Origin of the sequence: Paenibacillus sp. NPDC056579, assembly GCF_042793215.1 — a bacterium.
In the GTDB taxonomy this organism is placed as follows: domain Bacteria; phylum Bacillota; class Bacilli; order Paenibacillales; family NBRC-103111; genus Paenibacillus_S.
Genome location: NZ_JBHTVD010000001.1, coordinates 1497917 through 1613259, shown reverse-complemented (window position 1 = coordinate 1613259; position 115343 = coordinate 1497917). Strand labels below are relative to the sequence as shown.

89 protein-coding genes and 2 pseudogenes (1 of these 91 cut by a window edge) are annotated in these 115343 nt (G+C 47.5%); 79 read left to right on the top strand and 12 right to left on the bottom strand.

What is annotated here, in order from left to right; translation table 11 throughout:
• Both ACFQ88_RS07225 and ACFQ88_RS07220 read left to right on the top strand, forming a co-directional pair.
• On the top strand, nt 1–780 hold the end of the coding sequence (locus tag ACFQ88_RS07225) for a family 78 glycoside hydrolase catalytic domain (protein WP_379453352.1). 1404 nt of this gene lie to the left of the window's left edge; only the last 780 of its 2184 coding nucleotides appear in the window; its start codon lies beyond the left edge, outside the window; the stop codon is at nt 778–780.
• A 57-nt stretch (nt 781–837) separates the two neighbouring features.
• On the top strand, nt 838–1728 hold the full coding sequence (locus tag ACFQ88_RS07220) for an AraC family transcriptional regulator (protein WP_379453350.1): 891 nt from the start codon (nt 838–840) through the stop codon (nt 1726–1728).
• 31 nt (nt 1729–1759) lie between these two features.
• On the opposite strand, the gene ACFQ88_RS07215 is transcribed toward ACFQ88_RS07220, so the two are convergent.
• The gene (locus ACFQ88_RS07215) at nt 1760–2644 is read right to left on the bottom strand and encodes an AraC family transcriptional regulator (RefSeq protein ID WP_239625025.1); all 885 of its coding nucleotides are present in this window, start codon (nt 2642–2644) and stop codon (nt 1760–1762) included.
• Nucleotides 2645–2840: 196 nt separating this feature from the next.
• Here ACFQ88_RS07215 and ACFQ88_RS07210 point away from each other — a divergent pair, with 196 nt between their 5' ends.
• The 5 genes from ACFQ88_RS07210 (at nt 2841) to ACFQ88_RS07190 (ending at nt 6382) form a co-directional block, all read left to right on the top strand.
• On the top strand, nt 2841–3179 hold the full coding sequence (locus ACFQ88_RS07210) for a hypothetical protein (RefSeq protein ID WP_379453347.1): 339 nt from the start codon (nt 2841–2843) through the stop codon (nt 3177–3179).
• 39 nt (nt 3180–3218) lie between these two features.
• Complete coding sequence (locus ACFQ88_RS07205) at nt 3219–4391, top strand: MFS transporter (protein WP_239625021.1); 1173 nt, start codon at nt 3219–3221, stop codon at nt 4389–4391.
• Between the two features lie 115 nt (nt 4392–4506).
• Nucleotides 4507–4839: a winged helix-turn-helix transcriptional regulator gene (locus tag ACFQ88_RS07200; RefSeq protein ID WP_239625019.1), complete on the top strand. Its 333-nt coding sequence runs from the start codon at nt 4507–4509 to the stop codon at nt 4837–4839.
• Between the two features lie 341 nt (nt 4840–5180).
• Nucleotides 5181–5909, top strand: coding sequence for an NAD(P)-dependent oxidoreductase (locus tag ACFQ88_RS07195; protein WP_379453295.1), 729 nt, complete (start codon nt 5181–5183; stop codon nt 5907–5909).
• Nucleotides 5910–5923: 14 nt separating this feature from the next.
• Entirely contained in the window at nt 5924–6382 is a 459-nt protein-coding gene (locus ACFQ88_RS07190) for a DUF2269 family protein (RefSeq protein WP_379453293.1), read from the top strand.
• A gap of 162 nt (nt 6383–6544) precedes the next feature.
• Here ACFQ88_RS07190 and ACFQ88_RS07185 read toward each other — a convergent pair whose 3' ends face one another.
• On the bottom strand, nt 6545–7429 hold the full coding sequence (locus ACFQ88_RS07185; protein WP_379453291.1) for an AraC family transcriptional regulator: 885 nt from the start codon (nt 7427–7429) through the stop codon (nt 6545–6547).
• Nucleotides 7430–7545: 116 nt separating this feature from the next.
• On the opposite strand from ACFQ88_RS07185, the gene ACFQ88_RS07180 reads away from it, so the two are divergent.
• The 5 genes from ACFQ88_RS07180 to ACFQ88_RS07160 all read left to right on the top strand — a co-directional run bounded on the left by ACFQ88_RS07180 (nt 7546) and on the right by ACFQ88_RS07160 (nt 29393).
• The gene (locus ACFQ88_RS07180; RefSeq protein ID WP_379453289.1) at nt 7546–8496 is read left to right on the top strand and encodes a DUF1861 family protein; all 951 of its coding nucleotides are present in this window, start codon (nt 7546–7548) and stop codon (nt 8494–8496) included.
• Between the two features lie 190 nt (nt 8497–8686).
• Nucleotides 8687–9982: an ABC transporter substrate-binding protein gene (locus ACFQ88_RS07175; RefSeq protein WP_379453287.1), complete on the top strand. Its 1296-nt coding sequence runs from the start codon at nt 8687–8689 to the stop codon at nt 9980–9982.
• Nucleotides 9983–10291: 309 nt separating this feature from the next.
• Nucleotides 10292–18226, top strand: a complete 7935-nt coding sequence (locus tag ACFQ88_RS07170; protein WP_379453283.1) for a SpvB/TcaC N-terminal domain-containing protein — start codon at nt 10292–10294, stop codon at nt 18224–18226.
• A gap of 80 nt (nt 18227–18306) precedes the next feature.
• On the top strand, nt 18307–25629 hold the full coding sequence (locus ACFQ88_RS07165; protein WP_379453278.1) for a neuraminidase-like domain-containing protein: 7323 nt from the start codon (nt 18307–18309) through the stop codon (nt 25627–25629).
• Nucleotides 25629–29393 (top strand): Tc toxin subunit A-related protein, encoded by a 3765-nt coding sequence (locus ACFQ88_RS07160; RefSeq protein WP_379453276.1) that lies wholly within the window; start codon nt 25629–25631, stop codon nt 29391–29393. Before ACFQ88_RS07165 ends, ACFQ88_RS07160 begins: the two co-directional genes overlap by 1 nt.
• Before the next feature lie 238 nt (nt 29394–29631).
• Here the strand turns inward: ACFQ88_RS07160 and ACFQ88_RS07155 are convergent, their stop codons facing one another.
• On the bottom strand, nt 29632–29739 hold the full coding sequence (locus ACFQ88_RS07155; protein WP_239624978.1) for a dihydroorotate dehydrogenase: 108 nt from the start codon (nt 29737–29739) through the stop codon (nt 29632–29634).
• A gap of 407 nt (nt 29740–30146) precedes the next feature.
• Between ACFQ88_RS07155 and ACFQ88_RS07150 the strand changes: the two genes are divergently transcribed.
• The 9 genes from ACFQ88_RS07150 (at nt 30147) to ACFQ88_RS07110 (ending at nt 43993) form a co-directional block, all read left to right on the top strand.
• Nucleotides 30147–31685, top strand: coding sequence for a hypothetical protein (locus ACFQ88_RS07150; protein WP_379453273.1), 1539 nt, complete (start codon nt 30147–30149; stop codon nt 31683–31685).
• Nucleotides 31682–33613, top strand: a complete 1932-nt coding sequence (locus tag ACFQ88_RS07145) for a TOMM precursor leader peptide-binding protein (RefSeq protein ID WP_379453271.1) — start codon at nt 31682–31684, stop codon at nt 33611–33613. Before ACFQ88_RS07150 ends, ACFQ88_RS07145 begins: the two co-directional genes overlap by 4 nt.
• 904 nt (nt 33614–34517) lie before the next feature.
• Entirely contained in the window at nt 34518–35594 is a 1077-nt protein-coding gene (locus ACFQ88_RS07140; RefSeq protein ID WP_379453269.1) for a Gfo/Idh/MocA family protein, read from the top strand.
• 33 nt (nt 35595–35627) lie between these two features.
• On the top strand, nt 35628–38765 hold the full coding sequence (locus tag ACFQ88_RS07135) for a chondroitinase family polysaccharide lyase (RefSeq protein ID WP_379453267.1): 3138 nt from the start codon (nt 35628–35630) through the stop codon (nt 38763–38765).
• An 82-nt stretch (nt 38766–38847) separates the two neighbouring features.
• Nucleotides 38848–40155, top strand: coding sequence for an ABC transporter substrate-binding protein (locus ACFQ88_RS07130; protein WP_379453265.1), 1308 nt, complete (start codon nt 38848–38850; stop codon nt 40153–40155).
• A gap of 21 nt (nt 40156–40176) precedes the next feature.
• The gene (locus tag ACFQ88_RS07125) at nt 40177–40788 is read left to right on the top strand and encodes a 3-keto-disaccharide hydrolase (protein WP_379453263.1); all 612 of its coding nucleotides are present in this window, start codon (nt 40177–40179) and stop codon (nt 40786–40788) included.
• Between the two features lie 92 nt (nt 40789–40880).
• On the top strand, nt 40881–41960 hold the full coding sequence (locus ACFQ88_RS07120) for a Gfo/Idh/MocA family protein (RefSeq protein WP_379453261.1): 1080 nt from the start codon (nt 40881–40883) through the stop codon (nt 41958–41960).
• Nucleotides 41961–42015: 55 nt separating this feature from the next.
• Entirely contained in the window at nt 42016–43017 is a 1002-nt protein-coding gene (locus tag ACFQ88_RS07115; protein ID WP_379453259.1) for a Gfo/Idh/MocA family protein, read from the top strand.
• On the top strand, nt 43010–43993 hold the full coding sequence (locus ACFQ88_RS07110; RefSeq protein ID WP_379453257.1) for a Gfo/Idh/MocA family protein: 984 nt from the start codon (nt 43010–43012) through the stop codon (nt 43991–43993). Before ACFQ88_RS07115 ends, ACFQ88_RS07110 begins: the two co-directional genes overlap by 8 nt.
• 137 nt (nt 43994–44130) lie before the next feature.
• Here the strand turns inward: ACFQ88_RS07110 and ACFQ88_RS07105 are convergent, their stop codons facing one another.
• On the bottom strand, nt 44131–44871 hold the full coding sequence (locus ACFQ88_RS07105; protein WP_239624958.1) for a helix-turn-helix transcriptional regulator: 741 nt from the start codon (nt 44869–44871) through the stop codon (nt 44131–44133).
• A gap of 284 nt (nt 44872–45155) precedes the next feature.
• Between ACFQ88_RS07105 and ACFQ88_RS07100 the strand changes: the two genes are divergently transcribed.
• The 12 genes from ACFQ88_RS07100 to ACFQ88_RS07045 all read left to right on the top strand — a co-directional run bounded on the left by ACFQ88_RS07100 (nt 45156) and on the right by ACFQ88_RS07045 (nt 60880).
• On the top strand, nt 45156–45419 hold the full coding sequence (locus ACFQ88_RS07100; RefSeq protein ID WP_379453254.1) for a hypothetical protein: 264 nt from the start codon (nt 45156–45158) through the stop codon (nt 45417–45419).
• On the top strand, nt 45416–46873 hold the full coding sequence (locus ACFQ88_RS07095) for a sulfatase family protein (RefSeq protein WP_379453252.1): 1458 nt from the start codon (nt 45416–45418) through the stop codon (nt 46871–46873). The genes ACFQ88_RS07100 and ACFQ88_RS07095 overlap by 4 nt, the downstream gene beginning before the upstream one ends.
• 32 nt (nt 46874–46905) lie before the next feature.
• Nucleotides 46906–48042, top strand: coding sequence for a glycoside hydrolase family 88 protein (locus tag ACFQ88_RS07090; RefSeq protein WP_379453250.1), 1137 nt, complete (start codon nt 46906–46908; stop codon nt 48040–48042).
• Between the two features lie 113 nt (nt 48043–48155).
• Entirely contained in the window at nt 48156–49472 is a 1317-nt protein-coding gene (locus ACFQ88_RS07085; protein ID WP_379453248.1) for an ABC transporter substrate-binding protein, read from the top strand.
• A 199-nt stretch (nt 49473–49671) separates the two neighbouring features.
• On the top strand, nt 49672–52329 hold the full coding sequence (locus ACFQ88_RS07080) for a sensor histidine kinase (protein WP_379453246.1): 2658 nt from the start codon (nt 49672–49674) through the stop codon (nt 52327–52329).
• A complete protein-coding gene (locus tag ACFQ88_RS07075; protein ID WP_379453236.1) occupies nt 52326–53828 on the top strand; it encodes a response regulator transcription factor in 1503 nt (500 codons plus the stop codon). The genes ACFQ88_RS07080 and ACFQ88_RS07075 overlap by 4 nt, the downstream gene beginning before the upstream one ends.
• Before the next feature lie 128 nt (nt 53829–53956).
• The gene (locus tag ACFQ88_RS07070; protein ID WP_379453234.1) at nt 53957–54874 is read left to right on the top strand and encodes an ABC transporter permease; all 918 of its coding nucleotides are present in this window, start codon (nt 53957–53959) and stop codon (nt 54872–54874) included.
• The gene (locus ACFQ88_RS07065; RefSeq protein WP_379453697.1) at nt 54874–55758 is read left to right on the top strand and encodes a carbohydrate ABC transporter permease; all 885 of its coding nucleotides are present in this window, start codon (nt 54874–54876) and stop codon (nt 55756–55758) included. Before ACFQ88_RS07070 ends, ACFQ88_RS07065 begins: the two co-directional genes overlap by 1 nt.
• Before the next feature lie 39 nt (nt 55759–55797).
• Complete coding sequence (locus ACFQ88_RS07060; protein WP_379453232.1) at nt 55798–57324, top strand: extracellular solute-binding protein; 1527 nt, start codon at nt 55798–55800, stop codon at nt 57322–57324.
• Between the two features lie 322 nt (nt 57325–57646).
• Nucleotides 57647–58612: a zinc-dependent alcohol dehydrogenase gene (locus tag ACFQ88_RS07055; RefSeq protein ID WP_379453230.1), complete on the top strand. Its 966-nt coding sequence runs from the start codon at nt 57647–57649 to the stop codon at nt 58610–58612.
• Nucleotides 58613–58664: 52 nt separating this feature from the next.
• Nucleotides 58665–59654 carry a hydroxyacid dehydrogenase gene (locus ACFQ88_RS07050; protein ID WP_379453228.1) on the top strand — a complete coding sequence of 330 codons (990 nt, stop codon included), beginning with the start codon at nt 58665–58667 and terminating at the stop codon, nt 59652–59654.
• A 71-nt stretch (nt 59655–59725) separates the two neighbouring features.
• Complete coding sequence (locus tag ACFQ88_RS07045; protein WP_379453226.1) at nt 59726–60880, top strand: GNAT family N-acetyltransferase; 1155 nt, start codon at nt 59726–59728, stop codon at nt 60878–60880.
• 243 nt (nt 60881–61123) lie between these two features.
• On the opposite strand, the gene ACFQ88_RS07040 is transcribed toward ACFQ88_RS07045, so the two are convergent.
• Together ACFQ88_RS07040 and ACFQ88_RS07035 are read right to left on the bottom strand one after the other, a co-directional pair.
• Entirely contained in the window at nt 61124–61549 is a 426-nt protein-coding gene (locus ACFQ88_RS07040) for an exosporium protein C (RefSeq protein ID WP_239624931.1), read from the bottom strand.
• 270 nt (nt 61550–61819) lie between these two features.
• Nucleotides 61820–63187, bottom strand: a complete 1368-nt coding sequence (locus ACFQ88_RS07035; protein ID WP_379453224.1) for an MATE family efflux transporter — start codon at nt 63185–63187, stop codon at nt 61820–61822.
• A gap of 318 nt (nt 63188–63505) precedes the next feature.
• Between ACFQ88_RS07035 and ACFQ88_RS07030 the strand changes: the two genes are divergently transcribed.
• From ACFQ88_RS07030 to larA, 19 genes are all read left to right on the top strand, one after another.
• On the top strand, nt 63506–63859 hold the full coding sequence (locus ACFQ88_RS07030; protein ID WP_239624927.1) for a metal-sensing transcriptional repressor: 354 nt from the start codon (nt 63506–63508) through the stop codon (nt 63857–63859).
• 60 nt (nt 63860–63919) lie between these two features.
• Complete coding sequence (locus tag ACFQ88_RS07025) at nt 63920–65686, top strand: ABC transporter ATP-binding protein (RefSeq protein WP_379453221.1); 1767 nt, start codon at nt 63920–63922, stop codon at nt 65684–65686.
• Nucleotides 65687–65931: 245 nt separating this feature from the next.
• Nucleotides 65932–66948: an aldo/keto reductase gene (locus tag ACFQ88_RS07020; protein WP_379453219.1), complete on the top strand. Its 1017-nt coding sequence runs from the start codon at nt 65932–65934 to the stop codon at nt 66946–66948.
• A gap of 86 nt (nt 66949–67034) precedes the next feature.
• Nucleotides 67035–67499 carry a thioredoxin-dependent thiol peroxidase gene (bcp, locus tag ACFQ88_RS07015; RefSeq protein WP_379453217.1) on the top strand — a complete coding sequence of 155 codons (465 nt, stop codon included), beginning with the start codon at nt 67035–67037 and terminating at the stop codon, nt 67497–67499.
• 85 nt (nt 67500–67584) lie between these two features.
• The gene (locus tag ACFQ88_RS07010; RefSeq protein WP_239624918.1) at nt 67585–67905 is read left to right on the top strand and encodes an NIPSNAP family protein; all 321 of its coding nucleotides are present in this window, start codon (nt 67585–67587) and stop codon (nt 67903–67905) included.
• Nucleotides 67906–67974: 69 nt separating this feature from the next.
• Entirely contained in the window at nt 67975–68928 is a 954-nt protein-coding gene (locus tag ACFQ88_RS07005) for an aldo/keto reductase (protein ID WP_239624916.1), read from the top strand.
• A 211-nt stretch (nt 68929–69139) separates the two neighbouring features.
• Nucleotides 69140–69916, top strand: a complete 777-nt coding sequence (locus ACFQ88_RS07000) for a response regulator transcription factor (RefSeq protein WP_239624914.1) — start codon at nt 69140–69142, stop codon at nt 69914–69916.
• 11 nt (nt 69917–69927) lie between these two features.
• Nucleotides 69928–71706: a sensor histidine kinase gene (locus ACFQ88_RS06995; protein ID WP_379453214.1), complete on the top strand. Its 1779-nt coding sequence runs from the start codon at nt 69928–69930 to the stop codon at nt 71704–71706.
• Nucleotides 71707–71829: 123 nt separating this feature from the next.
• Nucleotides 71830–72666, top strand: coding sequence for a phytanoyl-CoA dioxygenase family protein (locus ACFQ88_RS06990; protein WP_239624909.1), 837 nt, complete (start codon nt 71830–71832; stop codon nt 72664–72666).
• Between the two features lie 14 nt (nt 72667–72680).
• Nucleotides 72681–73784 (top strand): amidohydrolase family protein, encoded by a 1104-nt coding sequence (locus ACFQ88_RS06985; protein ID WP_239624907.1) that lies wholly within the window; start codon nt 72681–72683, stop codon nt 73782–73784.
• A 14-nt stretch (nt 73785–73798) separates the two neighbouring features.
• On the top strand, nt 73799–74206 hold the full coding sequence (locus tag ACFQ88_RS06980) for a Rieske (2Fe-2S) protein (RefSeq protein WP_239624905.1): 408 nt from the start codon (nt 73799–73801) through the stop codon (nt 74204–74206).
• Nucleotides 74207–74232: 26 nt separating this feature from the next.
• On the top strand, nt 74233–75315 hold the full coding sequence (locus ACFQ88_RS06975) for an amidohydrolase family protein (RefSeq protein ID WP_239624903.1): 1083 nt from the start codon (nt 74233–74235) through the stop codon (nt 75313–75315).
• 32 nt (nt 75316–75347) lie between these two features.
• Nucleotides 75348–76379 (top strand): Ldh family oxidoreductase, encoded by a 1032-nt coding sequence (locus ACFQ88_RS06970; protein ID WP_239624900.1) that lies wholly within the window; start codon nt 75348–75350, stop codon nt 76377–76379.
• A gap of 20 nt (nt 76380–76399) precedes the next feature.
• Complete coding sequence (locus tag ACFQ88_RS06965) at nt 76400–77695, top strand: hypothetical protein (RefSeq protein WP_379453210.1); 1296 nt, start codon at nt 76400–76402, stop codon at nt 77693–77695.
• Nucleotides 77696–77710: 15 nt separating this feature from the next.
• Nucleotides 77711–79216, top strand: a complete 1506-nt coding sequence (locus tag ACFQ88_RS06960; protein ID WP_379453208.1) for an extracellular solute-binding protein — start codon at nt 77711–77713, stop codon at nt 79214–79216.
• A 73-nt stretch (nt 79217–79289) separates the two neighbouring features.
• Nucleotides 79290–80249 (top strand): ABC transporter permease, encoded by a 960-nt coding sequence (locus ACFQ88_RS06955; protein ID WP_379453206.1) that lies wholly within the window; start codon nt 79290–79292, stop codon nt 80247–80249.
• A gap of 19 nt (nt 80250–80268) precedes the next feature.
• On the top strand, nt 80269–81147 hold the full coding sequence (locus ACFQ88_RS06950) for a carbohydrate ABC transporter permease (protein ID WP_379453204.1): 879 nt from the start codon (nt 80269–80271) through the stop codon (nt 81145–81147).
• Nucleotides 81148–81256: 109 nt separating this feature from the next.
• Nucleotides 81257–82135 (top strand): NAD(P)-dependent oxidoreductase, encoded by an 879-nt coding sequence (locus tag ACFQ88_RS06945; RefSeq protein ID WP_379453202.1) that lies wholly within the window; start codon nt 81257–81259, stop codon nt 82133–82135.
• Between the two features lie 13 nt (nt 82136–82148).
• Nucleotides 82149–83414, top strand: a complete 1266-nt coding sequence (larA, locus tag ACFQ88_RS06940; RefSeq protein WP_239624886.1) for a nickel-dependent lactate racemase — start codon at nt 82149–82151, stop codon at nt 83412–83414.
• Nucleotides 83415–83464: 50 nt separating this feature from the next.
• On the opposite strand, the gene ACFQ88_RS06935 is transcribed toward larA, so the two are convergent.
• Together ACFQ88_RS06935 and ACFQ88_RS06930 are read right to left on the bottom strand one after the other, a co-directional pair.
• Complete coding sequence (locus tag ACFQ88_RS06935) at nt 83465–84103, bottom strand: cysteine hydrolase family protein (RefSeq protein ID WP_379453200.1); 639 nt, start codon at nt 84101–84103, stop codon at nt 83465–83467.
• A 375-nt stretch (nt 84104–84478) separates the two neighbouring features.
• A complete protein-coding gene (locus ACFQ88_RS06930; protein WP_239635446.1) occupies nt 84479–85336 on the bottom strand; it encodes an SDR family NAD(P)-dependent oxidoreductase in 858 nt (285 codons plus the stop codon).
• A gap of 174 nt (nt 85337–85510) precedes the next feature.
• Here ACFQ88_RS06930 and ACFQ88_RS06925 point away from each other — a divergent pair, with 174 nt between their 5' ends.
• Nucleotides 85511–86017: a MerR family transcriptional regulator gene (locus ACFQ88_RS06925; protein WP_379453197.1), complete on the top strand. Its 507-nt coding sequence runs from the start codon at nt 85511–85513 to the stop codon at nt 86015–86017.
• A 117-nt stretch (nt 86018–86134) separates the two neighbouring features.
• Here the strand turns inward: ACFQ88_RS06925 and ACFQ88_RS06920 are convergent, their stop codons facing one another.
• Nucleotides 86135–86539, bottom strand: a complete 405-nt coding sequence (locus ACFQ88_RS06920; protein ID WP_239624879.1) for a CBS domain-containing protein — start codon at nt 86537–86539, stop codon at nt 86135–86137.
• Between the two features lie 230 nt (nt 86540–86769).
• On the opposite strand from ACFQ88_RS06920, the gene ACFQ88_RS06915 reads away from it, so the two are divergent.
• From ACFQ88_RS06915 to ACFQ88_RS06900, 4 genes are all read left to right on the top strand, one after another.
• Nucleotides 86770–87183 carry a nuclear transport factor 2 family protein gene (locus ACFQ88_RS06915; RefSeq protein ID WP_379453195.1) on the top strand — a complete coding sequence of 138 codons (414 nt, stop codon included), beginning with the start codon at nt 86770–86772 and terminating at the stop codon, nt 87181–87183.
• Nucleotides 87184–87626: 443 nt separating this feature from the next.
• Nucleotides 87627–88238 (top strand): oxalate:formate antiporter, encoded by a 612-nt coding sequence (locus tag ACFQ88_RS06910; protein ID WP_379453193.1) that lies wholly within the window; start codon nt 87627–87629, stop codon nt 88236–88238.
• A 114-nt stretch (nt 88239–88352) separates the two neighbouring features.
• Complete coding sequence (locus ACFQ88_RS06905) at nt 88353–90887, top strand: right-handed parallel beta-helix repeat-containing protein (protein ID WP_379453191.1); 2535 nt, start codon at nt 88353–88355, stop codon at nt 90885–90887.
• A gap of 384 nt (nt 90888–91271) precedes the next feature.
• Complete coding sequence (locus ACFQ88_RS06900; protein WP_239624870.1) at nt 91272–91664, top strand: YmaF family protein; 393 nt, start codon at nt 91272–91274, stop codon at nt 91662–91664.
• Between the two features lie 299 nt (nt 91665–91963).
• Here ACFQ88_RS06900 and ACFQ88_RS06895 read toward each other — a convergent pair whose 3' ends face one another.
• Entirely contained in the window at nt 91964–92584 is a 621-nt protein-coding gene (locus ACFQ88_RS06895; protein WP_379453188.1) for a cysteine hydrolase family protein, read from the bottom strand.
• Nucleotides 92585–92891: 307 nt separating this feature from the next.
• Here ACFQ88_RS06895 and ACFQ88_RS06890 point away from each other — a divergent pair, with 307 nt between their 5' ends.
• The 5 genes from ACFQ88_RS06890 (at nt 92892) to ACFQ88_RS06870 (ending at nt 96756) form a co-directional block, all read left to right on the top strand.
• Nucleotides 92892–93830, top strand: coding sequence for a helix-turn-helix transcriptional regulator (locus ACFQ88_RS06890; RefSeq protein WP_379453186.1), 939 nt, complete (start codon nt 92892–92894; stop codon nt 93828–93830).
• Nucleotides 93831–93940: 110 nt separating this feature from the next.
• Entirely contained in the window at nt 93941–94444 is a 504-nt protein-coding gene (locus tag ACFQ88_RS06885; protein WP_239624863.1) for a DinB family protein, read from the top strand.
• A gap of 346 nt (nt 94445–94790) precedes the next feature.
• Nucleotides 94791–95603 carry a DUF5683 domain-containing protein gene (locus ACFQ88_RS06880; protein ID WP_379453695.1) on the top strand — a complete coding sequence of 271 codons (813 nt, stop codon included), beginning with the start codon at nt 94791–94793 and terminating at the stop codon, nt 95601–95603.
• Complete coding sequence (locus ACFQ88_RS06875; protein ID WP_379453184.1) at nt 95542–96012, top strand: hypothetical protein; 471 nt, start codon at nt 95542–95544, stop codon at nt 96010–96012. Before ACFQ88_RS06880 ends, ACFQ88_RS06875 begins: the two co-directional genes overlap by 62 nt.
• 174 nt (nt 96013–96186) lie before the next feature.
• A complete protein-coding gene (locus tag ACFQ88_RS06870) occupies nt 96187–96756 on the top strand; it encodes a YdeI/OmpD-associated family protein (RefSeq protein WP_379453182.1) in 570 nt (189 codons plus the stop codon).
• A gap of 318 nt (nt 96757–97074) precedes the next feature.
• Here the strand turns inward: ACFQ88_RS06870 and ACFQ88_RS06865 are convergent, their stop codons facing one another.
• Nucleotides 97075–97569, bottom strand: coding sequence for a MarR family winged helix-turn-helix transcriptional regulator (locus ACFQ88_RS06865; protein WP_379453180.1), 495 nt, complete (start codon nt 97567–97569; stop codon nt 97075–97077).
• A 227-nt stretch (nt 97570–97796) separates the two neighbouring features.
• On the opposite strand from ACFQ88_RS06865, the gene ACFQ88_RS06860 reads away from it, so the two are divergent.
• The 6 genes and pseudogenes from ACFQ88_RS06860 to ACFQ88_RS06835 all read left to right on the top strand — a co-directional run bounded on the left by ACFQ88_RS06860 (nt 97797) and on the right by ACFQ88_RS06835 (nt 104155).
• Nucleotides 97797–99002, top strand: a complete 1206-nt coding sequence (locus ACFQ88_RS06860; protein ID WP_379453178.1) for an FAD-dependent oxidoreductase — start codon at nt 97797–97799, stop codon at nt 99000–99002.
• A 33-nt stretch (nt 99003–99035) separates the two neighbouring features.
• Nucleotides 99036–99119, top strand: a pseudogene (locus ACFQ88_RS06855) (multicopper oxidase domain-containing protein); the annotation flags it as partial.
• 238 nt (nt 99120–99357) lie between these two features.
• Nucleotides 99358–99807, top strand: coding sequence for a pentapeptide repeat-containing protein (locus ACFQ88_RS06850; protein WP_379453176.1), 450 nt, complete (start codon nt 99358–99360; stop codon nt 99805–99807).
• A gap of 731 nt (nt 99808–100538) precedes the next feature.
• The gene (locus tag ACFQ88_RS06845) at nt 100539–101030 is read left to right on the top strand and encodes a DinB family protein (protein WP_379453174.1); all 492 of its coding nucleotides are present in this window, start codon (nt 100539–100541) and stop codon (nt 101028–101030) included.
• Between the two features lie 927 nt (nt 101031–101957).
• The gene (locus ACFQ88_RS06840) at nt 101958–103592 is read left to right on the top strand and encodes a P-loop domain-containing protein (RefSeq protein ID WP_379453172.1); all 1635 of its coding nucleotides are present in this window, start codon (nt 101958–101960) and stop codon (nt 103590–103592) included.
• 122 nt (nt 103593–103714) lie between these two features.
• Nucleotides 103715–104155, top strand: coding sequence for a GyrI-like domain-containing protein (locus tag ACFQ88_RS06835; RefSeq protein ID WP_379453170.1), 441 nt, complete (start codon nt 103715–103717; stop codon nt 104153–104155).
• A 26-nt stretch (nt 104156–104181) separates the two neighbouring features.
• On the opposite strand, the gene ACFQ88_RS06830 is transcribed toward ACFQ88_RS06835, so the two are convergent.
• Nucleotides 104182–104976, bottom strand: coding sequence for a lipase family protein (locus ACFQ88_RS06830; RefSeq protein ID WP_379453168.1), 795 nt, complete (start codon nt 104974–104976; stop codon nt 104182–104184).
• A 120-nt stretch (nt 104977–105096) separates the two neighbouring features.
• Here ACFQ88_RS06830 and ACFQ88_RS06825 point away from each other — a divergent pair, with 120 nt between their 5' ends.
• The 11 genes and pseudogenes from ACFQ88_RS06825 to ACFQ88_RS06775 all read left to right on the top strand — a co-directional run bounded on the left by ACFQ88_RS06825 (nt 105097) and on the right by ACFQ88_RS06775 (nt 115240).
• Complete coding sequence (locus ACFQ88_RS06825) at nt 105097–105606, top strand: AAA family ATPase (protein ID WP_379453166.1); 510 nt, start codon at nt 105097–105099, stop codon at nt 105604–105606.
• A gap of 366 nt (nt 105607–105972) precedes the next feature.
• On the top strand, nt 105973–106455 hold the full coding sequence (locus tag ACFQ88_RS06820) for a DUF2975 domain-containing protein (protein WP_379453164.1): 483 nt from the start codon (nt 105973–105975) through the stop codon (nt 106453–106455).
• A pseudogene (locus tag ACFQ88_RS06815) lies at nt 106452–106562 on the top strand (helix-turn-helix domain-containing protein); the annotation flags it as partial. The gene ACFQ88_RS06820 and the pseudogene ACFQ88_RS06815, both read left to right, overlap by 4 nt.
• A 61-nt stretch (nt 106563–106623) precedes the next feature.
• The gene (locus ACFQ88_RS06810; protein ID WP_379453670.1) at nt 106624–106899 is read left to right on the top strand and encodes a HupE/UreJ family protein; all 276 of its coding nucleotides are present in this window, start codon (nt 106624–106626) and stop codon (nt 106897–106899) included.
• A gap of 148 nt (nt 106900–107047) precedes the next feature.
• Nucleotides 107048–107491 carry a cell wall hydrolase gene (locus ACFQ88_RS06805; protein WP_239624832.1) on the top strand — a complete coding sequence of 148 codons (444 nt, stop codon included), beginning with the start codon at nt 107048–107050 and terminating at the stop codon, nt 107489–107491.
• A gap of 758 nt (nt 107492–108249) precedes the next feature.
• The gene (locus tag ACFQ88_RS06800; RefSeq protein WP_379453162.1) at nt 108250–109518 is read left to right on the top strand and encodes an FAD-dependent oxidoreductase; all 1269 of its coding nucleotides are present in this window, start codon (nt 108250–108252) and stop codon (nt 109516–109518) included.
• Nucleotides 109519–109564: 46 nt separating this feature from the next.
• Nucleotides 109565–110866: an ABC transporter substrate-binding protein gene (locus tag ACFQ88_RS06795; protein ID WP_379453668.1), complete on the top strand. Its 1302-nt coding sequence runs from the start codon at nt 109565–109567 to the stop codon at nt 110864–110866.
• Nucleotides 110867–110926: 60 nt separating this feature from the next.
• Nucleotides 110927–113449, top strand: coding sequence for a hypothetical protein (locus tag ACFQ88_RS06790; RefSeq protein WP_379453160.1), 2523 nt, complete (start codon nt 110927–110929; stop codon nt 113447–113449).
• A gap of 41 nt (nt 113450–113490) precedes the next feature.
• Complete coding sequence (locus ACFQ88_RS06785) at nt 113491–114339, top strand: AraC family transcriptional regulator (RefSeq protein ID WP_239624825.1); 849 nt, start codon at nt 113491–113493, stop codon at nt 114337–114339.
• Nucleotides 114340–114370: 31 nt separating this feature from the next.
• Nucleotides 114371–114556, top strand: a complete 186-nt coding sequence (locus tag ACFQ88_RS06780; RefSeq protein WP_379453157.1) for a hypothetical protein — start codon at nt 114371–114373, stop codon at nt 114554–114556.
• Between the two features lie 477 nt (nt 114557–115033).
• The gene (locus tag ACFQ88_RS06775; protein WP_379453154.1) at nt 115034–115240 is read left to right on the top strand and encodes a hypothetical protein; all 207 of its coding nucleotides are present in this window, start codon (nt 115034–115036) and stop codon (nt 115238–115240) included.
• Nucleotides 115241–115343: the final 103 nt, after the last annotated feature.

Below are 115343 nucleotides of genomic sequence, written 5' to 3'. Positions count from 1 at the left end.
GAGGACGGTCTGCTGGATTCGGTCAACGACAAATGGAACCTCGTGGACTGGCCGGAGAACCTGCGGGACGGGTATGATTTTCCTCTCAAAAAGGGCAGCATAGTTGGCTGCCATAATGTCATCAACGCCTACTATTACGGCGCGATGCAGGCTATGAAGGACATCCGGGAGGCGCTGCAGCTGCCCGCTGAGGACGATTCGGCATCATTTCGCGAGGCGTTCCTGCGCGTATTCCATGATCCGGAGAAGAGGCTGTTCGTCGACGCAGAAGGATCTGCACACACCTCGCTGCATGCGAATGTACTGCCGCTGCTGTTCGGTCTCGCGCCGGAGCAGTCGAAGGAGCCGATCGTGCGGCTTGTTGCCGAGAAGCGGTTAAGCTGCGGCGTCTATATGGCTTACTTTGTTCTGGAAGCCTTGGCAGCCGCCCGCGCTTATGAGCTGTTGTATGAGCTGATCGTCTCCGAGGATCTGCATTCGTGGGGCAATATGGTCAAAGAGGGCGCTACAACCTGCTTTGAAGCCTGGTCGAAGGAGCTGAAGTGGAACACGAGCTTATGCCATCCATGGGCGAGCGCGCCGATTCCTCTGTTGATCGAGGAAATCATCGGTCTGAAGCCGGCCGAGCCGGGCTGGACAAAGATTAGCTTTACTCCGCATTTGCCCGGCTCCCTAACGCAAATCAATCTCAGCTTTAGAATTCCTGCAGGAGAAATCCACTTTGAGTATGACAATGGAAATACTCGTCTAGTCGTTCCGGACGGGGTGACCGTAGTCTAAGGACAATGGCAAGTCGGCAGTATCGCCAAAGCTAATAAGCTGGAGGGGGATCGGACGATGGAGGATCTTGGACGCAGCCGCAATGATGATACATCAGCGATCCGCTTGGTAGTATCGCCAAGCGCCAGAGCCAAGACGATGTTCTATTATATGCATGAAATCGGAAGCTTTCACCAAAGACCCGATCCCTCGCTTAACCAATGCCCTATACCTTCATTTATGATTCTATACACCTACTCGGGTCATGGTGCGGTGACTTACCGTGGGATCGAATACACGCTTCTGCCGGGGCACGTATTGTTCATTGACTGCACGAGCACACTCTTCAGCTTCTCGAACCGGTACGAGCATTGGCATGCGATCTGGTTCCGCTTTAACGGCTGCTCCAGCTCAAGCTACTTCGATCACATCACGAAAGGCGAGGGACCGGTGCATCGCATTGAGAACCGTTCTCCGATACCGCTTATTATGGAACAGCTGCTGGAGCAGCAAAGGCAAGAAGACAGCAGGACAGAGGCGGTCAGCTCTCACCTGATTACACATATATTGACGGAGCTCCTGCTCCTAAGCGGTGAGCTGGAAGAAGCCACAGCCCCCGGGATGATGCCTATGTATATCCGTCGTGCGGTTGATTATATCGACACCCATTATACAGAGGGGATTACGCTCACCCAATTGTCCAAACTTTTCGCTGTCAGCAAATATCACCTCGCTCATGAATTCAAGAAATACACCGGGTTTGCGCCTAACAAGTATGTCATTCATGTACGGATCAGAGAAACAAAGCGAATGCTGAAGGACACGGATCTGTCCATTACGGAGATATCTGAACGGGCTGGCATTGAAAGCGTCACGCATTTCATAAGTCAGTTCAAACGTGAGGTGGGGTGGACGCCGCTTGCCTATCGCAAGAAATACCGTCAATCATCTCCACCATTCCTTGAATGAATGGGGCCAACTTCCCGTGTGAAGAATCTGATTAATTTAACTGGCTTTTACGATATTGAATGGGAGTAAAGCCTGTTATCTTTTTAAAAATCCTACAAAAGTAAGGGAAATTAGGTATTCCAACCAAAGAACCGATCTGTTCTATAGATTTTGATTCTGTTTTTAACAACCAGCAAGCTTGTCTTATTCTTCGAGCGATCACATATTCGGTGATGCTTCCCCCTGTTTCGGCCCGAAATAACCGAGAGACATGATTCTTGGAAAGATGGAGTTCCTTTGCTAATTCAATCAAGTCAAAAGGTTCCGAATAATGCTCTTCCACCCAATTCATTATTTTTTCAGCATGGCTATCCGGACGTGCGACTCCTCCAAATCCCCCAATATGTAGTGAGATTAGATAGTCTAGAATGTTGAGAATCAACATGGACGCAGTCTCGTGGTCTTCATCCTTTTCGTTCCACCCCGAAACCAATTCATTAAATCGTTCAAGAACGCCTAACATATAAGTTGAGTCGCGCTCATCACGGAACACCTGATTGGACATTTGCTCCTTCCATACCTGCTCAAAAAAACGAGAAAGCACAGAAAAGTTTTTGAGATGAGGTGCAACGATAGAGGGCTCAAAGGTTAAAACCGTTCGTACATATGGATTTTGAGGATTGGCATCAAATTGAATACGGTGAAGCTGGAAGGGTTGTAAAATCACTACGCATCCAGCCTCTAATTTATAAATCTTGCGGTTGAGGGTCAGGGTTCCTTTTCCTTGATGGACAAATAAGACCTCAATCCCTTTATGATAATGGTAAGTAATAGGGGGACACTCTGAGGACACCGCCCTATATTTAAGTCGTATCCCTCGGTTATTTAGAACATGAAATACTTGTGCACGTTCATCCATTTGATTTGTGTGTTTCAACGATGATCACCATCCAGCCATCTTTTCTAAATTATCATTTGAGTGATATTTTGTGACTGAAGAATATAACTTTTTTGACCAAAAAATAAGCTATGATAATAATGTCGATACCCTCTAATTATACGATGTAGTAATTATTGGTGACAATGTTGCTTGCAAAGAATAAGGATCACATACCTTTGGAGGTGGGCATAGAATGACTTTCGTTTTAGCGACTCTAAAAGAGGACGAATACACCGAGTTATTGGATGGAATCAAAGATATTCTGAAAGAATGCTATCAGATAACAGAAGACGAGGCGATGGTAGTTATTCATGAAGGTAATGAAAAAGCGCAAGAATTGTTAATTGATTATTTCCCCTATATAGACTCCATCCATGAAATTATTAGCGGAATTAGGGACACCCTGGACAATCATATGAATCTAGTGTTTCAGGAAGAGGAAACACCAAATAAAATGATTTATGAAGCAGCTGCGTGGTACGCGTTTGAATATGTAAGATGCTACTATAAAAGCACGGTAAATTTCGTGTAATGGCATTACCGACTAAATCAGGGGAAGGCGAAAAATCCGATGGCCGGAAAATCAACGTACGTGTACATGTCCGTGTATTATTCGCTGGTATTTATGGCGCTAGGCGCCTTCAGTAACTATATACCGATCTATTACAACGACATCCGGCTCGACCATTTCCAGATTGGTCTGCTCTCGACCGCAGGAGCGATTACCGCGATGATCGCTCAGCCACGCTGGGGATTGGCCGCCGACAGAGCGGCATCGAAAAACCATCTGCTTCTTGTGGCCCTGCTGCTGACCTCTGTCCTCGTCTGGACGCTGCCTGCGGCAGGCAATCAATTTTGGTTACTATTCGCGTGCACAATTGTGTTCGGCGCCGTCCAATGCGTAATCAACCCGCTCGGCGACACGATTACGCTGGAGATTTCCCGCAAGTCAGGATTTAACTTTTCACGCATCCGCACAGCAGGATCCATAGGTTATGCTTTGATGGCGGTTATTGCCGGCTGGCTGCTGGACCGTAACCTGCATTATATGTTCCCGTTGTTCTCTGGGCTCGTGTTCGTCGCCTTCTTGCTGGCTTGGGGCATCCCTAAGGTGGAAGGCCATCAGCACAAGGCGAAGGTGGAACTGAAACAGCTGTTTACCAGCAGAAAGCTGGTTCTGATCTACTTGTACACGCTGGTGGTAAACTGTACACTGGGCTTTTTTACGACGTTTCAAGCCGTCTACAGTAAGGAGCAGGGGCTGAGCACGGCGCTGATCGGCCTTGGGGTCAGTATAGGTTCGGTCAGCCAGTTTCCGTTCATGCTGTTTTTTCAACCCCTTTACCGAAGGTTCGGGATCTTTAAGATTTTGCTCTGCTCCGGGATTATCCTTGCCGTACGGTGGATGCTGTTCAGCGTCTCCCTAAGCCCGGCCGTCTATTTGGCAACGTGGGTATTGCACGGCGGGACGTTCATGCTGTTTTACTTATGTCTCGCCGAGTACGTGAGCACCCATGTGCCAAAAGAGTTGAAAGCAAGCGGCCAAATGATGAATTCTTTGACGATGAACGCCATCAGCCGCACAGTGGGTTCGCTGTTAGGCGGACTGTACGCCGGCTGGTTCGGCATCCGTTCAGGGTTTATGGTCAGCTCCTTCATCTGCATTGCTTCAGTAGCGTTGTTTTGGTATTATTATAAGCCAAACGATGAGGAACAAATGGAAATTGAAGGGTCCGCCCATTAGGTGCGGTTTATCCTTTTTAGTTTCAATGATTGACTTGATTGTAGCGCTATCGTAAAATTTTGTTATGTTAATTTTAGGTAATGCACTTGCTTAAAAGTAAGGGGATGATCTATCAATGATTCATCAGCTTGAATGTCCAATTGAGACACTCATTCATGTTTTAGGCGGCAAATGGAAGCCGATGATTTTATGGCATTTGATTGAATCCAAAAAGAGATTCAACGATTTGGAAAAGCTTATACCTGATGTTTCACAAAAAATGCTTTCACAACATCTCCGAGACTTGGAACGAGAAGGCATAGTCGATAGAACGGTTTACCCTGCTATCCCTCCCAAAGTAGAATATTCTCTTAGTGAATATGGCAGAACATTGATTCCTGTAGCAGAAGTCATGTGTGCTTGGGGAGAAAATCATAACAAGCGGAAACATGAAGAGTCAGCGTCATAAAGCTGGTTCAATGAACTAATACACTAATTCAATCAACTCAAAGCAAAAGCTGCCACGGGATTCCGGGCAGCTTTTGTTTATCCACAGTCCCTCTCCTGATAAGAACTCATTATCGGGGTTGAGATAGTAACACTCCTTATCATGTAGAAATGTCCCCAAATCTATCTTTAGAATTTTCCTCCTGTCCTCCCGACCTCCACAAATAATTATGGTATCCCTTTCTGTCATGCTTACTTTTAAGTAAGTACCCTACTTTAAAGTGGGTTCTTAACATAATTTTGAAGCGATGCTAAGCTTGAGTTAACCAAATATTAGGGTCTAATTAAGAGGAGGAAAGAACAATGAAAATTATTGTTTTTGGAGCTACGGGGAATACAGGGAAAAGAGTGTTGGTACAAGGGATAAAAATGGGACATGAAATGACCGCATTTGTGCGAAATTCTGAGAAGCTTTATGATCAATTAGGTGAGCATTCCGCAAAGCATGTGAAGGTGATCGTGGACGATATTATGGACCCGGTTAGCGTCGGTGAGGCGCTCGCGCATCAAGATGCCGCTATTATTGCAGCCGGCCATGCGGGCCAAGGAGAAGAGTTTGTACGTCTCGTCGATAACATTGTAAGCCAATGTGAACTTCAGCCTAGTTTCTCTGGGCGGGTATGGATAATGGGAGGAGCCGGCCTGCTGGACATTCCATATACGGATCTTATCGGCAACAATTTACCCGGTTTCCCGCCGGAGTATAGAAATCACAACCGGAATTTCGAAAGGCTACAACAGACTCAACTCGATTGGTCCATTATGTGTCCGGGAACAATGATCGATTCGAGAGAGCATCCAGATCCGGTTCATCTACATGTAACAACGGAAACCTTGCCCATTCCGGTTCCGGAGACGATCAAGGAATACTCCGAGGCAGATATAGCCGGTCACTTGTTCAGCCGATTTCAAGAGCTGAATGTTACTTATGACGATGTCGCAATATGTATGTTGGACCATCTTGAGTTCGGAGGAGCGTTTAAAAGAAAAAGGGTCGGTCTAGCTTATCAAAGCAATATTACGGTGCGCTGAGGAGAAGGGGGAGAATGGGTTTGTTTGGATTACTGCTCGTTTTGCATATATTGGCTTCGATCTCCATAATTGGCCCCGCTTTCGTGTTGCCCATCATTCGAAGATCCGCTAGATCCGTCGGTCAGCTGCACTTTGCATTTGGTATAACGACCAAGCTTGCCATAATGCCTAAGATTGGCGGAGCCGTACTTGTTTTAACCGGGGTTTGGCTTATGATCATAACCAAGATGGGTTTATCCCAAATGTGGCTGAATATATCCATCCTTTTATCGCTGCTCATGGTCGTCATGATCGACGGATGGATCGAACCGCGTATGAAAAAGATCATAAAGATCATATCTGAAAGTCAAGACCAGAGTAATGAAATACCCGCCGAGTTCGGACTGTTGATCAAAAAAATCGTACCAATCGAGACGGCAGCACAGCTGCTGATGATTGCCATATTGGTGCTTATGGTCGTTAAGCCATTTTGAAAAAGCCGATGGGAACACTTTGAAAATGTAGTTGACCAAATGTGGGCGAAGCCGATCCCTGAGGAAGCTTACAAGGAAGTCAAGTGAAACAACAGAGCTGCCGGACGCCCCTTATATTGGGGCGTCCTCTACATAAGACGGATCGCGAGCATACGAGGTGATTTAAGGTGCCGTTTCTGACTTTAGCGTCTTCATTTTACGATATTCAGACGGTGATATCCCCTTGATGTCCCGGAAAATCCGTGAGAACGTATTATACGATCCGTAGCCGACTTCCAGTGCGATTTCGGATACGCTCATCTCGGTTGAAACTAGAAGACTGCACGCATGTCGGATGCGAAGATCTTGAAGGAAATGAACGTACGATTGGCCTGTAGCTTGTTTAATTATTTCACTGACCCGTGAGATGCTCAATGAGAACTGCTTGGCAATTCCTCCTAGCGTCAATCCCTCCTGATAGTTGCTGTTTATATAGTGGATGATCGGCCAGACGGCTCCTGCTGATTTGACCGAGGCAGGCTCCCCGTTCGGTATTATTCCATTCTTCCTCCGATAGCGGTCGAAACGAATGAGAAGCTCCTTCAGCTTAACCTGCAAATAGCTGTTCCGCCATAGGTCGCTGCCGGAGTATTCCTCCATCATCTCCTCAAGCAGGTTGTCCGTCCGCGTTTTCTCTTTCCCCTCGAACTGAACGAAAGAAGGCATCCCTTCGGTACCATTGACCATGCCGTTCATTAACTCTTCTTGATTCGATTCCATGAGCAATTCCATACTGAATCGACAATTGTACAGAATTAGCTCCGATCCCTGATCGGTGAACAATTCATGAATTTGATACGGCAGCAAAAAAGAAAACGTCCCCGCTTCCATCCGATGCTTGACCCCATTGATCGTTTCCCAGCCGGTCCCGCTCTTGACGTAAGAAAATTCCAGGTAATCCTGCCGGTGGGAAGGGTAGCCTTTCTTCAGCCTATTAATTAGGAGCTCGAACTGGAACGGGCTGTCCTTAGTGGAATAGTCTTTTAAATATCTTGGGAATTGTGACATCATAGCAGTCCCCTCAGAAAAAATGGGATAATTATCGAAAAACGCGTTAGGCTTTTATTCTTCATTTATTTTACCATAAATTAAGAAAGTGAGTGCTTATATCAGGAGGTAAAACGTTGAACCGGAAGATGCAAAGAATTGAATTTGAACAGACAAAAAAAATTTATGAGAGTGTGACATTGGTGTTTCATGGTGTGGACGGTTTTGATGTCTACAATGTTTCGATCCCGTTCATACGGGATGGGAAGCGGTATTTGTTCGGGCGGATAGAGCGTCGAGAGGAATGGGCCCGCTCTTGGGTCAGACTGTTCGAGGAGACGGGACAGGATGAATGGACCGTGGTAAAGGATAGCATGATTTATACGCTGGAAGACCCTTACATCACGGAGATCGGTGATGAGCTTGTCATGGGCGGGACCCATGTACAATATCAGTCCGGAAAATACAGCACGTTTTTCGGTTATTTCTATCGGGGGACCGATCTCCACAATTTATACTACTTCACTACCGGACCTAACAAAATGAAGGATATTCGCCTTGTTCCGTTGTCGGACGGCACGATTGGCGTCTTCTCTCGTCCGCGCAGTGCAGGGATGAGAGGCAAATACGGGAGTGAGTCCATGATTGGCTTCACGGTCGTTGACAGACTGGAAGAGCTGACTAAGGACGTCATCGAGAACGCACCTTACATCTACGGCATCTTCGGGGAAGGAGAATGGGGAGGTGTTAATCAGGCTTATCTGCTCGACAACGGCAAAATTGGCGTCATCGGCCACATCTGCTACAAGGATGAGGATGAGAACGGCGGGGAAGTGAAGGTGTACCTGAACATGGCCTTCGTCTTCGATCCAACCACCCGTGAGTCTTCAGACCTTCATTTGATCGGAAGTCGTACCTGCTATCCGCCGGGACCTGCCAAGGCTCCACAATTGGTCGACTGCGTCTTTACTTCGGGAATTGTGATGCGTTCGGACGGCAAGGCCGATCTTTACAGCGGCATTGGCGATTGCCAGACGGGACGTATTACGATCGACTATCCGTTCGAGGGACATGGGCACATTGTCTAGTGGAGGAAGTAAGGGGGACTGCGTATCCCACATCGTCACAGTCTACTGTGGCGGTGATTCCGGGATGCTTCCGAACTAATTTCCCCATCATACGGACTGGATTTGTGGCTAAATGGACCGATAAATGTAAGCGCTATTATTTCTATTGCGAGTAACTTTGCCTCAACAATAATGAATGGGGGAAACCGATATGAAAATGAATCGAATGGCCGCACTTTCACTATTATTGTTTGCAACCGCTTGCAGCAGCGGAAATAACGTTAAACCGGCCGGTGAGACTGACGCTCCGCCTCAAGTTTCGACCGAGCCCGTTACGATTAAATTCGCGCTGAGTATGGGATGGCTTGGACCTGGAGAGTTCCAGAAGTATGTCGAGGAGCCGGTGAAAAAGCGCTACCCGCACATTACGATCGAGCCCATCGATTTGTCCAAGCCGGAGAACGGTTTTGATAAGCTGATGGCCGCCGGCAACATACCGGATTTAGTGATGACGGCCTCACCTCTCATTTACCGGTTTGTAGGAACCGGGATGGAAGATAATATTGAACCGCTGATCAAAAAATTCAATTTCGACCTCTCCAGGTTGAACCCGGTCGCAGTAGAATCAGTGAAGTCGGCAAGCCGGCAAAATAACTTAATCGGTCTTCCATGGACAATGCATTTCAGTGGTCTCTATTATAATAAAGATATTTTCGACAAATTCGGCGTTCCGTACCCGAAGGACGGCATGACGTGGGAGGATGCCCGAGAGCTGGCCAAGCAAGTGACACGCATGGAGGGCGGTGTGCAGTATCGGGGCTTGGAGCCGGATAAAACGACCCGAGTGGCTTCCGTGCTGTCATACGGCTTTATCGATCCTGTAGCGGAGAAGCCGACCGTGAACAATGATAATTGGAAAAAAATATTCGAGTTGCTCAAAAGCATCTACGACATTCCCGGAAACAATTCACCCCGTTTGGCTGGCGGAGGTACGGATCAGTTTATGAAAGAACGGACTCTCGCTATGCTGGCTTCCAATAACAACCTGCCGATCTTGAAGGATGCCCAGGATTTGAACTGGGATTTGGTCCAGTACCCGTCATTCAAAGAACGCCCTAACACCGGCATGCAGGTCGATGAGTGGATTCTTCACGTCACTGCGCAGAGCAAATACAAAGATCAAGCGTTTCAAGTCATCTCCACAATTCTATCCGACGAGGTTCAAACGGAAATAGCACGTAACGCGCGGCTGCCGGTATTGAAATCAAGTAACATTGAGCAAGAGTTCGGCAAAAACTTGCCTTACTTGCAAGGGAAAAATGTGAAAGCTGCCTTTAAAGCGACCCCTGCAATAGCGCTTCCAGTCAGCAGATACGATTCGTTCGCGGAAGGTTATATGTCCAATGCCATCATTCCTGTCGCCAAAGGAGAGAAAGATATTAACTCAGCACTGAGAGAAGCGGAAGAACAAATATCGAAAAACATTGAAACGAACCGGCAAAAATAACTCAGCAGTAAAATGGATAAAGGTATATTCAATATAAATAAGTTATAGAACACCTCCCTTGGGAGGTGCTTTTTTATGTCAGAGGGCCTTCTCAACAAGCTACATCCTTGCGCTAACGGGTACGACAACATAATAAACAACCAAGACGTCGATACTAGCATTGATCATCTGTCGTACCTTATGGAATCATTAAATATATCAAATATAAATAATTTATTAGGATCAACGTATCGACATTCTTCGCAGCGAACGGGGCTTATACTAGAAATTGAATTGAGATATTGTTCCATGTCGAAAGGGTGACGGCTATTGGCATCAGACATGAAAGAAGGACAACCTCCAAGCGAGCATCTGTTGAAGAGCCCTGCAATATCGCTGCCTAAGGGAGGAGGAGCCATCCGAGGAATAGGCGAGAAGTTCGCGGCTAATCCGGTGACGGGCACCGGCTCTATGAGCGTGCCGATTGCTGTCAGTCCCGGCCGGTCCGGCTTCGGTCCGCAGCTGGCGCTCTCCTATGACTCAGGCGCCGGCAACGGACCTTTTGGTCTTGGCTGGAGTCTCTCTATGCCATCAATCGCTAGGACGACGGATAAAGGTCTGCCGCGTTATGTTGATGCGCAAGAATCAGACGTGTTTATCCTGTCAGGCGCCGAAGAACTCGTTCCCTTGTTAAGCCCCAATCAGGCTAATGAGTGGGTGCCAGACCATTCGGAGCCTCGCACGATTGGCGGTACTGCCTATCATATTCAGCTGTACCGCCCGCGGGTGGAAGGACTGTTCGCACGCATCGAACGATGGACGAATGCCGGGAAGCCCGGCGATATTTTTTGGCGCACGATCACGAAAGACAATATCACCTCCTGGTACGGCAGAGACAACCATTCACGTATTTATGATCCCGAGAGTATAGACCCCGAAAGCTCTGACCCCCACAATCCGACACGAATATTCAGTTGGCTGATCTGCATGAGCTATGATGGCAAAGGGAATGTCATGACCTATCAGTATAAACAAGAAGACGGCAAGAACGTCGATTTGCAGCAAGCTCATGAGTGCAATCGCGGTAATGGCGGGGACTCCCGGCGGACCGCGAATCGATATATCAAGCGAATCCGTTACGGAAATCATGTGCCGTGGATTCCTAAGCTTGTGGAGGATCAACCTTGGCCGGAGCAGCCCGCCGATGATCAATGGTATTTTGAAGTCGTCTTCGACTATGGCGAGCACGACCAAGACAATCCGGCGCCTGAAGAATCCAAGCATTGGGTGCCTCGGCCAGACCCTTTCTCGACGTATCGGCCGGCATTCGAAGTGCGGACTTACCGCCTCTGTCAGCGTGTGCTTATGTTTCATCACTTTCCGGACGATCAGCATGCTCCTGCCGATACGAAGGGATACGACGGACTGGTCCGTTCGACCGAATTGACATATGAATACGAGAAGGATGCTTCCAGCAGACGCGCACCGGTTTATACGAAGCTTGCCGAAGTGGCGCAGCGTGTCTATGAGCGCAGACAGAATGGAGATTATCGCTCCCGCCAATTTCCTCCGCTCCAGTTCACCTACAGTGATGCCGTTATTCAGACAGAAGTACGGGAGCTGGACGACGAGAGCTTGGAAAACTTGCCGACCGGTATCGATGGCGCCCTCTATCAATGGATTGATCTTGACGGCGAAGGATTGCCTGGCGTCTTGACCGAACAGGCCGATGCCTGGTTCTACAAACGCAATCTCAGCCCGATTCATAGCGATGGCATATTGGAAGATACGCATGTAGCGGCGAAGCTGGCGCCATTGGAGCTTGTATGGTCGAAGCCTGCGGCATCGTTGGCGGGCCGTGCTCAATTCCTCGATCTGGCTGGCGACGGCCGTCCCGATCTGGTGCAGTGGGCAAGCGAGACGCTGGGATTTTATGAACGGACAACGGATGGACAATGGACTTCTTTTACCCCGATTGCCGCTTTGCCACATGTCGACTGGAGCGACCCTAACCTCAAATTCATTGACGTTACCGGCGACGGACATGCCGACATTCTGATCAGCGAGCATGGCGCATTCGTGTGGTATCCGTCTTTGGGAGAGGAGGGCTTTGGCTCGGCGCGGCGCGTGAGCAAGCACTGGGACGAAGAGAAGGGGCCGCATATGGTATTCGCCGATTGCGACGAGTTCATTTATTTGGCCGATATGTCAGGCGACGGACTGAGCGATATTGTACGGATTACGAAGTGCGGCACCGTCAGCTATTGGCCTAACCTTGGCTATGGCCGGTTTGGCTCGAAGGTTACGATGGATCATGCCCTTCAGTTGGATTCTTTCGACCAGCTCGATCCGAAGCGAATCCGGCTGGCTGATATCGACGGATCGGGCACGACGGATATTTTGTATTTGTCGCATGATGGGGTACATGTGTATTTTAACCATTCCGGCAACAGCTGGAGCGACGCGACGATCATCTCCGCCTTCCCTAAGCTCGATCATCTTGCCGACGTACAAGCCCTCGATCTGCTCGGAAATGGCACCGCATGTCTGGTCTGGTCATCACGGCTTCCAGGCGATGCGCGGAGTTCGCTGCGGTATATGGACTTGATGGGCGGACAAAAGCCTCATCTGCTGATCAAAACGGTGAATCATCTAGGTTTAGAGACGTCCGTGACGTATGCGCCATCGACGAAGTTTTACTTGCAGGACAAGATGGAAGGCAAGCCCTGGATCACAAAGCTTCCGTTCCCGGTGCACTGCGTAGAGAAGGTGACGGTGCGTGATCAATGGCGCAACACCGCTTTCTCATCGACGTATCGTTATCATCACGGATACTATGACGGACATGACCGTGAATTTCGCGGATTCGGCCGGGTCGACCAGATCGATACGGAGGAGTTCGGTACGTTCGCGGCGGGCAACATAGACAGTCCGTACATTACGGATGATCAAACGCTTTATCAGCCGCCAGTCCAGACCGTCACTTGGTTTCATACTGGCGTGTATCTAGACCAGCGAGATGTGTTAGGCCACTACAAAGACGAATATTTTCCAACATGGTTAGAGAAAGAACGGCAGGGGAAGCGAGTGCTAGGCACTTTCCGGGAAAATGAACTGCCGGAGCCCGATCTCGATGCTGCTGATCTTACGGCAGACGAGTGGCGCGAAGCGTTCCGCTCTTGTAAGGGCATGATGCTGCGACAAGAAATCTATGAGCTTGACGTTGACAGCTGGGCGGATCATATTCATAAGCCGGTTAAATTGTTTACAGCCGCTAATCACAATTGCCATATTCATCGTGTTCAGCCAAAAGCGGCCAATCCGCACGCCGTGTTCCATGTTACGGAAAGCGAAGCGGTAACCTATCACTACGAGCTTGATCTGCAGCCGGATGAGCTGACTCCCGATCCTCGCGTCGTACACACGCTTAACTTAAGCACCGATCAATATGGCAACATCCAGCAAGCCATTACCGTCGTGTATCCCCGTCACGGCAAGTTTACCGATGAAGATCATCTTTTGCGGGACGATGCGACGGACCTGATTCGCAGAGTACAGTTAGAAATGCATATGTCTTATAACGAAACTTATTACACCAATGATATTCCCCTAATACATCCGGCTCGCCCCGATAAGGATAACTATCGGTTACGGCTGCCATACGAGGCGATGACATATGAGCTGACCAGCGCAGACTTCCAAGCTGGCGTCGGTTCATCCTTCCGCTACTTAACATTGAAGGAACTGCGCGACTACATGCTGAGCGAGAACTATCAGGAAAGCGGTACGGCCGTTACGGCAATTCCCTATCATCAAATGCCAGACGGTATTGCCCTTCAAAAACGGCTTGTGGAGCATACGCGCACGTTGTACTTCGACACGACCTTGGACAAGCCTCTACCGCTAGGACAGATGAATGAATTGGCATTGCCTTATGAGAATTACAAACTTGCGCTTACCGATGCCCTATTGGAATTGGTGCACGCTGACCGCTTCAAACCGAACGTTCAAGAGGCGTTGGCGGACATGAGCATTAGCGGATATTTGAGCGGAGATAAGCTCCATGAGCGGTTCGGCATACAAGCCAGCGGACAGTATTGGATGTGCTCTGGCATTGCGGGATTTCACGATGATGCATCTGCGCACTTTTATTTGCCGGAGCGCTACATCGATCCTTTTGGCTATACGACCAATCTATCCTATGACAATCGAGATTTGTACATTCAAGCCAGTACCGATGTTATGGGCAACCGTACCGAAGTAACGAAATTCGATTATCGTCTGTTGACCCCACGGCAGATGAAAGATCCGAACGGCAATATGTCGGAAGTGATCTATGACATACTGGGAATGCCGGCTGCGATGGCCGTCATGGGCAAAGGAGCTGAAGCGGATCACTTGAGCGGCTTTGAAGAGGACGATAACTTAATCGATCCGGATTTGGAAAGCATGCAGCAATGGTTCGTTCAGGATGACTATGACGATGCCGCTGCAAGGCAATGGCTAAGCAGTGCTAGCGCTAGACATCTGTATTATTTCGGAGAGGCCGTGGACGAAAACGGACAATTGTTGTGGGGGCAGCATCCTCCATGCGCCTGCGGCATTGTGCGGGAGAGGCACTATGCTGATGACCCGGACAGCCCGGTGCAATGTGTATGGGAGTATTCGGATGGCGCAGGCAGCGTGATCGTGAAGAAAGTGCAAGCGGAGCCGGAAGATCCAGGCGGACCACTGCGGTGGGTCGCTAGCGGCAAGACGATTCTGAACAACAAAGGCAAGCCGGTGAAGCAGTATGAGCCGTATTTTTGCCAGGCGGCGACGGGACACCGATTCGAAGAACCGGCGGAAATCGGCGTAACTCCCGTCATGTACTACGATGCGCTCGGAAGACTCATTCGTACCGAGTCGCCGGACGGTGCTAACAGCCGTGCTGAATTTACGCCGTGGTATCAGAAGCAATTCGATGCGAACGATACCGTGCTAGAAACTGGCAATGTGTGGTACAAACGCAAGAGCGCATTGACCGCATCCGTCGAGGAGCGGCGCGCGGCCCGAATGGCAACCGATCATGCGAATACGCCTTCGGTCATTGTGCTCGATAGCCTCGGGCGGGAGGTCGTCTCGATCGTTCACAACCGTGTCGGTCCTTCGGATGCGCTTGTTGACGAGAAATATGTCACGTTTACAAGACTCGATGCCGAGGGCAAGCCGTTGTGGATACAAGATTCACGCGGCAATCGGGTGATGCAGTACGTCACACCGGCTCAGCCGGAAGGCTCTTATTTGTTCCATGACGAACGTAACTTCATACTGCAAGGCTTCGTGCCGAGTTACGACATCACAGGCAATACCCTCTATCAGCACAGCATGGACGCGGGTGACCGATGGATGTTGAATGATGCGGCAGGCAAGCCGATGTTCGCTTGGAATAGCAGAGGGTTTATCACCCGATTCCAGTATGACAAGCTGCATCGGCCGATTTGTTCCTTTGTCACCGGTGCGGATCCGGTCGATCCATTGCGGGAGATTCAATTCGAGAAATGGATTTATGGCGAACAGTGGCCCGATGCTGACGAGCGCAGGCAGCGCAATCTGTGCGGCATGCTGATGGAGCATTACGATACCGCTGGAGCTGTCATGACCGATGCCTATGACTTTAAAGGCAACCCGCTTCATACGCTGCAGAAGCTGACGGCCGATTACAAAGCCGTACCGGATTGGGCGCACGATCCGCCGCTGGAAGCGGAGCACTTCGTTGCCCGAACACGGTATGACGCGCTTAATCGGCCTTCACAATGGATCGTTCCGTACAGTACGGCGAATCCGCAGCGGATTCATACTATACAGCCCCTATTCAATGAAGCCGGTCTTCTAGACCGGGTGGATGTGTGGCTTAACCAAACTGCCGAGCCAACGGCGCTGCTGGATCCGGATATGGCAGATCAGCATGTAGTGACCAATCTGGAATACAACGCTAAGGGACAGCGACTTCGTATTCAATACGGCAACGGAACAGATACGATCTATGAGTATGAAGAGAGCACGTTCCGTGTGCGGCGGTTGAGGACGACTCGCGCGACTCGCGCGAGTGGCGGCGAAGTGGTGCAGGACTTGCGGTATACGTACGATCCGGTTGGCAACATCATGCAAATTCGCGATGAAGCGAACGACCGAGTATTTCACAGCAACCAATGTGTACGGTCGGGTTCGGAATACCGCTATGACGCGCTGTACCGGCTGATTGCGGCCACCGGCCGCGAGCATCGAGGCAATGGCGGGCAATACGATTGGGATGACGGCTCCCGCCGAGGATCGGCGATTCTAAATGACTGTACCGATTTGCAGAACTATGTAGAAACGTATCTGTACGACGAGGTCGGCAATATCATGCAGATGCTGCATCATAGCGGGCGTAATCTGGAACAGCCCGGCCAAGTGTTATGGAACCGGCGTTATCAATACGCGGCGGACAGCAACCGCTTGCTGGCGACCCGTTTGCCCGGCGATCCTGCTGACCTTCCCAAGTATCTAGCTGCCGATGCTGACGAGGCTGACTATTACAGCGCCAAATATGGATATGATCTGCACGGCAGCATGGCGTCGATGCCACATTTGCCGCAGATGAATTGGGACTTCAAGGACCAACTAAGCTCAACAACCGGTACGGTCATGAACGGCGATTCGCCTTCCGAACGAGTGCCTTCGACTACGTATTATGTGTATGACTCCGCGGGAACGCGGGTACGGAAGGTAACGGAAATGCAGACCGGTGCTCTTCATAAGCAGCGTATCTATCTAGGCGGGTTCGAGCTGTATCGCGAATATGGAGGCGATGGGGCTGTAGTGCTGGAGCGGGAATCACTACATGTGATGGACGATAAGCAGCGGGTCGCATTGATCGAAACCCAGACGATCGACGATGGGTCAGCCGTCGCCGCCCTCAAGCCGCTTGTCCGCTATCAGCTCGGGAACCATCTCGGTTCGGCCTGCTTGGAATTGGATCAAAATGCGGCAGTCATCACCTACGAAGAGTACACCCCTTATGGGAGCACCGCTTATTGCGCAGGGCGAAGTGCTGTGGAGGTGAATTTGAAGCGCTACGGCTTTACAGGCAAAGAGCGGGACGATGAGACGGGGTTTAATTACCACGGGGCCAGATATTATGCGTCTTGGCTGGGGCGGTGGGAGAGTTGCGATCCGATAGGAATCGGGGATGGTAGTAATATTTATAGGTACGGAAGGAATAATCCAGTTGCATTCATAGACCCCTCCGGCAGTAACTCCGTGCTTAACTTATTAATGGAAGATGAGAGAGAACGAGTGGAGAAGGAACGGATAGAACAAGCGAATGATCCTTACAATACGGCTGGTGTAACTATTGATGAGGTCAAAGATGCAATGTCTTTAAAAAATGGCGATATGATCGCCAAATATGGTTGGAATAGACGTTTACAAATTTTCGATGCCATGGAGAGAATGTCACCCAAAGATCTTGCAAAAGCATTGCCTCCTCAGGATCATACGGTGTACTTACAACCTAGCGGTCGTCAAGCAACGGATGCGCAAGAACGGGCGACGGTAGTTGCAGAAAAACTTGAAAATTTCAACCCCGGTACTCCAATTGGCGGTGTAGCCAGAACGGTAGCATATGCAGCAGGAGCTTCGCCAGAAACAGTCGATCATGTTGGTGCAATCGCTGATCAAGCGGAAAGTCTTCTTCCTGTAGTCAGTGCGGGCGTAGCCAACGCCAAAAGAGCAAAACCACAGGGCGGAACGCCAAAGCCTGCATCTAAGCCGACAACACAGCGAGTAGCTGCCCCACCCGAGAACGGAAGGGGCGTATGGGAACTCGGAAGTATCGCTAGAGGTAGGGTTATTGAATCGGAACTTGAGTTGCCCGGCAAAAAAATAAATGGATCCTTCGATGATTTTGATAGAGCCGTTTATGGTCCTGAGGGACCGGATGCACCAGTAGTAGAGGTAGGACAAACGAAGTCATTAGACTTTACGACCAAAGGCTATACTAAAAATCCAAGAAGAATATATACCACTTTAATGAAACGTATTGGAGAGGTTGCGGCAATTGGGGAAGGCGTATGGGAAAAAGGAGACAATAAAGTGGTTGTCGGTACGGAGACCAAAAGAGTTTTTGATGTGGTTGTTCCACCTGAAGCGATGACCAATGAACAGGCGGAGCAATTTGAACTGCTGACTAAAGATGCGAACGAATTAGGCGTTGAGATCCGAATGCATCAGTTTCGGTGAAGCATTTATTCCAACAATAAACCAAAGCTATCATTCTGGCTCTTTATGAGAGCTTCCTTTTCAAGGATAGGAGGAAAACCATGAACCTGATCGTCCCCGTTGAACCGGGAAAGCAAGGGCCTGAAGTGGCCGATTTACAGGACGCGCTGCTGCTTTTCTTTGAAAGGCGTATTATCTTTGGCGAAACTGAGGAGGAGCAGCGCGCGGTAATAGAAGTATTGCAGCGTGAGCGCAAAGAGCAAACATTCGAGAGTATGACTAAATATGGGGTCACTTTATTTCAGAAAAAGCGAGACCTGAATGTTCAGTCGATAGGCACCGTTGACGAAGTCACTTCCAACGATATGAATTCAGTCTTGCGTCAGCTTGGGATGCTGGGGGAGGAGGGCTGGACGAGGGTCGTTGAAGCTCTTAATGAACAAGGGCAGATGCTTAAAGCTATTAACATCGGCACGGACCATCTGGCTAGCATTGAAGAAAAGCTTCGGAAATCGCCGCTTCTCTCCTTCAATATGCGAGGAGAGACGGTGAAGGCTCTCCATGTCCAGTTGGCGCAAGCCGGTGTTGAATTGCCTTCCAATGAGACCGAAAGCGGCCTGTTCGGAGTCGGCACGCGCGATGCCATAACCCAGCTGCAGGCCAAATATAACCTTGTCCGCACCGGTATATACGACGATGCGACACGCAACGCGCTTGCCATCGCGGTCAGCAGCTCGGCGAATCCAAGGAGGGTCGAAGGCCGCATCCTGCTGGAGAACGGATTGCCTGCCGCGAAGATCAAGCTGCGCATCGTGAATAAGGGGTTCGGCGATCATGAGGACGTATTGGGAGAAATCGAGACGGACGATCGGGGATTTTATGCCCTGCCCTATGAAATTGAAGAAGGAGCGGCCAATCTAGAAATTCGATCGCTCGATGAACAGAACCGTGAAGTCCGGCTTTCCAATCCGAAGATGAATGCGGAGCGCGGCGAGGTGATCAACCTGGTCGCTCCGTCAACCATCAAGTCGCAAGCGAACGAATTCGCACTGCTTACGGCTGACCTGTCGAAAGTGAAAGGCGTCAACATAGCCACTCTTGCAGCTGCACAGGAGAATGAGGATCAACAAGATATTGGTATGCTGCATCAAAGCACGGAATGGGATGCACGCCTTATCGTGTCGGCTGCCATAACAGCACAATTGCACAATGTGACCGGCATTGGGCACGATGCCTTATACGGAGCGGTACGTGCGGGGCTGCCGCATGACCCCGAAGCGCTGTCGCTAGTTCCTCCCGAGGCGTTTGCACTGGCACTGCGAAGCGCTAATGAAGGCGGGATCATATCGCTTACCGACGGGCAAACAACCGAGGCGATCAGCGCATTCGAATCGTTCGCACTAGATAAGCGGCGTACGGCGGTCGTTCCTGGGACCTTGTCGAATGTGAATGAGATGCTGGATAAAGTACAAATCGATCCGGGGCATAAAGACGAATTTATGAAGCTGCTCTGGAAGCATGAAGGCGACGATCTGACCTTATGGACGGAAGCAGGGAAGAAGGGCATACCCGTTGCGGATCTGAAGCTGCAAGGCAAGCTCGCCTACCTGACATTGAACAATGCGCCGCTAACGGAGGCTTTGCAGCGGGAGTTTGATTCCATCGATAAGCTGCCGCGGATGGTCGAGCAAGATCTGTATACGGCGCAAGGGTGGATTGCACGGCTCGAAGGGATGTCGCTGAATGAAGAACAGCATGTCGATTCGGCCAAGTTGGCAAGTCTCATCCCTTCGGCTTTCAAGCAGGACAATGTAAACGATCGCGCTTCCGCCTATGCCGACAATATGGCTTCCAAAGTGCGTGAATCGTTCCCGATTCACGTCATCTGCCGCATGCTGGAGAAAGAAGAGCTGTTGCTTGGCCAGAAGCATACGGAAGTGAAAGAGCCGGTTCTTATCCTGTTAAAAAATGCTGCTAACATGGGGTTCCGTCTCGGAAGTACGCCAGTCGTTCAATTCCTGAAGAAGAATCGCAATACGGTATACGAAGGCCTCGAAGAAGACAAGCAGCATATTGCCGAGCTAGGGTTAAAACTGCTGGCGCGCGTGTACCAGATGTCACCGAACGACGAGGCGATGGTAATTTTATTCAAGCTCAACTTTACATCCGCACGGCAGGTCGCTTCCATCCCGAGGGCTCAATTCATAGAGAAATATTCGCCTTCTTTCGGTTCGCGCATCGCAACGGAAACAATATGGGATAAAAGCGCACAAATTACCTCGACGACCTTCAACTTCTATTCCATGGGCAAAATGATCGACAGCATCGCCCCGATGCCAGCGATCTCCGGTACGCTTGCGCAGCATGAGGAAGCAAAAAATAGAGTGAAATCGCTGCTCAAGGACTATCCGACGATGGAATCGCTCTTCGACTCTCTCGATTATTGCGAGTGTGATCATTGCCGTTCCGTCCTCAGCCCTGCTGCATATGTGGTAGACTTGTTCCGCTTCATAGACCCTCCCGAAGAAGAATGGAACCATACGCTGAATACATGGAAGGACAATCATAACGGCCAATCCTATACCAACGATTACGGCTACCTGAAGCCGTACGATGCCCTGACGCTGCGGCGTCCCGATTTGCCTCACCTGAAACTGACATGCGAGAACACGAATACGGCTTTGCCTTACATCGACCTCGTGAACGAGATTCTGGAGTATTATGTTGCCTATGGCAGGCTGGATGAGAATGCAATGCGCGATACCGGCGACGCTGAATCGTCCGATCTGCTGGCTGAGCCGAACAACATGAATACGGCGGCGTACCGAGCAGCCTATAATACGTTACGAACCGTGCAGTATCCGCTAACGATGCCGTTCGATTTGTGGCTTGAAACCGTAAGGAAATTTAGCGATTATTTCAAAACCCCGTTCTGGGAAATGCTAGATACTTTTCGTCCGAGTGATCAATTGTTCGATCCGACAGTCGATTCTCATCCTTATGGCCGAGCGGCTGTTCTGATGGAATATTTGAAACTTACGTCCGCAGAGGTTGATCTATACACCAAACCTGATACAGACGCCTGGCCAGCCATGTACGGTTACGATGAGCCGACGGATACCGAAGACGCCGTGCTCGCAGAGCTGAGATCGGCCAAAACGGCAGCCTGCCGATTGGGCCTCACGTACAAAGAACTCACCGAGCTTATGATGACAGCTTTCAACAATCCTCATCTGAATCGTTTAGCGAAGCTGCGTGCGTTGGATATCGAGCTTTCCCACATCTATAGCTACATGAAGCATCCCGACTACCCGCCTCTAGCTGCAGAAGAAGTCAGCGAATTGGAGAAGCGGCTTACGCAATTTCATTCGAATTTCGAAGCGAAGCAGTGGCTGATCGAGGCATGGAATCGGCACGAGTTCGACCACATACTCATATTGAATGATTCGAAAACAGGAGGGAGCTTCGACCAGACGACGATTGGTTATGCCGGCCGGCCGACGGAAGAGGTGAGCGCCATGGACTATATCAAGATGAATCTGTTCGTTCGCCTATGGAAGAAGCTGGGCTGGACGATGGAGGAAACCGATCTTGCCCTATGCGCATTCTGTCAATGGCCGGAAGATGGAATAATTGATGACCAAATTTTAGGCAGCGTCATGAAGACCGCACTGGTTTACATCGCACATCTTCAACAGCTTGCGGAATTGCTCCGCGTAGGGAAGAATGGACGCGCCAAACTGCTGACCTTGTGGAGCGCCATGCCAACGAATGGAACACGATCGCTCTATTCGCAATTATTCCTTACTCGCACGGTATTAAAGGAAGATGCCGTCTATGACGATCCGCTCGGCAACTATCTTAGCAGCAACGATGTGTTGATAGCCAATCACTTGCCGACACTGCTCTCCGCCTTGAATTTGACGACGGACGAAGTTGCGCTTATCCTGCAAGACGGCGGCAAGGAGGAGGAGCGTGACTTACAGCAAGCGAAGCTTACGCTGACGAATATTTCTCTGCTTTACCGGTATGGGCTGTTGGCCCAATCGCTGGGTATCTCCATTGCGGAGTTGATCGCGTTGAAAGCGATGAGCGGTTTGAATCCATTCGAGTTATTGAAGCCGGTGCTTCTGGGCGACAGCGACAATGAATATCCGCTTGCTCTTACCCTTGAGTTTGTGAAAGGCGTACAACAGCTGCAAAGCAGCCAGCTGACGATTGCGGATGCCGACTATTTAATCCGCCATCATTATGATCCGCTAGGCCCTTATAAGGAGAACGGCAGTGAGGACTTGAATTGGATTCGCTCCTTGGCATCCGAGCTGCGTACGATTGCCTTTCAGTTTGCGGTTCCTGATCAAGCGGGCAGTGTGAACGACAACGATCTAAGACAGAAGCTGGCGCTTGTCTTCGTTCCGGATGCGGTCGAGAAATTTATGGCATTTTGGCAGGAGCAGCCTGGTTTTGAGCTTACGGGAGCTGCGTTTGAATCGTTTTTTAGAACCAATTTTGACGTGCTGTTCACGTTTGAAGATTATTTCGGTGAAGGTGTAGAGGCGTCCCGGGACGAGAAAAGAATGAAGCTGCTCCAGCGAATCATGCCATTCATGCAGGCAAAGCTGGTGCGCCAAGCTGTTCTGAGGGCGATGACCGCGCAGTCAGGCGGCGATCCACAGCTCGTTGAAGAGCTGCTAACGAATAGCGGTTTTCTGGCTCTGCCGGATTCGACTACGGAGCCGCTGCTAGCGGCGTTCGAGCGATTGGCGGTTCCGGGCATGTCGGTCGAGTTCTCCCCCCCTTCGGCTTTGCCACTCGTAACCCGAACGGTGGAAGTCACGGAATCGGATAGGCTTCAGCATGGGAAGTGGACGGGTTTATTGGAGGTACCTCTTAATGGCATGTACCGCTTTTATGCAGTGTTAGGGAAGCAGGGCGCAGAGGCCGTCCTTCGGTTTCATCATCTGTCAGATCCTATACTGAAATTTACAGCAGCGGCCAACGGCGACGTCCAGTACGCGGATATTGAATTGAAGGCGGGAAATTCGTATGCATTCACTTGCGATGCAAGCCTGCAAAAAGGCGCTTTCCAATTGCTCGTCAAAGGCGAGACGACGGCCAAAGATGCCATCAGCCAATATATCGTCATTCCGCAGTCAGCGGCAGAAGCAGCTCAGCAGGCATGCACGATGCTTAGAAAAGGGCTCCAATTGGCGCAAGGAATAGGGTTAAGCGCACGAGAGATCCGCTATATTGCCGCGAATCGAGAAGGCTTCGGCGGGGCGGATTGGCGCAAGCTGCCTGCTAGAGAATCGAACGATTCAGAATTAGCGGCATCGCTGTACAGAGGAATCAACCGGTTGATGGACTATGCACGGCTCAAGCGCGAAATGTCGGGCGGAAGTGATGATTTGATCGCCTTATTCGAGCACGTAAAGAATGAGCAAATACCGGCGCTGATGGAACGAATCGCAGCCATGACGCGGAGAAAGAAGGAAACGGTCGAAAGCGTGTCGGCAGAACTGAATATGAGCGAGAGTGCGCATTTCGCCGATGTGGAGCGGGTAGGACGTCTGTGGAAAGCACTGCAGCTTGTGGAGAAGTTCGGTGTGCCGCTTCATACGATGAAGAAATGGCTCACTCCGAAACCGGATTATGAGGCCGCTATCCATGTACGCAGCGTAATCAAGTCGCGCTTCTCTCCGGAAGTATGGCAGCAAGTTGCCAAACCAATTTTCGATCCGTTGCGGCAGCGGCAGCGTGATGCACTTGTTGCCCATACGATGCATCTGTTGAAGTTGGACAGCACCGAGAAGCTGTTCGAATATTTTCTGATCGATCCCGGCACTGAACCGGTCGTACAGACGTCGCGGCTGCGGCTTGCGATCTCGTCGCTCCAGACGTTCATTCAGCGCTGCTTTTTGAATCTTGAACCATGGGTGCATCCTATCGTGCTGAACAAGGAGCATTGGTCGTGGACGAAAAGCTATCGGGTGTGGGAGGCGAACCGTAAAATTTTCTTGTTCCCGGAAAATTGGCTTGAACCGGAGTGGCGCGACGACAAAACGTATTTGTATAAGGAGCTAGAGAGCAGTCTGCTGCAGGGCGATGTGACGAATCAGCTGGCAGAAGATGCATTGTATACGTACTTGGACAAGCTGGGCAAATTGGCGCGGCTTGAGATTGTGACGATGTACGCGCAGGAGAGAGCGGGGGGAACGCCGGTCATGCATGTCATCGGCCGCACCTATTCAAGTCCGCATGAATATTTCTACCGACAGTATTCGAATCAAATGTGGACGCCGTGGGAGCCCGTCAATGCCGATATCGACAGCAGCTGTGAGCATTTTGCGGTGGTGATGTGGCGGGGGCGGCTGCATTTGTTCTGGATCAAAATAACGGTAAGCGCTGAAGAGAAAGAGCAAGCGGTCGACGCTGCCAAAAAAGATATATCGCTTGCCGATGCAAAATTAGCGGAATTAGACGGAATGTCGCCTAAGTCATCGACGAGAGTTCTGAACCTTGAATTAAGCTGGTCAGAATATTTTCAAGGCACATGGTCAGCACGTCAATCCAGCGGATTTATTAAGGATATGGAGAACCTGAAGCTAACCTCGAGGTTCGATCCAAGCGCCGTATTTACGACAATAACGAAAGAACCAAGTCCAGATCCGGAGGCAGATGGCAATATCGTGATTAGACTGCACAACCTCATGCCAGCCAAGACCTTTGCCTTCCGTGTCGTGAGCAAAAACAGCATTCCGCAGTTCGGACCGTATGCAGCGGATAGTCCTGCCGTTCCCTATGCCACAGGGGGCACCTCGTACAACCGGTTCAAAGGCTCTGGCGCATTGACCGTCACTTTCATCCAACAGGTTGAGACGATAGATGGCAAGAATCAATCTTCACGCGCGACGCAAACGATTTTATCCAATGGCGGCAGCAGCTTCACGTTGTTGCCCACGAGTAATGCGATGAAACATCCGAATGAAGAATTCGCTCCGCTTATTAGCCCATTCGTATTCGCCGATGACTTGTATACGTTTTTCGTGGAACCGACGCTTACCGAGACGACCATCGATAAGTGGGAAGGATACACGATTCCCAGGTCAACACAGAAACCGAAGTGGGACGATATGCTGCTGCATCTTCCGAGAGCGGTTAGTCCGGTTATTCCGCCTAAATTATACAACCATGAAGTATTCCGGCTCAAAGACAGCTCGATTCGAATCGATCCGGTTGATCAATCAGCCCGCTATGCTGTCATGCCTAACACCGACGTACTTACCCAATCCGGTACTGCCGTTCAGTATGGAGGCAACCTGATTGGCGCGGCAGGCCGTATCCGTGACGTTCGAGAAGTGACCCATGTTATCACCCAAATCGGCGGAATAAACCTGAACTTCAGCAGAGGAGGCGGCGTGTAATGAAGTATGGCAATTGGGCATTAAGTGCATTTCACGGTTCGGTTCAATATCTCGATTTCGTACGTTTGGATGCGCAGAGGAATGGAGCCGAGGAAACAGGCGAGCGCCATATCGTTACCAGGACGCGGTCGCTTCGTTACCGGTTCTACCCGCACTTCCACAGCTATATTGAAGAATTGAAAACGCGGCTGATCGAGAAATCGGTCCACGGTCTGCAAGCGGCTGATACCGATTATAAATTAAGTGCGAATAACGATGGCACCTACGAAACGCTGCCGAACAGCTTTCAAGCGATGCTGCCGGCCGGACTTGTCCTGCAGCTTCCTTTACCGGGTCAAGATGATGAGGAAATTACGCTTCCATTCAACATAACGGTCGCTTTGCCGGATGGCGTTAAGATCGATCTTGACGGCGGCCAAGCTGCTATTCTGCCTGGCAGCGTTATCGCTCGCGATGACCACCGCGGCACGCGTGTAAGAGTCGAAGGCGGCACACTATTCCGTGACCTGGATAACGGAACAGAAACCACGTTAGCTTCGGCAGCTATCGTAACTTTACCCGCTGCGGCCATCATCCTAGGCGAGGATGGGATCATGCGCAAGCTTGCAGCGCCCCAAGCCGTTACGGTGCCAATTGGGACGAGCGTTAAACTGCTAGGCGGCAAACCGAAACCGACTTTATTCCGCGAGCTATTCACGGCGGCGCAATATTCGCCGGCGAATCTAGTTGAGCAGCCCTATCCCGTACGCGATCTCGATTTCTCTTCCAGCGGCGCCTACTCGGTATACAACTGGGAATTGTTCTATCATATTCCGCTTGCGATAGCGATTCATCTGAGCAAAAACCAGCGGTTCGAAGAAGCCCAGAGGTGGTTCCATTATATATTCGACCCTACGGACGATAGCGACGGCACGACGCCGGAACGATTCTGGAAAGTAAAGCCGTTCCAAAGCACGGAAGTGAAACAGATCGAAGACATCTTGGTCAACCTGTCGTCGGGAGCCGATTATACGCTGCAGCAGGACACGATCAATAACATCAACGCGTGGAAGGATGCCCCATTCCGGCCTCATCTCGTCGCGCGTTACCGTAATACGGCGTACATGTACAAGGCGGTGATGGCGTATCTGGATAATCTGATCGACTGGGGCGACTATTTGTTCGGGGGTGCTGATTCTGCCGAAGCAGTGACAGAAGCGCTTCAGCCTTATGTACTGGCGTCTCTCATCTTAGGGGTACGGCCTCAAGCCGTTCCTCGCAAAGGATCGCTTAAGCCGCTCACCTATGCCGACAGGCGCGGGAAGTGGGACGAGTTCGACAATACGCTGGTACAGATGGAGAGCGAGCTTCCGTTCGATTTGGCACCGTTCCCAATGACGGGCGGGGCTGGCGATTCATATGCCTCGTTGCAAAGTATTGGGACGTCCCTTTATTTCTGCGTTCCGCGCAATGACAAGCTGATGGGGTACTGGGATACGGTAGCCGATCGTCTGTTCAAGATTCGCAATAGCTTGAACTTGCAAGGCGTCTTCCGCCAGCTGCCGCTGTTCGATCCGCCGATCGACCCTGCGCTGCTGGCGCGGGCGGCGGCTTCCGGACTGGATGTCGGTTCGGTTATCGCAGGAATCAATCAGCCGCTGCCGTTGGTATGCTTTCGCATCAACTATCAGATAGCCTTAGATATATGTCAGATCGTTATATCTCTTGGCAACAACCTGCTCGCGGCGATTGAGAAGGAAGATAATGAGAAGCTGGCGCTGCTGCGGGCCCAGCATGAGTCCGGCATTCTAGGCTTGGCCGAAAAAGTGAAGTTTAATCAATGGCGAGAGGCAGCTAAGAACCGCGAAAGTCTGGAAGTATCGCTTAAGAACGTGAAAGAACGATACATTTATTTGGAGCTCTTGCTGGGTAACAAGAGAGAGGATATTGAGAAGAAGCTTCCGCAATTGGTGCCGATCGAGGCAACCCAAGAAGGGTATATCCGTAATGAACAGGATCCTGAATATGGGCGGCGCGATGTACGGATTGATAATGCGGAGGACTTGAGTGAATCGGGCGGGACGATTGTCAGCCGGCGCGAGATGGAAGAGTTGGAGAAATTAAGTACTGCCAGAATGCTGTATGAGTTCTCCAAACTCGCATTAACTGCAGCACCTGCAGCTTCCAATATTCCTGACTTTAATTTCGACTTTCACTTCTGGGGAATTGGCGGGCACGCCACGATCGGAGGTACAGCTCTTGCCAGAAACCTTCAGTTCGCTGCCGAATTAGCCCAATCGATGTCGGATCGCCTTAATTATGAAGCGGGGATGGCTGCCAAGATTGCGGTCTATGACCGGAGGCAGCAAGAATGGGAGAACCAGAGCAATATTGCCGTCGGGGAAATGAATCAAATCGTCAGCCAGATCCGCGCAGCGGAAATCCGCGAGTATATAGCCAAGCAAGAGTATAACCATCATATGGAACAAATGAACAATGCTGCCGCCATCGAGAATTTCCTGAAAAACGAAAAAAACGAAGAGGAGTTAAAAAAGACCACCGTGTCGTTCTACACGTGGATGAAACGGGAGATTCGCGGTTTGTATTCGCAAGCCTACAAATTCGCATACGATGCAGCCAAGAAAGCCGAACGCGCCCTGCAGCATGAGCTGGGCAAACCGGAGCTAACGTTCCTGCAGTACGGATACATGTCAGGCAAGGAAGGGCTGCTCGCAGGAGAGAAGCTGCAGCTTGATTTGAAACGGATGGAAGCGGCATATCATGAGATGAATCAGCGGGAGTATGAATTGACGAAGCATGTCAGCTTACTGATGGTCAACCCGATGGCATTAGTGCAGCTGCGGACGACCGGACAGTGTACCGTGAAGCTGCCCGAATCGTTATTCGACATGGACGGTCCCGGCCACTACTTCAGACGGATCAAGAGCGTGGCACTGAGCATCCCTTGCGTGACCGGCCCCTATTCGAGCGTGAATTGTACGTTGACGCTTCAGAAGAGCACCATCCGCAAATCCTCGAGCTTGCGGGACAATCAATATGTCCGTGATCAGGCTGCCGATGACGACCGGTTCAGCGATTATTTTGGCAGCACACAGTCTATCGTGACGAGCTCCGCACAGAATGACAGCGGGATGTTCGAGGTGAATTTGCGGGACGACCGTTATTTGCCGTTCGAGAAAGCCGGCGTCATAAGCGAATGGCAGCTGCAACTGCCGGCCGACCCTAGCAAGGATGAATTGTGCCAGTTCGATTACAGCACCATCAGCGATGTCATTATGCATATCCGGTACACAGCACGCGAGGGAGGCGAACCGCTGCGCGTTGCTGCTAAGGAGGCCATCAATGAGGAGATCAAAACGAATGCGGCGGCAGGCTGCGTTCGTCTGTTCTCGATCAGACATGAGTTCCCTACGGAATGGGCGAAGTTTCAAAATCAAAAACCGGTAGAAAACAAGAGATATGAGCTGGCCATTCCATTCCGCAAGGAGCATTATCCTTATTGGTGCCAAAATCGGCTGGATAAGGTGGCGAAGGTTGAACTATTGGCAGGCGGGGCGGCGGACGCATTCGATATTTTCAGAAGCGCCGATAAGACTGTGGAAGATCAATTAGGGAAATTGGAAGTGCATCAAGGAAAGTTGTTGAAAGGGGCGTTGCTAGAGGAAGCTCTGCCGCAATCGCCTGTCGATGCGCTGAAGCTTTATCTCGACTCCACGGAAATTACGGACCTGTTGATTGCCGTCACTTGGCACAGCCATGAGTAAAAATTGACGTCATCCATCGAATGGCAGCGATCGCTTTATGACGTACAGGCACGGATAGGCCACAGCCCACATACACTATTGAACAGTCGAAGATGGCAGTGCAGGACATCTCTGCATTCTTCGTGCGATACAGCATGGAGGTGGCCTATTCAATGCCAGGACTATTCGCTGGAATCGTATACTTGTCAGTTTAAAAAACGCCCAGACTATTTAATAGCCGGGCGTTAGTGTGTGCCAATTAGTAAAGAAATCCACGAGTAATAATTACAAGCAGAATGAAAAGCACTAGAATAATAGCCGCAGAAGTAAACAAACCTCCACAACTACCTGCTACTCCTAATCCCATTGTGATTTCCTCCCTCCCGAGTTGTAAGGTATTGTATGTGTTTGTGCCGATCATGGATTGGGCTAAGTCGAAAATTGTTCGAAATTAGGGACCGTCCGTCGTTCCAACGCTTCCGTTCATATACTAATTTTGCAGAAATTTCCCCATCTCCATATACTCCAGATCATTCCGTTATCTAAACAGTAACCAGTTGCGTCTAGCTCTTATTCCCAGTATATAATCTTTGCCTATAGCTTCTTTTAAATTCACGCTTTTTACAGACTTGCTGCTTAAGCATATAAAGTAGTTTTGCTTTGTTACGTAATAAAACAAAGGGTGTAGACATATTTTTATGTAGATTTAGGGTTTGTGGATATCATCATGAGCGAGTTCTCAAACCGTGTTATGTCATAGATGGAGGTAGACAAATGTCTTCTCAAGATGCAGGGGTACTGGCCGTCGGTTCCGGAACTATCTTGGTCGAGCTGGTTAATGCATGGTATGAATCAGGTTTATCGAAACTTTCCATATTGGCAATCAACACATCTCTTGCAGATGCGGAGCAGCTTAAGGCGGCCTGGGAACAGGCGCTCCCGAGCAATCCGGAAACATCTCTGGATATTATCCTTGCCGAAGCGGAGGGCGTCGAAGTGAATTGGAACACTGTGATCAGGCCGTTCTCATTTATTTTGTATGCTGCGCAGCATGGTGATCTGGAGGAGCTTGAAAAGCTTCAGAGCACCTGCATAGCCGAAAAGAAACCGCTGCTTCCTGCGATGGATCTACGAGGAATAGGCATGGTTGGGCCACTGCTTCAGCCGGACGGAAATGGAAGCGGGGAGTGTGCATGGCGGCGCGTTCACGCGTCTATATTCCCACCTGAGTGGGAATCGTACCCATTCTATAGGACAACTGCAACCCTCTTATCCAATCTTATCGTCTATGAGTGCCATAAGTGGTTTATTGGAGAGAGCGAGCCGAAAAGCAACAATCATTGCTATATATTGAATCCGCTCACTCTGGAGGGAAGTTGGTATTCGGTTCTTCCGCATCCTTTCTTATCGGGGCACGAAGCGGCCCGTATGGCGACAGACCTGGAGCTAAACCTCGGATCTGACCAGGAGCCTGATGCTGAACAATGGTTTTCGTGGTTCAATGGGCTGACCTCCAAGGTGTCGGGCATTTTCCATGTTTGGGAGGAAGGAGCATTGGAGCAGCTCCCGCTTGCACAATGTCTCGTGCAGCCTGTAGACCCGTTATCGGAAGGCTTTGCGCGGCTTCTTCCAGCCATTGTCAGCAGCGCACTGACGCATGTAGAGGCCCGGCGGGAGTCCGCGCTTGCAGGAATGGAATCCTATACCGCTCGCATGACCCCGCTATGGATACCTGGGCTCTCCTCTAGGCAGCAGGAGGACATCAGCATCGGAGCCGGATTCACGTTCGCCGAAGCGGCGGGGCGAGGACTGATCGCTTGTTTGACCAAAGAGCTGGAAAGACGGACCCTCTATCAAGAAAGGGTTCTCTCCCGCATGGAAATTGTCCAAATCGAAGATGTCCACTGCCGGTACTATTTGCAAGCTCTGAATATAAAGGAAGGAGAGACTTTCATCGCATTCGGAGAACCGCTGTATGGATTTCCGGTCATATGGGTCCTCTCGGATCATTCCTGGTATGGCTGCGTAGGCCTTGATAAGACCTTAGCGCTTCGCCAAGCACTGCAAAATGCTTTGATGAAAACGAAAATCGTTCCGGATAGTGCTATGATTTGGAGCGACGATAAGCCGCAACGCATCACCATTACTTCTGCAGCTTCTATAAGTCACGCATCTAGAATGCTCTCAGCGGTAAATACCTTAAGGCAGCACCATAAACAGCTGGAGGTCTTCGACATGCGGTGCGAGCCCGTTCTGAAAGAAGGGCCGCTTGAAGTCGTTGCTGTATTGCTCGGTGAGGAGGTAGCCCTATGAATACCGTCATTATTATCGGTGAGGGGCTGTTGGCAGATACGGTGAGCAAGTATTTGTTAGGATTCCCGATAGTACGCAGATCCGCTTTCGGTGAGGCTTTACCGCCCGCGGGACTGGTATTGGTGCTAGGAGGGGACTCCTCAACTCATCTCCAAGCTGAAGAGATCCTGCGGCCGCTTAGGATTCCATGGCTGGGCTGCTATGTGTCCGATGGAGAAGGAGTGATTGGGCCGCTAGTCCTTCCCGGGACAGCCGGATGCTCCCAGTGTGCGGAAAATAGGCTCTCCATGTCGATGGAAACCAGTGAAAATATGGATGATCAGATCATGAGACTCATCTCCCTCGATCCTCTCCCAGCACAGGCTCCCGAGGTACATCCATTGGCATTGCGGCATATTGCATATATAGTCTCAGCAGAAGCAGCTAAGGTGCTCCAAGGAGATAAACCGTATTCCGAGAGCCACATCTATTTAGTTAACCTGATAAATCTAAATACCACAATTCACTACATCCTTCCTGACCAATCTTGTCCGGTTTGCGGTCAATGGCCGGAGGATTCGAAGGAAGCGGCCCATATAACACTTGGATCTTGCAAGAAACACAAGAGGGACATTTATCGCAGCCGCTCGATGAGTGATTTACAGAAGGTTCTGATTAAGGATTATTGGGACAGCCGGACTGGGCTCTTCAACGGCAGAGAGCTGAGCTTCCTGTCCACTTTTGCATGTGCGGTTGTGAATCTTCCTTTGCCTATGTGGAATGAAGTGACAGGAGGTCATTCGCATTCATTTGCAGACAGCGAGCTGGCTGCCATCCTCGAAGGATTGGAGAGATTTTGCGGGATTGCACTCCGAGGAAAACGAACGGTTGTGCATGACAGCTTCGTTAACTTGAAGGATGATGCCATGGATCCGTCGAAGGTAGGGCTCCACGCGCAGGAGCACATGGATCAGCCGGATTTTCCCTTTCTGCCGTTTGATCCTAATGCCGAAATTCCTTGGGTGTGGGGATACTCACTGCTGCAGGAACGTCCGATTCTGGTTCCCGAGTTGCTGGCTTATTACAGCCTGGGCTATGGAGGAGGCTTTGTATATGAGACTTCTAATGGCTGCGCGTTAGGCGGGAGTCGGGAAGAAGCTATCTTGCACGGCATTTTGGAGATCGTAGAGCGTGATTCATTCTTGTTGACCTGGTACGCCAAGCTGCCCGTTCCACGGCTTGATTACCGTTCGTCGGGTGACAAGGAACTGCTGACGATGATCGAACGTTTAAAAGCTGTAACAGGTTATGAGGTGCTGCTATACAATACGACGATGGAAAACGGCATTCCAAGCATATGGGCTATAGCAAAGGGGGGAGCAAATCAGACATTGAACCTTGTGTGCGCCGCGGGAGCCCATCTGGATCCTATCCTTGCAGCCAAGAGCGCCGTGTATGAGCTGGCCGGGACGATAACAAGGGTTGAGGAACTTTGGGAAGAACGTCGAGATGATGCTGAAGCTATGTTTCATGATTCTTTCTTGATGCAATTTATGGAGGATCATTCCTTGTTGTATAGTTTGCCACAAGCGGAGGAACGACTAGGATTCTTGTTAGACGAACAGCGTCCTCTGCGGACTTTTGCTGAAGAATTCGGGCCTGTAGTGAGTAATGACGATTTAACGGATGATCTGAAGCAAGTTCTTGCAGTGTTTAGCAGCTTGGAGCTGGATGTTATTGTAGTCAACCAGTCTACGAGCGAGACGCTTCGTAATGAGCTATACTGCTTCAAAGTGTTGATACCGGGAATGCTGCCAATGACGTTCGGACATACGCTTACCCGCTTGGCGGGTCTGAATAGAGTGTTGGAAGTACCGATGCGGCTGGGTTATGCCGATCACAAGCTATCGTTGGAGGAGTTGAACCCCTATCCGCATCCGTTTCCATAGGAATGTATAAACAGTTTAGAGAATTTATATAAAAAAGAGGTAAAATGAGAGGACTGACCCCAATCTGTGAGAAAGGGATCAAAACTAATAGGCAGCCAGTCGTCGGAATCAACCGGCGACTGGCTGCTTATTAGTTTCGTTTGCATGTAAATTCAATTATTTGTAATTACTAATAAGCAAAATGGAGCCATGCATTCTAAGTGTCTGCAGGATAGCGGTCTTGCTGCCTTTTGATCTCCTATTTTTCGAACATTATGCATAGGATCCCCTTTAGTTAGTTTATATTTAGTTGTAATAACAATATGATCTCAGATAATCATTGGTATTAGCAAAAGGCAAATATCATTTACAAACGCTTGATATATCTGTTTTTTTGCATTTAATAATCTTATTTATGAATAGTTAAATAATTTAGATAGTTTAAATCTTGACTAAACATAAGGGCGGCATTATAGTTGGATACATAGGATAAGTGATTTCAACACGTGCGACTTGCGAAACGCAGGTATAACTAACAAATCCGGCAGGTTGTCCTCGCTGCGCAAAGACAAAGACGCCAAAGCGATCAACGTAGTGGACAACAGAAAAAAGTAACCGCATACATGGAATTCAGCTTTAGCATTGGATTGCGTTCAGGGAATGAATTCAGTCATGAACATTATTTATTGGGGGGGATATACCATCATTGCGGGATCGGCTACGGGCTTGAAAGCCTTATCAACGTACAGAGGGGTTGCTCGATTTCTGCGACATAATAGGTCATGCGACTTGGGCTCTGCAGACACCATCAAAGTGAATTATTTTGGGGTCTGAAGCAGGGGATGATTTGATTCGTAGTAAAGCGGATTCGGAGAATTGACTAAGTGAGGTCGATGACCGCGAGAAGAAGAGAGGATGAAGGTCAATGTCTACAACGTTAAAGGTCGGTATTATCGGTTGCGGCGGGAATGCAACGAACAAGCATATGCCCTCATTGTCTCAAATCGATACCGTAGAGCTAGCTGCTTTCTGTGATGTATTTAGAGAAAATGCTCAGAAGGCATCCGACAAATTTGGAAAGGCTGGAAGTATCGTCTACTCGGATTTCATGGAGCTTCTCGCAAATCCTTCCATAGACGTCGTTCATATTTGCACGAACAATGATACCCATGCCGAGATTGCGATTGCAGCACTTAGAGCGGGCAAGCACGTAATGTGCGAAAAGCCTATGGCCAAGACAGCGGAGGAAGCGGTACACATGCTCGAGGTTGCGAGGCAAACGGGAAAAAAGTTGACCATCGGCTACAATAACCGATTTCGTCCAGATAGCCAGCAGCTCTATAACATTTGCCGGAGCGGGAGCCTGGGTGACATCTATTTTGCCAAAGCTCATGCGATTCGCAGGCGCGGTGTTCCGAACCGCAAAGTTTTTCTTGATAAAGAAAAGCAAGGGGGAGGTCCGCTTATCGACATCGGCACGCATGCGTTGGACTTGACTTTATGGTTGATGGATAATTATAAGCCTCGCATGGTTGTAGGTACGGCCTATAACATGCTGTCCCAAATGGAGGAAACGGCAAGAACCGGGGGATGGGATCCCCGCAGCTTTACCGTAGAGGATTCCGCCTTCGGCATGATTGTTATGGAGAATGGCGCTACGGTTATGCTGGAGTCAAGCTGGGTATTAAATGTCCGTCATGAAGCCACGAACAAGGTAACATTATGCGGAAGCAAGGGCGGTGCCGACATGTGGGACGGTCTGTGGATTAACGGAGAAAGCGAAGGGAATCTGAATGAACAGCAAATACTAGTAGATGGTTCAGGTATGACTGCTAAAGAAATTCGCAGCCAGACGCTCGATCTGGAAATGAGGACATGGATCGATAGTATTATTGCGGATAAAGAACCGGTCGTCAAACCGGAGCAGGCGCTTGTCGTATCGCAAATTTTGGAGGCTCTATATAAATCGGCGGAGACCGGCAAGCCTGTTTATTTTAGTTAAGGCAGTACTCTTTTTTTCAATTCATTCATTTGGATGGAAGGTGCAAATATGAACGACGGGTTATCCAAGATAGAAATTTATGGAGATGACGGCTCTTTCATCTATGCCGAATCTTTTGAAGGGAATTCGGTGCCTAATCACTGGAATACAGTTGGAGCTGGAACGCTCGCTCTTTCCCAAGCTCATTACAAACACGGATCTCACTCTTTGAGATGGCAGTGGAATCAGGGAGGAAGGCTTGTAGTAACCAGGCCAGACCATCTGGAAGAAGCATGCAAAAGCATGAACGGCGGAGTCAAATTTTGGATTTATAATGAAAAGGCATTAACCGGTAAGCTCACGTTCCGTCTTGGATCTGAACGTGAAATAAGTCAAGGTCTATTCCGGTGCTCCTTTGAGATTGGGGTAGGGTTTACCGGCTGGAGAGGCTTTAACATCCATTTTCGAGAGGATGGCGGGTTCGAGCCCGACCGCGAGAACCAAGATGTCGAGCAGTTGGAAGTGATGGAGCTCATTCCACCGCAGGAGGAAGAGAGCGGAACTTTCTTTCTGGACGTTATCGAATTTGTTGCATCGATTCCTGCCTCACGTTCTTCGGACTGGCAGATACCCTCTCTAAGACAGAAGGCAAATGGGGGAAAGGGAGGCACATGGGACCGCAGTTACTATTTCAGTCGTTTGCAGCCTAGATTGCCGGAGGAAACAGAGCTGACGCAGGAACAAGCGGCTGCGTTTGCGCTTATCTCCAAACGTTATGAGCAATGGGTATTGGGTGAAAAGGTTGATCTTGCGTGTGAACCGCTTCGCATACGTTATGAATCCCTTCAAGCTTTCATCCGCGAAGGTGTGGAGCGGTATCAGAGGTTGGACATCAAGCGAGATAAAGACGGCTATGTGACAGGAGCACCGCTTTTTTCCAGCCGTTCGTCGCACGGTCCCGAGTTTGGGAAAGATGTAGCCCGGACTATTTTTCTGCCGGTTGTGCTTGATTATAGGTTGAATGGTAATGAAGAAAGCAGACAGAAGGCGCTGGATTTATTCGATTATTTTCACGATCAGGGCTGGGCCGCAGGCAGCGGACTGGAAACGCTTGATCACGAAACCAACAGAAACAACGGGTATTTTCATTCTGTATTCCTGATGAGGGAGGAGTTAAAGCGAACAGGGAGACTGGATCGAGAATACGCCTCTATGCATTGGTTTACCAATTTCGGTAAAACCTACGGTTTTCCTGGAGAGGACTACACCGAAACGACGGCTGACGAAGTGCGTACCCGTTTTGTGTATAAGCTGCTTGTTGTCTTATGTATGGAAGATTCTCCAGAGAAAGTACGGCACATGAAGGGGCTGCTGCTGTGGATGAACAATGCTCTCGCCATTGCGCCTGGATTCGCGGGGACGATCAAACACGATTATATGGGCTTTCACCATCGCATGGTATATACGTCAGCTTATGCACCTAATGCTCTTCATACGGGCGCGTTGATGGCATATCTGCTTCATGGAACTCCCTATGCGCTTGATGAGAAATCGGTCAGCAATCTAAAACAGGCCCTCTTAACGATGCGAATCGTGACGAACAAGTACGATGTGCCGACCGGAATAAGCGGAAGGTTCCCGGACAAAGGGGCGTTCACCCATGAAATGCTGCCGGCTTTAGCATTGCTAGCTTTCGCGGGAGAAACGATAGACATTGAACTAGCTGGGGCATTCATGAGATTATGGGACCCGGAAGCTAAATGCGTAAGAAAGATGTTCGCGCAGGCTGATAGCAAAGGCGTCGAATATATGGATACTCTTGGTGGCTTGCAGTTCGCGGTGAAGCTATCGCAAGCGGGTTTTGCTCCGGAAAATAGTCCAACGGGCTTTTGGATGAAGCCTTCATCGGCACTCGCAGTGCTGCGCCGGGATCATTGGATGGTTTCTACCAAAGGGTGGAGTCAGTACGTTGTCGATTTCGAAGCACATAGTGCCAAACCTTCGATGTCGGTACATAAGGTTATGCCTGGAGAAAATGTTTACGGGCGATATGTAAGTTATGGCGCGATTCAAATATTTGCAGACGGTGAATCGCCAAGCGCAGAGGGCAGCGGTTATGCACTAAACCGTGGATGGGATTGGTCCAGATGGCCAGGTACGACTTCCCGGCATCTCTCTCTTGAAGAACTGGAAACGCTCGGCTCTCGACCTGGAGCACGTTCATTTACAGAAGGCACACGATCGTTTACGGATGAAACATTTGTCGGAGGCGTGTCCAGCGAGGGGATGGAAGGGATCTTCGCGATGAAGCTGCACGACACTGTGTTTGATCCTAGCTTCCGCGCTGTCAAAACCGTATTTTATTTTGGCAAAGATATCATTTCGCTTGGCTCTGGCATTTGCTGCGAGGATCCGCGCAATCATGTGGAAACGACGTTGTTCCAATCCCATATGAGTGATGCTGTGAATCCGTTCTATATAAATGATAAGCAAATTACAGAGCTCCCGTGGCTATTCATTGGTTCATACGGGGAAACGGCTTGGATGATTGACCCCTATGGTAACGGCTATGTGGTGCCTGATGCGGGCGGTCTTCAAATTGAACGAGCCGCTCAGAAATCAAGGGATTCAAGTGGATTGATGGAGACGGAAGGCTTCTATACGACGGCATGGATCGATCATGGAATACAACCGCAAAGCCTCGGCTATGAATATGCCATTCTTGTGCAATCGACACCGGAAGCGGTCAGAAGCTATGCTGCTTCGCCACACTACAAAGTGCTGCAAAAAGATGAAAAGGCACATGTCGTACTACATAACAAGCTGCAGTCCATTGGTTACGTTCTATTTGACGAAACCGAGAAAATGAATTTTGGCGTGTTCCATAGTTCGAGCGCTCCGGTAATCGTCATGGAAAAAAGGCGTGAACAATCCCTGCTCCTCAGCTTGGCGGATCCGGACTTGCGTTTGCCTAAGTTGAAAAATCAACGCATGGACGATGTGACTGCATGGACAGCGGGCATGGAAACAATTACGTGCGTGGAGCTTAAGGGACAGTGGACCATGAAAGGAAAAGAGCTTCCACGTGATGTTACTGGAATTGAAGTAAGTGCTGATAAGGACAAGACATCCTTGCACATCCGATGCCAAAACGGAGCCTCTGTCGAATTGGAACTAGCAGAAATAAACTAAAAATTATGGTTTCAGGCCTAACTGTTAAAAAATCGACAAGGAAATAGTCTATTGAAAAAACCATAGTAGAGGTGAACTTAATATGAAAAAAATTACAGTTCTTTTCCTCCTGATATGCTTTTTCATCATGACTTTGGCAGGCTGTTCGAGTAAAGAGCCAAGCTCCGAAACTTCATTGGACTCCAAAGAACCGATAAATTTGAAGGTGTATGGATACAGCGCCAACATGACTGACTCCGAATTTCAAAAGTATTTTGTTGAGCCCATTAAGAAGAAATATCCCAATATTTCGTTGGAGCTTATCACGAGAAATGGGGATAACAATACACCGGAACAGCTCATTGCAGCAGGCAATTTTCCCGATCTCCTGCTTGTGAGCAACATTTACATTGGGATGTTCAACCGCTTGGGCATGACAATGGATATTTCCGAATTAGCTAAGAAAAATAAATTGGATCTCAATCGGTTTGATGCCGGCGCGATGGAAGCCATTCAGCAATTTGGCAGCAAGGACCAGCTTTTTGCTCTCCCGCTTTCAGCCAACTATGGCATAACGCTTTATAATAAGGACATTTTTGACAAATTCGGCGTGCCGTACCCGAAAGATTTGATGACCTGGAATGAAATGCTCGATACAGGGAGGAAGCTTACAAGACTAGAGCAGGGAGTACAGTATATAGGTATAGATCCGGGTCCTGTCGACCAAATGAAGGAACAGTATGCTCTTCCTTATGTAAACGATAAGCAGGATATGCCTGTTCTGAATTCCCCAGGCTACCAGAAGTTATTCACTTTACTTAAGTCGTTCTATGAGGTTCCCGGATTTATCGGTCCCAACAATGTGTACACATATGGCAGCAACGCTTTCTTTAAGAACAGAAATGTTGCGCTTCTCCCCTCTTGGGGCAATGGTGTTGTTGGAATGTTGGAGGATGCGACGCAGCAAGGACAAAATCTTAACTGGGATATTGTCACTCAGCCTGTTTACTCCGAGTTCCCGAACATTGGACGGCCTGCCAATATGCCGGTTCTGATGGTTTCCCCAAAGACGGCGCATAAAGATGCAGTATTTCAAGTGATCAATACGCTTGTGGGGGATGAAGTGCAAACCTTGCTAAATCGAAATGGCCGATTAACTATCCTAAACGATGATAAAATTAAAAGCCAGTTTGCCGCTGATCTAAAAAGCTTTCAAGGTAAAAATACGCAAGCGGTTACTAAATTAAAGCAGGCAGCCAGCGTCCCTATTACGGATTATGATGTCGAATTAAAAAAGATCATACAAAACGCTGCAAAGGATATGGCTCAGAGCGGTAAGGACGTAAACACCATACTGAGAGAGGCCCAGAGCAATGCAGAGAAAAAAATGGCTGAGATGAAGCAGCAATAAAAATTTGAGAGGAGATACAGTATGAATGCCTTGACAAGTGAGGATATTAAAGCTGGTTATCGACTATTGTTTGACGGTGAGTCTCTAAATGGGTGGGCTTCAACTCTTAATACTGCAGGATGGATTGTCAAGGACGGAAACTTAGTGTGTAAGGGCGAAAGAAGCGGATACTTGTATACTCTAGAAAAATTCGAGAACTTTATTCTCGACTTGGAATACAGAACAGCACCTAACGTCAACAGCGGTGTTTTTTTTCGATGGTCGGATCTTACGGATCCGGTAAACACGGGTCTTGAGGTGCAGATTTTAGATACATACGATCAGGATAACATGGTCAGAAATAGCGCAGGCGCATTATACGATCTGGTTGCTCCTTCTTCCAATGCCGTTCGTCCGGCAGGGGAATGGAATCGTCTAATAATCCGGTGTGATCGTAATGATATCCAAATTACTTTGAACAGCGTTCCGGTTGTTGAAGCGGATATAGATCAATGGTCTATCCCTGGTAAAAATCCGGATGGTTCGGATAATAAATTTAAGTATGCCTGGAAGGATCAACCGCGTCTAGGGCATATCGGCCTTCAGGATCACGGAGGATATGTAGAATTCAGGAATCTTAAAATAAAGCTGTAACCCCGATTTATTAAAGTGGAATAGGGGATAGCAACCGATTCGATTCGAATTGGTTGCCTTTCCTATTTAGGAAGCAGAGGAGTGATTAGGGAATGGAGAAGGAATTGAGAGTCGGCATTATTGGCTGTGGCGGGATCGCGCATGCAAAACATATGCCGAGTCTGGCCAAACTGCCTCAAGTCAGTCTGGCAGCATTCGCAAATCGAACAGAAGCTAAGGCCCGTCAAGCCTCTTCTGCATTCGGATCGACGGATGCCCAAATATATACGGATTATCGTCAGCTGCTAGAAGACCGGACGATTGATGTCGTGCACGTCTGCACCGCTAACGATTCGCACGCAGAGATAGCTATAGCGGCCTTGGACGCAGGCAAGCATGTGATGTGTGAAAAGCCTATGGCCAGAACGACGGAAGATGCTAGAAGAATGGTGGAGGCAGCTAAACGATCGGGCAAGAAGCTTACAATCAGCTATAACAACCGGTACCGGCCCGATTCTCAATATTTGTACCAGGTGTGCCGTAATGGAGATCTGGGACACATCTATATGGCCAAGGCCCATGCGTTGCGCCGGCGTGGTGTCCCGACATGGGGCGCCTTTCTGGATAAGGAAAAACAGGGGGGCGGACCACTGATCGATATCGGCACTCATGCGCTGGACTTGGCGTTATGGCTGATGAATAACTATAAGCCTAAGACAGTGCTGGGGAAAGCATTCCATCAGCTCGGCAAACAGGCTCATGCAGCTAATCCTTACGGATCATGGGACCCGGCGAAATTTTCCGTTGAAGATTCCGCATTGGCATTGATTACGATGGAGAACGGGGCAACAGTGACGCTTGAGGCTAGCTGGGCTTTAAACATTGTGCACGAAGGGGCAGGGAAAGTAACCTTATGCGGAACAGCAGCCGGTGCTGATATGTGGGACGGATTAACTATCAATGGAGAAAAATACGGGAAGCTGTATACGACTCGGATCCATCTGCAGGATGCGGGAGTTCCCTTCTACAAGACCGTTGAAGAAAGTCCGGCAGAGCTTGAGGCGCGTCTATGGATCGAAGCGATCTTGAATGACAGCGAACCGGTCGTCAAGCCGGAGCAGGCGCTGGTTGTGCAGGAGATTCTTGATGCAATCTACCTTTCGTCGGATACCGGGGAAGCTGTATCCCTGTAAGTGATAAAGAACGTGGAGTGTGAGCTTGCATGGGCTCAAGTTAAGGAGGCCGAATATGATACAAGCAGCTATAGTGGGGACTGGTAAAACAAGTAAGCGGTATGCGCAGCATTTGTTGAAAGCAGGGCAAGCAGAGATCTTCGGTATTTATGACGATGATGAAGTGAATGCCCAGGAGTTGGCGGCTGAATACGGGTGCCGTGCGTTCTCATCGTTCGAACGATTAATGGAAGCATTGCCGACAGGCAGCGTGCTTGTTGTTGCCGAGCCTGAGGATAGCGATAAACCCAGCATACTCCAAGCGCTGAAATCGGGCTATCATGTGATAGCCGGTATGCAGGGATACCACCTTGGAGATATTCAAGAACTACTAGCGTCAGCTTCCAGCAGCTCCGGAGGCCGGTTGTTATTTGCAAATCCGGAGCGTTTTTATTATCACAATAGAGACTTAAAAAAGCGTATTGAAGACGGTGCGATCGGCAGTCTTGGTATGATTAACTCCAAGCGATATTGTCCGCTAATACCTGATGATGATGTAGGGGTACCGATTATCGATGGAGGAGCCGCCTTGAATCGTCTGGCTCTGAAGGAGATTGATTTGCTGCGCTGGATTGCAGGTGAAGTGGATACGGTTTATGCCATGCGCGCAAGCATCAGGCCGCTTGATTACGTTTTGGTGACTCTGCAGTTTCGAAGCGGAGTGATTGCCAACCTCGAAGCCTACTCGGGATATCCCGGAGCATATACATCGGCTGTCGAATATGCAGGCTCGAAAGGCGTAATTCGTTATGACAACCGTAAAACAAATGCTTTCCATGTGCATAGAAGAGCCGATAGCGACGTAAATCCGGGTACGCGCGGATTCAGCCCATCCTTCCGTAATCCGGAATATGATAACTTGGTACACATGCTTGATTGTCTCGATAAGGACAAGGAGCCGGCAATGACTGTAGAAGATGCGTTTGAAACGATGCGGGTTGTAGCGGCCGCTTCTCAATCGCTGCATACCGGACAACCGGTAAATCTATTTAGCGAAGGGGTGGGGAACGATGCGTAAGTTGAAAATAGGGTTGATCAGCTTTGCCCATCTTCATGCCGTCAGCTACTTGCACGTCTTGCTGCAGCGCAATGATGTGGAGCTACTCGGTATATCCGATGAGAACCGGGAGAGGGTAGAGCCGTTCTGCCGGCAGTACCAGATCCCATACTTTGCGGATTATCGCGAGCTGTTGGCTGGTGATGCCGATGCCGTAATCATCAGTTCCGAAAACTCGCGACATGCGGAAATGACAATAGAGGCTGCAAAGCATAAAAAGCATGTTTTGTGCGAGAAGCCGTTAGGTATTTCCAAGAATGAGATGCGTCAAATGATCGAAGCGTGCAAAGAGCATGGCGTCCAGCTCATGACCTCGTTTCCAAACCGATATATACCCATGATAGTGCAGGCTAAAGAAGCTATCGATCGTGGGGAAATAGGCCAAGTGGTGGCCGTTAAAGCTACAAATAAAGGCGAGATGATAGGAGGATGGTTCAATGACCCCTCATTATCCGGAGGAGGAGCGCTCATTGATCATACGGTACACGTTATGGATTTATTGAATTGGATGCTGCGTTCCAAAGCGGTTGAGGTCTACGCGGTATCGGGAAGCCTGTTCCATGGCGTCGACATTGATGATGCCGGCATAGTTCATGTGAAATTCGAGAATGGCGTGTTTGCCGCCCTTGATGCAAGCTGGTCTCGTACGCACGCTTTTCCATACAAACGCGATTTGACGATGGAAATCATAGGGACAGACGGGACGCTATCGATTGATTACTTTGCCCAGATCAACGAGGTTTACAGTCAAACGACCGACCACGCGGAATGGAGCTATTGGGGCGACAATAAGGATGAGCTGCTGATCGATGATTTTATTACATGCCTTAAAGAAGGAAAAGAAGTTCCTATCAACGGTGAGGACGGGTATAACTCAACGGTTATTGCGCTGGCTGCCTATGAATCGGTTCGGTTAAAGAAGCCGGTAAATCTTTAAAAAACGATGCACAAAAACTGAAAAACTCAAGGAGCAATGATAGCTCTCCCGTGTATTGAGCAAAGAAGTAACGAAATCTCTCGTTGCTTTTTTTGTTGCATAGGATTCGGTTGATTTTGGTAGATAGAACTGACTTCTTATATATATTTTCGCGGACTCATACCTGTGTGCTTTTTAAAAAACTTGGAGAATGAAAATACGTCACTAAATCCAAGATCCGCAGCAATTTCAGAAATACTATGCTCTCTGTATCGGAGCAATTCCTCAATCTTCTGAATCCGAATATGATCAATATAAGATTTCAAGCTTTCTCCGGTAATCTCCTTGAACTTCTTAGATAGATGACTGCGTGAATACGACAACTCTTCAGCAAGCTCATAGATCGTAATAGATTTACCGTTTCGCTTATATACCTTGTCCATAATATGTTTTACTAACAACTCGGACGAATTGTCATTTTCCCGAAAATGGTCGTAATGAACATAATGAAGAATCGTTTCAAGAAAGCCGATTACAAATACTTTCTCGCATTGCAAGTAAGGAGATTCATGAATGGCCGTCTTAAAAGAGGAAATGAGCTTTCTTGTGATTAGATTGCTGCGAATAACCCCAGCCCAATGGGGAAGGTCCTCTTCTTCGCGCTCAAACTTTATTGATATCCAGGCAACGGGCGGCTCACTGTACCAAAATCCATGCTCCAAGCCTGGAGGGACTAGCAGCATGTCGCCAATCTCCAGAGATAATACCTCACCGGATATACTGCATTTAATAACTCCTTGAGTAACAATTTCAAGCTGCCAATAATCGTGCCTATGAGGTATCACTTTAGATGGTGAAGATTTCGACCCAAAACCAACGGAGAGCACTTTGGATTTCATTGCAATCCTCCTCGGATGTATACACTAGGAATGCGACATTTATACAAGTATTACGATTATTTGGACATTCGCTTTTTGAAAAGTGCATGATATTTTAAAAGTATTATAGAACAACAATTATGAGCTCACAAGGGGATTAATACAAGAGAAGGATTTACCCGAGATCATCAAATCGACAGAAGGAGGGACGTGCGACTAACACTCATGCCTGCTTCAAAAGTACATGTAAGTTAGAGGGATTTACCCATTCTGGTGATCAAATTTAATGATAGGAGAACAAACTTATGTATCAAAAACCAACGTTTACCCCGCCTCCGGAGCATCCAAGGTTGTTTCTGCGGCGACAGCATGTGCCGGCGGAGCTGGAATCACCGGCTTCGCAAGGAGCGGCCTGGGAGCGGCGGCACCTTGCCACGGAAACAGTGACCGACGAGAGCGGCGTGCTGCACTGGACGTGGACAGCCGCAGCCGGACAAATCCGGTTGTGCTACCGCGGACACGGAGACGCTGATCAAGCTCGGTTCGGCGAAGGAGGGAACGCACAATGAGCGAGAAGCCGAATGTCGTCGTCATCATGGCCGACCAGCTCCGCTGGGATGCGTTCGGGGAGCATACGCCGAACATCAATCAGCTGAAGGCGGAGAGCGTCGTCTTCGACCGGGCGTACTGCGCATCACCGTTATGCGTCCCGGCTAGAGGAGCTTTTTTTACCGGCAAGTATCCGAATGTAACGGGCTCGCTGATCAACCCGTGGGAGGAGCAGGAGAAGCAGCACGGCATGGTTCGCCCCGAGCATGAGCATTGGTATTCGCTTCTAGAGGAGCAGTGGGACAGTTGGCATACCGGCAAGCAGCATCTGTTCACCGAGCCAAAGCTGGAGCATAGCGAAGATAGCAAAACCCATTGGCTGCAGCTGGAGCAGCGGTATGAATCGTTCTTGAAGGCCAACGGCAAAAAGAAACCGGGTGGACCTGCTTTTCAGGGTCTCGTACCCGAGCTTGCCTTCGGCAAAATTACGCGAAAGCGCAAATACTCGATCCCGACTATCGGCCGATATGAGGAGGAGCTCGACTACTTCTACGACGGCTTCATCCTCAACGACTCACTAGAAGCGATACGCAGCCGAGACCGCAGCAAGCCGTTCGCGCTGAACGCGATGTTCCTCGCGCCGCATCCACCACTCGACATACCCGAGCCGTGGTATTCGATGATCCGGGACGTGAAGCTGCCGGATAACGTCGGCGTATGGGCCGACAACCAGTCGCCGCTTCAGCTGTACAACCTGACGGGGATGCTCGGATCTTCCTACACGCGCGAGGAGTGGGAGCGCATCTGGAAGGTGTATACCGGACTTGTCGCGCTGCTCGACTATTGCGTTGGAAGGCTCGTATTCGAGCTGAAGCAGGAGGGCTTGTACGACAACACGCTGATTGTGTTCACCAGCGACCACGGGGAAATGCTCGGCTCGCACCGGCTTTGGCAAAAGATGTGCATGTACGAGGAATCGGTGAAAACGCCGCTGTACATGAAGTTTCCGTCCGGGTTCACTCCGGCGGTAACCCGGTCCGGGGAGCTCGTCAGCAGCGTCGACGTGCTTCCTACGCTATGCGATTATCTCGGCATCGAGACGTCGGACGGCGTATCGGGCCTCTCCTTGATGCCGCTCCTGCGCGGAGAGCGGGAGAAGCTCGAACGCGAACGGGTCTTCATCCAGTTCGATGGAAACGGGGCGCGGAGCAACTTCCAGCGGTGCGTGATCGAGGGAGATTACAAGCTGATCGTCGATATTTTCAAGGATGAAATGTTCATCGAGCTGTACGATGTGACGAACGACCCGCAGGAAATGACCAATTTGGCGTTTCAGTCGGAGGAACATGGCCTCCGTATCGAAACCATGCTGGAAGCTTTAAGACGGCACATGCGCGATACGAACGATTTGCTGGCGCTGCCGGATGGGCTGTACGAGCGATTTTTGGCTGATTACGAGGTATTTAAAGTATAAGAGAGCTTGTATTTTAAGGAGAGAACGCAAGAATGAGTGTACAACCGAACGCACAATGGATTGAGGAAGCATGGAGCAAGGCAGCAGCCAAGATCGGTCAAACGAGCCGGACGATCGGAGCGGGATTTCCGCACGTGTCCAAGGAAGGCAAATACGATAATACGGGGCCAAGCTTTTGGACATCCGGCTTCTGGCCGGGTCTCCTGTGGCTCGTATACCGCGAGACAGGCAACGAGGAGCTGAAGCGGATAGCCAAAGAATGCGAGAGCAAGATGGACGTGTGCATCGACGAATACACGGGCCTGCATCACGATGTCGGCTTCATGTGGAGCATCACCTCGGTAGCCCACTATAAGCTGACGGGGAATGCAGCGTCGAAGCTGCGAGCTTTGAAGGTGGCGGCATGGCTTGCCGGCCGGTTCAATATCCGGGGCAATTACATCCGTGCCTGGAACGATAACAACTGGAAGAGCGAGAACGGCAATACCGGCTGGGCCATTATCGACTGCACGATGAACCTGAGCCTGCTATTCTGGGCTTCCGAGGAAATAAGGGACCCGAGGTTCAAACATATTGCGATGGAGCATGCGAACACGGTGCTGCGGGAGTTTATCCGCGAAGACGGCTCCGTCTATCATATCGTCCAGTTCGATCCGGAGAGCGGGGAGCGCGTCGGCGCATTGGGAGGCCAAGGCTTCGCACCGGAATCGGCGTGGGCGAGAGGTGCAGCATGGGCACTGTACGGCTTGGCGCTGTGCTACAAGTATACGAAGGACGATAAGTACTTGCAGGGGAGCAAGAAGGTAGCCCACTTCTTCCTGGCCAATTTGCCGGAAGACCTCGTTCCTTACTGGGACTTCCGCTTGACGACGCAGGAGGGGGCGCCGAGAGACTCCTCGGCTGCGGCGATTGCGTCGAGCGGTCTGCTGCTGCTGGAAGAGCTGCTGCCTGCGGAAGAAGGCCGATTGTACGGGACGTCGGCGAGACGCATCTTGCAGTCGATGGCGGAGCGTTACGCGATCTGGGACGCGAGCGACGAAGCGATTCTGCCTCACGGCACGGGCCACTGGCCTGCCAACAAAAATATCGACGTCGGCTTGATCTACGGAGATTACTATTTCGTCGAAGCGCTGGCGAAGCTGCGCGGACAGACGGAGCTGTTCTGGTAAACAGGGGGGACGCCACCGGCGTCCAAACCCTATTTTAAAAAAATGAGATGACAACGCTTTCTTAATTATGTGGAAGGTCATTCCATAATCAAAATGCAAAGGAGAGCTTTTTTATGCCTAGTAAAATGAGTGTCTCGGTAATGTTTCTAGGTTTGTCAACTTTATTCCTGTCCGCCTGCAGCTCAGATGAAACAGGAGAGAAGGGGGATGGATTAAAGCCGCCTGAGCCGATTACCCTTAGATTTTTTAGCGGAGATAATAACTTCCAGAAGCGTCTGACAAGCGATAAAGTAAAGCAAAAATTTCCACATATCACTGTTGAATTTTATGCAGGGAATACGGCAGGCGGAAAACTAGAGGATCTCATAGCAGCAGGACAACCCCCAGATGTGTATTATCAAGGGTTAAGCGGTTTGAACAATGAAATCATCAAATATAATATGCAATATGATATGTCCGAGCTGATAAAAAAAACGGGCTTCAATATGAACAGGCTCGATCCTGCATACTTAGATATCATCCGCGCTGCATCAGAATCGCTCGGAGGCACCTATTACGGCCTTCCCGTGACAACGTTCACACCCGTTCTTTTTTACAACAAGGACGTCTTCGACAAATTCGGCGTTGCGTATCCGAAAGACGGGATGACATGGGACGAGACTTATGAGTTGGCGCGCAAGCTAACCAGAGAAGACGCCGGCATTCAGTATAAAGGAATGACGATGAATTTTCCCTATTTATTCGATAACAATCAGTTGGCCGCTCCATATTTGCATCCAAAGGAGAATCAGGCGATTATGGATACTGACCAATGGCGCTCGATATTCAAAACGTTCGGTCAATTTTACAAACTGCCCATGAGTAAGCCGCTGACAGACCGCAGCCGCCCCGTGGAAGTGAACGATTTTACGAAAGACCGGATTTCCGCGATGCATGCGGATGTAACGGCTGCGATCGAGAGCTTTCCTGACGATTTCGTCAATTGGGACATGGTATCGCTGCCTACTATGGCGGAGGCGCCTCTTTTGAACGCCCAACTAAACCCAAGGTTTTACTACATCATGAGCTCGAGCAAGCATAAAGATGAAGCGTTCAAGCTGATCGAATTTTTATTGACCGACGAGATGCAAATGATGGCCAGCAAAACGGGGTACGGCACAGTGCTGGACAACGAAGAGATTCGCAAAGCATACGGACAAGATTTTGCCAAGCTGAAGGGGAAAAACACCGGCGCTCTGTACGTCAACAAACCGGTAAAAGTAAGTCCGGCCCGTGATGCTAAGCTGGTATCGGTACCCACCTCAAGCCTCGTTTCCAAAGAATTCAATGCATACATTAAAGATTTGAAAGATGTCAACACGGCTTTGCGCGATTTGAATGAAGGAATAAATCTGATGATCGATCAGGAGAAAAAAGCTGCGTCGAAGTAAAGATAACAATAAGCGATGAAATCTTGCGGGAAGTCGTACGTCTCGCGGTAACACGAGATCGTGATGCCAGATGCTCCTAATGCTGCGTAACAGCGGCATTCTCGTATTAGCAGGCTAGCCAGAACTTTTCTGGTTGGCCTGTTACTACTTTGAAACCTTGAGTTAGTAATTCCGCATCCTGTGTTCAAGGAGTGATTCAGTGTCGTTCAGGATGAAGTTAAACGGATTGTTTCTAGGACTTACGCTTGCCTTCATGGCAATCTCTTCCTTCATAAGTTATTTTGTATCCCAAAAATTAATCATCGATAACATAAAGCTATCGAACGAAAGCGAACTGTCGATCAATCTTGAAACAATGGAAAATTCCATTAATAAGAGCAAGGAAAAGTTTCAATTATTTATGGATGACTTCCAATTTCATTTTGACAGCGACGACGTTAAAGACAACAATTTCATTCTAAGAAAGGCCTTTGACTTCAATTCCGAGCTGCGAACGTTCCTGTATTCCAATAGAGAATTCAAGGGTATCTTTTTATACCAAAATCAAGTGCTTATCGGGACTTCCTTGGCGAATGAAGTGATTTCATATACAGATGATATGGATGAGAGAGCGGCTACTCAGTCACTAAACGAATACATATGGACTCAATTGAAGGAAGATTGGAAATACGGACAGAGCGATTTTTTTGAAGAAAACTTATTAATAGCACCGATACAAGAGGGGGCTTACCTTATTGCAGTACTGGATTTTCAGAAGCTCCTCGACCAAAGCGATCTACAATTAAATAAGCTTAATGCGAAACATCAAGTGATATACGGTGATCAACAAAAGATAGGAGATCTTTTAAATCATCGATTTACTGAGCCCGATACCGGGGCTATCGTGACGTTTCGACTCGAAAATCAGATCGTCTCCGTTAAGAATAAAGATGGAAACAAATACATTTTATTGCGGGATATTAGTCCAGTCGACCATAGCATCAATCAAATCGTGTGGAAGCTAGTTGGTTATGGGTTGATTATATTCATTGTATTTGCTGCGATATCCCATTTTAATACGGGATTGATTTTAAGACCGGTGTATGATTTCATTCAAAAACTTAAGCAGGTAAAGGGATTCGAAGAACGCGAATCAATTCACCGCTACATTACAACTTATAGAGAGCACTCAAGTGCGTATAAAAAGCTGTTTCTTTTTTTCTCCATGATAATTATTCCTACACTCAGCATGATTCTTATTTCATATTATCATTTCGACCAAGTTATTGAAGAGAATTCACGACAAGCTAACATTCAAATGTTCAAACAGACCGCAAAAAGAATAGAAAATAACCTGCAATCGTACCATTCTTATATGAGTTATTTGATTCTTAATAGAGAATTTCAAGAGCTAATGATGAATGTTAACGGGGATTCGTTACAAAGGAGCCGGGAATTCTCGGATACTTTAATTAGGAAGGGAGTCATTGATAAGAGCTTAAGTTATATTTCCATCTACGATGCGCATAACCGGCTTGTGTTCTCCAATACGAAAAATAAACCGGCGATTACACCTACACAGCCCTTATTGGTTATGAAAAAGGAAATCAAATATTTAGCCAATACGCTTGATAAATCGAACCTGTTTAAGTACATGGGATACATTGAATTCGGAATTAACAGTGTTCTAGATAACCAGCGGCATGCAGCAGGTACATCAGCCGTTACCCTCATGAACCGTAAAAGTGATAACGACGATGTCCATATGATTAGTTCACGCATGGATCACAAGTATACCGAATATATACGCAAGCATACCACGGAGATGATAGGAGATCCGATTGATCACAAATATATAACCGTCAAAGGTCAAAAAACGTTGTTCTCCACAATTCCGATTCATGACCTGGAAGAGTGGAATTTAGGTTTGTTTGTTCCGGCCTCCTGGGAAGAGCAGCGGTATATTTTTATCATCCTGTATTTGATTGAGATTTCCTGCATGCTCTGCATTATTATTATTGCCTCTTACCTATTGGGTAAGCGTATGACCGCTCCGGTACGAAGGGCGATCCACTTGATGGAAGGATATCCGCATGATCAGTCCATTCGATTACGCGGTACGGAGCATGACTTTGAATTTGTTATTCTAGCCTACAATTTCAACAATATGTTAAGTCGGCTGGAATCCTTATCGATTGAGCTAAAGACTAAAGAGAACGAAAACTTAGAAATGGAAAAACGGATCAATAAGCTCTTGTTTAAAGCTTTGCAGTCGCAAATCAATCCGCACTTTCTGCAAAATATCTTCACTTCCATCATGCTGCTGCTCAAAACAGGGAAGTCCGAGGAAGCGAGTAAGATGCTTGTAGCAACAGCCAAATTTCTGAAAACGAGCTTATCTGGGTCAAGAGATTTAATTACGCTTGATGAAGAGCTGGAGCATGTACAAAATTACATCCAAATCCAAAGTATCCGCTTTGAGCACCAACTGGTTTTTCAGGTTAATGTAGATGAAGCCTACTACAAGGTGTTCGTTCCTAAGTTAATTTTGCAACCGATCGTAGAAAACGCGATTCACCATGCGATGGAAAAGAATCGGGTATTAACAATCAGAATTTCCAGCGAAATAGCAGAAAACAATAACTTAATCATCCTTATCGAAGATGATGGTAAAGGAATGGATGCTGCTCAATTAGCAAACGCAATTCAAACGATGTACAACAAAGCACAATCCGCTCATTGCGGATTGTCCAATGTTCATGAAAGATTAACCCTTGAATTTGGCGTTGGGTGCGGACTGGAAATTAGAAGTGCCAAGGGGACAGGTACTCACATTAAAATGAAAATCAGACTGCCACTGCGGAGGTTGGAGACATGAACAAGTTTACACTTATGATCGTGGATGATGAGAGGATCATTAGAGACGGGTTGTGCAGCTCCATAAATTGGGAGGCGTTGGGATTTAAACTGGTGGCCGTTGCCGCTGATGGTGAAGAGGCACTGGAGCTGTTCCAGGAGCATAAGCCGGAAGCGGTTATTATGGATATTCATATGCCTGACCTAAGTGGACTAGAAGTGCTGGAGAAGTTTAAATGCTTGCATCCTGAAACAGAAGTTATTCTGCTTAGCGGGTACGACGAATTCGCTTATGCCAAAAAAGGAATTCAGGAAGGGGCATTCGACTATATCATAAAACTGACTATGTTTCCGGAGCTGGAGGAATGCTTAAAGAAGTTGTATCACGTCTTGTCCCACAAGCAGGAGGAGAGCCGACAATACAATGAGCTTTTGATGCTCAAAAACGATTTTACGTTTCAACAATATATTAAGGGCTATTTGAGCTCAGAGCTCAATCGAGCTGCGGAGAAATCTTATTATAGCGTGGCAAGTATATGGCTTCCTTCGCTCCATCCATTAGATGTGAATAGATTAAGCCAAATCAAAATTCCCCTAAAGATGATGTTAAAACAGGAAAACCGCTATATCTATATTATTTTCATTAAGGAGAACGATGAAATCCAACTCTTTCATAATAAAATAATAGAGTCGATTCACCTCATTGAGTCTTATTTGTGCGATATGATGGTTACCGCATACAAAATTGGAATTGGGTCCATAAAGCCTTACATCTCGGAAATTCCTCGTAGCTTCAACGAAGCAATGAAGACGACCGATTATCTTAGAGCTAGGGATTCAGCTAACTCAACACGGTCCGTCTTATTTTATGGAAGTTGGCAGGGGCAGGATACGAGCACCCAGTTTAAAATGGCTTCAAATATGCATTGGGTCAACTGGGTCTATACCGGTGACACGGAAAATCTGATCAGCTGGATGAAGACGGTGTTTGCCGAAAGCTGCTTAAATAAAAATATAAATGTCTCGGATATAAAGTATTTATGCTTTCAGATTGTCGCTCAATTCGAAAAAGTTACTAAAGTCAAAAAGAATGAAACCCTTTCTTTGAATGAATTTGATTCGATTACGGATTTAGAAGCTCCTATGCTTCAAATTGTAAAAGAACAATGCATCCTTGCCAATCGTAGATTTCAGCTGCAAAAGAACGAAAGCATATCATCCGTTAAAGAGTATGTGGATGGGATGTATACGACCAATTTGAACCTGGAAGATGTCGCACGGCAGTTTTATTTCAGTCCGGGTTACTTATCCTCCAAATTCAAAGAGTACACCGGAATGACATTCTCCAAGTATTTGATAACGAAACGAATCGAAACAGCTTCCCAATTGTTGGCTGGAACCGAAATGAAAATTTATGAAATTGCCAAAGAAGTCGGTTACTCGGACGAGAAGCATTTTAGCAAGCTGTTCACCCAATTAAAGAAGATGGGGCCAAGGGAATATCGCAGGCATTACAAGTAAAATTTACACCGGCTTACTTCGTAAAAATATCCACCTTTTTGGGGTGTTTCACCTTCTGTTTTTTATTGGGGTGTAACGTATACTGTAAGTATCAAATGTATGCGGTTACATACCAAAGGGGAGATAAGATGGAGCACAACAAGTTTTACAAAATTCAGATGTTTTATTCTAAGTATCAAATATTTCTTTTTATTGTCCCGGCTTTAATTTACTACATTATCTTCAGGTACAAACCATTGTATTTTATCCAGATTGCGTTTAAGGACTTCAGAATTACACGAACGCTAGAGAATAGCCCATGGGTTGGCTTCGATCATTTTGTCACGCTATTTCATTCAACCGACTTTCAACAAGCTCTACTCAACACACTGATAATCAGTTTCTATAAGATCTTGTTCGGTTTTCCGGCACCTATCCTATTAGCTTTAATGTTGAATGGACTGAAAAATGCAATATTCAAAAGAGTCAGCCAGTCTATTCTGTATCTTCCTCATTTTATTTCCTGGTCAGTACTGGGAGGAATCATCTACGGTTTATTATCTGTACATGACGGGTTAGTAAATGAGATTGTCAAATGGTTCGGACACGAGCCGATTTATTTTATGGGAAACAAGGAGTATTTTCGAGGGATTCTGGTTGCATCGGAAGTGTGGAAAACGATGGGGTGGGGGACCATATTATATTTAGCGGCCTTAACCCGTATCGATGTGTCCCTTTATGAAGCAGCACGTGTCGATGGCGCTTCACGCTCGCAGCAGTTATGGCATATTACGCTTCCAGGTATCTCCACCACAATCGTGGTGCTGTTCATTATCCAAGTCGGTCATTTGCTTGATGTCGGTTTTGAACAGATTCTGGTGATGAGCAATCCTATGGTAATCAATGTGGCGGACATTATCGATACCTATGTATTTCGTGTCGGTCTCCAAGAAGGCAAACACAGTCTGGCCACTGCGGCAGGACTATTTAAAACATTGGTTGCAGCCATTCTCGTTTACTCGGCAGATCGGTTGGCCAAGGTCATAGGGCAAAGGGGGATTATTTGATGGCTAGTGCTAGCACGATTCGGGATAGTAAGCATCAAATAGGTGATAAGTTGAATAATGCGATCATGCTATTGTTGTGCATTATTATGCTGTATCCGTTTTGGCAGACGGTGGTCGCTTCATTCATGACGGAATCCGAATACTTAACTTCTCGGTTCAAAATGATAGTGACAGCACCCACTTTAGCGTCATATAAGCAAATTTTTCAAGACGGTACGATCTTTATTCATCTCAGGGTTACATTCTTAATTACAGTAATCGGGACTACTGTCGCCTTATTTATGACCGCCTATTCGGCTTATGGATTATCCAAACCGTTCAAAGGCTCAAAAATAGTTATGTTTCTGATCGTTATGACGATGTTCATGAATGCCGGTTTGATTCCTGATTATATGAATTATAAGGAGCTCGGGCTGATCAATAATTTCGCTGTTTACATAGTTCCTTATATGATCAATACCTTTTATCTAATTATTATGAGATCGACTTTTATGGAGTTTCCTAAAGAATTAGAGGAGGCAGCCCGTATCGATGGCTGTAATGATTTTCGGATCTTCTTCACTATCGTCTTGCCGTTATCCAAACCTATTTTGGCCGCAATCGGATTATTTTTCATGGTAAGCTTCTGGAACACTTATATGCAATCGGTATTCTTTATCACCGACAAAGAGTTAAAGACGGTTCAGGAATATTTGCAAAAAATGATTAGCAGCACGCAAGATTTGGAAGCCGTCATGCTCGCTGAATCCGGAGAAGAGGGCTTTAATTCAGAAACTATACGTTTAGCGAATATCGTACTGGTTTTACTGCCTATCGTCACGGTTTATCCGTTTTTGCAAAAATATTTTGTGAATGGAATCATGATGGGTTCCTTGAAAGGCTAGTTTTCCAAACCATTGAGAGTAGAAAGGGTGTTTGAAGGTATGAAATTAAGAAAAACGACCGCTTTAATCCTTATCCTCGTACTGGCGATTGCTGTTCTCGGGTGCTCGAATCAATCAGGAACCACCACGGATTCCAAGAGTGACCAGAGTCAAGATTCCGCTGCTAAATATGGTAACATTAGTTTGGCGAAAAAGTATGACATTAAGTGGTTTCAGTGGGGTCCTCGCGACATACATCCTGATGATGCCATTATCAAATATTTAAATGAAAAATTTAATGTAAATATTAAAGTGGAGCGGATCTTAGCTAAAGAATACGTAAAAAACCTGGAGTTAAAAATTGCGGCAGGTGACATGCCCGATGTATTCCGATATTCGCTCAGTACTGGAGCGCATATTTATAGCCAGCTATATGAAGACGGTTTTTTGATGAACTTCAACGACTATGCCGAAAAATATGATTTAAAAGGTATAAAGACTTATATGAAGCAACCCGGGACCGAGGAGTTCCGTGAAGAGAACGGGGTTTATCAGCTCCCATCCCGCAAAGCGGGAGTCATCCCCAGTGTGGTGGTAGTTCGTCAGGATTGGTTGGATAAGCTTGGATTGAAGAAGCCGACGACTATGGATGAATTCAAAGCGATGCTGAAAGCATTTAAAGATAATAAATTGGGGGGCGCTAACACAGTGCCTATCACGTTTGCGTTCGGATCCGGCGCATTTCTGAATCTATCTACTAGTTATACCGGCGTCAATACTTGGGGGAAAGCGGACGGCAAGTGGATGTATGAAGCAGTCATGCCGCAATATAAAACATTCCTGCAATTTGCGAGTGAACTCTATCGGGAAGGTTTAATTGACCGGGAATTATTTACATCTAATGAGGCTCAAGCTAAGGCCAAGTTCATCTCCGGGAGCTCCGGTGTCATCGTGGCTCCTACGGAAAGATATGTGGCTCTCGAAAAGGATCTAGCGGAATCCAACAAAAGTGCCAAGCTATCGCTGCTCATTCCGATGCCTAAAGGACCTGCAGGGGGCTTTGGCAGAGTTGACGCGAGCTTCACGGAACCAATCGTAGTTATTAAAAAAAATCGGGATGAAGATTTCTTGGCAAGAGTTGCTGCTATTATTGATTACACCCATAGTGAAGAAGGGATTAGGATACTCAACTATGGAATTGAAGGCGTTCATTATACAATGGAAAACGGCAAGATGGTGAAAACCGCACTCTATGATCGGGATATCATTCCGTCATTGGGACACTTAACAGCCATGACAACGGATTATTCATTAGCATCAGGGGATGTAGAAGGCGCACTAAAAGACAATTATGAGTACTCATTAAAATCCGGTATCGCACCTCCGATAACGGCGTTGAGCTACGGAGCTTCCAAGGATTTAATGCCGTCTATTGAAAAAAAATACAATGAATGGATGATCAATTTTGTAACCGGAGCTAAGGATATTAACTCTAATTGGGATCAATATGTGAAAGAAATGAATGACACCGGGATCAGAAAGCTCACTGAGGCAGTTGAACAAAATACGAATAAAAGGGGCAAGTAACTACTGGCACGAAAAGCGATCTGAAAGACAGTCTCAAGCGATATCAGATGAATAGGTAATGAAAAAAAGGAGCTAAGCCGTTTGTAGGTGCCTAGCTCCTTTGCTTTTAGCGTCAATTGCTAAAATCACACATTTTTACAAGTACATTAATTATTCTGACATTCGTTTCTGGCGTAATCCATGATAACTTAGGTAATAGGATGATATAAGTAAGCGCTTCTATCGGGGCAAATAATCTAGTAAAGGTAGGGATGACGATATGGTAAGAAAAATGTCAGTGCCTCCTCTGGAACTTACAGATTCTACGGGAGCAGACACACAAATGTGCGCAGTTGTTGAAAGGATAGGGGAAATTACCTTGCGCAGAGCTTTTATCCCGGAGCCTGAGGATCACGAGGTTCGTGTCAAGGTCAAATGGGTTGGTATATGCGGTAGTGATATCGAGGTGTTCAGAGGTGCCCGCGAGCCAGAGTTCGTATCTTACCCTACTAGACTCGGTCATGAAGTGGCCGGGGTTATAGATAAAGTCGGACCAGGGGTCATTGGACTTCAAGAAGGCGATCACGTTGCACTCAGATATGTATGGGGGGCATTCGCGGAATACGTATGCTGTAGTCCATTCTCAGTTAAGGTACTGCCCAAACAATTGCCCCTGCTGGAAGGCTCGCTAATCGAAGTATTGCCTGGAATCCTACACGCTGCTGAGTTAGGGGAGATTTCTCCGAACAAGAACGTGCTGATTATGGGCCAAGGCGTTAGCGGTCTTGTGCTGACGCAGGTAGTTTCGTTATTTAGCCCACGCAATCTAGTTGTTACCGATTTGTTCGATGAGAAGCTGGAGCTTGCCCGCAGGTACGGAGCGACTCACACGTATAAACTCCCGTCAAGTGATTCACGGACAATGGATGTGCTGTACAATGATTTTCCCGACGGATTTGATGTCGTCATACCTTGTTTGTTAGAAGGCTCCGGTATGGTTGATGCGATTGACGCTGCCGCCCAGAACGGACGCATTGTAATGTACGGCTGTATCGGGACTTGCCACAAGCCTGTCGACTTTTTCAAAGTACACAAGAAAAGACTGGATATTTATTCGACGGAGCCGAAGCGGGATATCGACAACCGGAGATTTTTCGATGAGGGACTGCGGCTTGTAATGGATGGGCTTGTTAATACGAAAGAAATGATTACGCATATTGTTCCTCTATCCGAAGTCGGAGAAGCGTTCCGCATCCGCAACTCGCATCAGGGAAACACCATTCACGTCATGATCGACTGTGAGAAATGATAACAGATTCTAGCTCTTTGCCTTATAAAATCTAATTAGGAGATGTTCGGTTATGAAGATGAAAGCCTATGTCCTGCCATCAAAGCCCTTGTTAGAAAAAATTTGTTCTACGACATGCAAAGAGTGGCTTGAGGAGCATTTCATCCCTGTTTGGAATGAAACGAATGAGGAGTATACGCCGGAGCAGTTAATGGAAATAATGGCCGATGCCGAAGTGATACTTACAAGCTGGGGATCGCCGAGCATTTCGGAGGAAATGTTGAAGAAAGCCCCGAAGCTGCGCTATATTGGACACGCAGCGGGTACGGTTAAACAACGGATTCCTAAGCAAGCTTTCGGACAAGGGATAGGAATTTATTCAGCAGCTCCTCGTCTTGCATGGAGTGTAGGGGAATATTGCCTCTCTGCATTATTGACATTGATGAGGAAGCTTCCTCAATACGATACGAATTTCCGCCAAGGCGGATGGAAGCTGAAGCATGTTAGAGGCAATGAATTGTTCGGAAAAACAATAGGCATTGTATCGGCCAGTTCAACCGGAAGGGCGTTTATCCAGCTGTTGAAACCTTTTCAAGTGAATATCTTGGTGTACGATCCATATTTGAGTGAACAAAGAGCGGAGGAGCTGGGAGTGCGACGTGCAACGTTGGAAGAGGTGATGGACTGCCCCATTATTTCCATTCATGCTCCATCCATCCCGGCGACCGATAATCTAGTGAATGCCGATCTGATTCGCCGTATCAAGGACGGTGCTATTCTAATCAATTCCTCACGCGGAGCCGTTCTGGATGAAGAAGTGCTATTCACGGAGCTGAAGACCGGCCGATTTTATGCTGCACTTGATGTATTTATAAAGAATCCTTCCAAAGATTCATCTCTTCGTGAGCTATCCAACGTATTGGTGACTCCTCATGTGGCAGGAGATACCGTAGACGGGCATTTGGCGCTCATGGAGGAGATAGTTGCCGATATTTTACGCAAAGAACGCAGCGAGCCTACCCGTTTCGAAGTACAAGAGCACTTGTGGGACATTCTAGCTTGAGCAGTATATAAGATTACGAACAGCGCTTTAAAAAGCAAATCGCGAAGGGACACACAGGGGAGGTTGATCAGATGGAAATTCGGTTGCTGAAAGGCCATGATTTCAATGAAGCGGTGAGACTAGCTGACTGGGTGTTTAAAAGGGATGGGCGTATTTCTTTGGAGACGGCATTCCCTCATATTTACACCGATGCGACGAGTCATTCATACGGTTTGTTTGCCGATAACCGACTCGCATCGTTTATCGGGTTCGTTCCATCCGTCGTCACCATTGGGGCTGCACGACTAAACGTATACTCTGTGGGTTCGGTTTGTACTCATCCGGATTACGCTGGACGAGGCTACGCCGGTGAGGTATTAAAGCAGGTCATTCGCCATGCCGAACAGGCAGGAGCGTCGCTCATTCTTGTATCCGGACATCGGCAACTGTACACACGCGCCGGCTGCTACCCATTTGGTGCATTCACTCAGTACCGGATTGGTAAGGAGGTAGCGGCAGCGATTATGGCCGAGCGTGCCAAGGATGTACATCTTCGTCCGATGATTGAAACCGACCTGTTCGACCTAAACCGTTTATTCGCGGATCGAACCACTCGGTTCGAGCGCAGCGTATGGGACGCCGCGTTTCTGATTAAGACCGTTCCTATTGCCAAATCCAGGGGATATACGCATCAAGTATACCTGGCCGAGAGACAAGGGAAGGTAGAAGCCTTTGTGGTGGTTGCAATACCAGGGAGTCCGGAAGCAACGCATCATCCGTTCGTTGTCGAGTACGGCGGTTCTCCGGAAGGCTGCGCGCAGCTGTTTGCACATGTAATAAGTGAGCACGGTCTTGACGCTATCAAAGTAGTATTGTCCATACATGAGAAAGAGGATAGGGAGCTTGGGGCAAAGCTGGAGAAATACGGTACGGAACGGATCGAGCTTCGCAACAGCGGTACCGTCCGCATTGTCGATCCAGGCAGGCTGATCGAGCAGGCCGCGTCTTACTTGCGAGACAAGCATGAGTTCACGTTCGGCAGTCTACGCATGGAGCGAGCCAGTGAACTTGGGTATGTCATCGTCGCCTGCGAAGGACATCAAGCGACGATAACGGACAGTCAGCTCGTCTCGCTTCTATTCGATGAAATGCCTCAGCTGCCGGACGTCGATCACATACTAGCTGCCGACTTAAAGCGGCTGTTTCCGTTGCCTTTTCCCTATGTAAGCGGCTTGAATTACATTTAACGGGAACGGGCATGGATAACCGAAAAAATCATTCAAGGATTAGTATATTAACGTGCTAAAAGTATAGCGTCACCGGACAGTTGTCGGTAGACAAGATCTTTATGGCAGACACATGTGCCACAATGGTTATATGTATTGAGGCTTTAAAATAATGGGACAATGTGCCTGTCGCGATCCAGCGACACAAACATTGTCCCATTTTCAGTGTTCAATACAAAAAAGATGTTTATTTTCGCGTCAACACTAGTTTCTGGTTTTCACAGCTAACCCACTAAACGATATGGGTCCTACGACATCTACTCTTGTATTTGCAGTACGGTTTTCTGCTGTGACTGTGTAAGAATGAGTACCTGCTGGTACATTTCTATCTTCAGCTTGGAAGGTAACTATATAATTTTGCTCTGAACCCGCAGATTCGATACCTTGCTGTGTGTTGAAAATTTCTGTATTACCGCGGAAGACTCTAAACCGAATTTGCCCAATGCCTGTGATACCTCTGACACCAACGGATACCACTAAATCTACCCGGTTCGGTTGAGAATTCACTGGAATCCGTATTGGGATCGATGCGATGCCAGATTTTTGTGGGGACCGCCGAATAGTAAACGATCTAGCCGGGTTGAAGCGACTAAGCGGCTGGACGGCTGCTTTATCAAGGATACGTACCACACTATCAGCTCCTCTTTATTAGTACTCTATTTTATGTAAGAGATAAAGAGAATGATTGGACACATATATGATGATTACATAGATTTGGGAATACGTAACCATAATATGACATTTGGCTATGTCAAGATTTATTGCTGATTTTTATAGTAGGAAAATAGATAAGTAAGTAGAGAATGCAATGGTAAACTTACTTGGTAATTATCAGCTCTGGTCCTACTGAATCACATAATACATCCTTCAGCTTCAGTACATTTGCATGATATTAATGTGTTAATTAAGCGTGACCTTCTTCTTGAATTGAATAAACAAAAAGACAGCACGGACCCACAAATCAAAAGCAATGGAAAGCCAAACACCTGCAATCCCCATATCAAAATACAAGCACATTAAATAAACTCCGAGAACCCGAATGAGCCACATGCCTATAGCGGTGCTGTACATCGGACTCCTTGCGTCTCCTGCACCTTGAAGTGCTCCGGCTAGCACGAGACCTACAGCCAAGGCAGGTTGGGCAAAAGCGTCGATACGAAGCGCGGTTACGACCATGTCAATGACGCCGCGATCAGATGTAAACCAAGTAGCGAGCCAAGGGGAGACAATGAAAAGAAGGATGCCAATGAGAGTCATTATAACTATAGCAACACCGGTTGTGATCATACCGTAAGAATATGCTTCATGATGATGCTTTGCACCCACTTGCTGACCGACTAATGTAGTAGCAGCTACAGCTAAACCGTATCCGGGCATGTACGAAAAGATTTCTATATTACCTGCAATCACATGGGCTGCATATGTTTCAGTGCTAATTTTTATAATGAGCCCGAAATAAAGAACTTGTCCGAGCCGCATGATGAGCCTTTCCACAGCTGCAGGGATTGAAATCTGCAGCATTGGCATGGAGAACTCTTTTGAGAAAGCCAGATCATTAAATACAAACGAAACCTTGGACTTTCGAATGTATGCATATAATGCCACCGTACCGATAAACCGTACGATCACGGTTGCCCAAGCCGCCCCAGCAATACCTAACCCTCCAACTCCAGCAATACCGAATATGAGCACATAATCTAGTGCTATATGTATAATATTGACCCAAAAACTCACTTTCATTGGGGTTTTGGTATCTCCCGCCGCTCGAAGAATACTACCGAATATGGTCATAAGCGAAATGAAAATGGAGGGTATAGCAACAATACGGAAGTAGACTGCTCCGTCCGCCAATACTTGAGGCTCAGCTCCCATGATCCGTAATAGGGGTTCTGCAAAAAATATAGTGATAAGTCCAAACAATATACCTGCTCCCACTGCTACCATGGTCGATTCTTTGGCAACTTTTTTAGCTCTTTCCAAATCACCCGCACCGATACTTCTGGCAATTAAGGAAGAAGTGCCGATACCGAGTGCCATAAAGATAGCAAGATATACCGCCAGAATAGCATTCACAACTCCTACAGCAGCGACTTCGTTTATTCCCAGCTTTGCGACAAATAGGGTGTCAACAAATCCAACGAGAGTTTGGAGCAGATTTTCAATAATGGCTGGGATCGCAAGCGCTAGAACAATCATTAATTTCCGTTTACTTGTCGGTTGTTCATTAGCCAAGCCGGGAATGGTCATGTGGCTCATCCTTTCATCCATATTCACTCCTCATGGTTATGATTATATCCCCCTAGGGGGGTTATTTCAATCTTTATCTTGAAAGTGAATTCATTTGTGAGGTCCTTTTATCTGAAAGGGTAGTATATTTTTCATAATCTCTAAAATCAATTGACTTGAAAAAATGGTAGCAGTATACTTCATACAACCCCCTCAGGGGGTTATCCAATAAGTAATATCAAGCAACCCAATGTAGTTCAATACACCGATGAATGGCAGTGCGATTTGACCTGCCTGGGGGGATACCATTAGACTAAACATGTTGATGTTAATGGTATAACCATGGAGGGAGAATCTTACATGAGCAAGAATAAAGAAATAAATGAACATAACCTTAATCATAGCAATAACCATTCCCACGGCCATACTCATGACCATGCTGGCGAAGACCATCACCGTCATCGGAAAAGTGTAGTCAATCGTTTAGCTCGAATCGAAGGTCATGTCCGTTCTGTTAAAGATATGGCAGCAAACGGAAGAGAGTGTGGCGATCTGCTCATCCAAATTGCCGCGATACGTTCCGCATTGGATAATTGCGGAAAACTGATATTAAAAGATCACTTGGAAGGATGCGTCATTGAGGCTGCCAAATCTGGTACGGAACAAGAAGTCATGAAGCAGCTAAACGAGGCGCTTGATAAGTTTATCCGGTAAATGGACCTTATCGATACTCTACTTCAATTTACCTTGTGATCATCATTAAAGGAGCTCCCTATGTCAGGCTTTAAAACCTATTTATCTTTCGTAAAACCATATTGGAAGCTTGTTGTTATTACAGTGCTTATAGGGATGATAAAGTTCGGTATCCCCTTGACATTACCGCTCATTCTGAAATACGTCGTTGATGACCTGCTGCTCAGTTCTTTACCGGCTGAAGTGAAAGTTCAGAAGCTGATCTATGTGATGCTCTTTGCGTTCGCTTTGTTTGTTATAGTTAGAGCACCGATAGAGTATTTGAGACAATATTTTGCTCAATTAACAACAAGCCGTATTCTGTATGATCTGCGCAACCGTCTATATGACCATATTCAAAAGCTATCCATCCGGTATTATCACAACCATAAGACCGGTGAAATTATCTCGCGCATGATCAATGATGCCGATAATACCAAGAACATTGTTGAAACCGGAATGATGAATGTATGGCTGGATTTATTCACGCTTTCCATTGCTATGGGGTTTATGTTTTATATGGACGTCGAATTAACCTTGGTTGCTATTGCCGTTTTTCCTTTTTACGCTCTATCCGTAAAGAAGCTGTATAGTAAACTAAGAGCTTTTTCCAAATCAAGATCTCAAGCGCTGGCTGATATGCAGGCTCATCTTTTTGAACGCGTGAACGGAATCTCCGTCATTAAAAGCTTCACCCTAGAAGATGTGGAGAAAGATAACTTTGATAAGAAGAATCTTCTTTTCCTGCAAAAAGCATTGGCATTAACCAAATGGAATGCATTGACGAACGCGATAATTAATACTTTGACAGATATCGCTCCATTATTAGTTTTATTTTATGGAGGGTATCAGGTTATTCAAGGCGGTATCACGCTAGGTGCTTTTGTAGCCTTTTTCGCATACTTGGACCGTTTATACAGTCCACTTCGCCGTTTGGTCAACTCTTCTACAGAATTAACCCAGGCGAGCGCCTCGTTGGAACGAGTCATTGAACTGCTAAATGAGCCTTATGATATTGTCGATTCACCAGCAGCCAAATCCGTACAAGAAGTAAAAGGGAAAATCGATTTTGAACATGTTAGTTTTCGTTATGATAACTCTGCTGATTGGGTTTTAAACGATATCCGCTTGAATATTCGTCCTGGAGAAACCATTGCGCTAGTAGGGATGAGCGGAGGAGGGAAATCATCCTTAATTAGTTTGATTCCCCGGTTTTACGATATTCAACAAGGTAGAATCTTGCTGGATGATGTGGATCTCAAAGATATATCCATAAAAAGCTTGCGCAGTCAGATTGGGATGGTATTACAAGATAATATTTTGTTTAGCGGCAGCGTCAGAGAAAATATATTGTTTGGGAAACCAGGGGCTTCAGAGAAAGAGATCATTCACGCGGCCCGTGCTGCTAATGCCCATGACTTTATTTTAAATTTACCAAACGGATACGATACTGAGATTGGAGAACGTGGCGTGAAGCTATCTGGAGGTCAGAAGCAGAGGATAGCGATTGCAAGAGTATTTCTAAAAGACCCGAGAATTTTGGTGCTTGATGAAGCTACATCTGCTCTTGATTTAGAGTCGGAGCATTTAATCCAAGAAGCTTTGGAGCAATTGGCAAAAGATAGAACAACGCTAATTGTTGCACATCGACTATCAACGATTACACATGCAGACCAAATTGTTCTCATTGAACATGGTGAAATTAAAGAAAAAGGCACCCATGAAGAACTAATGAAAAAAGAAGGGGCATATGCACGTTTATTTAATGTACAGAACTTGAACGAAACAGTAAAAACTGATTCTTTTTAGAAATAAGCTCATGAAAAAGAGGCCGAGTCGGTCTCTTTTTTATCATTCGTGATGCAATTATCCTTAAATTTCGGCCAATAATGTGTAATTGACACTTTTCTAGAGAAATTAAACGATCGTTTAAAATCACATAGCTTACTCTAAAGTTACTAAATATCATTTAAATCAGCCCTTATACTATTCTTTTTTTTTATGTATGATGAAGTTAGGATGCAAATGGATGAAAAAACTAAGGAGGTAACTGCGTGGAATATCGTTATATGGGAAAAACGGGTCTCCGGGTAAGTGAGCTTAGTTTGGGTGCAATGACATTTGGCCGAGAAACGAGCGAGCAGGACAGCTTTAGCATTATGGACCATTTTGTGAATGCAGGTGGGAATTTTATCGATACGGCCGATGTTTATAGTCTTGGAGTATCTGAAGAAATAGTTGGTCGCTGGTTAAAGCAAAAAAAACGCGACGATTTGGTGATCGCTACTAAAGTGCGCTTTGTCATGGGCAGCGGGCCGAACGATGTGGGACTAAGCCGCAAACATATTATGGCGGGTGTGGAAGCCAGTCTTCGCCGACTTGGCACTGATTACATCGACCTTTATCAAGTTCATGCATGGGACCCCAAAACCCCTTTGGAGGAAACACTCAGCACACTGAACGAATTAGTGAAACGAGGTTGGGTTCGTTATATCGGAGCAAGTAACTTTCGTGGCTGGCAATTGCAAAAAGCCGTTGATCTCAGCAGACAGAACGGTTGGGAGCCATTTGCATGTCTGCAGCCTCAATACAATCTGTTATGCCGCGCGACCGAATTTGAGATTATCCCGGTCTGTGTAAGTGAGGGCATCGGTGTCATTCCTTGGAGTCCGCTCAGAGGCGGATGGTTAAGCGGAAAGTATCACAGAGGCATGGATATTCCTCCCGAAGGTTCCAGAGTGTCACAAGCGGATGCCAAGGGCTGGGGCGAATCATGGAAAAACTATAACAATGAACATACTTGGAAGGTGCTCGATGCTCTCTATGCAGTGGCTGAAGAGGCTGGTAAAACACCTGCTCAAACAGCAATCAATTGGCTGCTGCAGCGCGAAGGCGTGACCTCACCGATTATTGGAGCAAGGACTATCGAGCAATTGGCAAGCAATCTAAGTGCATCCGGCTGGTCCTTAAGTGTCGACCATATGAATCGTTTAAATGAAGCTTCCCTGCTTCCTGTGACTTATCCGTATGATAGCGGTGCGGACCGACAGCAGAGGGCGGGAAGAGGATAAATTATCCTTACTCACACACAAAAGCACTGTATGTGCAATTATTGGACGGCAACTATCATAGAAATTATCCCAAAGGAGGAAATAACATGTCCACTGTACAAATCCAACAAATTGTTCCTGATTTCACTCTGCCCGCATCGAACGGTAAGGAAGTATCGTTAAGTGATTTTCGAGGCAAAAGGTTAGTTATTTACTTTTATCCCAAAGACATGACCCCGGGTTGTACGAAAGAATCATGCGAATTCAGAGATTACAACGGCCAATTTGCAAGTCTGAATACGGAAGTCATTGGTATCAGTCCAGACGATATGGTCTCACACGATCAGTTTATATCGGAATATCAGCTTCCATTTCTGCTGCTTTCCGACGTTGAGCAGAAGGTATGCAATGAATTCGGGGTTTGGAAACGGAGAGAAAGAGATGGGCAGCAGTTTTATGGTGTGGAGCGGTCTACATTCCTTATTGATGAACAAGGTGTTCTAGTGAGAGAATGGCGTGCAGTTCAAGTGGATGGGCATGTTGCGGAAGTGCTGGAGGCTATTAAACAGTAGCAGCCAGGGAAGTAACGGAAGCTGCTGTTTCCTAGAGAATGTGGCAAATGTTCTTACCCAAAAAAACAGAGAGGGGAATTGTTTTATGCTGTATGAACTTCGAATTTATTATATATATCCAGGGAAAATGCAGGACATTAACGACCGTTTCGCTAAGCATACTTTAGGGATTTTTGCCAAACATGGTATGCGCGTAACCGATTTTTGGATTGATACGGACCCGGAGCACAACCGGCTTTACTATGTAATGGAATTTCCGGACATGGAGTCGCGCAATAAGAGCTTTGAGGCTTTTCGCAATGATCCCGAATGGCAGAAGGTGAAAGAGGAAACGGAAAGAGACAATCCCATCGTGGAAAAAGTTGAAAGCATTTATCTAAAACAGGCACCCTTTTTTCAAAAATAATCAAGTTCACAACATGTAACCGTAAGTAATTATATCGAAAATCGAAAGCTCTAAGGAGGGTGAAAGAGAATGGAATACGTTAGATTGGGTAAATCGGGACTAAAGGTATCGCGACTCAGTTTAGGCTGCTGGAATTTCGGAAGTTCGAACCCACGCTGGGGGAAAGCGGGAAAAGTTACGCCCGAAGATTCGGAACGGATCATCCATGAGGCTATTGATCATGGGATCAATTTATTCGATAATGCCAACCGGTATACGGGCGGGGAAGCGGAGGAGATACTGGGCAGGGCAATCAAGGGACGTCGAGACGAAGTTGTTGTCGCAACCAAAGTGCATGGTGAAGTAGGGCCAGGTATCAACAACAGAGGACAATCTCGTTTGCATATTATGCACGAAGTTGAAAACAGCCTGCGGCGGCTCGGTACGGATTATATCGATCTTTATCAGGCCCATGGTGTGGACTGGGAAACCCCACTAGAAGAATCGCTACGGGCATATGATGATCTGATCCGCCAGGGAAAAGTACGCTATATCGGCTGCTCGAATTTTCCTGCATGGGTGCTTGCCAAGTCACTGTGGGTAAGCGATGTCAATAAGCTCGCCAGCTTTATATCGGTGCAACCCAACTATAGCCTGGCCAACCGCGCAATAGAAAAAGAACTCCAACCGCTTTGTGTCGACCAAGGGATCGGTATGATTTTATATAGTCCAATGGGTGGAGGCATACTTTCCGGCAAGTATGAGGAAGCTGTTCCGGAAGGAAGCAGGGGAGCAGACGAGCCAGCAGTTGCAGAAAGGGCGAGGAAGTTCCAAGATGGTGTTAAAGTGTTGAAGCAAGTTGCGAACGAATTAGGTAAAACGCCTGCACAGGTTAGCTTGAATTGGATTATCGATCGCCCTGCGGTTTCAGCAGCCATCATAGGAGTCAGCCGATTGGAACAGCTTCGCGAAAATGTAGGTGCTATAGGCTGGAGGCTTACCGAGGAGCAGACGCAGAGGTTAGACGACGCATTTCCCGTTTAGTACACAACACGAAGTCTAACTCTCGTCCCTATAGGGGGGCGGGAGTTTTTCTTCTCACACGCACCATGCTGCACAATGAAGGTTTCAAAGTCAAATACTTTATTAAGAAGATTTCCTAACTATGCATTAATGCGATAGTAAGCAATACCCTTTAAATAGGGAGTCCTGTCCGAGCTAGAGCCCCTAATCATTCGGAGTGGAGTGAACCTTCATGTATCGGGTATTAATCGTAGATGATGAGCCATGGGTGTTGAAAGGGATTCGCAGTACGTTCAAATGGGAGCAAATGGGGTTTAAGGTAATTGCGGATACGACAGATTCGCTCGAAGCCCTTGTGATGATCGAACGGGATCACCCGGATGTGGTCATGACAGACATTCGTATGCCGGAGCTGACAGGAATAGAATTGATGAAGAGGAGCCGAGATCTGGGGATTAAATCCGAATTCGTCATCATAAGCGGTGCCGCTGATTTTCACTATGCCCAGGATTCGATCCGACTGGGCTGTTTTGACTACTTGCTGAAGCCGCTTGAATTCGAAGAAGCGGATAAGCTTTTGGAACGGCTGTATCACCATCTGCAGGATTCGAATCCGGGCAAAGGAGAGGAGGACACGGCCTCGGCTACAATCGACCGCGACATGCTGAACAACGAGAAGTTCAAGGAATTGCTCGAGTATGTGAACGGTCACTATGAAGAAGATCTGCATCTGAAAGATCTGTCCCATAAATATTATATTAATTATACCTATTGCTGTGACCTGTTTCAAAAATCAATGAAATCCACCTTCACGGACTACGTAACCCGTCTGCGGCTTAGCAAGGCCAAGCAGCTGCTTTCCGAAAATAAGCTAAGCATTTGGGAAGTTAGTCAGCATGTCGGCTATAAGGACTACAACTATTTTTCGAAGGTGTTTAAGAAATGGTACGGTGTCACTCCTTCCGGCTTCCGCAAGAACAAAGTCGGATTCCACGGAGAGGGCAGGTGAGACAGGTGCTCATGAAATCAGGAGCGAGCTTAAAACAAAAGCTTATGCTGTTGATCGGCATTTCAACCCTTATGATTTTTACATTGCAAATTTATTATTATGCCAGCTTCTACAGCTTGACCGAAGACAAGGAGAACGTGCATACGTCCAAAATCATGAAGCAGGTGGAGGAGAGGCTGCTTTCCTTCATGCAGGATATTAAAGACGCTGCGCTGGCCTCTTCCTATAATACGATAATTCAAGATTACTTAGGTTCCGATGACCCGATTTACAGGCTGAAGCTGAACAAAGTCGTCATTGAAATTATGTCAGGCATTAAATCATCAAACAAAAATATCAAATCCATTATGCTTGTCGACAAAAAGGGACACACCGTTGGTGCATCCAATCCGTTCGATTATGTCGTGCTGAGGGAAATCGAGAAGCAATATATGCTGCAAATGAATAAGCAGGAGCAATTCTACGGAAAAGTATTCGATCCGAAGGAGATGGAGAAGCCTGCTTATTTTTTTGTGCATCCTATTTTTTCAACCCTTAACGACCCGAATGATGCTGCAGAGCTCGGCACCTGTGTCGTAATTTATAAATCCGACATGCTCGACCGTATGGTCATGGATACGAAGGCCACGCCGAACTCGATGCTTTTTATTTTGGATAATCAGTTCAGCATTGTTAGCAGTGACGAAATTTCGCTGAAGGAAACGCAGTTTGACCAAACGATCCTTGAAGGCGTGAAGAACAGTAGTGAGCATAAGGCTTTCTACTATCAGAGGATGAATCATATCCAAGTGAAGGACATTGATGCCTTGCACTGGAAAATCGTCAGCTTGATCCCCATAAATGAAATGACCGATAAGCTTAGAGCGATACGGAACATGGGCTTTATGATCGGAATTGTGATGACGCTGCTGATATTTATTATGGGGTACTTTTTCATCCGCAGTGTGACGCAGCCGCTCGGCCGAATTATCCGGTTCGTTAACTTTATCGGAAATAATGGCGGGAAACGGCGGATGAAGATGCCGTTAAGAAATGAGATCGGCATATTAGCGACCGAAATCAATAAGATGCTTGATAAAATGGACGAAACGAACGAAAAGTTTGTTCAAGCAAACGTATCACTTTATCAAATGGAGCTCGCTAAGAAGCAGGCGGAACTATCGTTTTTGCAAAGTCAAATTAACCCGCATTTTTTGTACAATACGCTGGAATGTTTGCGAAGTATCGGTCTCGCGAATCGAATTAAAGAAATTGTGGAAATATCAACGGCCATGGCAAAAATCTTCAGATACAGCATTAAGGAGGACCCGATCGTACATATTGCCAGTGAGGTGAAATGCATTCAGGATTATTTGCGAATTATGTCGATCCGATATATGGAAAAATTTCGGACGGAAATCCTTATTGAAGAAACAATCATGAATATGCGAATACCGAAGATGATACTTCAGCCCATTGTAGAGAATGCCGTTTATCATGGTCTGGAAAGAAAAAATAATAAAGGTACGTTGACGATTAAAGGTTTCGTCATGCAAGGAAATTGCGTGAGATTTGAATTTATTGATGACGGCAAAGGGATCGAAGAGGAGGAGCTGATCAGCCTTCGCGAGAGGCTTAGCAGGTCTGATGATGACCGGAACGTCTCGGCAAGAGGAGTCGGCTTACTAAATATTCAAAGACGAATACAGCTAGCTTTCGGAGAGCGATACGGAATTGAAATTTATAGCAAGGTAAATGCAGGTACAACGGTGGTGCTTCAAATTCCAGTTGTGGACCAAGGTATCGAATAAGTTCCGAAAGCAGTCCCCATTCATCCGAATCGTGTCCCTATATTTTGTTCAGAAAGCGATTACAATAAATGTATAGTGTTGTATTGATGATATTTTAAAAAATAGTTAATGGAGGTTGTTAGAATGAACCCATCTTGTTTGCAATACTCCCTGACAGAAGAAGAACGGAAGACATTTAACGATACCGGTTATTTGGTGCTTGAGAATGCACTGTCTCCCGAGCATATCAGTGCCCTGACGGAAGAAGTGGACCGTATATTCGCTAAGCATGTGAAGTCCGGACATGATACGACAAAGGCTCTGTTTCATCCGAATTTCATACCGGACCACAAGCTGTTCCTGGATCTGGTCGATTATGAAAAGGTGCTGCCAAAAGTATGGGGAATTTTGGGCTGGAACATTTATTTGTATCATGCTCACATGATTGTGACTCCTCCGACAGGACAGGAACCAAACGATAAAACCTTTGGTTGGCATCAGGACAGCGGGCGGATGAATATCGAGATGGAAACGGAGCCTCGTCCGCGCATGTCATTGAAGGTTGCCTACTTCCTATCGGATCTTTCCGAGCCGGGCCGTGGTAATTTCTGGATTGTGCCAAATAGCCATCTGAGCAACACGATACAGCGTCCAGAGAGCGGTTACGGCCAACCGGAGGGTGCGATTCCAGTCTGTGTGAAGCCGGGAACGGCCGTATTTTTCGACAGAAGACTGTGGCATACGGCGAGTACGAACTGGTCGGATATTACCCGAAAGGTACTTTTCTATGGCTACGGTTATCGGTGGATCCGAACAAAGGACGATATGACCGTCCAGGATTTGTGGGAGGGTGCCGATCCGATCCGACGCCAATTGCTCGGGGCCGGTACGAATTGCAACGGGTATTATACCCCGCTTCCTGAGGATGTTCCGCTTAAGGGCTGGCTGGAGCAGCATGCGCCAAATCAAGTGAGAAAATAAAGGGGGGTACCGGCATGTCCGTAAATGAAGAAGCATTAGAAGCTGACTTGAAGCCGAACCGAAAGAAGGTGAAGCCCGGCATCATCGACTGCGATCTGCATCCGATACCGAAAAGTCTGGATCAAATCCGGCAGTATATGCCGAAGTATTGGCAAGGCCGGTTTCGAGGAGGCGGCAGGGGGCTATTCTATGGCAACCCTTCACACGGACACCGGCTCGATGCTGTACCGCCGGAAGGCGGGCCAGCCGGTTCGGATCCGAATTTTGTCCGCAAGCAGCTGATTGAACCGTTCAACATCAAGAAGGCTATTCTCATCCCTCGAGAGAACAGCTGCCAATTCCCGGATCTGGATTATGGCAACGCGATCGCTTCGGCCTACAATGAATGGATCGCCGATACGTGGATCGGCCCCGATAATCCAGACGGTGTGTTCAAAACATCGATTGTAATTAACCATAGCGACCCCATTGCAGCTGCCAAGGAAATCGACCGTTGGGCGGGACATAAGCACGTTGTACAAGTGACGACGGATTCAGGGGCGAGGTTTCTGATGGGGCACCGCAATTTCCACCCCATCTTCGAGGCCTGCTGCCGGCATAACCTGCCACTCGCGCTCCACCCGGGTCTGGACGGCATCGGCATTAACATTCTTCCGTCACCCGGGAATCCAAGCCATTATATCGAGTGGCATACGTGTATGTCGTTAAGCTTCATGGCACATCTCGTCAGCCTGTTGACGGAAGGCACATTCGAGCGGTATCCGGATTTGCGGATTGTGTTAGTGGAGGGAAGCTCTACTTGGATCGTTCCGTTGATGTGGAGGCTCAATATGGAGTACAAGGCATTGCGTCACGAGATTCCATGGGTGAAAAAGCGGCCGAGCGATTATTTGCGAGATCACATCAGAGTCACCTCACAGCCTTTGGAGCGGCCGGACGACGACGAGGACCTGCTGCATATGCTGCGGATGATGGATGCGGAGCATATCATGATGTTCTCCAGTGACTACCCGCACTGGGACTTCGACAACCCGAAGCTGGCGTTTCCCAAGCTGCCGGAGAAGCTGTACAACCGGATTTTCTTTGAGAATGCCGAGCAATTTTACAACTTGGATTAAGGAGGGCCCCTTGGATGGCTAAACATGTTGTAGCGACGACAAGCGAGCTTACGGCAGGACAACGCAAAATCGTTTCCTTGGAGGGCATCTCCATCGGTGTTTTTAATGTAGGCGGCCAATATTATGCCGTCAAAAACAGCTGCCCCCATCAACAAGCACCGCTTTGCGTGGGCAGAGTTACAGGCACTACACTGCCTTCGAAGCCGGGTGAATTTCTATACGGGCGGGAAGGTGAGATTATTCGGTGTCCATGGCATGGCTGGGAGTTCGATTTGACGAACGGCCAATCCTTATTCGACCCGAATCGGTGCTGGGTTAAAACATACGAGGTGGGGGTAGAGACGCCCGATGAGCCGCCGAAGCTCGAGACGTTCCCGGTTGAAGTTGAGGAAGAACAGGTTGTTGTGTTTATTAAGCGATAGGATCATGAGCCAAGAGGTGAATTCATTTGGAGCAGCCTTTCAATAAGAAAACGAAACAGCGCAGCCGTACAACCGGCATCATCGATTGTGATGTTCATCCATATCCGAAAAATAAAGAAGAGATTCAGCGATACATGTCTCAGCCTTGGAAGGAAAGGTTCAACGGCGGAGGCAGAGGTTTTTACGGAAACCCGATTCATGGAGAAAGATTGGACTCCCGGCCGCCCGGAGGCGGACCGGGCGGCTCCGACCCCGAGTTTCTTAGAGAGCAGCATGTGAGGAAATACGGGATCGATCATTGCATTTTGCTGCCCCGGGCGTTCTGCAATCTCCACCCCGATCCGGATTTCGCTGCAGCCATCGCTGCCGCATACAATGACTGGCTGGCCGATACATGGCTCGGCAAGTACAACGAGGACGGCGTGTTCAAGGGCTCGATTACGATTGCTCACCAGGACCCGGCGGCTGCGGCGGCAGAAATCAACCGCTGGGCAGGACACCCTCACTTCGTTCAGGTGATGACGGACTCCGGAGCCCGCGCCCCTTTCGGGCAGCGCCAATATTACCCGATCTACGAGGCATGCGCCCGGCACGGCCTACCGCTTGCCATTCATCCTGGAACAGACGGAATGGGTATTAACGTTCAGCCAACGCCGGGGTACCCGACCCATTATATCGAATGGCATACCTGCTTGTCTCTCGGCTTCCAGGCGCATTTGGTCAGCTTCCTTACGGAGGGGGTGTTCGAGCGGTTTCCGGGCTTTAAGATTGTCCTCGTGGAAGGCGGAGTCTCGTGGCTGCCTGCACTGATGTGGAGGCTGGATGCCGAGTATAAAGCGCTCCGCTATGAGGTGCCTTGGCTGAAGAAAAGACCGAGCGAATACCTCCGCGACCATGTCAGAATCACATCCCAGCCGTTAGAGCGTCCCGACAACGACAAGTTTCTGCTGAACACGCTGGAAGCGATGGATGCGGAGCATATCCTCCTCTTTTCAAGCGATTATCCGCACTGGGATTTCGACTCTCCTACATTCGCGTTTCCTGCATTGCCAAAGGATCTGCGTGAAAGAATTTACTCGACAAATGCCAGGGAGCTTTATTCGCTATAATCTATCGATTGAATATTGAGGGAGGAGATCCGGTGGCTAAGGTTGGTTTAGATGAGGTGGAACGAGTAACGCTTCAGCTGCTGCATGCGTCCGGCCTACCAAAGCAGGATGCTGTAACTGTGACGGAAGTGTTCATGAGAGCAACCTACCGTGGGTTGAGTCACCATGATGTTTACGAGCTGCCCGGCAGAATCCAAGGCTTAGTTTCAGGCAAAATTAATGCCAATGCACGGATCGAGAAGCTTCAGCACTATGCGGCAATGGAAAGCTACGAGGGCGACAACGGGCTCGGGGAGCTGTGCGGCATGTTCGTGATGAAGCGTGCGCAACAGCTGGCGGACGAATACGGCATCGGCTTATGCACCGTTCGAAACACGAACCACATCCTGGCTTCGTCGCCCTACGTGGAGTCTGCGGCTGAGCAAGGGTATATCGGATACATGATTACGCGCGGAGCACCGACCATGGGTGCCCCGGGCCGAGTTGAGAAGGTCATCGGCACAAGCCCGATGGGGTATGCCGTTCCTACGGATAAAGGCTACCCGTTGATGTTCGATGCGTGTATTGCATACGCCTCCAACGGAGTATTGAAGGAGAAGGCAATGCTTGGCGAAGCGGTCCCGGCATACTGGGGACTCGATGTCGATGGTATTCCTACCTCCAATCCTGCAGAGATATCCAAAGGAACCCGTCAGCCGATAGGCGGTCATAAAGGTTTCGGACTCACGATATTCGGTGAAATCATTACCGGTCTTCTGTCCGAAGGGCAGCTCATCGACGAGCCGCAGCCGGGAACAGGCGCCATCGGCCAGCCATCGCATACAGCGATTTGTATTAAGGCGGACGCGCTGATCGGAGAAGAGCAACTTAGAGGCAGAGCTACGGAGATGATCGACCGGATGCTGGCAAGAGCCCCCGGTTTGCACATACCAGGTCAGCGCTCGGCGGCAAGCAAGGAGAGGATGATAAGCGAAGGGGCGATTGAGCTTACGGAGCAGCTTGTCGCGAAGCTGAACGAATGGTGCGCTCAGCTTCAGGTAGCCCCGTTGATGCAAGCAAATTAGAATTACAGGAGGCCAACTATATGTATATTAAAGAAATGGCAGCCAGCTTATATCCATGGGATCTTCACGATGAGGGTGTGGAAACCTGCGTAGATAATTTAGTGGAGCACACCAATGTGAACAGTGTGTATTTGGTCGGCATCATGCACAAGGAGAAACGTCCTCTGCGCGGGCTGTATTATCCGCACAATCCGAAACGGAAATTTTATCTGCCCGAAGACAGCCGGGTGTATTACCGGATGGATGAAGCGAATTTCAAGAACACACCGCTCAAGCCGATCTACAGCTCGGTCGACTGGCTGAAGGATACCGATTGGCTCGATCAGCTGATAACGACGGCCAGACAAAGGGGACTGAAAGTAGGCTGTGAAATATCGCATACGATTTACGATGCCAAGCGGGCGCTCTCCGAGTTTCCCCAGCTTCTGCAGCGGAATGTCAAGGGAGCGCCGATCAGCGCCGGCAAGCTGCTATGTCCCAATCATGAGCACGTTCAGGAATATATTGTGGCACTGTTCTATGATACCGTGAAAAACCACGACATTGATTTTATTCAAAGCTGTCTGATCTTGTTTCATCAGGGGGGCCGGCTCAAAACAGAGAACCATGGAATCAGTGATGAGAAGGAGCTGGATATTCTGCTTGCCGTGCTGGAAGGCGGCTGCTTCTGCGCCAGCTGCAGAACGAAAGCGATCGAGATGGGGTACGACTGGGATCGGATCGCGTCCGACTTGAACCGACTCTATGACGTGGCTAAACAAGCGGAGTTAGCCGACATTTTGGAGAAGAAGCTGCTGGATGACGGGAATTTGACAGGAACGGGCTTTCTGATGGAGAATCCGTCCCTGTATCAGTGGCTTGAATTCAGGGAGAAGAGCATTACCGCTTTATTCAAGCGGATCTATGAGGGGATCAAGAGGGCGAATCCGCGGACGGAATTCCGTTACAATACGTACTTGAAGTATACGGAAATGGCTGGTCTCAGCTTCTCCGCCATTAAAGATTATGTGGATTCGATCCGCGAATCGGATTATGCGGAGCAGCGCGGGGAGATGCGCCATCTGCAAGGCAAGCTGCAGAAGCTTCATAAAATTCGCAGAGGCATAGGCTATGACAAAGATTTGATTGCTGCCGTCGATGTCAGGCCGAACGATTACGGCGGTTCCAATGAAGATATTCTCCGCGCCAGCGTTAAGATGCTCGGCTCGTTAGGGATCGACGGCATTTCTCTTGGACATTATGACGATGCGACGTTCTCCAGGCTGAAGGCGGTCAGAGACGGGATGGCGGACGGGGAAATCTTCTTACTTAAATAAAAAGGGGATGTTGGCATGAAAAGGAGAGGTTTCAGTTCCATAGCTGCTTTGGTCGCATGTGCGATGTCATTATCCGTGATTGCTGCTTGCACCGGCTCCGAGACTCAAGCTCCTTCGACGGGGGACGGCAATCCGACGGCGGGAGACAACAAGCCTTTCAAGTACAGCACGATGGTCTCTACCTTCGCGGAAGTGCCGGATATGAAAAACCAATTTTGGACACGCTTTCAAAAGGAGAACAATCTCGAGATGGAAGTACAGTGGATTCCCGATCCCGAGTTTCAGACCAAATTAAACCTGGCGATGGCGACAGGCGAGCTTCCGGACGTCGTATCGGCTCAAAACCCGCATGATATCAATAATATTAACGCGATCGAGAAAGGGCTATTCTGGGATTTGGGTCCGTTCCTCGGCGATCTCAGCAAATATCCGAACCTGAAGAAAAACATTCCTGAAGTAGCCTGGAAATATTCCAAATATAAAGGAACGTACTATTTTATTCCAAGAGCCCGCTCGCAAATCAATACAGGGTTTCTTATCCGCAAGGACTTACTTGATGAAGCGGGTGTTCCGGTACCGCAAACTACGGATGAGCTGCATGCTGCCCTGAAGGCGGTGAAAGCAAAGGATACCAGCGGCAAGCTGATCGGGACGCTGTTTATGGAATCGATGGCTTCTGCCTTCGGCTCGTTCAAGCCGCAGTACAACAGTGAGGGCGGGTTATACCGGAATGTGCTAACCGATGCTTACACAAACATGGTCGAGTGGTACAGCAAATTGTATAAGGACGGCTTAATGACCCCTGAGTTTTCCACGATAAAGGGAGCAGAGCCTGACAACTTCTTCTCCAGCGGAAGAACCGTCTTCCACACGAAAAACTACTGGCATCAATACCGGATGGAGCAGGAAAATAAAAAGCTGAAGCCGAACGCCAAGGTGGAGATCGTTGCTTATCTTAAAGGGCCAGGCGGCAACGCCAACTATTTGGAGCCGGGCTTTACAGGCGGCTTGTTCATTCCAAAGAAGGTACCTGAGGAGCGCGTAAGGAAGCTTCTCGAGGTGTTTAACATGGCGGCAAGCGATGCCAACTCGCATGCTTTGTTCTACGGCTACGAGGGAACTCATCATAAAGTCGAGAACGGCAAATATATTATGAGTGACATCGGGTTGAAGGAAATTCAAAGCTTTACGAACGATCCGTTCACGATCAAACGCAATGAGTGGGATAAGGTGGATAGTCCGCTTGCCCCGATTGAAGTCGATTTGGCTAACCGCGAGAAGGTCAAAGTGACTTATACCGCTTTAACGGTCGATCCGTTCCGAATTATCCGTTCCGCCACCTGGTCCGCCGAATGGACGAAGCATGTGGATGAATTTGAGAAAAAACGAACCGAGGCGATCATGGGCAGAATCTCCATGGATGACTACAAGAAGTACATCGAAGGCTTGAGGAATAATCCAGGGCTCAAGAAAGCGTTCGTGGAGCTTGCCGCCAGCTACAAGGAATATTTCGGCAACTGAGGATAGGAGAAGGGCGGACGACGGAGATGCTTCGTCGTCCCTTTTTCCTCAAGGTTGGAAGGAGTTTGATTGGATGAAAACAGAAGAAATCAGTTTAAAAAAACATTCCTCCAAGCTTCACACCGGCTTTCAATCGTTATGGAAGGACTATGTGAAATACCGGTATATGTATTTGCTCGTCATACCGGGCTTCTTATATTTCCTAGTATTTAAGCTGATTCCGATGTGGGGACTGCTGCTTGCCTTTAAAGATTATCATCCTATGCTTGGCTTCAGCGGCAGCCAATGGGTCGGTATGAAGCATTTCACCGACATGTTCTCCGACGGCCATTTCTACCTGATGCTGCGAAATACACTTCTCATTAACATTTTTGGCCTGGTATTTTTCTTCCCGCTGCCGATCATCCTGGCCATTATGCTTAACGAGGTTCGCCACGAGTTGTTCAAGAGAATTAACCAGTCTCTTGTTTACATGCCGCACTTTTTATCATGGGTTGTCATTGCCAGCATCACTTTCTTCATGCTGTCTGTAGATATCGGTTTGGTTAACAAGCTGATCCGGGTTCTAGGTTTAGAGCCGGTTTCCTTTTTGAACGAAAGCCGGTTTTTCTGGGGAATGCTCACGGTCCAAAGCATATGGAAGGATGCCGGGTGGGGGACCATTATTTTCTTGGCCGCTATTGCCGGGGTCAATCCCGAGCGGTATGAAGCAGCCGTCGTCGACGGTGCGAACCGTTTCAGGCAAATCTGGCATGTTACGCTGCCGGCGATCCGTCCGACCATTGTCATTTTGCTCATCCTTCGGTTGGGACATATGACCGATGTCAACTTCGAACAGGTACTGCTTATGATGAACCCGCTTGTCCGCGATGTGGCGGATGTTTTCGATACGTACGTGTATAATCAGGGGATCCTGCGAGGCATGTACAGCGTCGGGGTCACGGTCGGCTTGTTCAAAGGGTTCGTCGGGCTTGCGCTTGTGATGATATCCAATTATTTCGTCAAACGCATGGGCCACGAAGGTATTTACTAAGGAAGCGGGGGAATTCACATTGAGCTTTGTTCAGCAAAAAAAAATGACTTTGTTCGATATCGTTAATTATACATTGCTGACCATGATTTCGCTTTGCTGCATATTTCCGTTTCTTTATATCATTAGCGTTTCTTTGACACATTTTTCCGTTTATGTTCCATATGAGTTTCATTTATTGCCTGAAAAGTGGTCGTTAGGTGCGTATTCGTATATTTTGCAGTCCAACAGCTTCATGAGCGCGTTGCAAAGCACACTGTTCATTACGGTAGTCGGGACCGTTCTCAACCTGGCGTTTACGTTTACGATGGCCTATGGGCTGACGGAAAAAAAATTACCCCACCGGCGGTGGATCTACGGACTTGTGGTGTTCTCGCTTGTATTTAGCGCCGGCATTATTCCAACGTTCCTGCTCGTGAAGGAGCTTGGTTTAATGAATTCGTACTGGTCTTTAATTATTCCCTCTCTCACGAATGCATGGAGTCTCATCGTAGTTAAGAGCTTCATGGATTCTTTGCCAATCGAGGTGATTGAATCGGCCAAAATCGATGGCTGCAACGATCTGGGCGTGTTTTGGAAAATCGTGATTCCGTTAAGTATGCCGGCACTAGCCGCCTTCGTGCTGTTTTTTGCGGTGGCTCACTGGAATACGTATTTTAACGCGCTGATGTTTCTAACCGATTCCAAGAAGTGGACGCTCCAGGTTCTTGTAAAATCACTCGTGTTGGACAACAGCGCTACGGTTGCGGGGATGGAGTCGTCGATCGGAGATTCAACGCCGCCCTCGGAAACGGTACGCTCGGCTTCGATCATTTTAGCGATTCTGCCCATCTTAGTAGTGTATCCGTTCCTGCAGAAACATTTCGCTAAAGGGGTTATGCTCGGTTCGGTAAAAGGCTAGAATAGTTGGAGGTAACACTAAGGGGCTGTCCCAAACGGTCTAAAAGACTAGAGGAATATCCCCTTTTTCTGTAAGAACAATGGTGAATGAGTCAAGGAGGCATGTAAGTATGAGAACTATTCAACAAGGGGCGTCCATCGGGTTTATCGGTACGGGCGTCATGGGAACAAGCATGGTGAAGAACTTGATCCGTGCCGGATATAAGGTGCATGTTTACAGCCGCACGAAGGCTAGAACGGATGATCTTGTAGGGTTGGGCGCCTTATGGCAGAACTCCCCGGCCGAATTAGCCCGAACGGTTGATGTAGTCATTTCGATGGTCGGGTATCCTCATGATGTGGAAGAGGTGTATTTAAGCGAGCGCGGAGTGCTGCAAAACGCCAAGCCCGGTACCTATCTGGTGGATATGACGACCTCCAGTCCAACTCTTGCCAAACGGATCGAACATGAGGCGAAGCTTAAGCATTGTCATTCGCTGGATGCCCCGGTTTCCGGTGGCGATGTCGGTGCGCGGGATGCCAAGCTATCCATTATGGTCGGCGGCGAGGCGGATGTGTTCGATGCCGTAATGCCGGTTTTTCAAGCGCTCGGTACGAATATCGTTTATCAGGGCATGGCAGGTGCAGGGCAGCATACGAAGATGTGCAATCAAATTGCCATTGCATCCAACATGATGGGTGTCTGTGAAGCACTGGCATACGCCAAGAAGGCAGGGCTTGATCAGTCGACAGTGCTGAAAAGCATTGAATCCGGCGCCGCGGGAAGCTGGTCGCTCAGTAATCTGGGACCTAGAATCATCGCAGGCCACTTTGGGCCGGGGTTTTATATAAAGCACTTCATTAAGGATATGGGAATCGCGTTACAAGCTGCGGAGGAGATGGGGCTGGACATCTACGGCCTTAAGCAAGCAAAGGAACTGTATGAGCGACTCGCGGAGCTTGGAGAAGAGAATAGCGGCACTCAGGCCCTTTATAAAATCTACAATTAAGCGGTGATGTTGGATGGAAGCTTTCTTGCAGTATGGAAAAGGAGCCTTGCGGATTGAGGTACCGGATCATTCGACGATCATCGAGCCGCGGCATACGGACGGTCTGGCAAACGAGAAAGAGGCGGTCAAGGGGGCGTTGCGCCAGCCGATTGGCCTCCCCCCGCTCAAGAGCATGGTCAAGTCGACAGACAAAGTGGCGATTGTCATAAGCGATATTACCCGTCCTACACCCAACCATAAACTGATCCCGTGGCTGCTTGAGGAGCTGGAGCACGTCCCATGCGGGCAATTCGTCATCATTAACGGCACCGGAACACACCGGGATCAAACACGGGACGAATTTGTACAAATGCTGGGCGAGGACGTGGTTAGCCGCATTCGGATCATCAATCACCACTGCCATAATCCGGGGGAGTTGACTTGGGTCGGCAAAAGCTGCTTGGGGTGTGACGTTTATTTAAACAAGGAATATGTGGAAGCCGACTTCCGGATTGTGACCGGATTTATCGAGCCGCATTTCTTCGCCGGATTTTCGGGCGGGCCGAAGGGGATTATGCCCGGAATCGCAGGCATTGAAACGATACTTACCTTCCATAATGCCAGAATGATCGGGGATCCGCTCTCCACCTGGGGGAACCTTCAGCGGAATCCACTGCAGGAAATGGCCGGGGAAGTCAACCGGATGTGCAAGCCCGATTTTATGCTGAACGTGACCCTAAACGGCGCAAAGGAAATAACACAAGTATTTGCCGGGGAGCTGTTTGAGAGTCATAGGCAGGGCTGCACCTTTGCGAAAGAGCATGCCATGGTTCCCGTTCACGAGCGGTTTGATGTGGTAATCACGTCCAATTCGGGATACCCGCTGGATCAAAATCTGTATCAAGCTGTGAAGGGCATGAGCGCGGCGCATAAAATCGTGAAGCAGGGCGGAAGCATTCTATGCGCTTCGGAATGCTCGGACGGGATTCCGAGCCATGGGAACTATGCCGAGATTTTGCAAATGAGAAGCAGTCCGCAGGAGATCCTGGAATTGATCCACGACCCCGCTTTCCTAAAATTCGATCAATGGCAGGTACAAAAGCAAGCCGTGATTCAAATGTGGGCGAATGTTTATGTATATTCCTCCCTTCCGGCTCAAGACATCGAGAAAATGATGCTGAAGCCGATGGACGACATCAGTTCGAAGCTAAGGGAGCTGAGGAACACGTATGGCGAACAAATGACTGTGGCCGTGCTCCCTCTAGGTCCACTAACCATTCCTTATGTAAAGGATGAATAACTTGTACTGAAACCCGGCCTAAGATGCAGACCGGGCAAACCATCAACCGTTTAGGTAATAAGTTGGGGAGAATGAGGCGCTTGCAGCCGCCAAAAGGAAACAACCTGTTCCGTATCTGTTACCATTCCGAAATAGGTGTCTACGGTTTTTAAGCTCATATCGTGTTCTTCTTGCGAAAAAGCCGCGCAAGCATCGCTCATGAGGACAATCCGATAATCCAGCATAAACCCCTGCCTGGCGGTTGATTCCACGCAAAGATTTGTGCTGACACCCGTTATAATTAAGGTTTCGATTTTAAGAGTTTGCAATACGGACTCCAGTCTAGTATGTACGAACCCGCTGTAACGATGCTTCTTCACGATGATGTCGTCATGCTGCGGCGCAACTTCGTAAAATTCCGCTCCCCAGCTGCCCGTGTGGCAAATTGGGTTAACGCCGTCTGGAAAGCGGGAAAGCCAAACCTCGGAATCGGTAGACTTCTCATGATTCGTCTGCAGGAAAATGATTGGAACCGAGTACGCTTTTGCCGCATCCAACAAGCTGCGCAATCTCGGTATTATTTTATTGACCGCGCTGACATCGATCCCACTTTTGGCAATCGCTCCATCTGGATGGCAATAATCGTTTTGCATATCCACAACGATGACAGCTGCGTTTTTCTGTTCCAGGTTCTGTTTTAATTTTTCCAACTTTTTCGCCCTCCTTAATCATGGTTATTATTCCAATTCTATGCCTAATTATTCCAGCAATCGCAACTGGTTTGTTAAAACCAGTTAAGGGTTTCACACAGGCTTCTGGAGTGCGAAAGCCGCGGCGAAGTCCGAGCGGTCTGGCCGCGACTGCGCTGTTTATGTAGAGAACTCTGCAATATATGGGCAATAACGGCTTCGGCCTGGCCGTTGAGACGGTCCTGTCGCCGGATAATGCTGTTCTTCACCTTCTTATTCGTTGAAGAGCATACAGTTAACCTTCTGGGAGCGATTAGGCAACACGCTAACGGATAAGATCGTTCAATAATGTTACGACGCAGCCGGTCAATAGGATCGGCTGCTTTAGCCGTCATTTTAAACATTACGTTTCAAAAATTCATGTTCATAGATCGCTTGAATTCTTTCCAAAACGTTCCGCGCCTGGTTATTAAATTTTAATTCCGCAACCTGACCTTTCAGCAAATACACCCCAGTCTTATTCCGGTGTTCACCGAGAGCCCCTTCATACAGATTGTTGGCGCCGTGACTAGGTGGTGAAAAAAATAGCTTCATTAACACTTTAACCAAAAGGGGCAGTCCGGATTGTTTCCCTTTTCTTAGCGTATTGTTGCTGCCTGGGTCAACGCTGCGGATCTTAATGTCGTCCTTGGCAAGCTGAGAAGCGATGGCCTGAGTCCACAGTGAAAGAGCTAGCTTTGAGGTTGCGTAAGGACCAAGCAGCTTGCGGAAGGTTTTGGGACGTTCCAGGATATCGATAGTAAACTCTTTTGTAAATTTAAGCGCTGAAGATGAGGTATTGATCACCGTTTTTAAGGCACCGATTTTTAGAAGTTCCTTCAACTCCATCAGAATAATATACGGAACGACCGTCAACAGCTCATAATGCTTCTCGCGTCCTTGTTTCGAATAGCTCAGCTTGGGAAAGGACCCTCCGGCGTTATTGAACAAAATATCGATCCGCTGCTCCTTGCTTTTGATCTCTTCCAGAGTACGCCTCAAGCTGGCATAATCAGCAAGATCATCTGTTTTATAAATTCGAAGCGATCCAGTCTTGACCGCATTTTGGATGTTCAGATCGTCCACTGGAAAGTCGGAACGGTTCAAAGCAACCACCTGCCAATCCTCCGACAGCATTTTCCGGGTTAATTCCAACCCAATCCCCGCGCTTGCACCTGTAATCAATGCGATATGTTCATGTGGGTTCCTGTTCATTGTGCATCCCCTCCTGATATCGTGATATTTGCTCTGATAGCGCACATTCTATAACTTGAAGTCGACTCCAAGTCAAGGCGCTAAAACAAAGTTTTTTCTAAGGATAGGAGACTTGACTTGGAGCCAGCTCCAAGATGTATAATGCACAAAAAACGATCTCCGGGAGGGAACAGGATGAAGGAAGAGCAAACCTTTACGATAAAGCAAACCGCCGAACAAACCGGAATTACTGAGGATACGATCCGTTATTACGAAAAGATCGCGCTGCTGCCTCGTGCAGAGCGGAAGGACAATGGGCACCGCATCTACCGGCAGGAGGATATCAATACGATCCGGCTGATAGCATGCCTGAAAAAAACGGGGATGCCGCTAGAAGAAATGCGGCCCTTTTTGGGGGTCTCCGCCGATACCGATCCCGCGGAATATCCCGAACTGGTGGAACTCTTAAGAAGCCACCGGAAAAATATGGTGAGCCAAATCGCTTCGCTGCAACAGATCGTCGATTTTATCGACATGAAGCTGGAGGAGGGGAAATACCGACGGGACTGCTCGGACGAAGGTCTAGACAGCTTATCAGAGAAAAGAGTGGGAGAACCGAAACCAAAGCCCGTTTCACCGGTTGAGATGAGTTATTTTTCCGTATCGGCCAAAGCGGGTAAATCACCTGCCTCCTTAAGATAAGCTCGTAGTAAGCGGTAACTTTCTCGCACGAACTGCAGCAGTCCGTTGAGATCACTCGTTTTAAGATCAAAGAGAAGGCTGTCAGCGAACGGCAGCCTTCATGATACACAAGATCAACTAATCAGTAATATTTCGGGTATAGTATTCGATGATATCTTTACGGCGAATGATTCCGAGGAAGACGCGGTCGGCGTCTACTACTGGAACGAAGTTCTGATCGGCCGCCAACGCCAGCATATCGTCCAAATCGGCGTTGATCTCGACGCATTCGACTTTCATCCGTTTTTTGATAGAGACGACAGGAATTTCGTGCATCGTATCGAAGCCGAGGCCGGGTGTGGCTTTCAGTTTCCATAATAAATCTCCCTCAGATAGCGTTCCGAAATATAAGCCATTGTCGTCCAATATCGGAATGGCCGTATAGTTGCTCGCCTCCAATTTATCCATGGCTTCTTTCATATTTGAGGATGTCATGAGGTAAGAGACCTCGCTCTTAGGATATAGAAACGATTTGATGTCCATTGAATCACGCTCCTTTGGTATATTAAAGCATATTTCGTCACGGAGCGCATGTGGAAGTGAGTGGGGCATGCCTAGAATAAAGGATGCTAAGCCAAACAAACAGGTTGAAAAACAATGGTTATATAATCTTCTGCATCAATTCCGTGGGGAATATAACAGCAACAAATCGAAAGTTCCTATGTTCTATAATGAAGACGGAGCGGAGTCAAAATGATTGGAGGATTATATGAATGAATAATACTTTTAGCAATAACAGCACAAAGGAAATGGAAATATTAAATCGAATGTTTTCAGCCGAAATGGAATGTATGCGTTCAGACGGAAATAACTTCAGCGGCAGTAAATATGCCTTTCACCCCGATATCGTTGTTCATGAAGCTGCATTGCTACCTTATCCGGGAGATAGGTGTGGGTATGAAGAACTCAAAAGACTCTTTAATACAATGCAAATTACCTGGAGTTCCATAAACATCGAGAACATGGTTGCTACACTAGATGGTGACACCCTTTTTATGGGGTGTACTTTAGTGGCTAAGGCAAGACAATCTGAAAAAGAAGTTCGCTTACCTTTCGCTCAAATATTAAAAATTAAGGACCATTTAGTTAAAGAAGCATTGCCATTACTTCGATACTGCTTTAATTAACGCAGCACTTGGTCATTCAGAATATAATAAATGGAGGAATTTCAAAATTGATTCCGGTGCAAGATTGGGAAGGCGCTATGAAGGAATATAGACTTCACAATTACGAGACTCACTATATATGAGATGAAACTAAATAGAATGATGTCAGATAATGAATTTTGGTATTTTATGTTCGGCATAATATACTGTTTGACTGGTGATGAGTCACTTGATATACTGATCTAATGCCCTTTTTAGGGTCACTAATTTAGGGGTGGTATAAATGCCTTTACAAATGCATGAAGATTTTATTAATCTCGCCAAAGAGAAGCTTCTTCAGGACCACCGATTTCTTGGACTTCTTGCAGGTGGTTCCATGATTACAAGTACTATGGATGAGTACAGCGATTTGGATTTAATTGTGGTATACGATGCTGGATACCAAGAAAAGATAATGAATCAACGTGTACGAAATTGCAGAAAAGCTGGGCAACTTGTTATCTGGCTTTACAGGCGAACATGTGGGAGAACCGCGTGTGGTGATTTGCTTATATGGACCACCGCCACTACATGTTGATTTAAAGTTTGTTACCGTTCAGGAACTTGAACAAAGGGTTGAGAACCCTATAATCCTTTGGGAGAGAGGAGAGGAAATCAGTGCTTTAATTCAAAGGACCTCACCAATCTATCCATACCCCAGTCCCCAATGGATCGAGGATCGATTTTGGGTATGGGTGCATTATGGTGCGACAAAACTTGGGAGGGGAGAATTGTTCGAGTTAATCGATCACATTACCTATATGCGAAACGCAGTTCTTGGACCATTGTATCTTATCAAGAACGGTGAACTTCCATCGGGAGTAAGAAGACTCGAAAAATATGTGAGCGAAGGACTTGACGAACTAAAGGATACTATTCCAAACCACAGTACAGAGAGCTGTTACCACGCTTTACAAATGACCATTCGACTCTATCAACAACTTCGTCAGCATTTAGGAAATTTCGAATATAAAAGAGAGGCGGAACAAGTTTCAGTTGCTTACCTAGAAACTGTTTACTCCTCTTTAGATAAATAAGTATAAATAGGCCAATAAACCCACCCAACGAATGAGGCTTTATAATCATTGACGAATTGTGTCAAAGAAGGGCACTATGGTAGGAAAATATAACCAAGAAAGGTAGAGTGCCCAATGCAAGCCATTCGTCATCGTCATAGCACTATGTTCATTGTCGTGCTGTTGACGCTTTTTTTCGCTGGAACCATTATGCCATCCTTCGTCAATTATGCCTATGCTGATGTTTCTTGGCCTACTTCACCGCCAGCGGCCGTATGTAGCGATACGAGATTATTAAGTGGTCCAAGCGTCGCTCCCGATGGGGCTGTGATAGTCCCGGCAGGGGATAACAGCAGCTTCGATTTCAATCGGCCAGGGGCTACGTTCTGGTTTGAGCCAGGCACACACACGCTTGCAAATGATATTTATGGTCAGATTCAAGCGAAGGCCAACACGACCTATATTGGAGCTCCAGGCGCCATTCTCGATGGACGGAATATTAATTTGTATGCATTCACGGGCGACGTGCCGAACGTAACCATCCAGCATCTCACCATCACAAACTTTGGCCGAGGCAATGATAACAATAACGAAGGCGTCGTCAACCACGATGCCGGTACCGGTTGGACCGTTCAATATAACACGATTTCCAATAATGACGGCGCAGGCGTATTTCTAGGCACTGATAATGTTGTCCGTTACAATTGCCTGAAGGATAACGGTCAGTATGGCTTTAGTATGTATAAACCTCCAATTGAAGGAGATTCGGCGATTAAAAATATCGTGCTCGACCATAACGAAATTACCGGCAATAATACGGATAACTGGGAAGCTCAGATTCCCGGATGCGGTTGTACAGGTGGCGGTAAATTTTGGGATGTGGAGGGCGCGAAGATAACCAGCAACTACATACACGATAACAAAGGAACCGGCCTGTGGGCAGATACGAATAACATCGATTTCCTGATTGAAGGGAATTGGATTGACCATAACGACGGTGAAGGCATTTGGTACGAAATTAGTTACAACGCTACGATCCGAAACAATACGATCAGCCGCAATGCATGGGCAAGCGGAAATAACAATCAAGGGTCGCCCGGTCCGGCCATTTACCTTTCCGAATCGGGCGGTGACGCACGTCTTGCTTCGACTGTAAGCGGGGCGCCAAAGATCCGAATTTACAACAATTCGTTCATCAATAATTTCTCCGGCGTATCTATCTACGAAAATGCAAACCGATTCTGTAATTCAAACGGCAATACAAGTAAGGGATACTGTACGCCATTCGTGGTCCCAACGATTATTCCCGACTCCCACAACTATGATTACCCGAATCCGATTAGTGACACGCATCCTTGCTATACCGATATTGCCGCCGAACCATACAGGACTGACTGCCGCTGGCATGCAAGCGATATTGAGGTAAACAACAACGAGTTTCATTTTGACGAGAATGTTGTGCCTTGCGCGGGTACTTACTGCGGTGTACAGGCTTTGATTGCAACTGGAGCCGATAATATACCTTGGTCGCCCTATACCGTTGCTGGTATTCAAAATGATGTGATGTTCGGGAACAATAACCGCTTTCATGATAATCAATACTTTGGTAATTGGCGCTTTGCCAAAGGATACGGAGAGGCCGTGTCTTTTAATACTTGGAGATCTGCGCCATTCAGCCAAGATATGAATAGCACATTCAACGGTGATCCTGACTTTGGCGGTACAAGCGGCGGGACGCCGCCGCCGGCAGCACCTGCTGCAAATGATCTGGACGCGGATACGGCTACTCTAGAAGGTTCTATCGGAGGATGGAAAAACTGGTATTCTGCAACAATCTCGCAGTCTACATACGAGGTGAATAGCGGAACGCACAGTCTTCGTATCGATGTTACCGACCCATGGGGCTGGGGAGTGGTTTCGAATTGGCCCGGGTTTTCTACGACAGCAGGATTGAAGAAGCTTAGCTTCTGGGGAAAGCTTGGTTCGGGGACAAGCATACAACCCAGGATGATTGTAAAATGGCTGGATAGTAACAAGAAGGTACTGCAAACGAACGAACTGAAATCACCTGCTCTGACGACCGCGTGGCAGCAATCGTCTGCATTGGTTGATGCACCTGAAGGAGCATCAACCGTGCTCGTTTCACTTATCGGTTTGGGGGATCCGGGAGATTATTTTTACCTGGACGACTTGGTAGTAGGCGATGCACCTAATGCGCTTGATGCCGACACAGCTGGTGGAGAAACCTCGGCCGGTCAGTGGCAGTCCTGGTATTCCGCTTCTGTTATTGCATCGACATACGAAGCGCATCGTGGGACCGGCAGCCTTCGAGTAGACGTAACGGATCCATGGGGTTGGGGCATAGTAGCCGCAAATTGGCCAGGGTTTACGGCAAGTTCTGGCAATAAGCGGGTGAGTTATTGGGCCAAGCAAGGTACCGGATCGATATCCGAGGTGACGCTCAGGGTTAAATGGTTTGATAGAAGCCAGACACTAATTCAAACCGATCTTATACCGCTAAGTGGGTTATCGACTAACTGGCAGCAGGCTGTTGCTAACATTGCCGCGCCGAACGGGACTGCAAGTGTTTATCTCGAGGTATATAGCCCGTCAGGAGGTCCGAGTGACAGTCTTTACCTGGATGAGATCGTTATTGCCGACGCTTACTAAGTCGGGCATAGACAAACCGGTTTGACAGAGGCGATTCTCTTTTCATTTGCCCGCAGTCAAAAATTGGATAGAAATGGTCATGACGGCAAACACATATATAGATTAAGGGCGTCCTGCAGCGGCGCCCTTTTCATTTTTCCTTTTAATTGATACATCAAGTTCAGAGCATCTGCAATCCTATCTGGACGAATCCTGCACCAATCGTCGACAATATATTACCGAAGCAAAACGGATGAATATTTGGACCTGGAGGATGTAGGCTTTGGCTTTTCTCGGGACTTTTGTCATTGGACCTTTATTGCTAGGCTCTTGCCGTTTCCAGACAAACACCGGCCTACATACACTACTCCGTATTTTAACCATCTGCTGCTGAAAGGAGTCTTTATGAAAATTCCTGTTACCGGATTTGTCTTGGATTCTGGAGACGACGATTCTCATTCGCACAGATTGTATATAACCTCCTGGAATGGAAGGGCTGTCCATGTGCATCCTTTCTCCGGAGTAACCTCCGTAGAAGATGGCCATTCCCATCGGTATGCTGCCTGGACTGCTCCCGCCCCGACAGGAGTGCCTCATGTGCATGGTTATTATGCCATGACCTCGTTAGATTCCGGTCACACCCACATCATTCAAGGAACTACGGGTCCGGCTATTGCTCTTCCCGGCGGCGGTCATTATCATGCATTTGAAGGGCATACAACGATTAACGGCCAGCACCCTCATTCGCATGCCTACCGCGGAAATACTGGTAATGAGGTTAATACCGCTTCCCGATGAGAGTTGGATCATCCAATTATTTAGAAGCGTTTACCACAGTTCGGAACACCGTTTAACACCTTTCGGCCCATGAAGATGGGGCTTAAAGGTGTTTTCTTTCTCATTGTCGGTTTTTTCTCCTGTTTTCAGTTGAGTTGAGGCCTGTTTTTCTCCTGAACACAGGTAGAATCGACTTGGCAACTGAAAAAAGAGGTTTGGGGAAAAGGAGCACGAAAGTTAAACAGAATGGAGGAGACAGGTTGGCTCTTCTTTTTCAATCACGTAATATAGAATTTCCATAAAAGAGTTACTGGATAGATTTATAATTGAGAGATCGCCTGTTGAGTTGACCATGTAGCACTGCTGAATGCTTGATAATTTGTAAAAGCTGCTTGAAAATCCATTTCGCTTGTAGTGGCGGTGGCATCATAAACAACAGCTGTTTGGAATCCATTTTCGATTAAGTCTCTCATATGTGATTCTACACAAATGTTGGATAGGACACCTGCCAAAATGATCTTTTCTTTACTATGCTGACGTAATTGGTAAACCAGATCATTGCTCTGCGGACTAGCAATCTTATGTGCGGTGGCAATGACTGTAGTATTAGCTAAAATATATGGCTTAAGTGATGGAACCCAGTCAGCTCCTATTGAAGTGTAGTCAATATGCTTTTGAAATACTCGAAGTTTTAATAACATTTCTTGTTCAGCTCCAGTAAATTTCCAACTATAATCATGCGGATAAATATAATGGGGGGATATAAAAAGTTGATATCCTTTGCTCATGGCCGTACTAATTAGAATTTCAAGGTTATGTAGTGTATTGTAACGCTCAATAATATTTTTAGTTAAATGGTAGCCTTTACCTCCAGGAGAAAGAAAATCATTTTGTGGATCCGTAATGACAATTGCTGTATTAGCAGGATCAGGTTTAAACATGTTTTTCCTCCGTAATACATAATTAGTATCTCATTCATTAGTAACAATTTTTTCAATGATACGACTATAGTTCTTTTGTGAATATATATTAATGGCTGCTTGGACATATTCTGCTGCTGTAAGCAAACGATCGCACATTACCAGGAATCGAATTATCAGATCCTCTCCGGGGACACATACAACGCGCAATCAGGGAGGTATTTTTTGTGCTGTGTACGTGCACAGTTTTATGAACGAAGGAAGGTTTATAGAACAGGAATAGTTTGGTAAAATCATGTTAAAGACTTATTACGGGAGGTCTACGTCATTGAAGTTCCAACGATTGCTGGGTATCACCATGCTGCTGCTCAGCCGTAAGAGGGTCGGCGCCCAGGAATTGGCTGACCGCTTTGAGGTCTCGCTGCGTACTATTTACAGGGATATTGAAGCGATTAATGCCGCCGGAGTACCTATTGCTTCATTTGCCGGGGTAGATGGCGGATTTGAGATTATGGATCAATTCCGCATTGAACGACAGATCGTCACCTTCGATGATCTCTCGTCTATTGTAACGGCCCTGAAAGGAATGCAGTCTACCTTGCAGGATCAGCAAATGGATGATCTATTGACCAAGATTACCGCGCTGATTACCAAAAGCGAGCAGAACCGGATTGAAGAAGCGGGTGAGCAGCTGATTATCGGCGTGAATCCTTGGATGACGAGGGTGGAAGAGTTCAAGGACAAGCTGGCAGAGCTTCGGCTCGCCGCCAAGAAGCGGAACGTCGTTTGGCTTACCTATGCCAGTTCCGAAGGGGATACCGCGGTGAGGGCCGTAGAACCTATTGGGCTTGCCTGGAAAGGAAACGCTTGGTACCTGTACGCTTATTGCAGGCTTAGACAAGATTGCCGGACGTTCAAGCTGTCCCGCATCCGTCAGCTGCGGGTTGATATGGAAGTGTTTCCCCGCCGGCCTGAGCGTCTCGAAGATCTGGATGCCAAATGGGGGCAGAGAGGTGCCGAGTCCTATATCACAATGGTGCTCCGTTTTCATCCAAGAGTCAGGGTCCGAGTGGAAGAGTACTTTGGCCCGGAGCAGGTGAAGGTGGAGGAGGACGGATCGCTGCTCGTAAGATCGGAACATCCGGCAGATGCTTGGCTTAACGGGATGATCCTTAGTTATGGACCTAATGTGCAAGTTCTGGAGCCGAAGTCCCTTGCTGAGGAAATTAGCGGACAAGCACGGCGGATTGTAGAATTGAATACATGATTTTTTAAAAAAATGCATTAATCGCTGACAATACGTTGTCAGTGGTAATGGTACATACTAAAGCTGTAGGGCAGATGTCCAGCTTGATAAATTTCAAGGAGGCTATTATTATGTACACATCGTTGCAAAGTTTTATTAAAGAGTATTCTTACGAGGCAGAGGGCACCCAGAAGCTCATGGATCTCTTGACCGATGCATCCCTGAATCAGGAAGTCCTGCCCGGATACCGGACACTCGGAAGGCTGGCTTGGCATATCGTGACCACGGTTCCAGAAATGCTTCACCGCACAGGGCTAAAATTCGATGCACCGTATGAACATACCGAACCGCCGGCATCGGCCGCCGAAATTGCCGCAACCTACCGGACGGCAGTTCAGTCCATGCTGGAGGCGATTCGCACCCAATGGACGGATGAAACCTTGCTCCAGGAGGTTGATCTATACGGAGAGCCTTGGAAAAACGGGTTTACTTTAAGCTCATTTCTGATGCATGAGGTTCACCATCGCGGTCAAATGACGGTCTTAATGCGGCAAGCCGGTTTAATGATACCGGGGATTTTTGGTCCTGCCAAAGAAGAATGGGCAGCAATGGGGATGGAAGCTCCTGTTGTATGATGATCATCAGTACGGCGGCGGCTTTGTGGTTCTTGTGAGCACTTCCTATTATAAGTAAGGTGCCTTAACAAGGGAATCGGTTGCATAAGCAACCGATTTTTTTTGCGTTCGAAGAAATCACGGCCATAATAAAGCAATTACATCAAAACCTTGTGCATAGCCATGGGTTATCGTGGAGAGGATCGAGGCCATTATGGCGGGACTTTGGTTTTTCACCTTCTATTTTAAACTCACTTTGACGAATACTTTTCTTCCAAATACTACATACTATATGTAATATTTCCAAATTATTAAGGAGTTCAACTCATTGAGCGGTGTAAATCAACCATCTCCTCCCAGAAGACAGATGCTTTTGCACAGCCAAGATGGCTTAACCTATTTGCGTTGGCAAAACCCTTGGATTATCGTATGGTGGTCCGCCTCGTTTCCCGGCTTTGGTCATTTTTTGCTGCATCAATATATTCGCGGCTTTTTACTGTCGTTATGGGAAGTCATTATTAACCGACTGACGCATATTAACGAAGCGATTGTCTATTCGTTCAGCGGCCGAATTGAAATGGCTAAGGAAGTAATTGAGCCTTTATGGTTATTCGCTTACATGCTTGTGTACATGTATGCTATTTGGGATAGCTATATTAAGAGTATCGAGGCCAATAAGCTGCATCATCTTGCGATGATGGAGAACAGCAGACTGGTTCCATATCAGATACGTTCGTTGAACATCACTTATTTATCTATCAAAAGGCCTTGGGCTGCGATGCTCTGTTCCTTCATGTTTCCAGGTTTGGGACAGCTTTATAATAATCGTATAGCTTTAGGATTTTACGGACTGTTCTGGTGGTTTGTTTATATGACGTTTTCCCGGTCTCACGCCGTTCTCCTGTCTCTTATTCAAGGTAATGCTCAAGGGAACTGGAATGTACTTGACCCTCAATGGCTGTTATTCATGCCTTCCGTTATAGGAGGAGCTATGTACGATGCTTTCATGACGGCAAGGGATAACAACGGATTGTTTCGTCTGGAGCAAAAGCAATTTTTAGGGGAACGGTACCCTCATTATAAATTATACCTTTTTCCAATGGATGGAGGGCGGCAGGATGCTAATAATCAGCAACTTCAAACATTCATTAGAGGTGGAACAGGCGCTGGCCGTTCTTGAGAAAATGGGTATCCCCCAGCACCATATTATGGTGGTCACATTAGAAAGCAAGGGTAGCAAGCCGGTCGAGAAGCTAAGACAGCCTTCGGAACAAGTAACGCTTTCCTTTGAAGTCGGGATGGCTTGCGCTACCGCTTTCTCCGTTCTCGGGATTAGCTTCGGGTACCGTTTGATCTGGGGGCCGCTTATCTGGGGGCTTATCACTGCTATTGCCGGATTCTTACTGGCATCAGCCATAACGTTATGGATTCAATTCTTAACCCAAAAGCATTTCACCTTCCGAAAATTCAAGTCCCCCGACCTAACGATAATCATCCGCTGCGGCGAAGAGCAATTCGAAGACGCGGTTCAAGTCCTTTGGCAATATAGAGCTATGTCCATCGGTCAAGTCATGGAAATATCCTCTTAGCAAATCTTCAAGTCGAAGATAAATCTGCATCTGTGAAGTAAAAGCCAAACAAGATTACATTTCAACTTTATTGAAGAAGTATGACAGACAGTTGTCCTATTTCTTTTTTTATAATTACATGGCGTCCTCTATAATTTGTTGTAAATCATGTGGAAAGGAGATTGAATAATATTTATGGAAATTGTAAATCTGCTTCCAGTAAAATCGCGAACAGAATTAAGGATTTGGCTGCAGGAGCATAGTAAAACTGAAAAAGCTTGTTGGGTAGCCGTTAGTATGACGCCAAAGCCTGATACGATTCTATATTTGGACTCAGTCGAAGAATCATTGTGTTTTGGTTGGATTGATGGAGTCAAAAAGAAAATATCGGAAACCCAACAGGCGCAGAGACTTTCTCCTAGAAACAAAAGAAGTAATTGGACTGAATTGAATAAAGAACGTGTCCGCCGCCTCGAAAAGCTGGGGTTAATGAGTGATGAAGGAAGAAAGGTACTCCCAGATATGAATATCGATTCTTTTAAAATAGATGAGGTTATTGAGCAAAGGTTAAAAGAGGAGAGGCTCATATATGAGAATTTTTTGGCCCTTCCAGCTCTCTATAAAAGAGTTCGGATCGACACGATACAAAGCAATAAACATCAGCCCGAATTATTCAAGAGTAGATTAGACAAATTTATAACAAACACCAAGGAAAATAAAATGTACGGTCAATGGCATGATGATGGACGCCTCTTGGAGTATTAATATTTCTTCAATTCGCCGCCGCGAACTTGGAGAATCCCTCTTGATCATGGAGGCGGAGCGTTATTATCCCATACTGGGAGCATTTGTCGAACGAACCGCCGCGGTCGCGGAGGCTTGTGGCTGGAACCCGGCATTACCAGCCAGGCTTCCGCAATTTAAAAGTGGCATTGATAAAATTCTCTGGAGGACACCCTAGAAGAAGGATGCCTTAAACTTGCCGTTACAGACAACGCGGTGAACCGTGTCATAACTAACTGCATAATAATTGGACGAAAAGAGCGAAGGAGTCATATTCGCCATGGTTCGACGGAACCTATCCTATTCCGTTTCTTCTCCTTTACGCCCCTGCTTCTTTAACTGCCGGGTCTGGTTAACCAGGATTTGGTTCGATCTCTCCAGATAATCGAGCAGCACCCGCAGCTCGTCCTCATCGTACCTTGAATAAAGCTCATTCATAGCCTCGGCTAATGGGGAAAAGGCATTCTTGAGATTGTGCAGATTGCCAAATAGAGGCTCTACCCATACAATGCGGAGGTCGCTAGGGTCCTTCATACGGCGAATGTAACCGGATTTCTCCAACCGATTCAGAGCACTCGTAATCGCGCCGGTCGTAAGTTCCATTAGCTCTGCAAGTTGTCCAGCCGTAGCCCTCCCCAAGCCGAGGACGATGTCCAATATTTTATGGTCCGTTATGTTCAGACCGAGATGGCCGGCTACCGTCTGATGAAACAAAATAGTTTGGGTGGAAAGCCGCTTCGATGCTTCTTGAAGCGACCTGCTGAGATCCGGCGGCATATGTCGATTGAATTCCATGGTTTACTACCATCCCTTCCAAATTTGATTATATCATAAGAATTATCAGGATTTATCTCGGACAGCTGCTGTCCGGACTTCCTCGACCAAGGTCTGGTAACGAATACGACCTCGGACTGTTTTCAGAATGACGATTGTATACTAAGATACTTTCAAAGCTTCGATGTACGATATCTTAAAAATTAAGATATATGCATCATATCCAAAATGACGGGAGAAACGAAACAATGAAAACAATGAAAAAAGCATTGATTATCGGTTGCGGAGTCGCCGGACCGGCGGCCGCCTTGTTTGTGAAAAGAGCCGGTTTCGAGCCGATCGTGTTTGAAGCTATGAGAGAACATGACGATTATGCAGGTTTGTTCCTGAATGTAGGCCGCAACGGCTTGCGTGTGCTGGAGGAGCTCGGAGTGAACGGCTCGCTTATTGCGGAGGGCTTTGAAATGCGCGTCATGAGCTTTCGAAGCGCTTCGGGCAAATGGTTGGGAAACGTCGGAACAAAAGAAGCAGAGCCTCACGGAGTAACCGTCAAAAGGAGCCTGCTTCACCGGGTGCTGCGTGAAGAAGCTCAACGGCAAGGCATCCCTATCGAGCTCGGCAAAAAGCTCGTCAAGGTTCAAATGACATCCGATCAAGTGATTGTGCATTTTCAAGACGGGACATCGGCGACCGGGGACTTCCTGATCGGCTGTGACGGTATTCACTCCAAGTCGCGCAGCATCCTTTTGCCAAATGCTGCTCAGCCGTCTTATACCGGTTTGATCAGCTTCGGAGGGTTTGCGCGCAGCAAGGAGCTGGTCCCCGAGCCAGGGGTACAGCAAATGGTGTTCGGCAAAAAAGCGTTCTTCGGATATTTGGTTAAGGAAGACGGCGAAATCTACTGGTTCGGAAATATGAATATGCCGGGCACGCCGACACGCAAAGATTTGCAATCTATACCCGCCTCGGAGTGGCGGCAAACGATAACGGAGCTGTACCGCCGCGATCCGTCCCCGATTCCGGACATCATTCGACGGACGGAAGACGAGATCGGCTTGTATCCGATCTACGATATGCTCACACAGCCTGAATGGCACAGCGGAAAGGCCGTGTGGATCGGCGACGCTATTCATGCGGTTTCCCCTAATGGCGGGCAAGGCGCATCTCTAGCGCTGGAGGACGCTTTCGTTTTGGCTAAGTGCCTAAGAGATATGGACGACTTCGATAAGGCCTTTGCCCGATTTCAGATGCTCCGGCAGGAAAGGGTGGAGCGGATAGTGCGTTATTCCAGAATGATCGGACAGCGTAAGCATGCAACGAACCCGGTTCAGGTCTTTTTCCGTGATCTGATGCTTCCGCACTTTTTGAAAACCTCGAGCAAGCAGTCGCTCTCGTGGATGTACGATTACCGCATCGACTGGAACGAGAAAATCCCGACCTTGGGGGAACGTTGAGTATGTTAGAATTTTTTTACGGTATCGAAAGCCGATAACCCAGGGATATGGATGAATCATTGCCATAATCTTGCTCATGCAGCCCTCGGCTCATCCCAGTACTACACCTTAGCATAGGTCGTATTAGACACGTAACATGAAGTTGCCCTGAGCAGGTTGAAATTATTCATCTGAATGGAGTTGTACAGAAGTACAAGGGGAGAAGGCCGACAATTAATCTACCTTGCACAACTAAAGCTCTAAACTTATTACGCTAACGGGCGGTTTGCTTAAATGGATAATAAAGGGAATCGTGCTTATATGTCGAAAATATAATCGTTAGATTAACAATGAGTGCGAAAGGGGACTTTGAAGAATGAATTTGAAGGTGGAAAAATTAGAATTAGAAATGGCTGATATTTCTGGGTCTCGGTTTGAAAAGGTTAAAGCAGAGGATTTAAACTTTAATGATGTTTGTTTAGTAAGAACGCAAATTAATAATGCAAATATGAGTGGGATGGCATTAAATGATGTGAATATGTCTGGCTTTAAAATTTCGGACGCTAATTTGAGTAATCTTGAAATTTCTGATGCTCAAATGGGTGGAGCCTATATACGTAACATTGGTATCCCTAAAGAAGGAGATCCCCACTACAATCCAAAAACCGCAGGTCAGCCTATAAGATTTGAGAATTGTGAACTCAGGAGTAGCCAGATTTCAAACTGTGACCTTAGCAATGTAGAGATATTGGATTGTGAACTAAAAGGTATGAAGATTAATGGGATACTGGTTGAAGAACTCTTAAAAAATTATAATAACAAGTAAATGTACTAAATAGTTGATTTCACTAACGGGTACAACAGTTCAACGCTTCATTTGAGGCCGCCACGGACCAATCGGCGGCCTCATTAAGCTAAAGGGCAGATTAACGTAACACTTACTTTATACATTTCGTCTACATTTTAGAATGGAGGGAGAAATGATGATGGCTGCTATTGCACGGGCCATGCAGACCTTGTGTTCGAGGTGAAAGAAAGCCTTATTCAGGTTAAAGCTGTGATTGCGTATGGAGTAGGTGCAAGGCCGATTATGCGCGATAACACCCTCAGGGATGCAAGGCGGTTCCATTTCCCAGATTGCGGCATGGAACTCACTAGCTTGCGGGAATAGCTCGTTTTGAAGTCTTTATTGACCTAACGGGTTCGGGCTGGAGCGGGAGTCGCAGTGGCTCTCCATTACGATTGAGTCCCAATGCATCGTTTCGGGAATAACGCAAAAATAATATAGTCTCTGCAATTGTTCCTTTAAGAGCATCGCCAGTTCAATATTTCAAACGGGTATAAACTCACCATTTCAAACAATCACGGAATAATGTTTGTGTCGTCCGACAAAGATTGTCGGGTGAAAAACTTCCGTTTGAAGTATATCTACTGGGGTAAACAACGAATCATCAGAACGGATGCCTAAGAAAGTTTAGTAACATAGCAATTCAAAAGAAACTCCTTTTGTAAGTTCGCTTTATAATGAGGTAAACCGACTATGGAGGGAGATTACTTATGAGTACAGTAGAGGATTTGTTGGAGGAACTACGGAGGGAAAAGCTGGCTACACGCCGTGTTCTGGATCGCATTCCAGAAGCTAGCCTGGCTTGGAAGCCGCATGCCAAATCGATGTCGCTTGGGCAGTTGGCTTTGCATACGGCCGGCTTGCCTGGAGGAGTGGCGGCTCTGCTAAATGCCCCGTCTAGTGAAGTTCCGAACGTGCCGTTCCCGGAAGCGGGATCCGTTTCGGAAATTGTTGCCGCTTTGGAGGAGCAGTGCGCAGCAGCGGAGAATATCCTTAGTTCATGGGAAGATGGCAGCCTTCGCGAGACATTTACATGGACCATGCAAGGTATGGCTTTATTTCAAACATCGCGCCTTGAGCAAGTGCGCTCGGTACTCTTCAATCACTGGTATCATCATCGTGGACAGTTGACGGTTTATCTTCGATTGCTTGATGTGCCGCTTCCGGGGATTTACGGTCCGAGTGCCGATGAGCGAAACTGAATGCAGGAATACGCAGCTCTTCCGTAAAGAGGCTGAAAGAAAAGCGGAAATGGAAAATTGAGGCCTTTCTGTTTGTGAAACGACTCCTTTTAAAGGCAAATTGAAATCTTGGCGGAACGCCACCGCATTAACTATTATCGAAGCGGAGAGGTTATTATTTCCACTGGGGACAATTCGTGACTTCCCGCTATTCACTTCGAGGATGCTTTGAGCCTCCCGTAGTTGTGCCGGTTGGGGGTTTTCATTCTATGGGGCATCTTTTACCTATTTCAGGGTTTGAGTTAAATATAATTAATCTTTCCCTATATTGTGGATGATCTTAATGTTATGATTGTGTTGCTGTAAAAATAAATCGTAACGAGGTGAGGATAATGAAATCAAAAAAATATACGTCGTATCCTCATGCTGCTTTTTAGTTAATTTTGTACGAATACATTAGGCTCTGAGGGTAGGATTCACTCTCAGGGCTTTTATATTTAGGCAGAAGGAACGTTAAGCTTTCTTGCCGGACTATGACAGCCACTTACGGAGTGGCTGTTATTTTTTTAGGACAAAAGGTTGGTCAAGGCATCATTAGTGGTTTTTTGAAATTGGTTAGGATTTAATCGTTTGTCTTACAAATTGATCCGAATTTTATTAGGGGGAAAATGTATTGACTTGAATTACTTAGGATGGAATTCATTTTTCGCGGAAAATTTCAAACAGTGCCGGCTTATGTTTGAGCAGGCTCATACCTGGAGATTAGGGGGCGATCCGTTTCGTCGTTACCTTGTTCCAAAGGATAAGGGGCCCCCTTCTTGAGATATCGTTTCAACTTCGGCATTGTTTCCCGTTATCCACCGCTTTCCAAATATGAAAGGATGATGCTTTATTAAAAGACTCGCTCAATATTTCCGCTCATTACAATCCGTACAGTCATCTTACAGTATGATTTATGAACCTGACCCAACCTATTGGAATAATGATGTTGCCTATTACATTGAACGGACACATAAACTCACACTGGATAAACCATGTATCACCATAAAAATACCTTTTGACCGTCTCGGCTTAGATGAAAATATGGATCAAGTTGTTCTCTCAGATTTTGCATTAAGAGAATGGGTTGATCATATTGAGGCATTAAATGAATTGATTTATAACCGGTCACGCTCTGATAAAGAAAATGGTGCTTTTTATTGTTTTCGTCCAACCAATGTGGTGTTGCAACGTAATGCATCCTTTGTCGAAGTCATCTCTGAAAAATGGTATCTATGCTTAATGATTACCGTTCAACTTCCATTCAGAGATAATAATAAAGCTATGCGTATGCTCTGCAAAATGCTTCCAAAAGAAGTGGAGAAGTTTATTGCCAAGTTTGATCTCATCAAATTAAATGCTGCTTATGAATTGGTGAAAATACAAAATATGATTCGCAAATGGCTGAAATCCAGCGATTATTGTGCGTTTATTGCGAATGGCAGCATTTTGCCAAGAAATAAAGACAACAGCGGGCCACTGGAGGGTGCCTTGCCTTTTACATCCCCCGAAGATGTTGAAGTTGAAATTTGTGGTTTGCGAGGAATGGGAATAAAGCATGGTGTGACGGTCATCACCGGCGGTGGTTATTCGGGTAAAAGCACAATGCTGGATGCACTAAATTCGGGGATTTACAATCACATCATAGGCGACGGACGAGAATTTGTTATTACAGATCAAAGTGCAATGGAAATATCTGCAGAGGAAGGCCGTTCCATAAAAAATATCAATATTACGCCTTTCATAAAATGGATACCCAATAGTTCGACTGAACAGTTTTCGACTGACTACGCCTCAGGTTCCACATCTCAAGCCGCAAATATTATGGAGGCAATCAACTTCGGGTGTAAGCTTCTTCTTATTGATGAAGACAGAAGTGCGACGAATTTTATGATTCAAGACATCAAAATGCGTTCATTAATCAAGCATGAACCCATTACACCTTTTACGGAACGTGTCAGGGAGCTTTATGAGGCTGTTGGCGTATCTTCCGTTCTTGTTATTGGAGGTAGCGGTGAATTTTTATCCGTTGCCGATCAAATCATCCTGATGGACAATTTTGTGCCAAAAAACGTAACCCGGGAAGCAAAAAAATTATGTGAACACGACAAACCGCGCGAACGTATCCCCCTTACAAAATGGGAGATAGAAAGAAATATAACCACCGATCACTTTTCGAGCTATCCACAGGGCAGTGGAACAGAAAAGCTGATGGTTTCAACCATGGGATACATGATGATAGGTGATGAACAAATTGATATCAGAGGGCTTTACAATATCACATCACACGCCCAGCTTGCAGCTATTGCCTTTTTAATTCGAAAAATCGCTATAAGTAATCAGGATCGCCTCATCTTTCTTCATGAAAAGATCAAAAAAGCTCTCGAAGATATGGAGAGAGAAGGAGTGGATATTGTATTTTCTTCCTTTTTTCCTGGCTTCGAAAGATGGCTTGAATTACCGAGAATTAATGAAGTATTATCTGTCATAAACCGAATGAAACATTTGAATTTTATTCAGCTTGAGCCTTCTGAACACCTCTAATTACGACATAAATATACGTTTATCCAACTAGGAGAAGGGTTGCGTTAACGGGTACTACGAGAAGGAACTTTATTCCAGTCTAACGAATAGGAATTCATACCCATTTATAAAGGAGTGGAAAAATGCAGCCAATTTTAGTTGATTTTCCTGAATGTAAGATTATTGGTATTGGAAATATTGGTAAACCGACCAATCCTGGGGATGTCTGGCCAGCTTTGTTCACCCGAATAAACGAAGTAACAGATCGAATAAATCGTCATGAGACAATTGGATTAATCAAACGAAATGAACACGGCTATCTAGCAGGTGTGAAAACCGATTCTTTAAGCGAAGTGCCAGAAGGAATGTTTATGTATAAAATTCCCGCTGGCCTATATGCAGGAGTAACTCATAGAGGACCCATAAGTAAGATTAACGAGACGTTTGAAAAACTTATTTACTGGCTCAGCACTAATAATTATGAGCAATTCGATGTCGTCTGTTTCGAAGTATATGATGAAAGATTTAAGGGTGAAGAAGACGGAAGTGAGCTCGATATGTTCATTCAGGTAAAACCAGCATAAATAATTGTCATTGCGCTAACGGGTACTCAACATTGGTTTGGAGTTATTGGACACAACCCGGGATTGTTCGTGCACAGCAGCTGCGCATAAGTGGGATCCTGCAGCGCAAGCTCGGTGAAGTAGTTGGCAATATTGTGATTGGCGGCGACAGAGCCCTTTTGGAAAGGCAGCTCACGGCTTTTTTTGGCGTGTAAATAGGTGTAGGATTGGCCTGTTTTCGGAGATTTATAGAGAATGGGCGGCAGCTGCGGGACTAGATCGAACGGGTTGTGAATTCGGTGCCGGTCGAATAATTGGTTGAAGGTGCTGGAAAATTCAGGGTCCCCCACACGAGGTGAAGCATACGTATAAACGATAGGATCGCTGAAGCCACTATTCACTGCGGAGTCAACGGCGCAAAGATGAGCAAGCGCACCGCCAAGGCTATGCCCTGTAATATAAAGCGGCTTATGGCGGGAAAGAGACTGCAAGGCTGACAAGACGGGTTGCCGAGCCGATTCGTAAATCCCGAGAAACCCCTGGTGCACGGAGCCGCTGTTCTTCACATAGGGAAACGTGGTCTGTCTGGCGATTGCATCGGATATCCACTCCGATTTGGTATTCGTTCCGCGAAACACAAGGACGATCCGGTCCGCTGCTTCGGCGATAAAGCCGAACGGTTCTTTTCTGCCTGTAAATGACGCGGCTTCAAATTCCGTAACCAACTGGTAACGTCGCGGCAGAACAAAGGTTCCATCGGCGCTTTCAAACTGCTGATAGCTTTGGCTGCAAAGTGCGGACAATAAAATGGCGGTCTGGATATCAAACAGATTCTTGCTCATAGATCTCCCTCTTCTGCTCACACATGTTTTATGTATATATATGAAAATGATGGGCATTCGTCCACGGGCATATGCCTAACTTAGTGACGTCTTTATTTCTGTTGAAAGGAGGGTCTAGCCATGGGCATTAGGAATTTTCTAATTGAAGGCGTTTCCGGCACCGGCAAAACTTCGGTCTGCAAAGAATTGCAGCGGCGCGGCTACCATGCCATTAATGGTGACCGTGAATTGGCTTATCAAGGCGATCCAGAAACGGGTACACGGACGGATGGCGTCACGCACGAGCACCACATATGGCATGTAGATAAAGTAAAAGCTTTGGTCGCCAATCAGGATGAGGCGGTAACCTTTTTCTGCGGTGGTTCTAGGAACTTTTCGAAATTCATAGATCTATTTGACGGCGTGTTTGTCCTCGAGGTCGACCTTGACACATTGAACCGGCGGCTTGATGAGCGACCGGAAAATGAGTGGGGCGCAAAGAGTGCGGAACGGGAACTCATTGCGCGATTGCACCAAACGAAAGAAGACATTCCGAAGAACGGAATTATAATCGATGCCACCGCACCGATCGCGCACGTCGTTGACGAGATCGTCCGTCAAAGCGAAGCAAATAAACGCCAACGACAGTAACTTACGGTCGCTCGCGAATAGCCCAATACACCAGTGCACTTGGATACGAATAGTCCCATCCATTATGCGGGGGCTTTAGTTTAATTTCAAGAAACTTTGAATGCAAAGCTAAATGGCGTGCTAATCGGCACGCCATTTGTTTGTTTATTCCAGAAACAATACAGTGTTATTTGCCGAGCAAAATCGTATGTAAATTGGAAGGTAAATTTACATTTTCTCCTCCAAAACGAAACCCGTTAGAGTAAGAGCATTTCTTTGTCATGAGAAATGCTTTTTATTTTTCATAATAAACGATATAAATTTATTGTAAAACAATAAATTATGCGGTAAAGTAAAAACTGAAATTAAATAAGTGAGGTGCAATTTATGAAACGAGGAACAACACTATTTTTAAAGATGGCCGTTATTCTTATTGGAATCCCAATTCTTACTTTGTGCATATTTTTAGTGCCTAAGATTGGGAATTTTGCTGGAGAATTGTATCCAGAAATGGTTTATATGAAACCTCTCGTTTTAATCGATATGTACGCAGCAGCGATTCCTTTTTACTTTGCTCTGTATCAAGCTTTTAAAATTTTAAACTATATTGATAAGAACCAAGCGTTCTCGGAATTATCGGCAAAAGCTTTAAAGAATATAAAATACTGTGCCATCACAATAAGTACCTTGTACCTGCTAGGTATGCCACTCTACTATCTTATGGGGAAGAGAGTTGACCCTCCAAGTTTCATACCAATGGGATTGGTCATTATTTTCGCCTCTATGGTGATCGCCGTTTTTGCTGCTGTTCTCCAAAGACTTTTACAAGAAGCTATTAATATAAAATCAGAAAATGATTTAACGGACTGAGGTGGGGCATATTAACGGAGCTTCCGGAGAGGGTTGGAATTACTATGTCGAATCTTTCCATTCTGAAAAATGGGAAAGCAAAAGCGGTTCGTTTTTCAACAATAGACACAGCGTTCCTGCTGAAGGAACCATTAATGAAACGTCTATTACGAAGATAAAGGATCGAATATTAAAAACATCTTTCAACCTGAATCCAAACACGCTCCTTGGATAGCCTTTGCTTTTGGGTTAATTCACGGCTTTGGGTTTGCCGGAATCTTAGCTGAACTGAATTTAGAGAGACGCTGCAAAATATGCAAGCGGCTAACCGCTTTTATACGAAATACGGCTTTCAGCGGCTGGAAGCACCGCTTACTGGTTCCAGTCATTTTGCATGTGACGCATGGTATATCCGTGATTTATAGTTTCGTAAAGAAAAGTCCAGTTGGCTTTAATGCCGGCTAGACCTTTTTTTGCATGGGGACTTGGTTTTGGTTCTTGTTGAGCTAACGGGTAACGGCTATTTATTATCGCTCTCAATTTTGCCTGAGTAATACATCCGCTTCACCTACAATATAATAAGTCTAGAAATACAGTCTAAAGAGGTGAGCCAATGGCAGTCGTAAAAGCCAGGAAGCAGGATATTGATATGCTGGCAAGGTTGCTTCGAGCTGAAGCTGAGACCGAAGGCGAAATGGGTATGCTCCTTGTTGGAAATGTTGGTATTAACCGAGTAAGAGCGAATTGCTCCGATTTTAAAGGAATCCGGACAATTCCCCAAATGATCAACCAGGCACATGCTTTCGAAGCGTTGCAACATGGTTTGTACTATCAAAGCGCTAGAGATAGAGAACGCCGTCTGGCGCAACGGTCTGTGAATGGGGAGCGGAATTGGCCAGCCAAATTCTCCCTATGGTATTTCCGTCCAGGAACGTTTGAAAATCCCGGACCATGTCCGCCAACTTGGTATAATCAGCCGCACGCAGGACGATGGAAGAAGCACTGTTTTTATGAACCGACCGCGGAAGAATGTGAAAGTGTATATACTACGTTTTAAATTTATAAACGAAAAGAGCTTAGGGTCTCTTAACCTGACTTATCAACAGCCATCTGTCGGTTGACAAGAACATTATCTCATTAAGTGCCGCGTAAATCGCGGCTTCTTTGGGTTTAGTGGAATAAAGTTGTGGTCACTGGAAATACGCTAACAAGAAATTGTGCTCATCTTCCGGGCTGATTCAATTGATGCTGGAGGGCATTATTATGTAGATGACGGCGATTGGCGGCTTATGGGCATTGGTTTCAACCTGCTGGAGATCTGAAGATCAACCTTTCCATCTTGGTAGTGGCACCGGCGGTGCCTCTTCTTTTGGAAATAAAGAAACCTTTCCTGGTTGAACAACTCTAACGTCTAAGGATAAATGAAGAGATGGAGGCAAAGAGGCAAAGATCATTAGAAATCGATGGATTGTTTCGATGCTATTAGCAAGCAATCCGCTAACGGGTACGATAGCTATGATGGATGTCCTCAAGTCTAGTATTCCGTATCCTGAAGTTGAATTGGATTTGTACATGTCTAAGCCAACGTATTTTGTTGAATTACTCAAAATAGAAACCGACTCCTTTTGCTAAAAGAGGATGTCGGTTTCGTTATTTTTTCTCATCCATAGCTGCGGTTGATTCGTATTTCAGTCAGTTGTGAAAAAAAATGCATATTTTATTAAATTCCTGTATCGTTTTTTTTGGAATGATACCTTTATACTGAAAAGGGATTGTTAAATAAATGCATATTCACCAGGATGGGAGATGGAACAGGTGGAAAGTAATCTTACCAATTTCGATGTAATCGTTGCAGGGGGCGGACCAAGCGGTATCGCAGCGGCGGTCGCTTCCGCCCGAGAAGGGGCCAGGACGCTTCTGATCGAACGTTACGGTTTTCTCGGAGGAGCAGGAACGGCGATGATGGTCAACCCGTGGATGTCATATCGAGCGGGAAACGGAGGGGAGCAAATCATTTTCGGCGTGCTGCAGGAGCTGATCGACGGTATGAGCGAGCTCGGCATGTACGGGCATCCGAAAGCGAGAAATGCGTTCGATCCGGAGGCGCTAAAAGTCGTCGCCGAGCAGTTGTGTATCGAGGCGGGCGTTACTTTGCTGTACCATACTTTTTTGGCGGACGCGAAGATGGATGAGGACGGAAAGAGGATCCGATCGATTCAATTGGCCAACAAGAAGGGGCTCATTGAAATGAAGGCGCGGATGTACGTCGATACTACGGGCGATGCAGACTTGGCAGCGCTGGCCGGTGCGGTCGTGGAGAAGGGCCGGGAAGTGGACAGTAACTGCCAGCCGATGACGCTCAACTTCCGAATGGCCGATGTCGATATTCAGCGCATGCCGGACAAAAATGAAATCACGCGTCTATTCCTAGAAGCGAAAGAGCGGGGGGAAGTGGACTGCCCGCGCGAAGACGTGTTATGGTTTTATGCGAATCAACCTGATGTCATCCATTTCAATACGACCCGGATCATCCTGAAGGACGCTACCGATCCGTGGCAGTTGACCGAGGCTGAAATCGAAGGAAGACGGCAAGTTCAGCAGTTGGTAGCCTTTTTGAAACGAGATGTCGCAGGATTTGAGAACGCTTACTTGCAAACGACCGCACCGCAGATTGGCATACGAGAATCCCGCCGGATAATCGGAGAGCATGTGTTGACCGCTGAAGAGCTTCTATCTGCATGCAAGTTCGACGATGTAATCGCTCGGGGTGCATACCCTGTCGACATCCACAATCCGACGGGCAGCGGAACCATCATCCAAAGCTTGAAGCCTGGCGAATGGTACGATATTCCGCTACGTTCGTTAATCCCGTTGAAAATCGAAAATTTGCTTATCGGCGGCCGTCCGATATCAGCCACGCATGAAGCGCATTCGGCTATTCGGGTACAGCCGATCGCGATAGCGATCGGACAGGCAGCGGGCACCGCAGCGGCGCTTTGCGCGCAGGATAATATCAATCCCCGACAACTTTATGTAGGCAACGTACAGCGATCGTTAGTGAAACAAGGAGCACGTCTGCGTTAAATCTTTAGCTTCTTTATATGAGCAAAGAGAGGATGGGACAAACGTGATGCAAAGGGGTCGTAAGTTATTCGGTTTAATTGTTAGCGTTAGCATTGCAGCTATCATGACTTCGGCATGCAGCAATTCCGACAAGACCGGAGAGAAAAGCAAAGAAGTCGACTCCGGGGCGCCTCCTGCCCCGGTTACGCTCACCTTTTTTACCCATGGCAATTCGATCGTCTTGGCGGAAACGATCGAGTTGCTCGTCCAGAAGAAATTCCCGCACGTTACGCTGAAAACGATAAAGGACGGCAAAGGCACATCGATATTCGATCTCTTGAACGGGGGACAAACGCCCGATTTGATCTCCTATTCACTCGGAAGCCTGCAGGATCTGAGAACTCTGCATCTGCTCAGCGATTTGACGCCACTAATCCAGAAGCACCGTTTTGACCTGGAGCGCCTGGTTCCCGGCGCCGTGGATACCGTAATATCGTATTCTGACAAAGGGGAATTTCTGCTGATGCCGTTCGAGCTGAACAACAACGCGATCTACTACAACAAAAACATATTCGATAAATTCGGAGTTCCCTATCCGAAGGACGGCATGACTTGGGAAGAGATGCTCAATATCGCCAAGATGGTTACCAGAACCGACAGCGGCGTTCAATACAAGGGCTTCCAATATAATGCGCTTAACGTCGTGTACAAGGACCAATTGGCGCAAGGCTTCGTCGATCCGAAGACGAACAAGGCCGCGATCAACACCGACGCCTGGCAACGTTGGCTGGACGTCATGACCTCGTTCTACAAAATTGACGGCAATGCCCAGGCTGGCGATGAGAAAGTCAATTTCCTGAAAAACCAGACGGTAGCCATGCGTACCGGACCGAATTATATTACCGAATTGCCTGCGGCGATGGAAGCAGGCTTAAACGTCGACTTCGTATCGCTGCCCCGCTTCAATGGGATGAGCGGTTCGAGCTCCCAGATGAACGCGCCGTTCTATGTGATTCCGCCGTCCACACCGCATAAGGATACCGCATTTCAAGTCATTGCTTACCTGTTGTCCGACGAGGTACAGACGATTATGGCGCGTCAGGGCCGCATTCCGATAATCAATTCGGAGAACGTCAAGAAAGAGTATGCGAAAGATTTGAAAGGGCTGGATGGCAAAAACTTGGCCGCTTTTTTCCAGGATGCGATAGCAAAGCCGGTACCTTCGACGGCGTACGACGGGCAGGCGAAGTCGATTTTTACCAATACCGCGCTCGTGCCTGTGTATCAGGGCAAAAAAGATATCAACACGGCGCTGCGTGAAGCGGAAGAGCAGATTAATAAATATATCGATTCGGAAATGAAGAAGTAGGATTGGGAAAGCGGATTATCGTTGTACGATTCACATAAATTCGAGGAGGAACGAGAGCGGATGAGCGAGCAACCGATGAACGATGATCAGCGGAAGGATTGTAAGGAGAGCCGAAACATTTTATCGCGCCGGACGTTTTTGTCCTATACATTGGGTGCGTCGGGTGCCGTGCTCGCAGCCGGAATGGCCGGAGCCACCCCATTCGTTCCGAGCAACGCTACGGTCACCGCAGCTACCTACGGGAATACGGGCGACCGGGGCTGCTCTACGAGCGGATTGCATTTCGAATCGGTCGGAAGCATGAAAGCGGTTTCGCTGCAAGCCGGTATCAGCGTGCGGACCACATCCTATTACGCGATCGCTAACGCGGTGACGGATTCGCCCCGGGGCGGGGCGCTATATCGGATCGTCACCCGTACCGACTACGATGCGCTGCGGGAAAATTCGCTCGGTCCGGAAGGCGCACTCAACGGGAACGGCTATATCGATCATTTGCTGGCGAACGGCAATGTGGCCGTATTAAGCGGCGGCGGTGCAGTCGATCTGGCGTCGGTCGGATTGCGGGAGCAATACGATGCATACGCAGCCGATAATACGGCCGCTATGCAAGCCGCTCTCGCGTACCCTCTACTGGTGCTAACTGCGTACGGAATATACGTTTTCAGCGGCGAAAGCGTCGCCGATCTCGGGCAAGAGGGAGAGCTGGATATATCGGGAGATTGCCGGTTTCGGCTTGCTGCCGGCACGATTGTCAATACTGATGCGGATTACGGCAATCACAAGGCGATTCTCCGCGTGCAAGGAGGGAAGAGATTCACCATTCGCGGCGTCGCCTTTGACGGCAACCGGGACGGCCAAACGTATCCGGCGACAAAAAATAACTTCGGCAGAGGCACGGTTCCGAGAAGAACCAACGGCATACTCGAAGTATGTCCGTCCGGAGGCGTCTACCGGACCCAGACGGCTCTAGTCGAACAGTGCTCATTTGAGAACGCTTACCTTAGCGGCGCCATGTTCATCCAGTGCGGTAATGTCACTATCCTGAACAATTATTCCGCCAACAATACGATCAACGGTTTCGGCGGCGCCGGGTTCGCCTCTCTTCTGTTCGAAGGGAATACGAGCTGGCGGGACGGATGGAGCGACATCTACACCTCCGAACGGTACGAAGGGGATAGGGCTCAGCTGCAAATACGGGAATGGCCGCGTGACTACACGGCTGCAACGGAACGGATACCCGTTATCCCCATAGCCGAGTCTGAACGGAACAAGCAAATTGTCGTTCGCGGCAATACGAGCGACCAAGCCGGGGTGATCGCCCTCTTCGTCCGCTCCTGCGAACAATGCCTCATTACGGATAATGTCATCCGCAACGTAGGCTACAAACGCCGAAGCGGCAGTTATTCCCCGACCGCCATATGGGGCGATTTCGGAAAATTTGCGATATGCGGCAATGATATTATGACGCAAGCCGTGCAGCCTGGAGACATGCCTCCTGACGGAATACGCGTCGTCAGCTTCTCGGGCAACGGCGTCGACCGGATCGGGGGACCTTGGATCTCGATGCAAGGACGATATTATTCGATCGTTGCCGATAACCAGATTACATGCTGCCAGACATTCGGGAGCGGTGCATTCGATGACAATGCCAGCAAGCGGCTGCTGAACAATAAAGGCATTATTATATCGAGCCAGTGCTTAGTGCGCGGCAATGTTATAGAAGGCTGCGCCAATATTCCGATCGAGGCGATCAACGACGATAATTTCAGCAGCGAATCTTTGCGGGATATCGGAATTTGCGGCAATGAAATATTCAATACGACGGGAAGCAGCGTCATTAATCTGAGGAGCTACGGCTCTCCGGCGGGAAACCCCCGTAACTTCGAGATAAGCGGCAACAAGGTGTACGATGTACGTTCGGTAACCGCCGGTTCGGACGCCAGGCAGATGGTCAATTTTTCTCCGGCCTGGGGGGCATTTGACGTTCAAGACGTCACGGTAGCGGATAACCGCTTCTATTGCTTGAACACGGGGGATGCCACTAAAAACTACGGGGGAGTCCGGTTTCGCGGAAGCTCGGGAAGTCGGGGCATCGTCATTCGCGACAATCAATTTTTCGATACGCTGAACGCGGTTCGTACCGAGTCTTTTGCCGAGCTCTGCATAAGGGGCAATACCGTACGGAACGGATTGCGGCTTCTGTACGCGGATATCGCTGCCGGAGGCGATGCCGGGAAACTGATGATCGACGGCAACAGCTGCTCGGGAATTACATCGCAATGCGTCAATATCAACGCGGGCGGGAGCGGTAAAATATTGTCCGAGCTTACTGCGATAGGCAATTCATGGAGCGGGTCAGGTAGCGGCTACTCCGGAGTTTCACCGGGTGTATCGCCGATCGTGTACTGTTTGGACAGGAACATCGATACGATGACGACGAAAGTTGTTCCAAGGCGGTCTTTCTCCGGTATCCCCGCGTTTAACGCCCAGCATTTGGGGGAAATCATAAGGAGCGCCGACGGCTCGGACCAATACATCGCCGTTCAGGTCGGAACGGGCGCCGGCGACTGGAAGGCACTGTGATCCGATAGCGCTATTGAATAGGGGGACGAAACTGGTGTACCATGGATGAAAGTTCAGCATATGAAACGGAGAATCCGGCGATGCTCATCCATCCGATTCGTTTGATCAGCAACAGCTACTGGAAAGAAAAGCCCGCATTCGTACAGCAGGTGGAGCGCGAGCGGTGCTGGATCATGATCGCCGTCGAAGCCGGCCGTTTCCGGTACGGAATCGGCGAACTGTCTGGCGAAGCTGCGGAAGGAGATATCGTCCTATGTCCACCGCATGAAGATTTTCGCCGTGAAATGATTACGCCTCTCTCTTTTTTCTACATCAAGTTTTATTATGCCGGAGAGGACGGCGGGGAAGCGCAGTTATCGGAGCAGCTGCGACGCCTGTTTTCCTTCAAATTCACTTCTTCCGAGCGGGACCGGCTGTACAACAATTTCCGGCATTTGCTCCGGGCCAGCCGGATGAGCCGGAACGATAATTTAAGATGGTCTTCCCACTTCGTCTACGATCTCTGGCTGCTATTCTGCATGGAAGCGGAAGCGCTCGCCCAATTCGGAAATGTCGTGAGCGACCCGCTGATGAAAGAAGCGAAAGATATGATCGAACGGCACGCTTTTCGCGATGTCCAAATGAAAGATATCGTGGAATTTATAGGGATACACCCGGTGCAGTTTACGCGCCGGTTCCAGGCGGTGTACGCTATGCCGCCTTCCCAATATTTATACTCGATCCGGATGGAGAAGGCTAAGTCGCTGCTTGTACAAACGAATTATTCGATCGACCGGATCGCACGGCAATGCGGTTACGAGAACGGTCTGTATTTCAGCCGGATGTTTACGAAATATTTCAAAATGAATCCTTCGAAGTACCGGAAAATGCATTCGTTTCCATCGCCGTAAATTAAAGCATTTTAAGGTAGACTTTGGTCGCTTGTGTCGCTGCTGGGAGCACGATTTCGACGGACCGCGCGACGCAAGGCTCGACTCGCGTGATGCCGAACTACTCCGCGAAGCGGCCGGAACCGCAGCGGCGCTGCTGACGAAACAAAGCCTCTGCAGCACACACAGCATGAATATTGATGATCTGCAGAAGCGGCTGGTTCGTCAAGGCAAGTAGCTTAGCAATGAGGTCCAGCGAAATACGGGGGAGAGGAAGCCACCATGATGAGGGATAAGCTGGCGGTTCAATTGTATACGCTGCGCAATGAATGAGTGAAGGATTTTCCCGGTGTACTTCGCGAGCTGAGCAGAAGAGGGATGGGCCGGAGTTCAGTTTGCCGGCTATCACGGACAATCTGTCGGTTGACAAGAACTTGATTACATTACAAGCCGCTTAAAACACGGCTTATTTTTTTATGTTATAAGGTTCTTGTCGTAGTTAATGAATATGCCGAGTTATATGCGACTCTTTGAGCTTAAAATGCTGGAACATGAAACTGATGTTCATAGAAGTACCGGCAGATTAGTATAATAATTACCAAAATATTTCCATGTTAGAGTTACAAAAGTCCATCCCATACTAATCCATAAAATGTAAAATCTCAGTACCCAAGAGAATGAGCTCAATTTACTTTCTTTAGGAAGTTGGAACAGTTTGTTTAAACCGGAGAGTGTTGATGGTCTTTTGGCAGAGCACGCAATAACCTTCTTAGAAGTTTTTGAAACAGCGGAGTTTGAAGTATCACTGTTAGAATATTGTGACGAACGGGGAGATTTTCATTATACTTACTGGAACGAATTGGATGGGAAAATAGGAAGATCCTTACGATTCGATACAAGGAATAAAACCGTTCCAGATTAAGTAGATGCGATACTACGAAAATACATGTATCTAGCCACACTGACGTCACGGTGTGGAACGGATCGTTCAAGCTCTGGAAGCCGGGAAAAAGTGCTAGGCTGGA

Bases quoted from the DNA above. Each gene is read 5' to 3' on its own strand.
- ACFQ88_RS07220 (WP_379453350.1), top strand. From the start codon at position 838: ATGGAGGATCTTGGACGCAGCCGCAATGATGATACATCAGCGATCCGC.
- ACFQ88_RS07210 (WP_379453347.1), top strand. From the start codon at position 2,841: ATGACTTTCGTTTTAGCGACTCTAAAAGAGGACGAATACACCGAGTTA.
- ACFQ88_RS07205 (WP_239625021.1), top strand. From the start codon at position 3,219: ATGGCCGGAAAATCAACGTACGTGTACATGTCCGTGTATTATTCGCTG.
- ACFQ88_RS07200 (WP_239625019.1), top strand. From the start codon at position 4,507: ATGATTCATCAGCTTGAATGTCCAATTGAGACACTCATTCATGTTTTA.
- ACFQ88_RS07195 (WP_379453295.1), top strand. From the start codon at position 5,181: ATGAAAATTATTGTTTTTGGAGCTACGGGGAATACAGGGAAAAGAGTG.
- ACFQ88_RS07190 (WP_379453293.1), top strand. From the start codon at position 5,924: ATGGGTTTGTTTGGATTACTGCTCGTTTTGCATATATTGGCTTCGATC.
- ACFQ88_RS07185 (WP_379453291.1), bottom strand. From the start codon at position 7,429: ATGTCACAATTCCCAAGATATTTAAAAGACTATTCCACTAAGGACAGC.
- ACFQ88_RS07175 (WP_379453287.1), top strand. From the start codon at position 8,687: ATGAAAATGAATCGAATGGCCGCACTTTCACTATTATTGTTTGCAACC.
- ACFQ88_RS07165 (WP_379453278.1), top strand. From the start codon at position 18,307: ATGAACCTGATCGTCCCCGTTGAACCGGGAAAGCAAGGGCCTGAAGTG.
- ACFQ88_RS07160 (WP_379453276.1), top strand. From the start codon at position 25,629: ATGAAGTATGGCAATTGGGCATTAAGTGCATTTCACGGTTCGGTTCAA.
- ACFQ88_RS07155 (WP_239624978.1), bottom strand. From the start codon at position 29,739: ATGGGATTAGGAGTAGCAGGTAGTTGTGGAGGTTTGTTTACTTCTGCG.
- ACFQ88_RS07150 (WP_379453273.1), top strand. From the start codon at position 30,147: ATGTCTTCTCAAGATGCAGGGGTACTGGCCGTCGGTTCCGGAACTATC.
- ACFQ88_RS07145 (WP_379453271.1), top strand. From the start codon at position 31,682: ATGAATACCGTCATTATTATCGGTGAGGGGCTGTTGGCAGATACGGTG.
- ACFQ88_RS07140 (WP_379453269.1), top strand. From the start codon at position 34,518: ATGTCTACAACGTTAAAGGTCGGTATTATCGGTTGCGGCGGGAATGCA.
- ACFQ88_RS07135 (WP_379453267.1), top strand. From the start codon at position 35,628: ATGGAAGGTGCAAATATGAACGACGGGTTATCCAAGATAGAAATTTAT.
- ACFQ88_RS07130 (WP_379453265.1), top strand. From the start codon at position 38,848: ATGAAAAAAATTACAGTTCTTTTCCTCCTGATATGCTTTTTCATCATG.
- ACFQ88_RS07125 (WP_379453263.1), top strand. From the start codon at position 40,177: ATGAATGCCTTGACAAGTGAGGATATTAAAGCTGGTTATCGACTATTG.
- ACFQ88_RS07120 (WP_379453261.1), top strand. From the start codon at position 40,881: ATGGAGAAGGAATTGAGAGTCGGCATTATTGGCTGTGGCGGGATCGCG.
- ACFQ88_RS07115 (WP_379453259.1), top strand. From the start codon at position 42,016: ATGATACAAGCAGCTATAGTGGGGACTGGTAAAACAAGTAAGCGGTAT.
- ACFQ88_RS07110 (WP_379453257.1), top strand. From the start codon at position 43,010: ATGCGTAAGTTGAAAATAGGGTTGATCAGCTTTGCCCATCTTCATGCC.
- ACFQ88_RS07105 (WP_239624958.1), bottom strand. From the start codon at position 44,871: ATGAAATCCAAAGTGCTCTCCGTTGGTTTTGGGTCGAAATCTTCACCA.
- ACFQ88_RS07100 (WP_379453254.1), top strand. From the start codon at position 45,156: ATGTATCAAAAACCAACGTTTACCCCGCCTCCGGAGCATCCAAGGTTG.
- ACFQ88_RS07095 (WP_379453252.1), top strand. From the start codon at position 45,416: ATGAGCGAGAAGCCGAATGTCGTCGTCATCATGGCCGACCAGCTCCGC.
- ACFQ88_RS07090 (WP_379453250.1), top strand. From the start codon at position 46,906: ATGAGTGTACAACCGAACGCACAATGGATTGAGGAAGCATGGAGCAAG.
- ACFQ88_RS07085 (WP_379453248.1), top strand. From the start codon at position 48,156: ATGCCTAGTAAAATGAGTGTCTCGGTAATGTTTCTAGGTTTGTCAACT.
- ACFQ88_RS07075 (WP_379453236.1), top strand. From the start codon at position 52,326: ATGAACAAGTTTACACTTATGATCGTGGATGATGAGAGGATCATTAGA.
- ACFQ88_RS07070 (WP_379453234.1), top strand. From the start codon at position 53,957: ATGGAGCACAACAAGTTTTACAAAATTCAGATGTTTTATTCTAAGTAT.
- ACFQ88_RS07065 (WP_379453697.1), top strand. From the start codon at position 54,874: ATGGCTAGTGCTAGCACGATTCGGGATAGTAAGCATCAAATAGGTGAT.
- ACFQ88_RS07060 (WP_379453232.1), top strand. From the start codon at position 55,798: ATGAAATTAAGAAAAACGACCGCTTTAATCCTTATCCTCGTACTGGCG.
- ACFQ88_RS07055 (WP_379453230.1), top strand. From the start codon at position 57,647: ATGTGCGCAGTTGTTGAAAGGATAGGGGAAATTACCTTGCGCAGAGCT.
- ACFQ88_RS07050 (WP_379453228.1), top strand. From the start codon at position 58,665: ATGAAGATGAAAGCCTATGTCCTGCCATCAAAGCCCTTGTTAGAAAAA.
- ACFQ88_RS07045 (WP_379453226.1), top strand. From the start codon at position 59,726: ATGGAAATTCGGTTGCTGAAAGGCCATGATTTCAATGAAGCGGTGAGA.
- ACFQ88_RS07035 (WP_379453224.1), bottom strand. From the start codon at position 63,187: ATGGATGAAAGGATGAGCCACATGACCATTCCCGGCTTGGCTAATGAA.
- ACFQ88_RS07030 (WP_239624927.1), top strand. From the start codon at position 63,506: ATGAGCAAGAATAAAGAAATAAATGAACATAACCTTAATCATAGCAAT.
- ACFQ88_RS07025 (WP_379453221.1), top strand. From the start codon at position 63,920: ATGTCAGGCTTTAAAACCTATTTATCTTTCGTAAAACCATATTGGAAG.
- bcp (WP_379453217.1), top strand. From the start codon at position 67,035: ATGTCCACTGTACAAATCCAACAAATTGTTCCTGATTTCACTCTGCCC.
- ACFQ88_RS07010 (WP_239624918.1), top strand. From the start codon at position 67,585: ATGCTGTATGAACTTCGAATTTATTATATATATCCAGGGAAAATGCAG.
- ACFQ88_RS07005 (WP_239624916.1), top strand. From the start codon at position 67,975: ATGGAATACGTTAGATTGGGTAAATCGGGACTAAAGGTATCGCGACTC.
- ACFQ88_RS07000 (WP_239624914.1), top strand. From the start codon at position 69,140: ATGTATCGGGTATTAATCGTAGATGATGAGCCATGGGTGTTGAAAGGG.
- ACFQ88_RS06995 (WP_379453214.1), top strand. From the start codon at position 69,928: ATGAAATCAGGAGCGAGCTTAAAACAAAAGCTTATGCTGTTGATCGGC.
- ACFQ88_RS06990 (WP_239624909.1), top strand. From the start codon at position 71,830: ATGAACCCATCTTGTTTGCAATACTCCCTGACAGAAGAAGAACGGAAG.
- ACFQ88_RS06985 (WP_239624907.1), top strand. From the start codon at position 72,681: ATGTCCGTAAATGAAGAAGCATTAGAAGCTGACTTGAAGCCGAACCGA.
- ACFQ88_RS06980 (WP_239624905.1), top strand. From the start codon at position 73,799: ATGGCTAAACATGTTGTAGCGACGACAAGCGAGCTTACGGCAGGACAA.
- ACFQ88_RS06965 (WP_379453210.1), top strand. From the start codon at position 76,400: ATGTATATTAAAGAAATGGCAGCCAGCTTATATCCATGGGATCTTCAC.
- ACFQ88_RS06960 (WP_379453208.1), top strand. From the start codon at position 77,711: ATGAAAAGGAGAGGTTTCAGTTCCATAGCTGCTTTGGTCGCATGTGCG.
- ACFQ88_RS06955 (WP_379453206.1), top strand. From the start codon at position 79,290: ATGAAAACAGAAGAAATCAGTTTAAAAAAACATTCCTCCAAGCTTCAC.
- ACFQ88_RS06945 (WP_379453202.1), top strand. From the start codon at position 81,257: ATGAGAACTATTCAACAAGGGGCGTCCATCGGGTTTATCGGTACGGGC.
- larA (WP_239624886.1), top strand. From the start codon at position 82,149: ATGGAAGCTTTCTTGCAGTATGGAAAAGGAGCCTTGCGGATTGAGGTA.
- ACFQ88_RS06930 (WP_239635446.1), bottom strand. From the start codon at position 85,336: ATGAACAGGAACCCACATGAACATATCGCATTGATTACAGGTGCAAGC.
- ACFQ88_RS06925 (WP_379453197.1), top strand. From the start codon at position 85,511: ATGAAGGAAGAGCAAACCTTTACGATAAAGCAAACCGCCGAACAAACC.
- ACFQ88_RS06920 (WP_239624879.1), bottom strand. From the start codon at position 86,539: ATGGACATCAAATCGTTTCTATATCCTAAGAGCGAGGTCTCTTACCTC.
- ACFQ88_RS06915 (WP_379453195.1), top strand. From the start codon at position 86,770: ATGAATAATACTTTTAGCAATAACAGCACAAAGGAAATGGAAATATTA.
- ACFQ88_RS06905 (WP_379453191.1), top strand. From the start codon at position 88,353: ATGCAAGCCATTCGTCATCGTCATAGCACTATGTTCATTGTCGTGCTG.
- ACFQ88_RS06900 (WP_239624870.1), top strand. From the start codon at position 91,272: ATGAAAATTCCTGTTACCGGATTTGTCTTGGATTCTGGAGACGACGAT.
- ACFQ88_RS06895 (WP_379453188.1), bottom strand. From the start codon at position 92,584: ATGTTTAAACCTGATCCTGCTAATACAGCAATTGTCATTACGGATCCA.
- ACFQ88_RS06885 (WP_239624863.1), top strand. From the start codon at position 93,941: ATGTACACATCGTTGCAAAGTTTTATTAAAGAGTATTCTTACGAGGCA.
- ACFQ88_RS06880 (WP_379453695.1), top strand. From the start codon at position 94,791: ATGCTTTTGCACAGCCAAGATGGCTTAACCTATTTGCGTTGGCAAAAC.
- ACFQ88_RS06875 (WP_379453184.1), top strand. From the start codon at position 95,542: ATGCTAATAATCAGCAACTTCAAACATTCATTAGAGGTGGAACAGGCG.
- ACFQ88_RS06870 (WP_379453182.1), top strand. From the start codon at position 96,187: ATGGAAATTGTAAATCTGCTTCCAGTAAAATCGCGAACAGAATTAAGG.
- ACFQ88_RS06865 (WP_379453180.1), bottom strand. From the start codon at position 97,569: ATGGAATTCAATCGACATATGCCGCCGGATCTCAGCAGGTCGCTTCAA.
- ACFQ88_RS06860 (WP_379453178.1), top strand. From the start codon at position 97,797: ATGAAAACAATGAAAAAAGCATTGATTATCGGTTGCGGAGTCGCCGGA.
- ACFQ88_RS06850 (WP_379453176.1), top strand. From the start codon at position 99,358: ATGAATTTGAAGGTGGAAAAATTAGAATTAGAAATGGCTGATATTTCT.
- ACFQ88_RS06845 (WP_379453174.1), top strand. From the start codon at position 100,539: ATGAGTACAGTAGAGGATTTGTTGGAGGAACTACGGAGGGAAAAGCTG.
- ACFQ88_RS06840 (WP_379453172.1), top strand. From the start codon at position 101,958: ATGATTTATGAACCTGACCCAACCTATTGGAATAATGATGTTGCCTAT.
- ACFQ88_RS06835 (WP_379453170.1), top strand. From the start codon at position 103,715: ATGCAGCCAATTTTAGTTGATTTTCCTGAATGTAAGATTATTGGTATT.
- ACFQ88_RS06830 (WP_379453168.1), bottom strand. From the start codon at position 104,976: ATGAGCAAGAATCTGTTTGATATCCAGACCGCCATTTTATTGTCCGCA.
- ACFQ88_RS06825 (WP_379453166.1), top strand. From the start codon at position 105,097: ATGGGCATTAGGAATTTTCTAATTGAAGGCGTTTCCGGCACCGGCAAA.
- ACFQ88_RS06820 (WP_379453164.1), top strand. From the start codon at position 105,973: ATGAAACGAGGAACAACACTATTTTTAAAGATGGCCGTTATTCTTATT.
- ACFQ88_RS06805 (WP_239624832.1), top strand. From the start codon at position 107,048: ATGGCAGTCGTAAAAGCCAGGAAGCAGGATATTGATATGCTGGCAAGG.
- ACFQ88_RS06795 (WP_379453668.1), top strand. From the start codon at position 109,565: ATGCAAAGGGGTCGTAAGTTATTCGGTTTAATTGTTAGCGTTAGCATT.
- ACFQ88_RS06790 (WP_379453160.1), top strand. From the start codon at position 110,927: ATGAGCGAGCAACCGATGAACGATGATCAGCGGAAGGATTGTAAGGAG.
- ACFQ88_RS06785 (WP_239624825.1), top strand. From the start codon at position 113,491: ATGGATGAAAGTTCAGCATATGAAACGGAGAATCCGGCGATGCTCATC.